The organism is Loktanella sp. S4079, assembly GCF_000967725.1.
Taxonomy (GTDB): Bacteria; Pseudomonadota; Alphaproteobacteria; order Rhodobacterales; family Rhodobacteraceae; genus Yoonia.
In genome coordinates this window covers 1077863-1192677 of record NZ_JXYE01000002.1, presented here as the reverse complement: position 1 = coordinate 1192677, position 114815 = coordinate 1077863, and the positions used below count along the sequence as shown (strand labels likewise).

The window sequence follows — 114815 nt, the reverse complement described above, 5'->3', positions numbered from 1 at the left end:
CCGATTCGAAGGTGAACCCGGTGAGCAGTGGACCATGTTCTTTCGGGATCCATCTGGAAACCCTATTGAAGTCAAAGGGTTTGCTGATTTTTCCGGGATGTTCGAAAAATAGGTCGTGCGGAACCTAACGCATCCAGAATCCGGCTGATTTGATTTTGTTGCGCAGCGATTTTTCGTAGCGCGGCAGATCGTTTTGATCAAAGAGCGCACGCACCTTTTGGCCACGCCCTTGGAAAATCATGCGTTTAAACGGGTTATATTGTTTAAGTATTTTCTTCACCTTGTTCGGTGCGGCGATCTGTTCAAGTGCGGCGATATTACGGTCGCTTTCACGCGCGTAAAACAACGGGAGCACACGGTAGTGGCAAGAGACATCGCCGTCTAACCCGCTTAGCTCTGGTGCGGGGCGCCCGCCGCCAAATGAATGAATAACGAGCGGAAGCACGATTTGGTCGAGCCAAGGATCAAGCGGTTGGATCACCAATTCTGGCGGAGGGTTATCGCGGACAGAGACTGCAAACTCTGTAAATCTTTTGCCGAACGCGACAGGGTCCGCGCCATAAAACCAACCTGCGTTGAAATAGAGGTAACGTTCCCAATATTCGTCCGGCTGAGATAGATCGAGGCTGCTGTCAAAGTCGAGGTCAAAGCGATCGTAGAGTGATTTCCAGATGGCCGTATATCCGGGCCAGTATAACTCTTCGACGGGCCATGTTCCTTCGCGCTGCATCGAGGCAGCGGGGCGATCAAAGTTGAAGGGGACAGAGCCGATATCGCCTGTGATGATCGTATCCGTATCAAAAAACACAAAGGGTTCACCCTCTGGCATCGCGATAAGCGCCTCAATCTTATTGCCATAAGGGTAGGAGCTGCCGAAATGCTCGGACTGAAATGGCCTGATCTCGGCGCCCATGCTGATAAGGGCGTCTTTGATATCTCCCGGCATGCGCGGATCGTTGTCCCACCGCGGGCCGGGCTGTGGCTCTGCGACGATTAGCTTGCCGGTGAAATCTGGTGCTGAATGACGCAATGATGCGGCAAAGAGAATAGCTTCGTAGGCAAGCCTGCCAGACTGTCCGATGATCACGATGTTAAACTGTGTCGTCGTTGAGTTCGAAGAAGTCATCGGTGATCCGTTCGCGGTCTTGATCTTGCTAAGGTCCTATACTGACCACAGGCTTACACGCAACTCTGCTTTGATGCTGATTTACTAATGATTGATGGGGTGGGTTGGTAATCAACCTAAATGTGCATTTCCGATCATTCAAGAATCGCTTCTGAGGGCGGGGTGTGCTATTGTTTCGATATTGCGAAATGTAAGAATATTATGCTGCAAGTGCGAAGGTCATACTTTCCGCGCATAAAAATCTGAAAATTGCGGTATTCGCGTGTGTTTCGTATATCAACTTGTTCAAAACGTATAGGATATGAACAGTTTCATCCGTCAGTCTTGTAGAACGCGTTGCCAAAAGCAACATGACGACTTTTTGGGAGGAAAATATGAAATCTCTTCGTAATACTGCGCTGGGGCTGACCCTGGGCGTAGCCGGTGCCTCTGTGGCTGTTGCCGGTGAATTGACAATCGCGACCGTAAACAACGGTCACATGATTGAAATGCAAAAGCTGACACCAGCATTTGAAGCTGCAAACCCTGACATCACCGTAAACTGGGTCACACTGGACGAAGGCACACTGCGTAGCCGCGTCACAACTGACATCACCACCAAAGGTGGCCAGTTCGATATCATGACAATCGGCATGTACGAAGCTCCGATCTGGGGCGAGCGTGGCTGGTTGGAAGCGCTGGAGTTCTCTGACGCCTATGAGGTTGACGATCTGCTGCCAGCAATGCGCAACGGTCTGAGCCATGACGGCACGCTCTACGCTGCTCCGTTCTACGGCGAATCTTCGATGATCATGTATCGCAAGGACCTGCTGGACGCAGCTGGCATGGAAATGCCTGACAACCCAAGCTGGGGTCATATCCAAGACGCTGCTGCGGCAATGACCGACAAGGACAATGGCGTTTACGGCATCTGTCTGCGCGGCAAGCCAGGCTGGGGCGACAACATGGCGTTCCTGTCCACAATGGTTAACTCTTTCGGTGGTCAGTGGTTCAACGAAGATTGGACACCTGCACTGGATAGCCCAGCATGGAACCACGCTGTAAACTTCTATGTTGACCTGCTCAACAACTACGGCCCTCCAGGTTCTTCTGGTAACTCGTTCAACGAAATCCTTGCTCTGATCAACGAAGGCAAGTGTGGCATGTGGATCGACGCAACGATCGCTGCGTCCTTCGTATCCAACCCTGAGCAGTCTCAGGTTGCGGACGTGATCGCATTTGCTCAGGCTCCACAGGCTGTGACAACACGCGGTGCGAACTGGTTGTGGGCATGGGCTCTGGCAATCCCAGCAGGTACAAACCAAGCTGAAGACGCGCAGAAGTTCATCGAATGGGCGACATCCAAAGAGTACATCGAACTGGTTGCTGAAACCAACGGTTGGGGTGCTGTTCCAACAGGGACACGTCAGTCAACATACGACAACCCGAACTTCACAGATGCGGCTGTCTTTGCCGAAGCTGAGCTGAAAGCGATCCTCTCTGCTGATCCAGAGAACTCTACACAGAACCCATCTCCTTACACTGGCGTTCAATTCGCTGCGATCCCAGAGTTCCAAGCAATTGGTACGGCTGTTGGTCAGCAAATGACTGCTGCGCTGGCTGGCGATGTGTCCGTAGAGGAAGCTCTTGAAGCTGCTCAAGAAGCTGCCGACCGCGAAATGCGTAAGGCTGGCTACTACTAAATTCCTCCCGATTTGGGGCGGCGCCAATTGCCGCCCCAAATTTATTTCGATCAGCAGGAAATCCGGTCATGAACCCCACCCTTGTTAGATGGCTCCAGGCGCCAAGTATCATTGTCCTGTTTCTATGGATGATCGTACCTCTGTCGATGACGATCTACTTCTCGACGATCCGTTACAATCTGCTCTACCCAGAGCGCACAGGCTTTATCGGCCTGCAAAACTATGAATTCTTTTGGACTGACCCATCATTCTTTCCGGCGTTGCTGAATACGCTGGTGCTTGTTGGCTCTGTTTTGGTGATCACTGTGGTCTTGGGGCTCGCGGTCTCGATCCTGATTGATCGCCCATTCCGGGGCAGGGGCATTGTCCGCGTTATGTTGATCTCTCCGTTCTTTATCATGCCGACAGTGTCTGCGTTGATTTGGAAGAACATGTTGATGGATCCAAACAACGGACTGTTCGCATTTTTTGCCAATGTGATTGGTGCAACCCCGATTGAATGGCTGCAAGACATGCCGCTCGCGTCGATCATCATCATGGTCAGCTGGCAGTGGACGCCATTCGCGATCCTGATCTTTATGACGTCGTTGCAATCACAAGACCAAGAACAAAAAGAAGCAGCCACATTGGATGGTGCTGGTTTCTGGTCGCAGTTCCGTCACCTGACCTTGCCGCATCTTGCGCGCCCCATCTCGATTGTGATCTTGATTCAGATGATCTTTCATCTTGCGATCTTTGCCGAGATTTTCGTCACCACTGGTGGTGGACCCGGTGTGCAATCAACGAACTTGACCTACCTGATCTACATTCAATCGCAGCAAGCCTTTGATGTGGGCGTGGCTTCGGCTGGTGGTGTCTTTGCAATTATCCTTGCCAATATTGTTGCGATCTTCCTGATCCGCGCAGTTGGCAAAACGCTGACGGTGTAACCATGACTGATAAACAACGCGAACACCTCAAGAATCGTATTGCAGTTGTGGCTGCATGGATTGTCGCCTGTCTGTTCTTTTTCCCGATCTTCTGGATGGTTTTGACCAGCTTCAAAACCGAAGGGCAGGCGATTGCGATCCCACCGCTGCTGGTCTTTGAGCCTACGCTCGAAAACTACACCGAGATCCAAGAGCGCACGAACTACACCAAATTCGCGATCAACTCGATTGTGACGGCTTTTGGCGGTACGGCGCTGGCACTGTTGATTGCTATTCCTTCGGCCTATGCCATGGCTTTCAACACTGGGCGTTGGACCAAAGATATCCTGATGTGGATGCTGTCGACCAAAATGTTGCCTGCCGTGGGCGTTCTGATGCCAATCTACTTTTTGGCGCAAAAGACGGGTCTGTATGATACCAAAGGTCTGCTGGTTATCATCTATGCCCTGATGAACCTGCCAATCGTGATGTTGATCTTGTTCAACTACTTCCGCGAAATCCCCAAGGAAATCTTGGAAGCATCACGCATGGACGGCACATCGACATATAATGAAATCCGCCAAATCGTCATGCCACTGGCATGGGGCGGGATCGCGTCAACCGCGCTGCTGTCAATCATCCTGTGCTGGAACGAAGCCTTCTGGTCCATCGTTTTGACCACAACGGACGCGAGCACCTTGACCGCATTTGTGGCATCATTCCAAGCACCCGAAGGTCTGTTCTGGGCTAAGGTATCTGCCGTATCGACACTGGCTTGTGCACCAATCGTGGTCTTTGGCTGGCTTGCGCAAAAGCAACTGGTGCAAGGTCTGACATTCGGGGCGGTAAAGTAATGGCCCTGAATGCAGCTCCTGTTGATCTGACTGGCAAGGTTTGCCTCGTGACTGGCGCGAGCGGCGGAATTGGTGCCGCTGCGGTTGCCCACTTCGCGGCCATGGGCGCGACGGTCTATGCGACCGATATTGCCGACAGCTTTGACGGCCCGGCGACGTATCGACAATTCGATTTGTTAAGCGATGCCGGTTTGGCCGAAGCACAAGAATGGATCACCAGCATCGCGCCGGATGTTCTGTTTAATAACGCAGCGATTTTTGACATGGGCGATGTTTTGACCGCCGATCTGGCGCAATACGACCGTCTATTCGGGGTTAACGTGCGTGCGTTCTATGCTGTCATGCAGACCACCGCCAAAGCAATGGTCGCGGCGGGTAAACCCGGATCAATCATCAATCTGTCCAGCCAAGCGGGGCATCGGGGTGAGGCATTGGTCGCGCATTACTGTGCAACCAAAGCCGCCGTGATCAGCTATACGCAATCCGCAGCACTCGCTCTGGCCCCCCATAAGATCCGCGTAAACGCGATTTCGCCAGGGGTCATCGACACGCCGATGTGGAAACATGTCGACAGCCTGTTTGCGAAGTTCGAAGGCAAAGAAATCGGCCAGAAAAAACGCGAAGTCGGCGAGGCCGTGCCTTTGGGTTACATGGGGTCGCCTGATGATGTCGCCCGTGTTGCTGTGTTCCTTGCCTCTGAACAATCGTCCTATCTGACGGCTCAGACCATCGGCGTCGATGGCGGTAATGTGCTGAGGTAGCGCAATGTCGATTATTCAGCCTGAACTGGAAGTCCTTGAAAGCAGCCCCGATAGCCTTCGCTATCTAGAGCACGGCTGGCCCGATCCATTGTGTCGTTGGCATTCGCACAAAGAATGCGAGCTGCACCTGATCGTGGCCACCAATGGGCGCAGCTATGTCGGTGACTACATCGGTGATTTTGCGCCCGGTGATCTGTTTTTGATTGGGCCGCATTTGCCGCACAACTGGATCACGGACGAGGTTTGGACAGAACCTGTCGCGCAGCGGGATATGGTCATTCAGTTCGATCACGAAAAGATCGAAGGCTTGGTCAAACACTTCCCCGAGTTCGAGCCATCGCAAAACCTGATCAAGCGTTCACAATGCGGGATTAAGTTTAACGGCTACCCTATGGAAGACGCCAAAGCGCGCCTTGCGTCATTGCGTGACGGGACGGGACCACACCGGGTGCTGGAGTTTTTTGAGTTCCTGACTGTGCTGGCCGAACATCCAGACACAGAAACCATGTCGATCCAAAAGATTGATCACGCAAAGCGCAGCAAGCAACAGATTAAAATCTGCGATGTCGTCGATCATATCGTTCAGAACTTTGCGGATGAGATTTCGGTCGAAAGCGCGGCGAAAATGGCCGGCATGACCGAAGCCACATTCCGCCGAAATTTCCAGGCAACGACCGGGCACCGCTTTGTTGAATTCGTCAACGGCGTGCGCATCGGTCAGGCCTGCGGGATGCTTTACGCCACCGACGAACAAGTCGCAGCAATTTGCTATCAGGTCGGGTTTCAGAACCTGGCAAATTTCAACCGACACTTCTTGAAAATGAAGGGCATGACACCGTCTGCCTATCGGGACAAAGCCCGAAAAGATTTGATCCCTACAAAGGAAACTGCGTGATGAATCAATCCGCTAACGCCACCATCTATGAAACGACCTATGATCGCGCTGATTGCGCGGTGGGTGTTGTTCATCTGGGATTTGGTGCGTTTCACCGGGCCCATCAGGCCCAATACATTGACGACTATATGCAAAAGTCGGGTGATCTGGCGTGGGGGATTGCCGCTGTCAATTTGCGCGCGCCCGAAGCAGATGTTTTTGCTCAATGCACTGATTGGGAAAACGGCTATTTGCTGAAATCCACCACACCTGATGGTGAAGTGTCTTTGCGGCGTGTACGGAGCCATGTTGCCTTTTCTGATTGGTCCAAAGATGTCGATGCGGCAGAGGACCTGCTGGCGCAAGCTAGCGTCCATATGGTGACGATCACAGTGACTGAAAGCGGCTATTACACGGACCCCAAAGGTGCGCTTGATGCCAACGACCCAACAATTGCTGCCGAAGTGGCAGGCGGGGCACCCACAACTGTTTATGCCTATCTGCAAAACGCGCTAAAGCGGCGGATGGACGCGGGTGGTGCGCCAATTACCGTATGCTGCTGCGATAACATTCGTCAAAATGGCAAGATGCTAAAGGCGAATTTTGCGGCCTATCTTACGCTGACGCGGCAAGATGCACTGGCGCAATGGGTTGCGGAAAACGTGACTTTTCCCTGTTCCATGGTGGACCGGATCACCCCGCGTTCGACCGCAGCGCTGTCAGCCGAATTGTCAGAGCAAACTGGCGAAACGGTAAATCAGCCGATTGCGGCAGAAGCCTTTGTGCAGTGGGTATTGCAGAATAATTTTGCTGGGCCAATGCCTGCGCTGGATCAGGTTGATGTGACCGTTACGGACAACGTGGACCCCTATGAGGAAACGAAAATTCGGGTTCTCAATGGTGGGCATACCTGCTTGACCTATCTGGGTGCGCTGCATGGTATCGAAACCTTTGATGCGGCGATGCGCGTTCCAGAGCTTTTTGACCACTTCTGGAACTATGAAACCCAAGAAGTGCTGCCCGCGCTGACCATTGAATTGCCTTTCTCGAAAGAGGCTTATCTTGATGACATCGCTGCGCGCTTTAAGAACGAAGCCATCGCCGATACGGTTGCCCGGATTTGCGCTGATGGTGTCGCGAAATTCCCGATCTTTATCCGACCAACGCTTGAGGGATGCCTCAAGCAAGGTGTGATGCCGCATCACGGCATTCGGAGCATCGCGAGCTGGTACGTATTTGCGCAGCATGTTGCCGCCGGGCGTATCCCGTTTGACTATCTTGAACCAAGCTGGGAGGGCCTGAAGGCAATGCTTGGTACGGATGAATTTGTAACTTCACAGCAGCTTTGGGGTGATCTGCCCACCGCCTATCCTGCATTCGCCGACACATTGCGTGCGGCCATCAAAGACATGGAGCAATCATGGCCAGTTTGACAATCCGCGACGTTCGCAAATCTTATGGTTCTGTGCAGGTGATGCATGGAATTGACCTTGATATCGAAGACGGTGAATTCGTTGTATTTGTTGGGCCATCGGGCTGCGGTAAGTCGACGCTGCTGCGCATGATCGCAGGTCTCGAAGAGATTACGAGCGGTACAGTCGCAATTGACGATGAGGTCGTCAATGAAACAGCCCCGTCCAAGCGTGGCGTTGCGATGGTGTTTCAGACTTACGCGCTTTATCCACATATGTCGGTCTACAAAAACATGGCGTTTGGTCTGAAACAGATCAAAACTCCAGAAGATGAGATCGACCGCCGCGTTAAGGCGGCTGCCGAAGTCCTACAGATCAACGACTATTTGGATCGTAGCCCACGGAACCTGTCGGGTGGACAGCGCCAACGTGTTGCCATTGGCCGCGCCATTGTTCGTGACCCCAAGGTTTTCTTGTTTGATGAGCCCTTGTCGAACCTTGACGCTGCGTTGCGTGTACAAACACGGTTCGAGATTTCGAAACTGCATGAACGGCTTGGTTCGACGATGATCTATGTGACACACGATCAGGTCGAGGCGATGACCCTTGCCGATAAGATCGTTGTGTTGCGTGATGGTCGCGTAGAGCAGGTTGGTTCCCCGACCCAGCTATATGATCACCCTGATAATATGTTTGTGGCGCAGTTTATCGGCAGCCCCAAGATGAACTTCTTTGCGTCTCAAGACATTAGTGCAGGCTCTGAGGTGTCGGTGAGCAACGGTCAGGTGTTGGGTATTCGCCCAGAGCATTTGATTGCTGTTCCAGAGCAAGACAGCTGGTTGAGCGGGAGCGTCGATCTGGTGGAGAACCTAGGTGAATATATCCTGGTGCACCTGACCACGGATCATGGCACTGGCTTTGTCGCTAAAATGGATCGTGCAGAAATCAAGAATGGCACACGGTTGTCATTCAAGGCCGATACGAAAATGACCCATCGATTTGATGAAGCCTCTGGTGCGCGGGTCTAATGCTTCCCAAGTGACTGATGGCCCGGCCAATTGGCTGGGTCATTTGCTATGGTGACAGGGGAGGTGGATTAAAATCCACCCTACGCAGACACCAGATATTCTTCAAAACAACGTTTTAGGGCGACATCAAGGTCGTTCATATCGACCGGCAACCCCAGATCAACAAGGCTGGTCACACCGTGATCCGTGATCCCGCAGGGGACGATACCGGCGAAATGAGTCAGGTCTGGCTCTACGTTGATTGAGATACCGTGGAAAGACACCCATTTGCGTAACCGAATGCCGATGGCGGCGATCTTGTCTTCGGCGACGCTTCCGTCGATTTGCTGTGGCTTTTCGGGGCGCTGCACCCAAACGCCGACACGTCCGTCACGGATTTCGCCTTTGACATTGAAGGTCTCAAGCGTGGCAATCACCCAGTTCTCTAGATCCTTCACGAATTGGCGCACGTCCCGACCACGCTTTGCGACATCAAGCATCACATAGACAACTCGCTGCCCAGGACCATGATAGGTGTATTCACCGCCGCGTCTTGCCTCAAAAACCGGGAAACGATTGGGGTCAATCAGGTCTTTGGATTTAGCGGAAGTTCCGGCGGTATAGAGTGGCGGGTGCTCGAGCAACCAAACGCATTCTGTGGCCTCGCCGCGGGCGATGGCATCGACCCGCTGTTCCATAAAGGTGAGCGCGTCTTGATATGCGACGAACCCGTCCGAAGTAATCCATTCCACCATTGGTCATGCTCTCCTGTACTGCGAGATATGGCTCTGCGACCGCAAAAAGTCACCCCCAGTTTCGATTGCGGGTAAAACAATGCGTTTTGCCTCTTGGCAAGGGGGCATCGCTCGACTAGAAGCGCGGCAGCTAATGACTTGCGGTCGTGGCGGAATTGGTAGACGCGCAGCGTTGAGGTCGCTGTGAGGTAACACTCGTGGGGGTTCGAGTCCCCCCGACCGCACCATTCATTCCCTTCTAGATTTGTCCAGAGGTCCCGTGCATGCGGTTCGCGGAAACTTAAGCAATATGCTTTGGTTCTGTCTGTTTCATCCCGGCCTTTGTAAATGACCTTCGAAACCAAAGCGACCCGCTGGTTTGGATCGTGGCTGATCCGGATTGCGTGGTTGAGGCGCGAGCGCCTAAGTTCGCCTAGACGTTCATCAGGCAGATAAATACGCTACTTGTTCGGGGGTGCTACACCTAAATAGTTGAACACTCGTATACATGGAAGGTTCGTTTCCAAATTGGGTGAAGGTCTAGCCGTTGCTCTTGCGTCCAATGTGCCTGTCGGGGCAATGTCTGCGCAAATATGCAGTGAGGCAAAGATGATTCCAGTTCAGGGCTATGTTGGTCAAACCGTTGCGGTCTTGGGTCTTGGCCGTTCGGGGCGTGCGACCGCTGCGGCATTGGTTGCAGGTGGCGCTGAAGTGGTAGTTTGGGACGACAGCGTTCCCGCGCGCGAGGCAGCAGCTGAGGCTGGCCTTACTGTTCTAGATTTGACGAAAAACGGCGCGTTTGATGGCATCGTTAAGTTGATCGTCAGCCCCGGCATCCCGCATCTGTATCCGCAGCCCAATGCTGTGATTGCCACTGCATGGGATGCTGCTGTTCCGGTAGATAACGATATTGGGCTGTTTTTCCAATCGTTTGCCACATCGGATTGGGGGAACTTTGACGTATCTCCACGCGTCGTTGCTGTGACTGGGTCGAACGGAAAGTCCACGACGTCGGCGCTTATTCATCATATCTTGATTGAAAACGGCCGGCCTGCGCAATTGGCGGGGAATATCGGTCGCGGCGTTCTTGATATCGAACCGGCGCATGACGGAGAGGTCGTCGTGCTGGAGCTTTCGTCCTATCAAACCGATCTAGCGCGGTCGTTGACGCCCGATATTGCAGTTTTGACGAACTTGTCGCCCGATCATTTGGATCGTCACGCGGGGCTGGGTGGATATTTTGCGGCCAAGCGTCGTTTGTTTGCCGAAGGTGGGCCGGATCGGGCGATCATTGGCGTCGATGAGGTCGAGGGCCGCTATCTTGCCAATCAATTGATTGAAGGGGCAGGGGATGATCGCGTCATCCAGATTTCATCCGGGCGCAAGCTGACGGATGGATGGGCCGTTTCGGCGCGCAAAGGATTCCTGTCTGAAATGCGCAAGGGGCGGCAGGTTGCCTCTATTGATCTGCGTAATGTGCCGGGACTACCCGGTGCGCATAACCACCAAAACGCCTGCGCCGCCTATGCGGTTTGCCGTAGTCTAGGGCTTGGCCCGAAGGGGATCGAGGCCGCGATGCACAGCTATCCGGGACTGCCGCATCGGTCGCAATTGGTCGCCGAACATAACGGCGTGCGCTATGTGAACGACAGCAAGGCGACCAACGTTGATAGCGCTGCTAAGGCATTGCAAGCATTTACAAAGATCCGCTGGATCTGCGGCGGGCTACAAAAAGAAGGCGGTTTGGACGCGCTGCTGCCGCAGCTTGGCAACGTCGCCAAAGCCTATGTGATCGGTCGTGAAGCCGAGGAGTTCGCGCGTCAACTAAGCGGAGCAGAGGCCGAAGTGTCTGGCACCATGGCGGCCGCTGTATCCAGTGCCGCTGCTGACGCACAGCCGGGGGATGTCGTGCTGCTCGCGCCTGCGGCGGCGTCGTTTGATCAATACGACAGCTTTGAGAAACGGGGAGAGGATTTTATCGCCTGCGTGCAAGACTCGACATCCTAAGGTTCACCTAAAACATGCCATCCCGCAAAGTACAGTGGTGTTGCATAGCGTGTGTGGCTCTCGGGTCGGCCATTTGGTCGGTTCGTCGCGGGGTTCATGATGCGTGCGATTGTACGATGATTGGCTTTCGTTGTCATACAGTTGCAGAGCTAGACTTGGTCGAATTTCTGGTGCCCCATGCCCAGAAAATTCTGTTCGGCCAACGCAGTAAATAATTCATCTGAAATGAAGCGCCCGATCGTGTATTTATCGTGCCACGCATGGCAGCTGCCTATTTTTTGTGTGGAAAATACCATTTTGTCATTGCCATCGTAGCTTGGCATGTAGTGTTCATCGTCACCGACAGGCGGAATACAGGCATCCTTCGCCAACGTATTAAGGCGATTGCAAATGTAGAGAAAATATCGCTTTGCGATCACTTTGCCCCCCCTGCTCTATGTCAACAGGAAGAAATTGATGCACATCTGGTTCGAAACGTTCTACGATTTGTTTGAACGTCTCTGTGACAAGTAAGCCCTTGCCCCATGCCTCAAACACCTCATAAAATGGAAACTCTTCATTACCTTTGCGTCGCAAGCGCGTAGGCATATGCGTCGTGTCGATAGGCCGGCCGCTCCACCCCATGCCAAAACTAACACCCCATCGGCCATCTTGGCTTGGGTCGATCAATTCGACTTTATCAAAGTCACCATCAACTGGAATAAGCACCTCGGTCAGGATGCCAGCCAGTTTAGGATCAGGCGCACCTCCAGAAATATGATATACCATTTCTAAACTCCGTCTTCTTTTTCTAGACCTATTTATTCATTCGTGGTTGCCTTGATCGCTTGCCCCGCTGCCCAGCCAGATGACCATGCCCATTGGAAGTTGTATCCGCCTAGCCAGCCTGTGACGTCGACAGCTTCGCCGATGAAATAGAGACCGCGGACGGATCTTGCGCCCATTGTTTTTGACGACAATGCGTCTGTGTCGACCCCGCCGAGTGTGACTTCAGCTGTGCGGTAGCCTTCGGTGCCTGAGGGCTTCAGATGCCATTGTGAAAGCTGGTCTGTAATTTCGCTGAGCCGCGTGTCGCTCTGATCGGCGATGTTGCCAGAGAGCAGAAGATCGTCGGCGAGGAATTCAACCAAACGGCCGGGAATATGCTGAGACATGACCGTTGTTAGCGCCTTTTTACCTTGGGTTTTACGCGCTGATTTCAGTAATTCCAGCAGGTCAGATTTTGGATCCAGATTTACGGTTATTTCGTTGCCTTCATTCCAATAAGAGGACGCCTGCAAGACAGCCGGGCCGGAAAGTCCGCGATGGGTAAAGAGGATCGCTTCGTCAAAGCTCGTGTCATTTGCGCTGACACGAGCGGGCAGGGCGACCCCGGCGAGCGGTTTGAAGCGATCTTCGCCAAAGGTGAAGGGTACGAGACCGGGACGTGTTTCAATTATGGGCAGGTCAAACTGTTCGGCGATTTGATAGGCAAGACCGGTCGCGCCCATTTTGGGAATGGATTTGCCGCCCGATGCCACGACAAGATTTGTCGCGATGACTTCGGTCAGGCGCCCGTCACGCGAGAGTTCCGTGCGAAAGTTTGTGCCGTCATGACGGATATTGCTGATCGTGGTGTGTAGCCAGAGCTTGGCGCCGGCTTTGTCCATTTCGGCGCGTAGCATGGCGACGATATCCTTAGCTGTGTCATCGCAGAACAGTTGACCAAGCGTCTTTTCATGCCATGCGATCCGATACTGATCGACCAGCGCGATAAAATCCCACTGCGTATACCGTTTGAGCGCGGATTTGCAGAAGTGTTTGTTTTGGCTAATAAAGTTGGCCGGACTGGCATGCAAATTCGTAAAGTTGCAGCGGCCGCCGCCGGAAATGCGGATTTTCTCGCCGGGGGCTTTGGCGTGATCCACGACAAGCGTATCTGGCCCAGCGTGAGCCGCGCACATCATGCCAGCCGCGCCAGCGCCAATTATCAGAGTATTTACCTTCATTCTGGTGATGTGCCGTGGAACGCGCCGTCATGCAAGCGCGATCAAATTTTGCAAAATTTGATCTCAGTCACGCCGTCTAAATCAGCGCGACAATTTTCTATAGAATCAGTCACAAATGCTAGCTATGCTGCCCTTAGACCCGGCAAACGGGCAGTTGAGGCAGTAAGGTGGTAATCCATGACGGAAATGGTCTATGGGGCGGTCCCGGTGCGATCTGGCGATCCCGTTCTTCCAAGGTGGTGGCGAACAATCGACAAATGGACATTGTCCAGCATCCTGATTTTGTTCGGGGTGGGGCTGTTGTTGGGGCTTGCCTCTTCGCCGCCCTTGGCTGCGAAGAACGGACTTGATCCATTTCACTATGTGACGCGGCAGGCGATTTTTGGCGGCATGGCGATGATTGTCATGTTTACTGTGTCGATGATGTCTCCGACACTCGTGCGACGGTTGGCCGTGATTGGTTTTGTCGGCGCCTTTGCTGCGCTGGTGATGCTACCTGTGTTGGGGACCGACTTTGGCAAGGGGGCGACCCGCTGGTACTCGCTGGGCTTTGCGTCAGTACAGCCTTCGGAGTTTCTTAAGCCCGGGTTTATTGTGATGGCCGCGTGGATGTTGTCGGCGTCGCAGCAGTTGGGCGGCCCACCCGGAAAAGCATATTCCTTTGTCATGACAGTTGTGATCGTTTTGATCCTGGCCATGCAGCCTGACTTTGGGCAGGCTTGCTTGATCCTGTTTTCATGGGGCGTGATGTATTTCGTCGCAGGCGCGCCGATGTTGCTCTTGTTGGTGTTAGCTGGGCTCGTCGTTTTGGGGGGAACGGTTGCGTACAACAGTTCTGAACATTTTGCCCGCCGGATTGACGGGTTTTTGTCGCCTGATTTGGACCCAACAACACAGTTGGGATACGCGACTAACGCAATCCGCGAGGGCGGTTTTTTCGGTGTGGGTGTCGGTGAAGGGCAGGTAAAATGGTCTTTGCCAGATGCGCACACTGATTTCATCATTGCGGTCGCTGCCGAGGAATATGGGCTGATCTGTGTCCTGGTGATTATTGCGCTTTATAGTTTAATCGTAGTGCGTTCATTGCTACGCCTGATGAAAGAGCGCGATCCCTTTATTCGGCTTGCGGGGACCGGGTTGGCTTGTGTTTTTGGTGTGCAGGCGATGATCAATATGGGGGTTGCTGTGCGGTTGTTGCCAGCGAAGGGGATGACCTTGCCATTTGTTTCTTACGGCGGATCGTCGCTTATTGCGGGGGGCATTACCGTGGGAATGTTGCTTGCATTTACGCGTTCGCGCCCACAAGGAAAGATGGAAGATATTTTGCGACGTAGGGCCAATCGATGACCGCACCTCTTTTGATTATTGCCGCGGGTGGAACCGGGGGGCACATGTTCCCCGCGCAGGCCTTGGCCGAAGCGATGCTGGCAAAAGGGTGGCGTGTGCGCCTTTCGACGGATGCGCGTGGTGCCCGTTATACGTCGGGCTTTCCAGAGGACGTGGAAATTAGCGTTGTGGGTAGTGCGACGTTTGCGCGTGGCGGCATTTTGCAGAAACTTGCCGTGCCGTTTCGGATTTTGGGCGGCATCGCTGCGGCAAAGTGGAAGATGCTGTTTGACCGTCCTGCTGTAGTTGTTGGATTTGGTGGATACCCGGCCATTCCTGCTATGGCGGCGGCGTGGGCGCTGCGGGTTCCGCGTATGATCCACGAGCAAAACGGCGTCTTGGGGCGGGTGAACCAGCTCTTTGCAAAACGCGTGAACAAGGTCGCCTGCGGAACATGGCCAACGGCCCTGCCCAATGGGGTTGAGGGCGTGCATACAGGAAACCCCGTGCGTTCTGCCGTGTTGGATCGTGCTGGTGCGCCGTATATCGCGCCGGGTGATTATCCGATGTCTGTTGTTGTGCTGGGCGGAAGCCAAGGTGCGCGGATCATGTCAGACATTGCGCCACCTGCAATCGCCGCCTTGCCAGAGCATATTCGCCGCAACGTACGTGTGAGCCATCAGGCCCGCGATGAAGACTTGGAGCGGGTGACAAACTATTACGAAGCAGAGATGATCACCGCAGAGGTGCAAACGTTCTTTGCGGATGTGCCTGATCGCATGGCCGAAGCACAGTTGGTGATTTCGCGCTCTGGTGCTTCGACAGTCGCCGACGTGAGCATCATTGGCCGCCCTGCGATCTGGGTGCCCTTGGCCAGTGCGATCCGCGATGAGCAAACAGCAAATGCGCGGCAATTGGTCGAAACCGGTGCCGCAGTCATGATGACCGAAGCCGAATTCGAAGTGGCTCCGCTGACTGCGATGTTGGAAAAGCTGCTCTCGGACGAAGCGGGCATGATGAAAATGTCCCAGGCTGCCGTCGAATGCAGTGTCCCAGACGCAACCGAGCGGCTGGTCCAGCTTGTTGAAGAATTGGCCGAACCGGCCGAAAAATAACGGAAAGATTGCGATGAACGCTGCAGCGACAAAATTGCCGATGGATGTCGGGCCAATCCACTTTGTTGGGATTGGTGGCATTGGGATGTCTGGCATCGCCGAGGTTTTGATAAACCATGGCTATACGGTGCAAGGGTCTGATCTCAAAAGTTCTAAGATCACGGACCGTTTGACGACACTTGGGGCAACGGTTTTCGAAGGGCAGCGCGCAGAGAACCTAGAAGGTGCCGAGGTCATCGTGATCTCCTCTGCTATTAAGCCGGGTAACCCCGAACTTGACGCCGCGCGTGCCAAGGGGCTGCCTGTGGTGCGCCGTGCCGAAATGCTGGCCGAACTGATGCGCCTGAAGTCCAATATCGCCGTGGCTGGGACACACGGTAAAACGACTACTACCACTATGGTTGCTGCCCTTCTTGATGAAGGCGGCATCGATCCGACAGTGATCAACGGTGGTATCATCCATGCCTATGGTTCGAACGCGCGCATGGGGCAGGGGGAATGGATGGTGGTCGAAGCCGACGAAAGCGACGGCACATTCAACCGTTTGCCCGCGACTATTGCGATTGTAACGAACATCGACCCGGAACACATGGAGCACTGGGGCACCGAAGAGGCGCTGCACAAGGGCTTCTATGATTTTGTGTCGAATATCCCGTTCTACGGACTGGCGGTATGCTGTACCGATGACCCCGACGTTCAGGCGCTCGTTGGGAAAATCACGGATCGCCGTGTGACGACCTTTGGCTTTAACGCCCAAGCGGACGTGCGTGCGATCAATCTGCGCTATGAGGCGGGGACCGCCCATTTTGACGTGTCGCTTCAGGACGAAGGCACATTGATCGAAGGGTGTGAACTGCCCATGCCGGGCGACCACAACGTTTCCAATGCACTGTCGGCCGTCGCTGTGGCGCGGCATCTTGGGATGAAACGTGATGAGATTCGCGCGGCGCTCAAGGGGTTTAAGGGCGTTAATCGCCGCTTTACCAAAGTTGGCGAAGTCAACGGCGTTACGATTATTGATGACTACGGCCATCACCCTGTCGAAATTGCTGCGGTGCTCAAGGCCGCTTGTCAGGCAACCACTGGGCGGGTGATCGCGGTGCATCAGCCGCATCGTTATAGTCGCCTATCGCATCACTTTGACGATTTCTGCGCATGTTTCAATGACGCTGATGTGGTTGGTATCTCTGATATTTTCGCTGCTGGCGAAGATCCGATCCCCGGTGCCGGGCGTGACGATTTGGTTGCAGGTCTGGTCCGTCACGGCCACCGTCACGCGCGTAGTGTCGAGTCCGAGGATGATCTAGAGCGTCTCGTCCGCGAGCAGGCCAAGCCTGGCGATATGGTGGTTTGTCTCGGGGCGGGGACAATTAGCACATGGGCCAACCGCCTGCCTGATCGGCTGTCGAAATAATGGCCCTAATCTGCGTAGGATTGTGGTGGGTCATGGCGATTGTGATGCGCCTGCTTCCGACGACAGATAACCATTGGACACGCGCATACATCCTGATCGCATTGGGTATCCCATTGGTGATTTGGGTGTGGATCGCGTTTAACCCATTGGTTGCGTTTTTTGTTTTCCTGTCCGGCTGCTCGGTGGTGCGGTGGCCGATCTACTATTTCTATTTGTGGCTTCGTCGTCGGGGTAGTTGATAAGGTTACCTCTTGACGGTGAACGTCGTTCATGTAGCTTTAATTGAACATCGTTCAAATACTTGAGGTCGTTATGTATAACGGAATCTATTTTCTCCTGATCGTTCCAGCGCTTCTATTTCTCGTTGGGTTTGTTCTGGGTTACAAATTCATGAAGGGGCGGCTGATCGTGCCATTTACCGTTTTGGCGCTGATTTGGTTGGGCTTTACACTCGCGGTAATTTTTGGAATTCAGCAATCCGTCGTCGCGGGCAGTCTTGGACTTGGGCTCTGTTTGTATGGCATTAATGCGCCAAGCGGCATCGGCTTGCTGATTGGCGGAAGCGTAGGATGGTTCAAGCGTGAGCAAAAAGATTCAAGATAAACTCCCCCAGGTGCGCGGCACGCTGACATTTGATCGATCACTGGCCGAGCGTACATGGCTCCGCGTTGGCGGCCCGGCGGACGTACTGTTCCAGCCCGCCGATCTTGATGATTTACAGCAATTCCTCGCTGGGCTGCCACACGATATCCCTGTGTTTACAATGGGGGTGGGTAGCAACCTGATCGTGCGTGATGGCGGTATTCGGGGCGTCGTCATTCGGCTTGGGCGCGGGTTCAATTCCATTGATCCCGAAGGCGAGACTGTCGTCGCGGGGGCTGCGGCGTTAGATGCGCATGTCGCGCGCAAGGCCGCACAGGTCGGGCGGGATCTGACGTTTTTACGCACGATCCCGGGTACGATTGGTGGGGCAATTCGGATGAATGCAGGTTGCTACGGATCCTACGTGGCTGATGTGCTGAAATCCGCTAAGGTTGTTTTGCGTGACGGATCGCTTGTGACGCTCTGTGCTGATGATCTGCAATTTGCCTATCGTAGCGCGACCCTGCCCGAGGGCGCTATCATTGTGTCTGCGGAATTTTCGGCACCTTCTGGTGATCCGGCTACCCTTGAGCAACGCATGGCTGACCAATTGGCAAAGCGCGATGAAACCCAACCGACAAAGGACCGAACTGCGGGATCGACATTTCGCAACCCGGCTGGATTTTCATCGACCGGACGCGAAGACGATGTTCATGATCTAAAGGCATGGAAGGTCATCGATAACGCCGGAATGCGTGGCGCGACGCGCGGCGGCGCTGTGATGAATGAGAAACACTCGAACTTTTTAACAAATGCGGGTGGGGCGACTGCCGCTGATCTCGAAGATTTGGGCGAAGAGGTGCGGAAAAAGGTTTACGATTCGCAAGCGATTACGCTAGAGTGGGAAATTATGCGGGTCGGTACACGCAGGGGTGACGCCAGCAGTAATTGAATGGCCGAAAAACGGCTGGATCCACAATGGATCACATAAATGACGGATCGCAAAAGATCCGCAAAAGAGGCGAGTGGGTATGTCGAGCAGGGCAAACCCCAAAGTTGCGAGAGTAACGGATCGGCTGATTGCATCTCGGGCAGGTGCGACGTCGTTCGGAGTCGATTCTGATGCAGCTTTGCGGGGCAAAACATGTGAAGTAATCGTGACCGATCTAGGTCAGTCATTGGCATCAACCTCTGCATCGTCGGGGGTTTGGGTGCTGGAGGCGAGCGGATGCGAAGTTTGATCCGTCGTCCAGCCGCGGCTGTTCCACATGATCCGGCGCCGTCGCGATTGGGCTATCGGTATCAGCGATTGCTTTTGACGCCCGGCTTTCGGGCAACCATGCGGATTGGCGTGCCAATCCTTTTGATTGCTTCGATTGCGGGATCACATTTTTCACAACCAGAAAATCGCGCTGCGTTGATGGCGCAGATCGAAAGCACCAAGCAGCGTTTCCAGCAGCGTCCACAGTTCATGGTTAAGGCAATGACCATCACTGGCGCGGATCAGGAAACCATGACACGGGTGATCGATCTGCTTCCCAAAGAATACCCTGTGTCGTCTTTTGATCTGGATCTCGAAGAAACGCGCCGCACCATTGAGGCATTGGACCCCGTTCAATCTGCCAGCGTGCGCGTTGGTGCTGCCGGGACGCTTGAAGTGCGGTTGACACCGCGTGTGCCTGCCGCGCTTTGGCGTGATGGGGCGGATCTGCGGTTGATCGACGGCGGCGGTATTGTTTCGGGCACTGTGACGTCACGGTCTGATCGGTTGGATTTGCCACTGATCGCGGGAGATGGCGCAGAACAGCATATTGCTGAGGCGCTTGCGCTATATGCCGGGGCAGGGCCCTTGCAGGAACGTGTTCGCGGGTTGGTCCGTATGGGCGAACGGCGCTGGGATATTGTGCTGGATCGTGATCAGCGGATCATGCTGCCCGCAACGGGGGCCGTCGCTGCGCTTGATCGGGTGATCGCATTGAATGACGCGCAAGACATGCTCGAGAGAGATGTCGTTGTGGTGGATATGCGCAACGCGCAGCGCCCAACTCTGCGTATGAACGAAGAGGCCGTGGCCGCATTGCGCCGGGTCAACGAAAATATAACCACCAATGGGGCAGGCAACTAATGGGCGACGTATACGATAATCAGCGCGCGATGCGTCAAATGCGCAAAGCGGCAATGCAGCGCGGCGTGGTGGCAATTTTGGATGTGGGCACATCAAAAATTGCCTGCCTTGTGTTGCGCTTTGATGGCCCGGAACAGTTCAAAAGCGTCGATGGTGTTGGTTCAATGGCGGGCCAATCGCAATTTCGCGTGATTGGTGCTGCGACAACGCGGTCACGCGGTGTGCGCTTTGGCGAAATCGAAGCCATGCAAGAAACTGAACGTGCTATTCGGACTGTCGTACAGGCAGCGCAGAAAATGGCCAAAGTACGTGTTGATCACGTGATCGCATCACTTTCGGGTGGTCGGCCTCGGTCATATGGGTTGGACGGTGCTCTTGATGTGTCTGGGGGCATGGTCACAGAGCAAGACATCAGCCAAGTCATGGCGAATTGCGATGTGCCTGACTACGGTAGTGATCGCGAGGTTCTGCATGCGCAGCCAGTGAACTTTGCGCTGGATCATCGGTCGGGGCTTGCTGATCCGCGTGGCCAGATTGGTAACCGTCTGACGACTGATATGCACATGTTGACCGTGGATTCGGTTGCGCTCCAAAATCTGTTCTACTGTATCAAACGCTGTGATCTTGAGCTCGCCGGTTTGGCGTCCTCGGCTTATGTATCTGGCATGTCGTCTTTGGTTGAGGACGAGCAAGAATTGGGCGCGGCCTGTATTGATCTTGGTGGCGGGTCTACGGGCATTTCGGTCTTTATGAAAAAGCACATGATCTATGCGGATTCCGTGCGCATGGGCGGCGATCATGTGACCTCTGATATTTCGATGGGCCTGCAGATCCCTGCGGCGACGGCCGAACGGATCAAGACCTTTTATGGTGGTGTCGTCGCAACCGGTATGGACGATCGCGAGATGATCGAAACGGGCGGCGAGACAGGCGATTGGGAACATGACCGTCGCACCGTGAGCCGTGCCGAGTTAATCGGAATTATGCGTCCACGTGTTGAGGAAATTCTCGAAGAGGTCCGCGCACGGCTTGACGCCGCCGGATTTGAGCATCTGCCCAGCCAGCAAATCGTGCTGACCGGTGGTGGTAGCCAAATACCGGGGCTTGATGGCCTCGCAAGCAAGATTTTGGGCCAGCAGGTCCGGCTCGGTCGTCCGTTGCGTGTGCAGGGTCTGCCGCAGGCCGCGATTGGCCCGGCGTTCTCGAGCGCGGTTGGTCTGTCGCTTTTTGCGGCGAACCCGCAGGACGAGTGGTGGGATTTTGAGATTCCAGCCGATCGTTACCCTGCCAGATCGCTGAAACGTGCTGTAAAATGGTTCAAAGACAACTGGTAATGCGCAACATTTTGCCGACAAGCCGAAATCAAGCGGGGATCGAATAAAATTTGTCCAGATTTGGTGGCTATTTTGTGTTTTTCCCGTGACCTTTCGGCATCACCCAGTTAAGATGGTCCTAATAATCAGTCAAAAGCCCGGTGGGACGGGTTCATAAAAACAGGCGGATCGAGTTATGACATTGAATCTCTCCCTTCCGGGGCATGAAGAACTGAAACCACGTATCACAGTATTTGGTGTGGGTGGTGCAGGTGGTAACGCCGTAAACAACATGATCGAAAAGGCGCTTGAGGGCGTTGAATTCGTCGTTGCCAACACAGATGCGCAGGCGCTTCAGCAGTCGCGCTCTGAGCAAAAAATTCAAATGGGCCTTAAGGTTACCGAAGGTCTGGGCGCTGGCGCGCGCGCAACCGTTGGTGCCGCAGCTGCCGAAGAAAGCATCGAACAAATCGTTGATCACCTAGCTGGGGCACATATGTGCTTTATCACTGCCGGTATGGGCGGTGGGACCGGTACAGGTGCTGCGCCAATTATCGCCCAAGCTGCGCGTGAATTGGGTGTTCTGACCGTTGGTGTCGTGACTAAGCCGTTCCAATTCGAAGGCGGCAAGCGGATGAAGCAAGCGGATGCAGGCATTGAGGCGCTGCAAAAGGTTGTTGATACGCTGATCATCATTCCGAACCAAAACCTGTTCCGCCTTGCGAATGAAAACACCACATTCACCGAAGCCTTTGCTTTGGCGGATGATGTTTTGTACCAAGGTGTCAAAGGCGTCACCGACCTGATGGTCCGTCCGGGCCTGATCAACCTCGACTTTGCTGACGTGCGTGCCGTGATGGACGAAATGGGCAAAGCGATGATGGGTACAGGCGAGGCCGAGGGCGAAAGCCGCGCGATCCAAGCCGCTGAAAAAGCTATTGCGAACCCGCTGCTGGATGAAATCAGCCTAGAAGGTGCGCGTGGCGTTCTGATCAACATCACTGGTTCGCATGACCTGACACTGTTTGAACTGGACGAAGCGGCAAACAAAATCCGCGAGAAAGTCGACCCAGAAGCAAACATCATTGTTGGTTCGACTCTCGACACTAGCATGGAAGGCAAAATGCGCGTTTCTGTTGTGGCGACAGGTATTGACGCAACTGTCAGCAATGCCGACACACCTTTGCCACGTCGTTCTATGGCTGCACCTTTGGCTCAATCTGTCTCTGCTGAGACATCAGCGCCCGTTGCAGAAACTCCAGCACCAGCGCCTGCGCCAGCACCAGTTGCTGTAGAAGCGCCCGTGCAAGAAGAGCGCACATTGTTCCAAGACCTTGAGATGCCTGCAGCGCCAGCGCCGCAGCCGCAAGTGGTTGAGCAAGCGGTCGCTCCGCAGCCCGCACCCCAGCAGCCAACTGTCGATGATCTGCCGCCACCAGCTTATACGCCACGTCCAGAGCCAACGCTGACCGAGGCTGACAGCTTTGTAGCGCCACGCGCTCCCGGCACCCCATCACCAGAGGCACTGGCACGTTTGCAGGCCGCTGTGAATCGCACTCCAAAGCAAGCTGATCAGCAGCCACAACAGGCCGCAGCACCTGCGATGGACGAGGCCGAAAAGCCCCGGTTTGGGATCAATTCTTTGATCAACCGCATGACTGGTGCACAGGCCGAAGCCGCAGCCCAACAGCCTGCGCGCGCGCAGCCTCAGGTCACACCGCTGCACCAAGAAGCTGATCCAAACGAAGACCACGAGCGCATCGAAATTCCTGCGTTCCTGCGTCGCCAGGCGAATTAATGCTGTAACATTCCTTGTCTGACGCAAGGTTTGGATTGATCAAAGGGCCGCAATTCGCGGCCCTTTTTCTTTTGAAATGAATGGTTTGTCGGCTGTGTCCCATTCTGGCCATAAATTTGCCCCTGCATGTTTCAACCCGTTGTAAAGAGTGAGTTGAGCCAAGCGCCGCGGCAATCTATCCCTAACGTTAACGTAAGAATAATTAGGTGCGCACATCGTGCAAACGACACTGAAAACCAAAGTTTCATTTGATGGTACAGGGCTCCACACGGGACGTCCGGTTTCAGTTGTATTGAATCCAGCTTCGGCCAATAGCGGGATTGTGTTTCGCCGCGTGGATTTGTCGGGACAGCCACAGTTGATTGCGCGCTGGGATCGCGTTGTTGTTTCTCCGCTTAATACACGTTTGACCAATGACGCAGGTGTCATTGTCTCAACCATCGAACACCTTATGGCGGCGCTCGCTGGATGCGGCGTACACAATGCGCTTATTGATATTGATGGGCCTGAGGTTCCAATTCTTGATGGGTCGGCGGCCAGTTTCGTGCGCGGAATTGTGGACACTGGCCTGACCCAACTGACAGCGCCCTTGCGGGCGATTGAAATTCTCAAAGAGGTTTCAGTCGAGGAAGGGGACGCTTTTGCGCAGCTTTCGCCATCGACATCTTTGCAAATCGACTTTGCTATTGATTTTGCCGATGGCGCGATTGGCAAACAGCACAAGACGCTGAACATGGCGAATGGCACATTTGTGCGTGAACTATGCGATAGCCGGACCTTCTGTCGCTCGGCTGATGTCGACGCGATGCGTGCGCAGGGGCTTGCTCTTGGCGGGACCATGGAAAACGCAGTCGTAGTTGATGGCGATCTGGTGCTTACTCCAGGCGGTCTGCGCCATTCGGACGAGGCGGTGCGCCATAAGATGTTGGACGCATTGGGTGATCTCTACACTGCTGGCGCCCCGATCCTTGGGCGTTACACAGGGGTGCGGGCCGGGCATGCCATGACCAACCGCCTGTTGCGCGCGCTGTTCTCAGACGCTTCGTCTTGGCGTTACGTCAATTGTGACGCGAAGATCGCGGCGCGGCTACCCGGTGTAGGTGTCAGTCACGCTGATTTACACGCAGTTGCATAGCGCATCACCGAACAGTTGATCACAGCGTGTTCAAAAGGCATTTTGCCCCTCATTTTTCTATGTTAGACCTATGGACAATAAGAGACGCGCGGTACAAGCGCGTATTCAGTATGAGGTCGCAGTAATGTCTGCCATGTTGGAAAATCTTCGCCGTCGCGTTACGGTCTCTGGCGCTGCCCTTTCTTTGCTGTTGCTGGGCGCATGTGGCGGTGAACGGATTGGGCAGCCATTGGATGCAATGACGGCCGAGGAAATCTATCAGCGCGGCGAACGCCAAATCAATGAAGGTAACCCCGACGATGCGGCGTATACGTTTGGCGAGATTGAGCGGCTCTATCCCTATTCAGAATTTGCCCAACGCGCACTGATTATGCAGGCGTATGCCTATCACCGTGATGGGGATTACGAAAATAGCCGCGCCTCGGCGCAGCGTTTCTTGGATTTCTATCCAGCCGAGCAGGACGCGCCATATGCCGCCTATTTGCTGGCACTGTCATACTACGATCAGATCGACGAAGTGGGCCGTGATCAGGGGCTGACCTTTCAGGCGCTGCAGGCCCTGCGTGCTGTGATCGAACGCTACCCAGATAGCGAATATGCGCGAAGCGCTATTCTAAAGTTTGATCTTGCCTTTGATCATCTTGCTGCCAAGGAAATGGAAGTTGGGCGCTATTATCTCAAGCGTGGTCACTACGCTGCTGCGGCGAACCGGTTCCGCACCGTTGTAGAGGATTTCCAGACGACAATTCACACGCCCGAGGCATTGCACCGTTTGGTGGAGTGTTATCTGTCGCTCGGTTTGGTTGCCGAAGCGCAAAGCGCTGGGGCGATTTTGGGTCACAACTATCGTGCGACCGAGTGGTATGAAACCAGCTATGCACAGCTAACCGGGCAGGGGCTATCTGCTGAGGTATCCGGTGATAACTGGCTGGCGTCGATTTACAGACAGGTGCTGCGCGGTGAATGGCTCTAGGATAACGCAGGCGCGGGTGCTCTAATGTTACGCGGTCTTGATATCCGGGATATGCTGATCATCGACCGGCTCGAGCTTGCGTTTCAGCCGGGATTGAATGTTCTCACGGGTGAAACTGGCGCGGGCAAGTCGATCTTGCTCGATTCCCTAGGTTTTGTCTTGGGCTGGCGTGGCCGGGCTGAACTGGTCCGCCAAGGTGCTGATCAGGGCGAAGTGACCGCATGGTTTGATCTGCCTAATGGCCATCCGGCAAGCGCTGTCTTGGAAGAGGCGGGTATCACTGCCGAAGATGAACTCATTCTGCGCCGCGTGAATACGCGGGATGGTCGTAAAACGGCATGGGTGAATGATCGACGCGTCAGCGGCGAGGTGCTGCGCAAGGTTTCTGAGACTCTTGTCGAATTGCACGGCCAGCATGATGATCGTGGGCTTCTCAATCCGCGCGGGCATCGTCAGATGCTGGATACATACGCTGGTCTAGATGCAGATATCGCTAAAGCGCGCGAGGCATGGCGTCAGCTCTCAGCGGCCCAAAAGGCCCTAGACGACGCAGAAGCACGGATTGCAGAGGCGCAAGCCGAGGAAGAATATCTACGTCACGCGGTTGGTGAACTCGACGCGCTGTCCCCCGAAGCGGGAGAGGAGGCCAAGCTAGATACACAACGCCGCCTCATGCAGGCCGCAGAGAAGATCCGAACCGATATTAGCCGCGCCGCCGAGGCCCTGGGCCTCAATGGCGCTGAAGGTTTGGTGAGCGACGCATCCCGATGGCTCGTGGGGGTTGCTGACAAGGCCGAAGGTCAACTGGATGAGCCGTTGGGCGCGATCGAACAGGTGATGATCAATCTGGACGAAGCACAAAGTGGCATCGCCAACTGCCTCGATTCGCTATCGTTCAATACCGCTGAACTGGAAGAGGTAGAGGAACGCCTGTTTGCTATTCGCGGCCTCGCCCGTAAGCACGGTGTTCTCGCTGATGAACTAAGTCAATTTGCCGACGGATTGCGGGCGCGGTTGTCTGTCTTGGATGACGGGGCGCGTGACCTTCAAACACTCAGGGGTAATTTGCAAACAGCCCAAGCTATCTATGATGCGGCGGCGGAACAGCTTACTGCAAAGCGGACAAAGGCTGCCACGGCACTGGATGCTGCGATGAGCGCTGAACTCGCGCCGCTCAAAATGGAGCGCGCGGTGTTCGCAACCCAAGTGAGCCCTTGCGAGCCTGGCCCAGATGGCGCAGATGCGGTTGCCTTTACTGTTGCGACTAACCCCGGCGCACCCGCCGGCCCGCTAAATAAAATCGCCTCAGGTGGTGAACTTAGCCGCTTTTTGCTCGCGTTGAAGGTATGCCTCACCCAGTCCGATGCCGGGTTAACGATGATCTTTGATGAGATCGACCGTGGGGTAGGGGGCGCGACTGCTGATGCAGTAGGGCGCCGCTTGGCAGAACTGGCAGATGGAGGTCAGGTGCTTGTCGTGACACATTCACCGCAGGTTGCTGCACTTGGCGGGTATCACTGGCGTGTCGAAAAACGTCAGAGCGCGGATGAAACGCTGTCCACCGTTGTTCCGCTAGATCACGCGGCGCGCGTTGATGAGATTGCACGAATGATTTCTGGTGATCGGGTTACTGATGCGGCACGTGCCGCAGCGCTGTCGCTAATTTCGAGTGATCCAAAAACAAATTAAGGGCGGAGAGCACCGCCGCAGCGCGACAACACGTACACCCCACCCTTAGAAACTTGGTTACCCGACCCACTCTTAACGCGCATATCACAGCCACTCACCTCCGTGACACGCCTTTGTAATTTGTCCTGAGAAAGGTTCGCAAACGATCCTTTCTGTAACGAGGGAAGACGTTGCGCAACGCTCTGTCGGTCCCTGACACTCATTACTACGCGAGGCCAAATACCCCATAACTTGTGTCTAACAGAGTGCGAAGTTGGACTTCAACCTGTCCCAAAGTATGTCATAGCTTATGACCTAATGGCTGTATGCGTAAATGTGCAATTATGAGGAGAACGGCACAAAACGCCTGATAAATAAGCTATCTTCCAGCGTTTGGGCGTTTCATCACGGTTTTATCACTATTTAGTTACAAACATTGAGAATATTCAATTTAGGAGGACGTTCGCAATCTGCGATTGTTAGTGAATGTGATTCACATTGCAACTATGAGATGTTATGCGTTTGGGTTGTGTATTTTGCATAGCCATTATTGAATTTTCACAACGTTGCGTAATATTGCTCATATTTCCGTGAAGAAGGCGTGATTTGCGAACTATTCCATATGCGATAGCGCATGGCTGGGGGCTCAACCCCTACGAATCGTTCCCCTAGGTCAGCTTTGCCACAGTTACGGATCTTCGCAGACAAAGCAGTTGGACGGGCTTCTGCGATGTCATAAACCGAACCTAACGATGATTGCTTTACGGGTGCACCGACACGCCAAAGTCGGAAGTTTAGGTAGGAAGAGCCAGCAGCATGGGCGAGCCAATTAAATCTTTGCTGCGACAAGGGGTCAACGACGCGCGTACCGCTTGTTATGACGCAGCGCGCGTGGTCAAGACGCGCGGTCCAACGCAAATACAATTTTGGTTCATCGCGCTGGCAATTGGGATCGCGGCTGGGTTTGCGGCGCTACTGTTTCGCCTTGGGATCGAGCATCTGCAATCGACCCTATATGGCACCGACGATATTACCCGATTGCATAGCTTTATCGCGGGGCTGGCGTGGTATCAGATCATCTTTATCCCCGTCATTGGTGGGCTTGTGGTCGGGATTATTTTAGACCGCTTTACCGATGATGGGCGCGTCCGTTCGGTCGCTGATGTGATCGAGGGTGCCGCCCTCGCCGAGGGGCGGGTCGAGGTCAGACGCGGCTTGGCATCTGCGGTCGCATCGTTGCTGACGCTTTCATCGGGTGGATCAACAGGACGCGAAGGGCCAGTCGTGCACCTCGCAGCAGTCCTGTCGACGATTGTTTGTCGTTGGCTCAATGCAAACGGGATTACCGGCCGTGATCTATTGGGGTGCGCTGTTGCGGCCGCTGTCTCGGCCAGCTTTAATGCGCCCATCGCTGGTGCGCTGTTTGCACTCGAGGTTGTGTTACGCCATTTTGCTGTCCACGCCTTTGCGCCGATTGTGATCGCATCGGTCGCAGGAACCGTGATTAACCGCCTTGCGTTTGGGGATGTCACCGAATTTGTTCTGCCGGTGCAAAACGCCCTCGCGTTCTACGTCGAGCTGCCAGCATTCTTGATCCTTGGATTGGTGTGCGGCCTCGTGGCCGTCATCTTGATGAAGGCCATCTTTTGGGCAGATGATTTCGGTTCCTACGTTCAACGTGAAACGGGCTTGCCCCGGTTCTTACGGCCCGCCATCGCTGGGGCATTGCTCGGGATTATCGCGATTTGGTGGCCGCATATTATTGGCGTTGGGTATGAAACGACATCTGCTGCACTACAGGGCGATCTATTGCTGCGCGAGGCGATCACGTTTGGCGTGCTCAAGGTCGTGGCAGTCGCAATCACGATGGGGGGGCGCATGGGCGGCGGCGTGTTCTCACCCTCGTTAATGGTCGGCGCGCTGACTGGACTGGCATTTGGTGCTATCGCGACAGCGATTTTTCCGACGGTTTCGGGCGAGGGGACACTCTATGCGCTGGCAGGAATGGGGGCCGTCTCGGCGGCTGTACTGGGTGCACCAATCTCGACCACCTTAATCGTGTTTGAACTGACAGGTGACTGGCAGACAGGCCTTGCGGTGATGGTTGCTGTATCGCTCTCGACCGCCTTGGCGTCGCGTCTGGTGGACCGGTCGTTCTTTTTGACGCAATTGGAGCGCCGCAATGTCCATCTTGCTGCAGGTCCGCAGGCTTACCTGCTGGCGACATTCAAGGTCTCAAGCGTTATGCGCCCGGCAGACACCCCACGTGCCGCGCCAGAAGATGGTTGCTGGGATTTGATCCGCGAAGGGGTCTATATCGATGGGAATGCGACCCTAGAACAAGCGATGCCAATGTTTGAAAAGGCGGGCTATGGTTATATTCCAGTGGTCACTTTGGGGGGCGAAGACACCCCGCCAGAACTGTGGGGTGCGCTTTTTCAGGTCGATGCGCTCAAGGCGATGAACCGGGCGCTGTCAGAAACAGCGGCTGAAGAACACTCTTAAACCTGCTCAACAGCGACTTTGTTGCTGTAGAACGCCAGATAACCTTTGATCTCAGCAACATCGGCTTTGGGCGTTTCATACGACCAAACGGCATCCGCAATTGGGCCGCTTTTGGCAACGATTGAGAAATAGCTGGCCTCGCCTTTGTACGGGCAGGATGATGTGGTTTGTGACGGCTCAAGAAACGCCATTGCAACGTCGCCGCGTGGGAAATAGATCACTGGCGGATAGTCACCTTCGATCAATTCGAGCGCGTTTTGGCTTTCGCCAAGAACAGCGCCACCAGCACGTACAACCCAAGTTCCAGTTGCCGGACGAATTTGAATGTGATCAGCCATGGGCGAATTCCTTTGTTAAACGGCCGCAACCAAAGTTACCGCCGTAGCGTGTTATGGGCGCAGTATGACAGTTTCGTGTCAAAGCGGTGCGCAGGCCTGTGTCAGCCAAGCGCGGGTCGCGTCATCTAGACGCGGCGCAAGAAGTGCGACTGTATCCGCATGATAGCGATCAATCCAGTCCCGTTCTTCGGTTGAGAGCATCCCGATTTCAATTAGACGCCGATCTAACGGTACAAAAGTCAGCGTGTCAAATGCCAACATGTCGCGGTCATCCGCGCCCGCAATTGCTGGGGCCTCAATGACCGTGATCAGGTTTTCAATCCGAATGCCGAATACGCCCTCGCGGTAATAGCCTGGCTCGTTCGACAGTATCATCCCCGGCTCTAGCGATATGTCCGACCTGCGCGACAGGCTTTGCGGGCCTTCGTGGACGCTGAGGTAGCTGCCAACGCCGTGACCAGTGCCATGATCGTAATCTTGGCCGGCCATCCACAGGGGGGCACGTGCAAGCGCATCAAGGTGCTGACCGCTCAGGCCGCGAGGAAAACGGATCCGACTAATCGCGACCATGCCCTGCAGCACGCGCGTAAAGCAGGCGCGTTGGGTTGGCGTTGGCTCTCCGACGACGACGGTCCGGGTGATATCTGTGGTGCCATCCTGATATTGGCCGCCGCTATCAACAAGCAACAATTCATCTCGCGCGACAGGGCGATTGGTGTTTTCATTGACCCGGTAGTGCACAATTGCGCCATGTGGCCCGGCACCGCAGATCGTTTCAAAGCTAATGTCGCGAAGTGCGTTGGTTTCGATCCGAAAAGCCTCGAGCTTTTTGACGACATCAATTTCAGTCAAATTGCCCTGCGGAGCGGTTTCATCGAGCCAGTGCAAAAATCTGACCATGGCGACACCATCGCGCAAATGGGCCTCTTTCGCGCCGTCGATTTCGACCTGGTTCTTGATCGCCTTGGGCAAAAGGCAGGGATCAGCGCAATGCTGCGGTGTGATTTCGGATTCTAACAATGCATCCGCAACAACCTGCGGGCAGGATGTTTCATCAATTTGAACAGTGCTGTTATGTTGTGACAGGTGTTTCAAAAAATCCGCAACATCATGGGTCGTGATTTCGTCCCCGAGGTGCTCTGAGACTTGGGTAAGCTTTGCTCTCTCTGCATAGAGCTTAACCTGGCCGCTTGCATGAAGAATAGCAAAGCATTGCGGAACAGGGTTTCGTTCAATGTCGGTCCCACGAATATTCAACAACCAAGCGATGCTGTCTGGTAGGGTTATGACTGCGGCGTCTGCTTTGAGTGTTTTTGCAATGCGCGCCCGTTTCTCGGCGTGTGTTTCGCCAGCGTAGGCGATTGGCTGTACGGTGAATGGTGCTGCGGGGGGCGCGGGCTGGTCATGCCAAATGGCGTCCACCAGATTATCCGTTGGCTGGAGCGTATAGTCTTTGAGCTTTTTCTTAAGTGTGGCGATTTCGCGGACAGTGTGCAGCCAAGGATCATAAGCGACCGTTGACCCCACCGCGAGATGTTCCAAGAGCCAATCAGCGAGCTGTGTCTCGGGCCAATGAACGGGCGTAAACACATCAGCGACTTCCGAGCGTACCTGAACACGGTAGCGTCCGTCGATGAATACGCCAGCGATCTGTGGTAGCACGGCGCAAAAACCTGCAGATCCGGAAAACCCGGTAAGCCATGACAGTCGCGCGTCGCGCGGTGCAACATATTCACCCTGATGAGCGTCAGCGCGTGGCACAAGAAACGCATCAACCGAATCGCTTTGCATTTCCTTACGCAATGCCGCCAAACGGGGTGGGCCCTGCTCGGGATTGCTTTGCGCTGCAAAAGACTGAAACATGCGATGCCGTCCTATTCAAAAATTCGAGAGTCGCGGGGCAGCGAACAAATTTAGCTAAATTTGTTCTCGCTTAGCCCGCCTTGCGCATACCCATCACCCGTGCGCGCTTGCGCGGGTCCGTATCAAACAGGCTTGCGAGTTGTTCGGTCATTGCGCCGGCCAATTGTTCGACGTCGGTAATGGTGACGGCCCGTTCGTAATAGCGGGTCACATCGTGTCCGATTCCAATCGCGACGAGTTCAACGGCTTTGCGTTTCTCGACCATTGCGATGACGTCACGCAGGTGTTTCTCGAGGTAGTTCGCAGGGTTCACCGAGAGCGTGGAATCATCAACTGGCGCCCCATCCGAAATCACCATGAGAACTTTGCGCTGTTCCGGGCGGTTCACCGTCCGCCGATGCGCCCATTCCAGCGCCTCGCCGTCAATGTTTTCCTTGAGCAAGCCTTCTTTCATCATCAGACCAAGATTGGGTCGGGTCCGGCGCCATGGCGCATCTGCGGCCTTGTAAATGATGTGCCTGAGATCGTTTAGGCGGCCCGGTTTGGCAGTGCGTCCTTCGCCCAACCATTTCTCGCGCGATTGGCCGCCTTTCCACGCTTTGGTGGTGAAACCTAGAATTTCGACCTTAACGTCACACCGTTCTAGCGTGCGCGCCATGACATCCGCGCAGATTGCGGCGATTGAAATTGGACGGCCGCGCATTGACCCGGAGTTATCAAGCAAGAGTGTGACAACCGTATCGCGGAATTCGGTATCTTTTTCGACCTTGAACGATAGCGGGGTCGTGGGCGAAGCGACGATCCGGGCAAGGCGGCCCGCGTCAAGAATGCCTTCTTCGCGATCAAATTCCCACGAACGGTTTTGCTGGGCCTGCAGACGGCGCTGTAGTTTGTTGGCAAGGCGGCTTACCGCGCCCTTCAGCGGCTCAAGCTGCTGATCCAAATAGGCGCGTAGCCGTTCAAGTTCAGCAGGTTCAGCGAGATCTTCTGCACCGATTTCTTCATCAAATTCAGTGGTAAAGACGCTGTAATCCGGATCTGCATCCGAAATGGGCTGCGGCTCTGGCTGGTCAAGCGGGGCTTCACCTTCGGGCATTTCGGCCTCTTCGCCCATTTCTTGGTCAGCTTGTTCATCCATGCTGACCTGAGCTTGACTGGCGTCTTGTTGTTCTTCTTGCGATTGTTCGGGGGCGGCGTCGGCCTCTTGGCCGTCGTCGTCATCGTCGCCGGTGCTGTCGGGTTCTTGCTGATCGTCTTCGCCAGCGTCTTCGGCCTGTTCTTCTTGTTCTTCGTCGATGCTGTCCGGGTCGTCGCCGAGCTGATCGCCATAACCCAAATCGCTAATCATTTGCCGTGCAAGTTTCGCAAATGCCTGTTGATCATTCAGCGCGTCTTGTAATGTCTCAAGCGTACCGTCGCAGTGATCTTCTATAAAGCCGCGCCATAGCTCCATGACGTTCGCTGCGGATCTGGGCAAATCACGCCCGGTCGCCAGATGGCGCACAAGATACCCGGCAGCAACAGAAAGCGGTGCATCAGCGGCTTGGGTGATTTGATCATACCCGCGGCGCATCGCTTCGTTTTCAATTTTGGATTCGATATTTCCCGCAGTCCCCGGCATGTGCTGGGCACCAACCGCTTCGATTCGCGCGGTTTCCATGGCTTCGTAAAGATCACGGGCCATTTGCCCTTGGGGCATGTAGCGCGCTGCGACTTTGGGGTCATGGAATTTGTGCCGCAGCGCAAATGCATCTGCGGTACCACGGGCCAAGAGAACCTCGTCTCTGGTCATCCTGCGCGTCACTTGGGGGAGACGAATGCTATCCGTCGTTTGTCCTGCCGGATCAACCGAATAGCTGACCGACAATTCGGGATCGTCGGCCATAACCTTTGTCGCCTCAGCGAGCGCTTTTTTAAACGGATCGGCGGGGTTGTCGTTTGGTTTCGTCATCGGTTGCGTCCTTTGTTGCTAAGCAAACTAGAACCCGATGCGCGCAATGACCAGAGGGCAGGGCGCGGAAAACTGGGTGTTTATTCTTCTGCGTGAGGGTCCTCAAATGTAATCATGCCTTCTGGCGCGATATCAAAGATGTCTTCAATCATTTGGTGCATTGTGTCCAAGTTTGACGCGCCGCGTATCGAGTTGCCGTCCTGATCAACAAAAGCAAGGCGGGGGCGGTAGGTATTACCTCCGATTTCAATGGCGCCTTCGTCAAAGAAATAAGCAAGCTCGGTCACGATGCTTTCGACATTCGCCTTGGCGACATCTTCGTTCATACTTTCGGTAAACAAAGGAAGCAGCGCATGCGCGACGAGCGAAGTTGCAGCTTCGACCAGGTTTTCGTGACTGACGACATATCCCTCTGGCAGCTCGGTGCCGATTTTCATTTTCATTGTGGGCTCCTACTAAATAACTTTGCTTGATATTGCGTTAAAAACGGACGGGAATATGACAAACTAGAGGCGATTGCTGTACAGCTTATGGTTTAACTAAGCAGCATGGCAGTGCATTCTTGGGTTAGTCGCGCGGCTTGCAGGCGTGCCCATTGGGCGTCGGCCACGTCATCGTTAAAAACGGCACGTGTCAGCAGGGCAGAGTGGGCCTGCTTGGAAGCAATGCGAATTTGAAAAATCTCGCGCCCCTGCTCAGGGAGCATGATTGCTTCGATGAACCTAACAACATCGTTACGTTGTTGCATGGTTTCTTCAGATTGGGTGCCGTCGAACATCCATTGAAACTCCATCATCGCTGAAAGTCGCCCTGCGCAGGTCGCAAAGAAGTTTAACTGTTCATTTGCGGTCTGCGCACTTGTCCCTGTCGCAGCCAGTTGAAGCGCGATAACGGCGGAGATGATATGGGATTTCATGGTGCTCATGCGCAGAGCGTAGTGAATTCAGCGCCACCGTATAAGAAGTCTAAAGGTAGATCGCAGGTCGCAGACGACTGCGCGCATACCCGATTGTATATGTAGCATATACAAAAGAAAAAGGACGGCGTGTTGCCGTCCTTGCGTTTGAGATGATCGATACTTTAGCCGAGGCTGAGGCTCGCTGCGCTTTCAGGCAGTTCTTCGTCAAAGCAGCGTTGATAAAACTCGGCGACTGTTTGGCGCTCCAGCTCATCACATTTGTTGAGGAAAGACAGGCGGAAAGCATAGCCGACATCTTGGAAAATACGCGTGTTTTCGGCCCAGGCCAGAACAGTCCGTGGCGACATTACGGTCGATAGGTCACCGTTCATGAATGCGGTCCGTGTGAGGTCTGCGACGGTCACCATCTGATTGATCGTTTTGCGCCCTTTTTCGGTGTTGAAATGGGGCGATTTTGCCAAGACAATAGCAGCTTCGGCGTCATGCGACAGGTAGTTCAGTGTCGCAACGAGGGACCAACGGTCCATTTGCGCTTGGTTGATTTGCTGGGTGCCGTGATACAGGCCCGTGGTGTCGCCCAAGCCGACCGTGTTTGCAGTGGCAAACAGGCGGAAGTTCTTGTTCGGAGTAATGATTTCGTTTTGATCCATCAGCGTCAGCTTACCATCGGCCTCTAGCACGCGCTGGATCACAAACATCACATCCGCGCGCCCTGCGTCATATTCATCAAATACGATTGCAACGGGATTGCGCAGTGCCCACGGCAGAATGCCTTCGTGGAATTCTGTCACTTGGACGCCGTCGCGCAGCTTGATCGCGTCTTTCCCGATCAGGTCAATCCGCGAGATATGGCTATCAAGGTTCACACGGACGCAGGGCCAGTTGAGCCGTGATGCGACCTGTTCAATGTGCGAAGATTTCCCGGTTCCGTGGTAACCTTGGATCATGACGCGGCGGTTATACCCAAAACCGGCCAGAATCGCCAAAGTCGTATCTGGGTCAAACTTGTAGGTGCTGTCGATTTCAGGGACGCGATCCGTGCGCTCTGCAAACCCCTTGATCTTCATGTCGCTGTCGATCCCAAAGACCTCGCGGACCGAAATTTCTTCGGTTGGTTTTGCGTTCATATCAAGGGTGCGGTCAGCCATTTGCGTGCCTTTGCATTAGTCGTCATGTGTTGTGTTTCGGGATGCAGCATATCTTGTGAATTGGCAAGCACCAGAGGGTAGGCGCAAGTTTTGTGACTTCCTTGGCTGGCGCGGGATCACACGAAGGTGCATCGCATGAAATATGCATTTCGCGTAGCCTAGCCGCAGTTTTTGCGGAAAGGGTTATCATGCATCGTCGTCAGTTTATCACCGCTACGGCTGTCTCGATCATCGCGGGGCGCAGTTTGAACGCACAAAGCTCGTTTGAGGTAACCCGCACCGAAGCAGAATGGCGGGCGATGTTGACCGATCTCGAATATCGGGTGATGCGCCAAGAGGCGACCGAAAGGGCGGGGTCCTCGCCGCTTGATAAAAATTACGCTGACGGTCTGTATCACTGTCGCGGTTGTGACCTAGCGCTGTACGAGTCAGCGACTAAGTATGATAGCGGTACAGGCTGGCCGAGCTTTTATCAGAGTTTGCCCAATGCCATCGGCACCAAAGAGGATCGACGGTTATTGCGGGTGCGCACCGAATGTCATTGCCGTCGCTGTGGTTCACATTTGGGGCATATCTTTAATGACGGTCCGCCACCGACGGGTAAACGCCATTGTTTGAATGGCGTTAGCCTAATTTTTCGCGCTGTCTAGGAAATGTGGCGGAACGGACGAATTTAATAGGCTGTCCGCAATCATTGGGTGTTTTTGGGTTTAATATAAGCAATCTTAGCTTGCTTAGCGTGCGATCATAATTGCCGCTAATTTCGCTAACCCTTTAAAAATTAACAATTATATAACGAATGCGCGTATGGGCGGTAATTCGCCGATTTTTCTTGTTCGACTCGGCTGAATGTGGCACAAAAAAGGCGTAAGGCGGGTGTTTCATGTGTCGTGGGGCACAGATTGAAAACAATTAGCTCGCTATGTTGCTATTATTGATGCGAGTGTGGGGGTAGTAAATTGTCGAAGCGCATTACGAATATTTTTCACGTGTCGCCGGCGAACAAAGCATTGGCGATGGGGTACGCAGCTGTCAGCGCGACGTCATCGGGTATCGCAATGTTTATCATGTCGGGCGTACATGGGGGCCAATTCCAATCTGTATATCCTGCGGGATATGAAATCTGGGTTGCTCTCGCTGGTGCGATAAGCGGGGCGCTGGCGCTCTATCTGACGCGCGGCTGGCTTGGCCTGTTTGGCAAGATTGGGCTTGCGCGCGCCGTGTTCGGTGCATGTGCGATGGCGCTGATCGCGGCCTTGATTGCAGGTACATTGATCATGCCGGTCTATGGTACGTTCTTTGCGCCAATCTTAGTGGTTGCCGCGGTTGGGTTGAAACCTTGGCTTGGGGTCGCCTGGATGGCGGTTGTTCTGATGGCACATGCGATGTTCGTACGTCGCGCAACAGAACTTAGGATAGAGGCGCTGACCGCCGATGATTCTGCGGTCGGGCAGCTTAGCCCTCTGTCGCAAGCGAACCTTTACCGCCGTCGGTCTCATATGCACTAAGGTGTGTTGAAAGATCACCAAATGAGAAGGGGCCTTGCGGCCCCTTTTTGCTGTCAGTCTTTGTCGCGGAAATGTTTGCTGACCTTGATCTGATCCCAAGCCCAGACAACTTCGGAGAGTTGCTCTTCTTGGCTCCGGTCACCGCCGTTCATATCGGGGTGTAGTACCTTGATCAGCGCCTTATAGGCCTTGCGGATCTGCGGTTTGGACCAGTTGTCATTGGCATCCAAAATCTCGATGGCGCGGCGCTCTGTGGCTGGCAGACGTCGTCCTTTGGTGGCACCTTTGCCTGGGTTGCGCGTGGCATTCGCGCCCAAGACCTGATGCGGGTCCTCGATCCCCAGACGCGCCCATGCACGTTCCTCAACGCTACGCTTCATCGGTTTGGTTGGACGTTCCCAAACGCGGTCTTTGGTCATCTGCGCGGCAAGTTCGGCCTCTGTTGTGGTCTCAAAGAAGTTCCACTTGAGGTTATATTCGCGCACGTGCTGCTGACAGAACCACAGATAGTCATCCAGAATATCGGGTGACTTCGGCGCGCGGAACTTGGCTGGTTCTTCGCAGCCTTCATGTTCGCAAACGCGTTGCGAAGTTTCTGAGGCGCCTGACAACCCCCGACGTCCGCGCGGGTTCTTTTTCTTGGCGCTCGACACTGACATGTCAAAACCAAAGGGATCTTCTTTTTTCATGGTGCGTCTCGCCTTTCCGACTCGGACAACAGAGTTTAAACCTCACAGCGTGAGATTGAAGAGGGTAGAAGGAAAAATAATGGCCCTAGAAGCAGAAATTCGCACAGCACTGTCTGCGCTTTCACCGACTTCGCTCGAAGTGATTAATGAAAGTGCGATGCACAGCGGTCATGCGGGCGACGATGGATCAGGCGAAAGCCATTGGCGCATTGTGATTAAGGCACCAGAGCTGGATGGTATGACCCGGATCGCACGTCATCGAGCTATTCATAGTGCCTTGGGTAAAGATATCATCGGGCGCATTCATGCGCTTGCGATTGATATCCAATGATTATTCGGCTGCGACCTCTGACGAAGGTTTTTCAGGTGGGGTGACCTTTTTGGGTTCAACCACCGCAGGCTTTTCGACCTTTTCTGGTGCGGGGGCAGGGGGTTTTACCGCAACTGTTGGCGGTGCGACTTGCGCCTCAACCGCCTGTTTTTCACGACGAAAGACAAGCATGTTGCGGTAAACCGTTGTTTTGCCCATCAGCCCTTCGCGCTGTTCAGCAGGCAGTGTATCAGTGCGCAGGTATTCCCAGCGATCTGCGGCCAGATCGTTCATCATCGTCTCTAGTGCGACAGCAAAGCGACCTTCGGCAGATTTTGCGCCTTTGGCTTTTACACCGCGCGTAGGTGCCGGCACGACCTTGTATTCGTATGACATTCCGTCACCCCTTTTTTCCACCAAAGGTACATAGCAATAACGGCGCGCGATTCCAAGCGCACGCCGTTACCCGTAAGTTGATTATAGGCCTAGTTTCGCTGAAACGAGCTGGTTCACAACGGCTGGGTTTGCCTTGCCACCTGTTGCTTTCATGACCTGTCCCACAAACCAACCAGCGAGTTTCGGGTTGGCCTTTGCCTTTTCGACTTGGGCCGGGTTTGCCGCAATGATTTCGTCAACAGCCGCTTCGATCGCGCCCGTATCGGTAACCTGCTTCATGCCTTCGGTTTCGACGATTTCAGCCGGGTTACGCCCAGAAGTAAAGCAAATCTCAAAGACTTCTTTGGCGATCTTACCAGAGATGTCACCGGATTTGATCAGACCAATCAATTCGCCCAATTGCTCTGCGGATACCGGGCTTTGCTCGATGGTGTGGTCTTCTTTCTTAAGGCGACCAAACAGTTCGTTGATGACCCAATTCGCGGCCAATTTACCATCGCGACCTTCGGCTACTTTCTCAAAATACTGGGCGTTTGCGACCTCAGCAGTCAGAACAGATGCGTCATAGTCGGACAGGCCAAAATCACTGATAAAGCGTGCTTTCTTGGCGTCGGGTAGTTCGGGCAAAGAAGCGGCGATATCGTCAACCCATGCCTGCTCGATTTCCAACGGCAGCAGATCAGGATCCGGGAAATAGCGATAGTCATGCGCTTCTTCTTTGGAGCGCATCGAACGTGTTTCGTTTTTGTCCGGATCGTAGAGGCGGGTTTCTTGTACGACCTCTCTGCCGTCTTCGATCAGCGCGATTTGGCGGCGTGCTTCGACGTCGATTGCGGCTTGGATAAACCGCATTGAGTTCATGTTCTTGATTTCGCAACGTGTGCCGAGGTGGCTGAAATCCTGGGTTTCTTGATACTTTTCATAGTCACCCGGACGACAAACAGAAACGTTAACGTCTGCACGCAGGTTTCCGTTTTGCATGTTGCCGTCACATGTCCCCAAATAGCGCAGGATTTGGCGCAGTTTACCAACATAGGCTGCGGCCTCTTCGGGGCCACGGATATCGGGGCGGCTGACGATTTCCATCAGCGCAACGCCGGTCCGGTTCAAATCCACGAACGACATGTGCGGGTCCATGTCGTGGATCGACTTGCCTGCGTCTTGTTCGAGGTGGATACGTTCGATCCGAACCTTACGCGCCGTGCCGTCGCCCATTTCAACCAGCACTTCGCCTTCGCCCACAATCGGGTGATACAATTGCGAGATTTGATAGCCCTGCGGCAAATCCGGGTAGAAATAGTTTTTGCGGTCAAACGCAGAGGTCAGATTGATTTCCGCCTTTAGGCCCAGCCCAGTGCGAACAGCCTGTTCTACGCAACCTTCGTTGATAACGGGCAGCATGCCGGGCATGCCTGCATCAACAAAGGCAACGTTGCTGTTGGGTTCCGCGCCGAATTGGGTCGAAGCACCCGAAAAGAGTTTTGCCTTTGTGGCGACCTGTGCGTGGACCTCTAGGCCGATCACCAGTTCCCAGTCGTGCTTTGCACCGGCAATGACTTTTGGGGCCGGTACATCATAAGTCAGGTCGAGCATCTGCGCATCCTTTGATCAAGTTTGATTGGTGTCTAAAAGAAGCGGCAGGCAGCTTCAAGACAACAAGCAGCGCGATCAGTCGGCGAGGGGCCACTTTAGCCAGCGGCGCGAATGGGTGACCATATTTACAGCAGGCGCATCTTTGTCGCCCAGCGATAGGGTCGCGCGACGCAGCATTTCGATCCCATCGTCGGCATTGCGGCTGATGGCGCTTGGCGAAATCGGCTCTCCAACCGTGATGGTGAATGGTTGGCGCGACTTGTTCAGGGTTTCATGAAACAATGTAATGTCGCGCAATGTCGGGTGCAGCGCGTCAAACGCATAGAAAAGTGCCGAGTTGCGGGCCTGAATGTTCACCGGAATGACTGGCAGCGCAAACCGCCGGGCGAGCATCGCTGCCGAAGCCATCCAGGGCCGTTCATACAGACGTAATCCGCGCCGTTTTGCCAGCCGGCCAGAGGGAAATATAACCCCAAGCCGCCCCTGCGCCGTCGCGTGTTTTACATAGGCCATCGTTTCGCGGGTCTTGGCGTGGCACCTTTTTTCGAGACGCCACTCGACTGGGGCAATCATCTGCGAGAGTTGCGGCAAGACTCGTAAAATATCGCTATTCGCAAAGAAATAGCTGTCGCTACGGCGTTGCTGGATCAGGTGTTGCAGGATGATCCCATCTGCGATCCCGGTGGGATGGTTTGCCACGATCAGCGCGGGACCATGCGTCGGGATATGATGCAACCCTGTTGCGGTGACATTCTGGGCGAGCATCGCGCCCATTGTTTGCATGATCTCGGGGGTAGAGGCGTGTTCGCAACGCCGCGCAATAGCGATGGTTTTCTGATACCCGAGCACGCGATAGAGCGCCTTTCGGATCGTCGGAATGCCGGTCCGTTCGCCATAGAGCCATGGCGCGCGTTCTGCGATCAATGGTTCAATTCGATGTTCCATAGTGAAACGCTACAAAAATCGCGTAACGGTTCCACGACAGATTTTGGGGCGCGGCAGGTTTCCGCCGCGCCGCAATCGGTAAGCCGCCTATCCCAAAATGCGGGTCACCATTTCGGTGGTGTCGCGTGACAGGTCGGCTGTCTTTGCAATGCGATTTAGTGCTGCCTGCATTTTTTCCTGACGTCCGCTGTCATAGCGTTTCCACGTTGAAAACGCCGTTGTCATCCGCGCTGTCGTTTGCGGGTTTAATGCGTCTAGTTTGATCAACCAATCCGCCATCAACGCATAGGCCGCGCCAGAGGTATCGTGGAAACCTGCGGTGTTACCCGCCAAGCTGCCAAAGACGGATCTGAACCGATTTGGGTTGGTCATCGTAAAGTCGGGGTGCGCGGTGAGACTTTGTGCGACCTGTGTTGCGTCTTCAGGTGTGGCGCACGCCACCTGCAATGAGAACCATTTATCCATCACCAGACGGTCATGTTTCCACTGCTGTTCAAACGCGTCGATCTCTGTGTCGCCTTTGCCAATCTTAAGCAGGGCAGCGAGGGCGGCGATCTGCTGGGTCATGTTATTGGCCGTTGCAAATTGCTGTGTAGCTTGCTTGCCGCCATCCAGCTTCGACATCAAAGACAAGACCCGGTTCCCGAGTGCCCGTTTTCCCGCAGAGACGGCATCGGGCGTGTAATCCCCAGTTACGGTCATTTCAGCATAGATGCGTGGCATTGTATCCTGCAAATGCTGGGCGATCTGCAAAGTTAGCGTTTCGTGGGCGCGGTAGATTGCGGTCGGATCAGGTGTTTGGCCTGCATCGACCAATGCCTGTGCTGTGTCGTCTTGGCTCGGCAATGATAGCACGAGCGCACGGAATGCAGGATCAAGGCCATCATTGCGTAGCACGGCCAATAGCCCGTCAAGATATGCCGCATCCGGCGACGCACCGTTTTGAACCATCTGCAGCAAAACATCCTGCGCAAGGCTACGGCCAGCGTCCCAGCGGTTAAACTGATCGGTATCATGCGCGAGCAAGAAGGCACGCTCTGCGTTAGATCGGTCGTGTTCAAGGATCACAGGCGCAGAGAAGTCCCGCAGGATGGAAGGCACGGGCTTGCCGGCAAGGCCTTCAAAGGTAAAGCTTTGCTCTGCTTGGGTGAGTTCAAGCACACGGGTCGGCACGACCTCATCTCCATTATCGTTGAGCAAACCAACAGCGACAGGGATGACCATTGGGTCTTTGTGGTCCTGGCCCGGTGTCGCAGGAGTATCTTGGCGCAGTGTGAGCGTATAGGTGCCATCCGCATAGCTATCGCTCACTGAAACGCGCGGTGTACCCGCTTGCGAATACCACTTTGCAAATTGGCTCAGGTCACGGCCTGTGGCGTCCTCAAAGACTTGCAACCAATCTTCGATGGTTGCGGCGTCGCCGTCATGCCGTTCAAAGTACAAATCCAGTGCTTTTTTGTAATCTGCATCGCCCACCAACCGTTTGAGCATACCGATAATCTCGGCGCCTTTTTCATAGACGGTGACCGTGTAAAAGTTGTTGATCTCGACAAAGCTTTCTGGCCGCACGGGGTGTGCAAGCGGGCCGTTATCTTCGCGGAATTGATGCGCACGAAGGACGACCGCATCGTCGATACGTTTCACAGCATGGCTGCGCATATCGCCGGTAAATTGCTGATCGCGGAAAACGGTTAGTCCTTCTTTGAGGCAAAGCTGGAACCAATCGCGGCAGGTAATCCGGTTGCCTGTCCAGTTGTGGAAATACTCGTGCGCGATGATCGCTTCGATCCGTTCAAAGTTCGCATCGGTTGATGTTTCCGGGCTGGCCAGCACGGCTGAAGAGTTGAAAATATTCAAACCCTTGTTTTCCATCGCCCCCATGTTGAAGTCATCGACAGCCACGATGTTGAAGATGTCCAAGTCATACTCGCGCCCGTAGACGTCCTCGTCCCATTTCATCGACTTCTTTAGCGCTTCCATACCAAAAGCGCATTTTTGTTCATCGCCACCGGGGCGGACCCAAATGTTTAGCTCAACATCTTTGCCGGACATAGTTGTGAATCGGTCGGGGTGGTTCACCAGTTCGCCACCGACAAGCGCAAATAGATATGCAGGTTTGGGCCACGGATCATGCCATTCTGCCCAGCCATCGCCTTTGCCAGTTGGGTTGCCGTTTGAGAGCAGCACAGGCAGGTCGCTTTCGATACGAACGGTAAAGATCGACATCACATCGGGACGGTCCGGGTAATAGGTAATTTTGCGGAACCCTTCGGCCTCGCATTGGGTGCAGTACATGCCGTTCGACATATACAGCCCTTCGAGTGCGGTGTTCGTTTCGGGGCTGATTTCGACCTCGGCCTCAAAGACAAATGGGGCGTCCGGCACATCGCAGTACAAACCTGTTTCCGTGACTTCAGGCGCAATAGGCGATTGATCAATCGAAGCCGAGATCAGCTTGAGCTTTTCACCGTGCAAAAAGAACTCTTTGCTTGTGGCCGCGGGGTTTGGGCGGAACGCGATTTTTGAACGCACGCGCGTGGACGTCGGAGCCAGTTGAAATGTCAGATGGACCGAATCCACCAAATATGCAGGCGGTTGGTAATCTTTCAGGAAAATTGTTTGCGGGGCGGGGGATTGCATACGCATGTGCCTTTCAGGCTGAATTCATCTTTCGTCAAAAGTTATGCCTCTGGGGGCATGCTCGCAACCACCGCTTTGGCCGAATATGCATTTAACGCAAACGCAAATAGGTGTTTTGCCAATTTGGGTCTTGTTGCCGATAGGAAACTTCTGTTCTAACTCTGGCCAAAGCGGGATCGCATCGATCGCGCCGCAAGACCGAGGGGGAAGAAATGACAGACCGCGTGGACAAGCAGGGGCTTCAGGTCGCTACGGTATTGGCCGATTTTATCGAAACACAGGCGCTACCGGGCACAGGCGTTGATGCCGATCAATTTTGGGCTGGATTTTCTGGGCTGGTCGATAAGATGGCCGCGCGCAATCGCGCACTATTGGCAAAGCGTGAAGACATCCAAGGTCAAATTGACGACTGGCATGTGGCTAATCGTGGCAAGGCGCATGATGCCCAAGCCTACGAAGCCTTTCTGAAAGATATCGGCTATCTGGTTCCCGAGGGTCCAGATTTTAGCATTGATACGGGCAATACGGATCCGGAAATCGCGCATGTGCCGGGGCCGCAATTGGTTGTGCCGATCATGAATGCGCGCTTTGCACTAAACGCGGCGAACGCGCGATGGGGCAGCCTTTATGATGCGCTTTATGGCACTGATGCGCTGGGCGATCTGCCCAAAGGCAAAGGCTATGACGCAGAACGCGGCGCACGCGTTATTGCGTGGGGGCGTGCGCATCTGGATAAGGTCGCGCCGCTTGCCAGCGGGTCTTGGGCCGATATTGTCGAAATTCGCGTGGAAGACGGCGTTTTGCTGCCCGCACTGAAAGATGCAGAGCAGTTTGTCGGTGCTAACGGGCAGGACGCATTTTTCCTGAAAGTTAACGGGCTGCTGATCCAGATTGTAGTTGATCGTGACAGCACAATTGGCAGCGCAGATCAGGCCGGTATCTCGGACATCATTCTTGAATCGGCTCTATCGACCATCATGGATTGCGAAGATTCCGTTGCCGCCGTTGATGCCGAAGACAAAGTACTGGCTTACGGGAATTGGCTCGGCCTGATGAAGGGCGACTTGACCGAAGATGTCACCAAAGGCGGCAAGACCTTTACCCGCAAGCTCAATTCAGACGTCACTTACACCGATACTGCCGGGAAGTCCGTTGTTCACAAGGGGCGGTCGCTGATGCTGGTCCGCAACGTGGGCCATCTGATGACCAACCCTGCGATCTTGGATGCCGAAGGGCAGGAGATCGGCGAAGGCTTGATGGATGCAATGTGCACCACATTAATTGCGATGCATGACCTGCAACGTGAGGGTGGCAATTCCCTTTATGGTTCGGTCTATGTGGTAAAACCCAAGATGCATGGCCCCGAAGAGGTCAGCTTTGCCTGTGAAATTTTTGATCACGTCGAAGCCGCGCTGGGCCTGCCTGCAAATACCGTAAAGCTGGGCATTATGGACGAGGAACGCCGGACTTCGGTGAACCTCAAGGAATGTATCCGCGCGGCAAAATCACGGGTTGCCTTTATCAATACTGGGTTCCTTGATCGGACTGGTGACGAGATTCACACCAGCATGGAAGCTGGTCCAATGATCCCCAAAGGGGACATGAAAGACAGTGCGTGGATTAAGTCCTATGAGGACCGCAATGTCGATATTGGTCTTGCCTGCGGGTTGCAGGGTAAGGCACAGATCGGCAAGGGCATGTGGGCCATGCCAGATTTGATGTCTGCGATGTTGGAGGCCAAGGTGGGGCATCCTTTGTCTGGGGCAAACTGCGCTTGGGTGCCGTCGCCAACCGCCGCGACATTGCATGCGACCCATTATCATCAGATTGATGTGATCGCGCGCCAAGACGAAATTAAAGCAGGTGGGGCACGCGGAACGCTGGCTGATTTGCTGGATATCCCTGCTGCCGCCAATGCTGATTGGTCAGATGAGGTGCTTTCACGCGAGATCGAAAATAACGCGCAGGGGATCTTGGGTTATGTCGTGCGCTGGGTCGATCAAGGTGTTGGCTGTTCAAAGGTTCCTGACATCAACAACGTGGGACTGATGGAAGACCGCGCAACCTGTCGCATCTCGAGCCAAGCGCTTGCTAACTGGCTTCATCACGACGTCGTTAGCCAGTCGCAAGTCATGGATGCCATGCGCAAAATGGCTGTGGTCGTGGATGAGCAGAATGCAGGTGATCCGGCCTATCGCCCGATGGCGCCGGATTTTGATGGCATCGCCTTTCAGGCTGCCTGCGATCTGGTATTCAAGGGACGGATTCAGCCCTCGGGCTACACAGAGCCCGTCTTGCATCAGCGCCGTCAGGAGCTCAAGGCGCAGCGGAATCACTAACACGGGTGGATTAAAATCCACCCTACGAGGAGAAAACTATGGCTGAAATTTCAGCAAGCAAAGCACGTACAATTATTCGCAAGGCCTTGGCCAAGGGCGACGAGATGGGTTTAAAGCCACTTTCCGTTGTTGTTTTGGATGCGGGCGGTCATGTGAAGGCCTTTGAACGTGCCGACGGCGCAGCACCTGGGCGTTTTGGTATCGCACACGGCAAGGCCTATGGTGCGATCATGCTGGGCATGGCGGGAACCGCGCAAATGGCTCGTGCAGAACAGCAGGCCTATTTCATGGCTGCCGTAAACGGCGTCTACGGAGGGCAGGTAGTTCCTGTGCCCGGCGGCGTCTTGGTGCACGACAAAAAAGGTGCTGTGATCGGCGCAGTTGGCGTGACAGGTGATACGTCTGACAATGATGTTGTCGCTGCGATGGCAGGTCTTGAGGCCGCTGGTCTATCTGGCGAAGCGTAAGTTAGCACTATCGCTATGCATTAGGCCGTGCCTTTTAATTAAGGCGCGGCTTTGATCTTTTTGGCCTTGATCTGCCGCGTCGGTGTGCTGTGCATTTCAGCCAAGGGGATTGTGCGGAGCGGTTATCTTTTGTTCATGTCTGAAAGCCGATAAAATTGGTGCATAGAACAAGGATAAATAACATGAAGCCAGTTATCGGTATTATTGGTAACAGTCATCTTATTAACGACGAATATCCGGCCTTTGCAGCCGGAGAAATGAATGTTCGGGCCATTGCCGAGGTGTCAGACGGCTTGCCGCTGATCGTGCCCACTGGTGTTGGTACAGTGTGCATAAATTCCCTCATGGAACGCTGTGACGGTTTTTTGTTCACGGGGGGGCGCCCCAACGTACACCCAGAAGAATACGGAGAGACGGCGACTGAGGCTCATGGTGCCTTTGATCGTGAGCGCGATGGGATTGCACTGCCTTTGATCCGCGCATGTGTATCACGCGGTCAGCCGATCTTTGGGATTTGTCGCGGGTTCCAAGAGGTTAACGTCGCTATGGGCGGTACGCTTTATCCTGAAATCCGTGATCTGCCGGGGCGCGATAACCATCGCATGCCGCCAGATGGCACCTTGGAAGAGAAATTCGCCTTGCGCCACGCGGTGACATTTCGCGAACAAGGCGTTTTCCATAAACTGATGGGTGCCCAGAAGGTCATGACCAATACATTGCATGGTCAGGGCATCAAAGAAGCGGGACCGCGTATCGTTGTGGACGGTCATGCGCCAGATGGCACCCCCGAGGCAATTTATGTGCAGGATGCGCCAGGTTTTACACTGTCGGTCCAGTGGCACCCGGAATGGAATGCAGACGCTGATCCGGTTTCACGCCCATTGTTCGAAGCTTTCGGCGCTGCCTGCCGTGATTGGGCCGCGGGCGGAATTCGCAAATCAGCCTAAGCTGCGCTTGCGTCTGTCTGACAAATTCGGCATCACCATTTCGTAAACGTTTTAGGAGGTGGCAATGAAACGGTCCCGGATTAACGCAATTATGGCCGAGGCGGATGACATGATCCGTTCTTACGGATTTACCTTGCCGCCTTGGGCCTATTGGTCCCCCGAAGAATTCAAATCCCGCGCTTTAGAGGCACAGGGTGTGATTTCCGCACGCAACGGCTGGGATATCACCGATTACGGTGCTGGTCGTTACGACGAGATGGGGCTTTTCTTGTTCACCCTTCGCAACGGGCGTTTGGCCGACCTGCAACGGGGCGGGGGGATGTGCTATGCGGAAAAGCTGTTGATTTCGAAGCAAGATCAACTGTCGCCTATGCATACCCATGTGATCAAAGCCGAAGATATCATTAATCGCGGCGGCGCGACCCTTGTGATCGAGCTCTACGGTTCGGACGATAAGGGCCAATTTGACGAAACCAAGGGCGGCACGGTCTATTGCGATGGGCTGCGTCGCGATTTTGAGGCAGGCGAAAAACTGCGCCTTGCGCCGGGCGAGAGCGTGACCTTGATGCCCGGTGATTGGCATGCCTTTTGGGGCGAGGGGGGCGATGTCTTGATTGGTGAAGTTTCCACCGTGAACGACGACGAAACGGACAATATTTTCCGTGAACCCATCGGCCGTTTTGCTCAGATTGAAGAAGACGTACCACCGACCCATCTGCTTGTGAGCGATTACAAAACTTGGCTCGCTTAAATGGCCGCCCATTCTTGACACTGCCGCGCCGTCGGTTCAACGCTGCGACATGCTTGACTTACGCCCTGTTGGATATGTTGTAGGACTGCTTGTTGCCGCGCTTGGGGCGACAATGCTTGTGTCCTTGTTCGCCGATGTGCTTGCGCAAAATGGGCATTGGCCCGTGTTTTTCGAAAGCGCAGTGATTACGATTCTGACCGGTGGTCTGACTGCGATTGCTTGCTCGAACGGCGTCGGACATGGTTTGAACCTGCGCCAGACCTTTTTGCTGACGTCCTTGGTTTGGCTGACCTTGCCGGTCTTTGGTGCGCTGCCTTTGATGTTGGGCGCTCCCAATGCCAGCTTTACCAATGCGTTTTTTGAGGCAATGTCGGGCCTCACCACCACGGGGTCGACGACCTTTGAGGGGCTTGAGGCCCTGCCAGAGGGCATCAAACTGTGGCGCGCGACTCTGCAGTGGCTGGGCGGTGTCGGGATCATTGTGGTTGCGATGGTATTCTTGCCAGAACTACGCGTCGGTGGGATGCAGATCTTCCGCTCAGAAGCATTTGATACGATGGGGAAAATCCTGCCCCGCGCGGGTGAGATCGCAAGCAGTATCTCTGTCATCTATATTTGGCTGACTGTGGCCTGCGCCCTGGCCTATGGGGCGTCGGGAATGGGGCCGTTTGATGCGTTGGTTCACGCGATGACAACGGTTTCGACAGGGGGCATGGCCAATTACGATAGTTCATTCGGCGAATTTGGTGCTGTCGCACACTATGTCGGTACAGTGTTCATGATCCTTGCTGCACTGCCGTTCGTGCGCTTTGTGCAGCTTATGGCGGGTACGGCAAAGCCTCTCATCCATGATACGCAAATTCATGTGTTTTTGTCCGTCATCACGATTTGTGTACTGCTGATCACCGCGTGGGTTTGGGGGCGCGAGGGCGAATTTACAGAGCTCGCGTTCCGCGAAGCACTGTTTAACGTGGTCTCTGTCATGTCAGGCACTGGCTATTCCAGCGCCGACTACATGACCTGGGGCACGTTTCCGGTCGTGATCTTTTTCTTTGTCGGTCTGGTTGGTGGTTGTGCGGGGTCAACGGCCTGCTCGGTCAAGATTTTCCGCTATCAGATCCTTTTCGCCTCGATCAAAGCGCAAGTCCGCCAAATCCACTCGCCACATGGAATCTTTACCCCGCGCTTTGAAGGGCGCGCGATTAGCGAAGATGTCATGAACTCTGTCATGGCGTTCTTTGTGGCGTTTATCTTGTTGCTGGGTGTGACCGCAGTTCTTTTGGGAATGACCGGTTTGGATTTCATCACCTCGGTCTCGGGGGCGGCGACGGCGATTGCCAATATCGGTCCCGGACTAGGGCCAGAGATTGGCCCCGCCGGTAATTTTGCACATATCAATGATACTGCAAAGTGGATCTTGTCCATCGCCATGTTTATTGGCCGACTTGAGATCATGGTCGTGCTGACCATCCTCAGCGTCAAGTTTTGGCGGACCTGATTACCAGCAGCTCACCAATACCGTGACGTCGGCTGCGTGACGGGTCATGGCAACGGGGGAAATCTCTTGCGCGGCTTCGCTGGTCGTTGCGGCAATTCCATTGGAGTTTAGCATCGCAACGATCTGGTCCGCGTCCACGGCAAAGTTTACCTCGGGGGGGAGAACCTGCGATGATCCTTCGATCCGTGGCTGAAGCATACCGATCACGGCACCGTATTTGTCGAATACCGGACCACCTGCGTCACTGGGTTGGGGCAGAATGGACAGACGTGCCAAACGGTCGTCGCCATTTAGGCTGCGCAGATCAATAAGCTGCCCAAAGGTCAGGGTAGGGGCGCTAAGCACGCCGTTGTACGGATATCCACCGACAACGATCTGGTCCTGCAAAATAGGTGTGCGTGTACCAAATTCGGCAACGTCCAACGGCGCGATTTGATCGACTGGCTTGAGCAAGGTCACCCCAAGGTCGGTATCGGTTGCGATGACCTCTGCCTCGTATTCGCGGTCCAAGGTGATCCGGTCGCACTGCGCGACGGCCTCTGGGGTGGTGACAACGATCCCAGCGTCATCAACATAAAAACCAGAGCGTGACAGTTGCGGCTGTCGTACGGCAAGGCCTGCGACCATGTCGATGGCTTGTTCTTCACCGGGGGGCGCAATGCTGGGGTCCAGCGTTCCGTCGAGCCGGGTAAAGCTCGCCTTCATAATATCAAGAACGCGTTCACGGCGGTCATCGTCATTTGCTGGCCAAACCAATGTGAAACCTTTGATGTCCGTACCTTCACGAGTGACAGACGTGTAAGAATGAATGTCTGACCCAATGCCCTCGATTTCAAATCCGGTATCCGTTAAGCGACGCGCGCCCTCGGTCGGGACAATGCTGAGGATTTGCATGATCTCATAAAGACCCTGCAAACGGCCAGCGTCACCTTCTTGGCTGATGAACAGAACCTGCACCTCTGGGATGCCCGCGCTTGCGTCAAAGCGAACGAAAGGTGGTTTGTATTCGCTAAACGCAACGACGCCCGTCGGGATCTGCATTTGAATGCCAGAAGCATCGTCACGCACCAAACGCATGTTCGTGCCTTCGAGAACGCTGTTATATTGTTCAAACAGCAGCGCCCGCTGGCGTGTCGTCAGCACCCCTGTCGCTTCGCGATTATTGGCGACCTGCCACGCTTGCATTGCGTTTCGGGTGCCGCGGCCAAAGGCGCCATCAATTGCCGCGCTATAAAAGCCTGCCCATTGCAGGGCCTTTTGCAATTCTTCGCGCTCTTCGCGATTGAGTTCGGCCTCTGACGCGCGGGCCTCAGCAACTGTTTCGTTGCTCGGCGTCACAGGGGTGTCTTCGACGCTTGAAGCCAATGCGGCGGTGTCGTCGCTTGGCAGCGTTGCACGCGTATTTTGCTGGCCGCCAATGGGCCAGAACTGTTGTTTAAAGCGGCTGCCGTCTTTGACGAAACTATCCGAGGGGATAGCCCCCATGCTTAGCAGCGTCCCCAGCGCGGTTTGCGCGTTTGTTTCGGTATAGGGCCCGATGAAAATGCCGTAAAATCCGTCGCCCAAGTAATATCCGTGGACCGAGTCGATGGTGCCTGCATATTCGCGTGCGCGATCCTGTGCGCCGGTTAGGGTTCGTCTTGCTTCGATTTGAACCCAGTAATTGTCTTGTGCTGTCGCCGAAAATGTCGAAGCGCCCAATACGCAGAGCGCCGCAAGTAGTCTAATCATTTCTACCCCAAAGATATTCTTTGCATCGTTCCCAACATGACTGGCCCCCTGATGCCCAAGACGCAAGAGTTTCGGGGACAATTCGCGGTAATTTAGAACATTATATCGCGACCCGTTGCCCAATTGACCCTTTGGGCGCAGCAGCCTATTGAACCCTTAATCGTAGACGAGGGTCATCATGGCAGACAAACCACGCAGTTTTCAGGAAATCATCCTGCGGCTTCAGAACTATTGGGCCAGCAAGGGCTGTGCTATTTTGCAACCCTACGACATGGAGGTCGGTGCAGGTACGTTCCACCCCGCAACGACATTGCGTGCGCTGGGGTCCAAAGCATGGGCTGCGGCCTATGTGCAACCATCACGTCGCCCAACCGATGGTCGCTATGGTGAAAACCCAAACCGTCTACAGCACTATTATCAATATCAGGTTTTGATCAAACCAAGCCCACCGGATTTGCAGGAGTTGTACCTTGGGTCGCTTGCTGCCATCGGGATTGATGCGTCATTGCATGATATCCGCTTTGTCGAAGACGACTGGGAAAGTCCAACACTGGGAGCTTGGGGCCTTGGTTGGGAAGTCTGGTGCGACGGGATGGAAGTATCCCAATTCACCTACTTCCAGCAGGTTGGCGGCCACGACTGTAAACCTGTCTCGGGCGAATTGACATACGGCCTTGAACGTCTTGCGATGTACGTCTTGGGTGTAGATCACGTGATGGACATGCCGTTTAACGACCCGCAGTCACCCAGCCCTCTGTTGTACCGTGACGTATTCAAGCAAACCGAAGAAGAATACGCGCGCTGGAACTTTGACGTGGCAGATACGGAAATCCTACTGCAACATTTCAAAGACGCCGAGGCCGAATGCCAACGCATTCTGGAGCAGCCCGCAGAGGACCCAAAAACCGGCAAGCGGATCATCATGGCGCACCCAGCCTATGACCAATGTATCAAGGCATCGCACCTGTTTAACTTGCTCGACGCGCGCGGCGTGATTTCAGTCACTGAACGCCAAGCCTATATCGGCCGTGTTCGTGCACTTGCAAAGCTATGCGCAGACGCGTTTGTCCAAACCGAAGCAGGCGGGGCAGCGGCATAATGCCTTGGAACCGTATCGCAATTGTGGGGATCGCCGTGTCAGCTTTGGTCGCAGGTGTTGCACTATACTACCTTCAAATCTACGCCTACTACGAAGAAGTCGGCGCCGAAGATGCGCAGGTCGAACTCACCTCAGTCGTCACTGGCGAGGCAGAGCCGATCATCTATGACAGCTTTGAAGCGATTGATTCCAACAGCAGCCCGATCCGCTATCGCGCGTGTTTCACGACCCAGTTGAGCCAAGCAATGCTGACCGAAACCTATATCATCAAGGATGATGCAGAGCCTCTGGTCGCGCCCGGTTGGTTTGATTGCTTTGACGCCAGCCAAATCGGTGCCGATCTGGAAAATGGCACCGCGATTGCATTCCTTGGCACTGAAAACATCCACTATGGGATCGACCGTATTGTTGCTGTTTATCCCGATGGTCGCGCCTACGCGTGGCATGAAATTAACGCCTGTGGCGAGGTCGTCTTTGATGGTGACCCTGCACCCGAAGGCTGCCCACCTGTACCCGAAAGCCAGAACTGATGCCTGATCTTCTGATTGAACTCTTTTCCGAAGAAATCCCTGCGCGCATGCAAAAACGCGCTGCCGATGATCTGAAAAAACTGGTCACGGACGGTCTGGTCGAGGCGGGCCTGACCTATGCGGGGGCTGCCGCATTTTCCACGCCGCGTCGTCTGACCCTCTCGCTTGACGGTCTTAGCGCCGAAAGCAAAGCAACCCGCGAAGAGCGTAAAGGCCCCAAAGTTGGTGCGCCTGATAAAGCAGTTGAGGGGTTCTTGCGTGGGGCAGGGGTCGCACGCGAAGACCTCGAGGTGCGTGACGACAAAAAGGGCCAAGTCTATTTCGCCATAATCGAAAAGCCGGGCCGCATGGCTGCGGATATCATTGCCGAGGTACTGGAAAACGCGATCCGCAATTTCCCATGGCCCAAATCTATGCGCTGGGGTGCCGGCGCGTTGAAATGGGTGCGCCCGCTGCATTCGATCATCTGCATTCTGTCGGACGAGGGCGGCGCGCAGGTCGTACCGATGGATATCGATGGCATCACATCTGGCGATATCACGCGCGGCCACCGTTTCCTTGCGCCTGATTCATTCAACGTCACCGGGTTCGACGATTACGAGGCCAAGCTGAAGCGCGCCAATGTGATCTTGCGCGCCGATGAACGCGCCGAAACCATCTGGCACGAAGCCACCAATCAGGCCTTTGCATTGGGCCTTGAGGTGGTCGAAGATCGTGGCCTGCTAGCAGAGGTTGCCGGGCTGGTTGAATGGCCCGTGGTGTTGCTGGGCAAGATCGACGATGATTTTCTCGGTCTGCCGCCAGAGGTGCTGCAAACATCCATGAAAGAACACCAAAAGTTCTTTTCCGTCCGTAACCCCAAATCCAACCGGATTGAGCGTTTCGTAACCGTCGCCAATATGGAAACCGCCGACAACGGCGCGACCATTCTGGCAGGTAACCAAAAGGTGCTATCGGCGCGTCTGGCCGATGCGAAATTCTTTTGGGAAAATGATTTGCGCGTGGCAAAGGCTGGGATGGAACCGTGGCTGGACAGCCTGTCAAACGTGACCTTCCACAACAAACTCGGCAGCCAGAAAGAGCGGATCGAACGGATCGCTGCACTCGCCCGTGAAATCGCGCCAAGCGTCGGGGCGGACCCTGATCTGGCCGAGCAAGCCGCGCGCGTGGCCAAGGCTGATCTGTCATCAGAGATGGTTTTTGAATTCCCAGAATTGCAGGGCCTGATGGGCCGCTACTATGCGACCGAGGCTGGGCTGGACGCATCCGTCGCCGCCGCCTGCCAAGAACACTACTCCCCACTTGGCCCGTCAGACGATGTGCCAACTGCGCCGGTGTCTGTCGCCGTAGCGCTGGCCGATAAGATCGACACGCTGACCGGGTTCTGGGCGATTGATGAGAAGCCTACCGGATCGAAAGACCCCTTTGCGCTGCGTCGTGCAGCGTTGGGTGTTATTCGACTAATTTGGCAAAATGAACTATCTATTGAGCTGTTAACGCTGTTCACCCATAAAATATCTCTCGACGACATATCGCGTTCCGCGTCTGAGGCTTTGAGCAACGCTTTGGAGCTGAGCGACTTCTTGAAGAACAAGGGGTTTGACGCCGACAGCGACAATATTGTTGCAAAACACTTCAAGGACTGGATTTTATTGAGCGGTGAAGAGGCTAGCGAGTCGGCGTGGGAAAATGTCGCGACTTCTGTCGACCTCCTCTCATTCTTCCACGACCGCTTGAAAGTCTTCCTCAAAGACAAAGGTATCCGTCACGACATCATCGACGCTTGCATTGCGATGCCGGGGAATGATGATCTGACGCTTCTGGTTAAGCGGGCCGAGGCTTTGGCTACGACATTGGCGACGGATGACGGTGAAAACCTGATTCAGGGGTTCAAACGTGCCAACAACATCCTGACCCAAGCCGAAGAAAAAGATGGCGTTGAATATTCATATGGTGCGGACATTAAATTTGCCGAAGATGACGCTGAAAAGGCGCTGTTTTCTGCCCTTGATGCTGCAGATGCAAAGATCGCGCCAGCGATGAAAAACGAAGATTTCAGCACCGCGATGACTGCTATGGCGGCACTTCGTGGGCCGATTGATGCATTTTTCACCGATGTGCAAGTTAACGCCGATAGCGAGATTTTGCGCCGCAATCGGCTTAACCTATTGTCACGCATTCGAAATATCTGTCTGACTGTTGCAGATCTGAATAAAATCGAAGGCTAGTTACAAAAGCTTTAAGTTTTCTTTGCTAAGTAGGGGGGGAACCCCCTATGCTGCACTCACAGAATAAGGTGACGCCGCAGTGCAGCATATGATGAACATACAGCCTTTGACGCTGATCACACCGACCGCCGCAATGTCGGCGGATGTGCATGGTGGGCGAGCCAAATGTTTGCAGCGACTGATCCGTCTGGACATGCCGGTTCCGGTCACTGTGGCCCTGTCATTTGATGCGGTGCGTGGCATCGCGCAGGGCCAAATGCCTGATATGACGGCGTTACTTGCCCCGTTTGATGATCAGCCACTTTTGTCGGTGCGCCCGTCCAGTCTTGACCCTGATTGGGGGGGGCCAAGCGCGGTGTTGAACGTCGGCATGAACGATGCCCGCCACGCAATGCTGAGCGAGACCATCGGGGCAGAGGCCGCAACGGCGATCTACCTGCGATTCGTTCAATCCTATGCGATTCACGTTGCTCGGCTTGATCCTGATGAGTTCTTTTTGCCTGACGTTGCCGATGCCGACGGCCTGAGGGCGATGTTGGACACTTACGAGGCAGAAACCGACGCGCCATTCCCCCAAGATGCGGGTGTTCAACTGGCCGAAGTTTTGCGTTCGATGGCGCGGGCATGGGATGGAACGACAGCGCGCCTATTACGGCAAGCCAAAGGTGCCCCCGTTGATGCAGGCTTGGGCCTTGTGGTGCAGGCGATGGCGCTGGGGGTTGGACATGGCGAATGCGGATCAGGTGTGATCGAATTTGTTGATGCGAATTCTGGTCTGCCCAAGATTGTCGGTCGCTATCTCGCGCAGAGCCAAGGCGGCGAGAGCATGCGTGACACCGAGGGCGCGCTGTATCTGACGCGTGACGAACGGGGGGCTTCGCTCGAGGAACGCTGTCCAGAGGTGTTCGCACAACTTCTGAAATTTGGCGATTTGGCCCGACTGAAGCTGCGAGAAGAGATGCAGATCAAGTTCACCATTGAACATGGTGTCCTGCATATTTTGGATGCTGTGCGCGTACAGCGGTCGTCACGCGCGACGGTCCGTATTGCCGTGGCGTTGGCGAATGACGGGATCATCCCCAAAGAAGAGGCCGTGATGCGGGTCGAGCCAGCCGCTCTCTCTGAATTGCTACACCGTCAAGTCGATCCACGCGCAAAGCGGGATTTGATTGTGCGTGGCATTGCCGCCAGCCCCGGTGCGGCCTCGGGGCGAATCGTGCTTACCGCGGCCGAGGCACAAGCAAGCGCTGCGCGTGGCGAGGCTTGTGTTCTTGTCCGCAGAGAGACAACACCCGAAGATATTCGCGGCATGCATGCCGCCCAAGCTGTGCTGACAATGCGCGGTGGTGTAACCAGTCACGCTGCGGTTATCGGGCGGGGCCTTGGGTTGCCCTGCGTCGTTGGTGCGTCGGATATGTCGATTGACCGCAAGCGCGGCGTGATCCGTGGGATCGGCGGACGCAAATTCGCGGCAGGTGATGTGATTACTGTCGACGGCACGACGGGGCAGATATTGGCGGGTGAACCGCCAATGCTTGAGGCCGCGCTTGATGGTGCTTTTCAGACGTTGCTGGAATGGGCGGATGATTACCGCGACATTGGCGTGCGTGCGAATGCTGACACCCCCGCTGACGCCCAAGCTGCGCGCAATTTTGCGGCTGAGGGGATCGGCCTTTGCCGCACGGAACATATGTTCTTTGAAGGCGACCGTCTGGGCGTGATGCGCGAAATGATTTTTGCCGAAGGGTCAGATGACCGGCGTGCAGTTCTTGATCGTTTGCTGCCGATGCAGCGTGACGATTTTAAGGCGCTGTTCACGATCATGGAGGGCAAAACCGTTTGTGTTCGCCTGTTTGATCCGCCGCTGCACGAATTTTTGCCGTCGGATAAGGCCGGGCTGCGCGATCTTGCCGAGCAACTGGCCTTGCCCGTCCCCGAGGTGACCGAGCGTGTCAACGCGCTGACCGAATATAACCCGATGCTTGGGATGCGTGGCGTTCGTCTAGGGATCGCCATCCCAGAAATTTACGACATGCAAGCGCGTGCGATTTTCGATGCAATGGTCGAGGTCGGCCAAGCCGGGGTCGATATTTCGGTCGAAATTATGATCCCTCTTGTTAGCGCAATGCGCGAGGTTGAACTGGTTAAAACGCGCGTAGACGGTGTTGCGAATGCAGTGCGTGCCCAGAGCAAAGCTGCGCTGAACTATCGATTGGGTGTTATGGTGGAAACACCACGTGCGGCTTTGCGGGCACAAGATATCGCGGGCCATGCCGAGTTTTTATCCTTTGGTACAAACGACATGACCCAGATGACCTATGGATTGTCGCGCGATGACGCGGGGCGGTTTATGTCGGCCTATGTTCAACAGGGTGTATACGCCGAAGACCCGTTTCACACCCTTGATATCGAAGGTGTCGGAGAGCTGGTCGCGCTTGGCGCGGAACGCGGACGTCTAGGGCGCAAAGATGTGATTCTCTCGATTTGTGGGGAGCACGCCGGAAGCCGCTCTGCCATTGCATTTTGTCGGCAGCATCAATTCGACTACGTTTCGTGTTCGCCGTTTAGGGTGCCGGTTGCGCGGCTTACAGCTGCGCAGCTTGCGATTGCAAATCGCGTTAAATTCCGCTCAAACGCATAATATTGTTGCATTCTTACGGGGAATGTTCTGATATCGGTAACAGATGAGCAGACTACCGCTGTGCCGTGGCGTCTTTTTGACGCTTGCTGCCGTAGGGGTAGACTGATGCTGTCGTTTCCCCTAAAGACACCCTCGCCTGCGTGGGGCTGTGCCACGTAGTTTCCTGGGTGGGAAGTATGACGTTTTTTAAATCAGTTGCAGCCGCAGTTATCGCGGCATCGGTTTCGTTTGGCGCATCGCCAGCTGTGGCAGACGAATTGATGGCAAGTCGCCTTGGTGCGATTCTTGGACAAGAGCGCGAGGCGCTGGCCGTTGTGCCAGATAGCCGCGTAAGTGCTTTAACCAGTTTGCCTCCAGCTGATGAGCGTGGGGTCGCCACGCAAACCGGTCTTATCTATGATCGTGAATATCTTGCTGCCCAGCCCACCGCCGATGGCGGCCCGCAGTGGGAATGCCTCGCAGAGGCGCTCTACTTTGAGGCGCGCGGCGAAAGCGTCGAAGGCATGTTTGCCGTTGGCGAAGTGATCTTGAATCGCGTTGATAGTGGCTCTTATCCGAACACATTGTGCAGCGTGATCAATCAGGGGACGGGGCGTCGCTTTGCTTGCCAGTTTACCTATACATGTGATGGCCGCGCTGAGATTATTTCTGAGCCGCGAGCATGGGCGCGTGTGGGTAAAGTGGCACGTATTTTGATCGATGGCGCACCACGTGTACTGACAGGCGGTGCTACGCATTACCACACAAAGGCAGTGAACCCATCTTGGGCACAACGCTTTCCACGGACTGCGTCGATCGGGTCGCATTACTTTTATCGTCAGCCGGTCCGTACCGCGTCTAAGTAGAGTCGCGCTTATACCAATGACGGTCGCTGCGGGTGCTTGTCCGAACCGTTCTGGCCCTGTATTCGGGCCGGAATTGACCAAGACCAAACGGACAGCCCATGACCGAAGATATTCGCCTCGCCTTTGCACATCCGAGTGAACGGGCTGAAGCCAGCGCGCAAACGCCTTGTGACCGCATTTCTCTGCGAGATTACACCGTCGAGGTCGAAATTGGCGCGTTTCAGCAAGAGCGCGGCCACCTACAGCGCGTGCGTTTTAATGTTGTGGTTGAGGTGTCGCCGCTTGGTGTGATCGACGACGACGTTGACCGTATTCTGTCATACGACAAGGTGACAGAAGCCATTGGCATAGAGCTTGAAGCAGAACGCATTAACTTGCTGGAAACTTTGGCCGCCCGCGTGGCTGAACGGATATTGTTAGAGCCGCAAGCCGAACGTGTGTTCGTACGCATCGAAAAGCTGGATCGTGGACCCTTCGCGCTTGGTGTTGAAATTGTGCGTGCCAAGGACGGCGAAACCAGTGGCGAGCAAACACATATCGAAGCACCACACCCGCGTATTTTGTATCTATCGAACGCCGCGATCCAATCGGAGCATTTGACAACTTGGATTGATCAGATGGCCAATCGTGATGCTCCTTTGATTATCTGCGTTGGTGCGCCGGATGCACAGGCGCCGCAATCTCCGAACGCTTTGGCGCAGCGGCGGATTGATCTATTGGCGATTGAACAGAATGCTTGGATCCTTGCGAGCGCGGATCGCCGGTGCATGGTTGTTGGCACACGAACGGAACTGGATTGGGCGATGAAGAACGACCAAATCTGTGTCTGGGCACCTTCCAAGATTGTCTTGGACGCAGTTGACGGTCCATCGGCGGCTTCGCGGGATGCAGTTGCGCTGGTAGCATGGTTTGCACAGGAAATGTCTGCCAAGGAGCTATTGGTCATCGGTGTGCCCGCACCTGAAACATCCGTGCCCAGCCGGTCGGTCGAAGTGAACCAAAAGGTTCTGCCATGACGCAATACTATCAGCCGATTGTACGTGTCGGTGTTGATCGGCCAAAGGATGCTTTGCCCATCGCAGGCGGTTGGTGCTGGTTTAACGAGGTCATGGTCAGGGCACGTGGTCACGCCCCAATTATCACCACGCTGGACGCGGTTCCGCCTGAGGTAATTGATCGTATCACCGCTGCCAGGCCGGATATATCTGGCATGGCGATGGGCACGCCTAAGGTTATGGGCATTTTGAATGTGACCCCAGATAGCTTTTCAGATGGCGGGCGGTTTTTTGATTCTGCGCGTGCCGTTGAACATGCAATATCTATGCAGGCCGATGGCGCCGCGATCCTAGATATTGGTGGTGAAAGCACGCGGCCCGGCGCTGAAACGGTAGATGTCGCTGAAGAAATCGCGCGCACTGCACCTGTTATCGCGGCCATCCGCAACGGCAGCGATGTCCCAATCTCCATTGATACCCGCAAGGCTGCCGTTGCGCAGGCCGCCATTGATGCGGGGGCCACGTTGATCAACGATGTTGCGGCCTTTGGCTATGATCCAGACCTTGCGCAGGTCACAGCGCAATCAGGATTGCCTGTGTGTTTGATGCACGCGCAAGGGACACCAGATGTGATGCAAGACGACCCGAGGTATGATGATGTCGTCTTGGACGTTTATGATTACCTTGCTGAACGGATCGCATTCGCTGTCGCGGCGGGGATCGCGCGGGATCAGATCGTGATTGATCCGGGTATTGGTTTTGGCAAGACGCTATCGCATAACCTGTCATTACTGCGGGGGCTGTCATTGTTTCACGCCTTGGGGTGTCCAATTTTGTTGGGCGCATCACGCAAGAAATTTATCGGCACGTTAGGTGGTGGTACTGACGCGACTGATCGTGTGGCCGGTTCGGTTTCCGTAGCGTTGCACGGGGCGCGACAGGGGGTGCAACTTTTGCGGGTTCACGATACATTCGCCACAAAGCAGGCGCTCGACCTGGAACTGGCAATAAATAAGGCAGACGAATAATGGCACGTAAATTCTTTGGCACGGACGGTGTGCGCGGCAAGGCGAATACCTATCCGATGACGGCGGATATGGCGCTCAAGATTGGTGCGGCGGCGGGGCGGTATTTCCGCAATGATGGCTCGAACGGGCACCGGGTCGTGATTGGCAAAGATACGCGTCTGTCAGGCTATATGTTCGAAAATGCGTTAACAGCAGGTTTGACCAGCACGGGTATGAATGTCTTGTTGCTGGGTCCTGTGCCGACACCTGCAGTTGGTCTGCTGACAACCTCGATGCGGGCTGATGTTGGGATCATGATTTCCGCCAGCCATAATCCACACCATGACAATGGGATCAAATTCTTTGGCCCCGATGGGTTTAAGCTATCGGATGAGGCCGAGACCGAAATTGAAGCCTTGATCGAAGGCACAATTGAACCAGCGCAGGCGCAAAACATTGGGCGGGCGAAACGCGTTGATGATGGGCGTTTTCGCTATGCTGAACGGGTAAAATCGACATTTCCAGCCGGGATGCGTTTGGACGGCCTGAAGGTCGTGATCGATTGCGCGAATGGTGCCGCGCATCGCGTTGCACCAGAGGTTCTGTGGGAATTGGGTGCAGAGGTCATTCCGGTCGGCGTGAGCCCAAATGGTCTGAACATCAACGAAAATTGTGGATCTACCCATACTGCGACAGCCGCAGCCAAGATTTTGGAAACCGGTGCTGACGTGGGCATTTGTCTTGATGGCGATGCCGATCGCGTGATGATCATTGATGAGAAAGGTCAAGTTGCCGATGGTGATCAGCTTATGGCGCTCATGGCTGGTCGTTGGGCTGATCAGGGGCGGCTGAATGGCGGGACCTTGGTTGCGACGGTGATGTCGAACCTTGGCTTAGAACGCTATCTTGATGGGCGTAGCTTGCGCCTTGAGCGCACATCTGTTGGTGACCGTTACGTGGTCGAGGCGATGCGGGCAAATGGCTGGAACTTGGGCGGTGAGCAGTCAGGTCATATCGTCATGACTGATTTTGCGACGACCGGTGATGGTCTGTTGGCTGGGCTGCAATTCCTCGCTGCCATGATCGAAACAGGACAAAAGGCGAGCGCGCTTACCACCTCGTTTGAAACCGTGCCACAATTGCTCAAGAACGTGCGCTATGCTGCAGGGCAGACCCCACTTGAGGCTGATACGGTGAAGGCCGCCATTGCCGATGCCGAGGCGCGATTGGTCGGCAAGGGGCGTCTGTTGATCCGCAAGTCCGGGACCGAGCCATTGATCCGGGTGATGGCCGAATGCGAAGATGACGCATTGTTGAATACAGTCGTTGATCAGATCGTAGACGAAGTAAGCCGCGCCAGCCAGTAACACTCAAAACGCCGCCATGACGCGGCGTTTTGCTTGAATGGGGCGTCCCAATCATGAGGCTAGGTCTATGACTGAATCCAAAACTGATATTCCCGCGTTATTCGCGGCACAAGCCGCGCTCGTCCCTCAAAGGCGCACTTCCTTTGATCTGGCCGCACGCCGCGATGCGCTGCAGCGCTTGAAGTCCGCAATCCAAAGTCACGAAGACGAAATTGTGACCGCATTGTTCGAGGATTTCGGTAAGCACCCGGTCGAGGTGCGCCTGACCGAGATTTTGCCTGTCTATCAGGAAATCGGCGATGCGATCCGTAATCTGCGCCGTTGGATGCGGGTACGCAGGGTGCCTTCGGGGGCGACGATGATTGGGGCTTCTGCTTCTATTCGGCCGACGCCCAAGGGGACTGCGCTGATCATAGCGCCGTGGAACTTTCCTTTCATGCTTGCCATTGGGCCGTTGGTTTCCGCACTTGCGGCAGGCTGTTCGGCGATCATTAAACCATCGGAAATGACGCCGGCGACCTCTGCGCTCATTGCCACCATCGTTTCAGATGCGTTTGATCCCGATCTTGTCACTGTTGTTCAAGGCGGGCCAGATGTCGCGAATGCGCTGTTGGCCGAGCCTTTTGATCATATCTTTTTCACGGGCAGTCCCGAGGTCGGCAAGATCGTGATGGCCGCGGCTGCCAAGACACTGGCGAGCGTGACGCTCGAATTGGGGGGGAAGTCACCTGTCGTCATTGGACCTGATGCCGATATCGCCAAGACAGCGAAGTGGATCGCATGGGGGCGGTTTATCAATGCTGGGCAGACTTGCGTGGCACCCGATCACGTCTTTGTCCACGAAAGCCAACATGATGCGCTTGTTGCTGCGCTTAGGGCGCGAATTGCAAAAATGTATGGGGATGATCCTGCGCAGTCGTCAGCATTGGCGCGGGTGATCAATGGGCGTCACCATGATCGGATTACTGCGCTGATCACTGATGCGCAGCAAAAGGGCGCGCAGCTTGCGACGGACGGCATGGGACATGCTGGAAAAATCGCCCCGACGATCCTGTTGAACACGGATTTGACGATGGATATCTCTCATCAAGAGATTTTCGGTCCGGTCTTGCCCATCATCAAATATAGCGATCTGGGGGAGGTCATCGCGCGGATCAATGGCGCACCGCATCCGCTCGCGCTTTATGCCTTTGGCGGCGCAGAGACATCAGAACGCGTGATCAATGAAACCACTTCTGGCAGTGTTGGCGTCAACGTCACGATCCTGACTGTCACTCATCCGCATCTTCCGTTTGGTGGGGTTGGCAACTCTGGGGTGGGGGCAGGACATGGGCATGCCGGGTTCAAAGCGTTTAGCCATATGCGGCCGATCTTGCGTAACCGTTTTCTGGCGCTGCCATTGTTATTCCCGCCCTACACTAAGCGGGTTGAAAAGCTGACGTCATTTTTGACGGGCTTTGTACGTCGCTAACGCAAAAGGGGCAGTGCCATGCACCGCCCCTGAGTAATCCGATCCAAAGATCCGATTAGTTCTTAGATTTGTCGACCATTTTGCCTTCAGAGATCCAAGGCATCATCGCGCGCAGCTTTTCACCGACCTGTTCGATCTGGTGCTCGTCGTTTGCGCGACGTGCTGCTTTGATAGTTGGCTGACCAACAGCGTTTTCCAGCATGAAGTCACGAACGAATTTGCCGGATTGAATGTCAGCAAGCGCTTCTTTCATCGCTTTCTTTGTCTGCTCGTAAGGCAGGATGCGTGGGCCAGTGACATATTGACCGTACTCAGCAGTGTTCGAGATGGAGTAATCCATGTTCGCGATACCGCCTTCGTAGATCAGGTCAACGATCAGCTTGGTTTCGTGCAGACACTCAAAGTAAGCCATTTCAGGCTCGTAGCCAGCTTCGACGAGTGTTTCAAAACCACAGCGGATCAGTTCAACGATACCGCCACACAGAACGGCTTGCTCACCAAACAGGTCAGTTTCGCATTCCTGACGGAAGTTCGTTTCGATGATGCCGGAACGACCGCCACCGATCGCAGAACAGTAGGACAGGCCGATTTCTTGGGCTTTGCCAGACGCGTCAGTGTCGACAGCGATCAGGCAAGGCACACCGCCGCCTTTGGTGTATTCGCCACGTACAGTGTGGCCTGGGCCTTTTGGCGCCATCATGATCACGTCAACGCCTTCTTTTGGTTCGATCAGACCAAAGTGCACGTTCAGGCCGTGTGCGAATGCAATTGCTGAACCCGGCTTGATGTTGTCGTGTACGTATTTCTTGTATGTCTCTGCCTGCAGCTCATCGGGCATTGTGAACATGATCAGATCACACCAAGCCGCAGCTTCGGCGATGCCCATGACTTTCAGGCCTTCTGCTTCTGCTTTGGCTGCAGATGGGGAACCGTCACGCAGAGCAACAACAAGGTTCTTTGCGCCAGAGTCACGCAGGTTCAGCGCATGCGCGTGACCTTGCGAGCCATAGCCAAGAATAGCAACTTTTTTGTCTTTGATCAGGTTAACATCGCAATCGCGATCGTAATAAACGCGCATATCTACTTTCCTTTGTCAGGTTGGTTCTGCAAGGGGTTATAAACCCAATTCTCGCGATCTGTGAGTGTAGATCTGATGGTATTTTGCCTTCAGATGTTATTTGTTATTCGTCATTACTTCAATTATAGACCATTTCTATGCTAGATGATGTTGATCGCAGAATTTTACGCCTGTTGCAGTCTGACCCAACGCAGACCGCGCCAGAACTGGCCGAGGCCGCAGGCATGACCACCGCACGTGTGAACCGACGGCTGGACAGGTTACGCGCAGATGGCGTGTTAAAAGCGACCCAAGCCATCATTGATTGGCGTGCACTTGGCTATGCTGTCGAGGTGAGCTTGCGTCTTACCTTGGATAAAACGGTGCCGAGGGCCTTTGATGAATTCCTCGCTGCAGCGCGCAAGGTGCGTGCGGTGATCGAAATCCAGACTTTTCTCGGACGGGTCGATGTGCGACTGTCATTGATTGCGCGTGATCTACCGGACTACCAGCACATTTACCGCCAAGAGATTCTGACGCTGCCGCATATCGCCGATATTGAGGCGCTCATGACTGTCGGGCGCGTGAAATATGACGAAAGCCTCCCGCTATGACATTGGACGAGATCGACCGCGCGCTCTTGTTGGCTGTTTCACAGAATGCGGATCAGTCGACAACACAGCTTGGTCAAAAGTTGGGGCTAAGCCAGCCAGCGACATGGCGGCGGTTACGTCGTCTTCAAGAAAGCGGTGCGATCGCGGGCCGGCGGCTGGTCCTTGACGCGGAAAAGGTCGGCTTTGGCGTGACCGTGTTTTTGGGGGTGAAGCTGGCGACCAAAGGACGGATCAGTCTCGAAGATTTCGAACGAGCTGTATCTGCAATTCCAGAGGTACAGTCGGTGGAACATGTGCTTGGGCTATACGACTACCGGCTGCGGGTGGTGGCACGGGATCTGGCAGACTTTGAACGCGTGTTGCGGCGACGTGTGATGACCTTGCCGGGTGTCGGTAATGTCGAAGCCAATGTGCTCTTGTCCGAAGAGCGTCGCCAAGGTCCGCTTTAGCGACCAGCGCCCAGACCCAATTGCATGAGCTTGCGTCGTACAGGTTTGAGACCAAACAAAAGCTGAATTCCCTTGGCGCGCAAATCTTGCGCAACTGCACCGCCTGAAATTGAGGCCCGGTTTAATGCATCAATCCCTGCGATGCGCAGCTTGATATCTGGATGACGCGCACGCGCGTAAGCATTCAGCATTTCGCGGTCGCCAAGCTGATCAGGATTTGCAACGGCAAGGTCGCGCAGCGTTGCGAGATCGCGCAAAGACATATTGAGCCCCTGTGCACCGATTGGTGGCATGACATGCGCGGCCTCTGCCACCAGCGCGACACGTGGTCCAGAAATTTCTGACGCAACCTGGCTAATGATGGGCCAGACGCTGCGCCGCGACGCAAGTTTTAGCGGCCCGTAAACATTGCCCGAGCGATCATTGGCCGCATTTTCAAAATCCGCCACGCTCAGGTTTGATAGTTTCTGTGCCTCGGGGCCGTGGTCCATCCAAACAACTGCCGAGCAGGGTTTGCCATCATGATCGGGTAGGGGGACCAAGGTAAAGGGCCCACCCGAACGGTGCACTTCGGTTGATACGTTGTCATGCGGCGAATCATGGGTAACGGCAAAGGTCACAGCCTTTTGTCCGTAGCGTTTTGTTTTGGCACTGATACCAGCCGCTTGGCGTACCGCCGAATTGCGCCCATCTGCTCCGATTACCAGTCGCGCGCTTCGCTGTGAACGATCAGATAGGGTGACGATGCTGCTATCGTTTCGCGCCAGCATGGTTTTGAAACCGATACCGGGGCGAAAATCGACATTCGGCAATGTCTTGAGGTGGGCGACCATCTCGCGCCGCAAGAGCCAGTTCGGCAGGTTCCATCCAAATGGGGCGTCTGAAATATCCGCAGCATTAAAATCGCGGACCACATGAGGCGTGGCCGCTGCATCAACGATCCGCATAACCTGTAGCGGTGCAGCATAAGGGGCCAGCCGCGACCAAAGACCAGCGCTATGCAGAAATTGTTGGGCAGGTTGCAAAAATGCCGTGGTGCGTAAATCCGCGCCCGGTGCCTCGCTTTGGGTGACGGGTGGGGTCGGATCGACCAAAGTCACGTGAAAACCGGCGGTGCCAAAGGCCGCAGCCGCGCTAAGCCCAGCGACGCCGCCGCCTGCGATCAGGATGTCTGTCGATTTACGTTCCATGGCAAACACATAGGGCGTCACATCTGTGTCGGAAAGGGTTAGCGTACGACCTGCGACAAGAATTCCGTCAGGGCAGTGGTGCCGTGGTGAATATGTGGCGCATCAAGTGGAGTGTCATGCACATGCACTGTCCGCATGCCAAGGTCGTGGGGAACCTTGAGGTTGCGTTCTTCATCCTCAAACATTGCGCCCGTGCTGGGCGTGACATTTGCACGGGCAAAAACGGTCGCAAAGCCCTGGGCATGGGGTTTGGGCGTGAGCTCGGCGTCTTCGATGGCGAAGACCGCGTCGAATGAATGCGCAAGGCCGCGCGCGGCCAGAACGCGTTTTGCATGAAACTGCGACCCATTAGTATAGACGATTTTACGCCCAGGAAGTCGCCCAATGGCCTCTGCGAGGTCTGGATCGGGTGTCAGGTGGTCAATGTTGATGTCGTGCACCTCGGCGAGGAAATGATGCGGATCGACATTATGTTCGATCATCAATCCAGCCAGTGTCGATCCGTGGGTTTCCCAGTAGGTGATTGCACGCTCGGCCGCGCGTTCAGCGTCCAATCCGGTGACACGCATCACATATGCGGAAAATTTGGGGTCCATCAATCCGAAAAGATCTGCGGACGGGTGGTATAATGTGTTGTCGAGATCAAAGACCCAAGTGTCCACATGTTCGAAATGTTCTGCAACCATAGTCAAATCCTAAGCGCCTGATCGCGCCTATGCAATTGGTTTGGCTTGATTGCAAGGGGCAGGCGGGGGTAGGGTCTGCGAATTACGAAAGGCCAGTTGCAATGCATGATCCGCGCGGAACCCAAAAAGACGCATATACGATGATCCTCGAGGCGATCGACGGGCATACCTATAAGCCGGGTGACCGCCTCGTTGAAAGCGAATTGGCCGAGCGATTTGGCGTGTCGCGCACCCCTATTCGTGAGGCATTACAACGGCTTGAGACGCAATCGTTGCTCACGCGTGATGGTCGGTCACTGATCGTTGCATCGCTTGATCATACGCAATTGTCCGAACTTTATGTCGTGCGTGGAGAGTTGGAAGGGTTGGCTGCCCGGCTCGCTGCGCGTCACGCAGCACCAGAGGAAATCAAGGTTTTGCGCGATATGCTAGAGGATGATCGCAAGCTGGTCGGTGATCCGATGGCGCTTAGCCGTGCAAACCGCAGGTTCCACAAACAAATCCACCTTGCTTCGCATAACCGCTTTTTGGTGCAACAACTGGATCTCGTGCATCGGTCGATGGCTTTGCTGGCGACAACCTCGCTGGCTGCTGAGGGACGCGGTGCCGAAACTTTGGATGAACACACCGTTATCGTCGAAGCGATTGAAGCAGGTGATGGAGACGCTGCCTATCGTGCGCTGCGCGATCACATTTCAGAGGCCTATGTCACCCGGTTGAAGTTGGATGCGCAGGCGGTTGAGGCTGCTGAATAGCGCTTTCCCGCCAACTTTGGGGAAGCAAGACACCGTGGGCCGTTTTATCCCAGTAGAACGGTTTCACGATTAATTCGTAGATGCCTTTATATGCGGCCATCGCACCCAGTGGGAAATAGCAGGTCAGCGTAAAGGCCCATTTGAATAGCCAAGACTTGCGCGCTTTGCGCAGCGCGACAAAGGCGGTCAACCAGCCAACGATTTCGGAAGTGACGAATAGGATGGCCAGCCCCCAAAATGCCCAATTCGGCAAGACAGATTCGAGCGGGTGCGCGATGCCCAATAGCGGCAACCAGAATGTCCACAGCAACGGTGCGAGCACAAATTGTGAAAGCGTGCCTAAGAACAGCAGTTGCACCCCAAAGAAGCCCCAAGCCCCAAGGTCGCGCCAGAGTTTCAGCGGGTCGCGCATATGCACACAATAGGTGATCGCGTACCCCTTGAGCCAACGTGACCGCTGTTTCACCCAAGGCCACGAGCGGCCATTCGCCTCTTCTTCGGTGACCGTATCAATAAGAGCGGTGCGATATCCATGGCGGGCCAGCCGGATTCCAAGATCCGCATCTTCGGTGACGTTATGTGCGTCCCATCCGCCTAAACGGTCCAAGGCATCGCGTTTAAAGAACAGCGTGGTCCCGCCCAGCGGAACGGCCAACCCCAACCGTTCAAGTCCTGGCAAGATGACACGGAACCAACTGGCGTATTCGATGGTAAAGCAACGTGTTAACCAGTTCGCACTCGCATTGTAATAATCCAGTTTACCTTGCAGGCAGACGACATCCTGCGGGCAATTTGCAAAAGCTTGCGCAACGCTGTGCAGTTGATCAGGTGCTGGAGCATCCTCTGCATCCCAAACGCCGATTATGCTGCCTCTTGCAAAATCAAGCGCATAGTTCAAAGCGCGCGGTTTTGTTTTAACGCCACCCTTGGGGACAATCACCGGGCGCACCCCGTGAGGGAGCGTCGTCCGCCCAAGCGTTTCACGTGTGGTTTCGTCATCGGCCTCGAGAACGAGGCAAACATCTAGTAATTCACGCGGATAGCGCAATGCGCTGAGCCGCGCGAGCAAGTGCTCTGCGATGGCTTTTTCGTTATAGAGCGGCACGAGCATGGTGATTACTGGCAGTCTTGCCGGGCTCACTTGCGCGTGTTTCTGGTCTTTTGTCCGCATGCCAAGGAACGCTGCCGTCGCCTTGAGGCCGGTGGTTAAGATCAATGTAATCACGGCCCAACCCATCAGGATTGTAAGCGCGGCGAGGGGCGCAAACCAACTCGTCATTATGACCGCAACAATCAGCGCAGTGCCCGTCCAAAACGCGCGAACGGGATTCCAATTGCGGCAGCTTTCATCCAAGGGCGTCTTTGTCTCGGCATCGGTGACGAGTTCAGCGGTAAAGAGGCGGGCGATGGCACGGTTTAACTGATCCTGCGTCGTGAGAGCCATGCGAACAGGCCCGAAGAGATCACGCAGCATGGGGGCGTGCCGACCAAATTCGTCAGGGCGCGCCGAGAGAATGATAGTCTCACCGCCCATTTTACGCCAAGGCATCAGCCCGAACCGGATGCATTTTCGAGCGTTTAGTCTTTCTATCAATGACTTATCAGGAGCCTCGCTAACCGGATCAATAAGGCGCGTGCGGTAAGTGGCTGCCAGTGCAGTCGCAACGGAATATTGTGATACGCCAAACCGATAGGTCATCACATCCGCAAGCCGTAGCGCGCGGGCATTTGCGACATCTTCAGCAGCTTGAGCATTTTGCGCAGTAATCGCGCCCATCAGCACCAATTCTTGCGCTAAAACCGAAGAAAGGGCGCCCGCATGCGATGGGGCGCCCTGTTTGTGAATGTCGATTTGCAAAACGGCCATGATTAATCCAACGAATAACTCATCGGACGATGCGTCCGTGATAGTTAATGTTGGGTTAATGCGCGGCCGGTAATTTACCCTGCCATGGCCGCGGCGAAACGTTCAAACAGGTAGTAGCTATCCTGTGGACCGGGGCTTGCCTCTGGGTGGTATTGAACGCTGAAGACCGGGCGGTTTGCGACCTTGATTCCACAGTTGCTGCCGTCAAAGAGCGACACATGTGTTTCGACGACACCTTCGGGCAAGGTTTGCGCATCCACGGTGAACCCGTGGTTCATCGAGGTGATTTCGACCTTGCCAGTTTCCTTATCCTTGACCGGGTGGTTCGCACCGTGGTGCCCGTGGTTCATTTTGATCGTTTTTGCACCCAAGGCGAGGGCAAGCATCTGATGCCCAAGGCAAATCCCAAAGACGGGAATATCTGCGTCGAGCACGCTCTTGATCATTCGAACGGCATATTCGCCAGTCGCTGCCGGGTCGCCGGGGCCATTTGACAAGAATACGCCATCGGGGTTCAGCGCCAGCACGTCTTCGGCGGTGGCGGATGCAGGTAGAACGGTGACGTCACAGCCTGCACTCGCGAGGCAACGCAGAATGTTGCGCTTTGCACCGAAATCAATGGCGACAACCTTGTGCCGTGGTTCTGTTTGCTTGCCAAAGCCATCTGGCCATGCCCAACGCGTTTCGTCCCAAGTGTAAGACTGCGCACAGGTAACTTCTTTTGCGAGGTCTAGCCCTTCAAGTCCGGCAAAATCGCGGGCCTTTTGAACCAGAGCAGCAATGTCAAAGTTGCCTTCGGGGTCATGGGCCAGCGCAACATGCGGCGCGCCTTGCTGACGGATCGCGCGGGTCAGGCGGCGGGTATCGATACCACCGACGCCGATGCGGTTCCGGCTGGATAGCCATGATGTCAAATCTTGCGTTGTACGCCAGTTCGATGGTTCGGTCGGATCCCATTTGACCACCATGCCTTCGGCGACTGGATCGGCGGTTTCATCATCCTCTGGGTTAACGCCAGTATTCCCGATGTGCGGGAAGGTGAATGTCACAACTTGTCCCGCATAAGAAGGGTCTGTCATGATTTCCTGATAGCCGGTCATTGCTGTGTTAAAGCAAAGCTCTGCGACGGTTGAACCGGTGGCCCCGAATCCCACGCCGTAAAAGATCGTGCCATCCGCAAGTGCCAAGCAGGCTGTTGGTTTCTGCGTCATCCCATGTCTCCGATCAGTCAAATTGAGCAGGGTTTACGAGGGCAAGCAAGCCGGGTCAAGGCCGTATATTTGCCTTTGAAACAAGGGGTGACGCTACGGCGCTTTGTCTTGTCATGCCGATAACGTCGCAGTAAGGTGGCCTTTCGTTTGAAGCTTCGTGATCGGGAAAACTCATGAACATGCGCGAACGGGTCAATCAGGCCCTAAAGGAAGCAATGAAGTCGAAAGAAGCAGACCGCCTTTCGACATTGCGGCTGATTAATGCAGCCATCAAAGATAAAGATATTGCCCAACGCGGGACGGGCGATGATGACAGTGGCGTCACAGATGCCGATGTACTGGCCATCTTGGGACGGATGGTCAAACAACGTCAGGAGAGCGCGCGTGCCTATGAAGAAGGCGGTCGTCTTGAGCTTGCCGAAAAGGAGCTTTCTGAGATCAAAGTCATCGAAGATTTCCTGCCGCGCCAATTAACGGACGAGGAAGCCGAATCTGCCATTGACGCAGCGATTTCCGAAGCGGGCGCTCAGAGCATTCGCGACATGGGCAAGGTGATGGCGGTGCTTAAGGGGAAGTTCACTGGACAAATGGACTTTGCCAAAGCGGGCCCATTGGTGAAATCGCGCCTCGGTTAACTGAACGCGCGCTTCAGATCATCATAAAGCGCGGCGCGTTCAGTGACATCCAAGAACGCGCCGATCTCTACCTCGCGGTCGCCGCCACGTAGGGTAATATAATTTTCGACAGGTCCGTCGGTGGGGTGCAAGTGAACGGTCACCCAATACCGATTTGCGCGCCAGGTTTGTGTGCGCCCGTTTGGGTTATGCCGCACGAGTGCGGCATTCGTCTCGTCAAAGGTCAATTCCTCAAGCACTTCACCGCGCCGATAGCTTAGGCTGATTGCCCACCATAGCCCCGAAAACATCAGTGTGAAAAACGGCAACACGTACCACATTGCCCCGGTGCCCAAGACAGCCAATAGCGGAATCAAAATGAGCGTTGCAGTCGCCGTCATGAAAACAACGAAATCCCTGCGCAACAATGATCGATAAGGCCAGAGGGTCAGTCTCTGGCCAGCGCCTTTGGGTGTTGGATTGGACCATTCATAGGGCATTTCGTACCGTCGTTTTGTTTGCACAATAGTCGTTGGGCACTAATTCTGCACGCGGACCAAAAGTCGCAAGACGATAATTGCTACTCTTTGAAGGGTACGGTTTCGCACACGGTACGATACACGGTTCGGTTCACAAACTGATTGAACCTGATCTTTGCATGTCGGTAGGGGCGGTAGATTTCACGCAGAATCTTTTGCCAACCAAATGGCATTTTAGGCCTATGATATCGATTATGCTCCCGTGACTCTTGCATGCTGGAAAGTTCAGCAGTCGCCGGTAGGAATGGGTTCTCTTGATCGAACAATTCCTGATAGCAAATCGCGGGATAGAGTTGCCAAACTTTGGTTCCTCGAAAGACGCCATATTCAGGGTCAAAGACTTGATCGTCGATTGGTGCACGCATAATTTTGGTGCGTTCTAGCAGCGTGGCCGCAAATTTCTTCGAGACGATATAACCCGCCAATCCGTGAAGAAGTGAATGCATTCTGCGTAGCCGACGTGAAGTTGATTCTAGATCGCGGAATGCGCCTTGTTCGACTTCAATGATACAGGAATCTAGTTTGATGAAAGCGACATCGTCTGGAATCCAAGAGGTGTCTGACAGTAAACCCACCGCTTCGGGTAGCAGTTTGATGTCATCTTCGAACACCGCCCCGAATGCTGCGTCACCTTCTGCAATCTTCTTCCAGATCGCGCGATGACTCAGATAACAGCCCACTTCTTGAGCCGATCGTCTGCTTGTGTTGTATTGAATCGGGTTGTAGTGACGGCACTCTTCTTCGCTTAGCGCGCTGCCTTTGATTGCAGAAAGTCGGGTCGCACGTAGCCCTAAACCGTCGAACATGTTTTCCATGTAATCCCGGCGCCCAGTTGAATGATCTAGATTGATATAATGAATTGAAATATGCATTTAGCTCGAACTCGATTGCTTAATTTTTCTCATGCAGCGTCGTGTTTACGAGTTCAACCTGTAATCGGTACGCGGAAATTTTTTGGTGTTTCCTTGCCGAACATTGACTGATCTAGCTTCCTACCTATTTGGCAACGACCAACCAAAAAAGGCCCCGCAAAATGCGAGGCCTTTCTTTGTATTCAACCCGATTTAGTGAGCGGGTTGTTTGTCCCAGTCTTCCTGCTTTGGGAGTGTCTCGAATGTGTGCTCTGGAGGAGGGCAGGGCAGTGTCCATTCGAGTGTATCTGCATACTCGTTCCAAGGGTTGTTCTCTTCAACTTTTTTGCCTTTCAGCAGGGTGTAAGCAATCACACCCAAGAAGAAGACGAAGGAAGCGAAGGATAGGAACGCACCCCAGCTGGAAACCAAGTTCCAAGTTGCGAAAGCATCAGGGTAGTCGATGTACCGACGTGGCATGCCCTGACGCCCCAAGAAGTGCTGTGGGAAGAAGGTCATGTTTGCACCGATGAACATCATCCAGAAATGCACCTTACCAGCCCATTCAGGTGCCATGCGGCCCGAGAACTTTGGCAGGTAGAAGTAGATACCTGCAAAGATCGAAAAGACTGCACCCAGCGACATAACGTAGTGGAAGTGAGCCACAACGTAGTAAGTGTCGTGATAAACGCGGTCGACGCCAGCTTGTGACAGAACGATCCCGGTTACCCCACCAACGGTGAAGAGGAACAAGAAGCCGAACGCCCAGACCATAGGTGTGCGGAACTCAACTGAACCGCCCCACATTGTCGCAATCCAAGAGAAGATCTTAACCCCAGTTGGAACCGCGATCACCATGGTTGCCAGCATAAAGTAAGACTGCTGTGTCAGAGACATACCAACGGTGTACATGTGGTGCGCCCAAACAACGAAGCCCAGAACACCAATTGCGACCATCGCGTAAACCATCGGCAGGTAACCAAAGATCGGCTTGCGCGAGAAGGTTGCGATGATGTGGCTCACGATACCAAAGCCGGGGATGATGATGATGTATACTTCTGGGTGTCCAAAGAACCACAGAATGTGCTGATACAAGATCGGGTCACCGCCGCCTTCAGGTTGGAAGAACGTGGTGTCAAAGTTGCGGTCTGTCAGCAGCATTGTGATCGCGCCAGCCAGAACAGGCAGGGCAAGAAGGATCAACCAAGATGTCACAAAAATCGACCAAGCGAACAGTGGCACTTTGTGAAGTGTCATGCCAGGCGCACGCATATTCAGGAATGTAGTGATCATGTTGATCGCACCCAAGATCGAGGACGCACCAGAAAGGTGAACCGCAAAGATCGCGAGATCCATCGACATGCCTGCCTCAGAGGTTGAGAGCGGCGGATACAAAACCCAGCCAACACCGGAACCCAATTGGCCGTTGCCACCGGGTGTCAGCATCGACGCAACGCCGAGTGACGCACCAGAGACGAACATCCAGTAAGACAGGTTGTTCAGACGTGGGAACGCCATATCGGGCGCACCGATCTGAAGTGGCATCAGGTAGTTACCAAAGCCACCAAAGAGCGCAGGAATGACAACAAAGAACATCATCAGAACGCCGTGATAGGTGATCATCACGTTCCAAAGGTGTCCGTTGGGCGTACATGTTGCGGCACTATCGGCGATAAAGCGTGCGCCTTCAGTACACATGTACTGCACGCCAGGGTGCATCAGCTCCAGGCGCATGTAGACGGTGAACAACACCGAAACGAAACCTAACGCACCGGCGGTGAATAGGTACAGAATCCCGATATCTTTGTGGTTTGTCGACATAAACCACCGGGTAAAGAACCCCCGGTCGTCGTGATGTTCGTCGCCGTGGATGGCTGCATCTGCCATTTTGGCTCTCCTCGTGTTGGCTACTCTGCGACGGCGCCGATTCCGGAGAAAGGCGCGCGTTTGAGGTGGTTCTAGTGTGTTGGGCCTGCCGGGGCAATAATGTAAGCACGAAATGATATGGGATATATTGGCGCAGCTAAGGAGTGTTGTTCGGCTTGCCGACGTGTTTCGTTGAACAGCTGCCCGAAATTTTACCGCCCTCTCGCGTGAAAGTTGAGTTAAGTATTTTCATAAACTACGCCGGGGTGAAAATTAACTATTTTTTCGTTAGAAGTCTTATTTTGTTGACTATTTGCTCTGGATTTCGCGCGCCGTGGTTGTTACGCGCGAGGGACCACCCGGGACGACAATACAAATTTTGGACGAGTGAATGGCTACTGTTTTTGAAGCTACCGCAGTTGCGCGGTTTGATGATTTGTCAGGCGGACGAAGCTGGCAGCGTATTTTTGATTTCAGTACTGGTCCGGGGCCCTCCAACGACGCAATCGTCTTTGGCCAGTTGGGCAACACCAACGATGTGTTCTTTGAGGTTTACGATAATAGCACGGGGGGGAACGACAACGGGACCCGCTACCGGATCGTTGTTGAGGACGCTCTGATCCAAGGCGAGACCGCCGAGTGGAATGTCACGATCGACGACACTGGGCAGTTTACCATCATTAAAAATGGGACCGTGATTGGTACCCAGAACCTCGGTACGGATGCGGTGCCTGATGATGTTGAACGGGATTCAAACCTGATCGGCAAATCCAACTGGTTCTACGATGACGACCTCGTGGGTGAGGTATCCTATCTTGAGGTCTCGACGACCTTTGAGAACGGTATTGATATTGTCGATACTGAATCGTTGGAAATGGTCGATGATCTGACACTGACCAACGCGGACGAGGTTATTGATGCCTCAGGGACGAACTCAAATTTAGTTGCCGACGGTGGTGGTGGTGCGGATACCATTTCAGGTGGTTCTGGAAATGATACGCTGACCGGCGGGGACGGGAACGACACGATTTATGGTGGCGGTGGCGATGACACGCTCATCGGTGATGGGTTGTTTCAAAGTGAAACTGTAGTTCTTGATTACTCTTCTATTCCCGACCCTAGCGGGGATGGAACTGCGATTGATAACTTAGATGATGTTTCTAGCGGCTTTACCTTGAACGCTGGAAATGTTGGTGTGAACTTTACGTTCACAGACGACACCCCTGATAATAGCTCAGCTTTCGTATACTACACGGGTGAAACTCAAAATACGAACGGTCTTGACCCGGATGTGTCCAACAACGCGGCCATTGTCATCCAAAGCGGGACGGCGTCGGCTGGAGTTACGGCATCTTCGACGACGACAATTTCGTTTTCTCCTGAAAACCCTGATTTACCTGATGAAGTTGAAAACGTTACGTTTCGGCTCAATGATATCGATGACAGTAATTGGCGTGACATCGTTACGATTACGGCGATTGATGCAGATGGTAATGCGGTAACTGTCAATCTGACGGGCGGGTCAAATATGACCCTTTCAGATACAGATGGGGTGGCAGGCAATGATACCGCGATTGCGAATGATGGTAGTGGCGGTACTAATTCAGCGAACTCTAACGGATCACTATTGGTCGAGATTCCCGGTCCCGTATCGGAAATCACGATCGTATATAGCAACGCCGAAACCGGCGGTCAGCGGATCGACCTGACGGAAATGAGTTTCGATTCCGTATCGAGTGGTTCGAATGATACGCTTGATGGCGGTGCAGGTAACGATACGCTGATCGGTGGTGTTGGTGATGACATCTTGCTGGGTGGGTCGGGCAACGACACATTGGATGGCGGTGCTGACGATGATACGCTCGACGGCGGTACGGGTGACGATACGCTTACTGGTGGGGCTGGTACAACAACTGCGACCGGTGGTGGCGGAAACGATACCTTTGTCTATACCCTTGGCGAAGACCTGCAGATTACCGACTTTGGAACGGGTGCGACAAATGCCGACGACGGCGATAACACCAATAACGATTATATCGACCTGTCGCCGTTCTATACCAATCAAAAGGAATTCGAGGCTGATCTTGCCGATGATGGCATCCTAAACCAAAGCGCGACTGGCCCTGACGTCGATTTCAGCGACAACACTGCAATAGACGGAACAATTACGGGTCTTTCGGGACTTAATGGCATCACCGCCTCTGAATTGCTCGAGCAAACAGGGGTTGCTTGCTTTGCGGCGGAAACGTTGATCGAAACCGGGCATGGCGCGCGCATGATTGCAGAGCTTGCGGTTGGCGATGAGGTTCTGAACACTGGCGGCCAACTGCTTGATATTAAATGGATCGGCGGTCGCAAGGTTTCAGCCGCTGAAATGGCAGAGAACCCTAAATTGCGCCCCATTCGGATCACCAAAGGTGCGCTGGGTAATGGCTTGCCGACGCAGGACTTGCTGGTGTCCCGTCAACATCGCATGCAGGTCTCTTCTAAAATTACTGAGCGAATGTTTGGTGCAAAGGACGTATTGGTCGCGGCTATCAAGCTGACCGAAATTCCCGGTATCTACATCGATGAAACTGTCCAAGAAGTCACCTACTACCATATGCTGTTTGATCAGCACGAGGTGGTCTTGGCGAATGGCGCCCCGTCCGAGAGCCTATTTACAGGCCCCGAGGCGTTGCGCTCTGTTTCTGCAGGGGCTCGTGAAGAGATTCTTGTGCTGTTCCCAGAGCTTGCCGAGCGTGACTATGAAACGGCCCCAGCATTGCCGTTGATTGAGGGCCCGGCGCGGCGCAATCTGATTGCGCGTCACGTGAAGAACGGCAAACCACTTCTCGAAAACTGGGGCTAATTCGCGATCAGCCGGGTCTCGTTTGTCTCTAGGAAGAGGAGGGCGAGGCGGGTCCAATCGGGTGGTGACGCAATTGAAACACTGCGCCTCGCAAAGAAGTGGTCATGTCGCTGAAACGGAGGCGGCCGTTTCGAGTGATACCCAGTTTTAGCAGCTAGCAAATCGGCCAAGGACCAAATGTCGGGACAAGGTCGCTTCCGTGAGTGGTGGATGCCTTTGACACTAACTACTATCCTTCTTCGTAGTTAACTTATCAGGTGCCTCTACCGAGTGCGCGGGTGCAATGGTGCAAATTTGTGGCGCAAATGCGGCGACCCCCTATCCGAAGGGATAGGATCAGAAGAGCCCCGCTTCGCGGGCAATCATTGCGGCCTGTGTCCGGTTCGTCGCATCGAGTTTGCGAAACAGCGTTTTCATGTGCAGCTTTACCGTCGGCTCTGAGATATCAAAATCACGCGCAATCTGTTTGTTCGACTTGCCCTCGGTCAATCCCTTTAGCACGTCGCGTTCGCGCGGAGTGAGCTTCGCAGCCAGTGCGTTTTTTGGGGTGTCTTCTTCTTCGGTCATGAATTTCAATGGCGCGTATTGTTCACCCATTGCCATAAACCGAATGGCGTTAATCATTGATTTTGCTGGTAAAGTCTTGGGGACAAACCCTGCGGCACCCGCCTCAAGCGCTTGCTCTGCGATCTCTTTGGACGCCTCTCCTGAGATCAGGGCGACGCGCTGACCATCGCCGAGTTCAAGCGTCGATGTCAGCCCCTCAAGCCCGTTCATTCCGGGCATATTGTAGTCAAGAATGACAAGGTCAAAGGCCGGGTCGTTTTGAATATGGCGGTGTGCATCGGCAAGCGTACCGGTCGCGGTGACGTTGATACCGTTTCCATTCTCTAAAAACAGCACCAGCGTATCGCGCAGGAGGTCATGATCATCGGCAATCAGTACTCTCAAAAGATATCCTTTCGGCGTCTTGCTCAACTAAAGCAAATAGGACGAATTGGGGGCGCAAGCAAAATTGCTAAACTGCCGTAGCGTCAAGGGGTTGACTAAACTGTGCCGGCCCGATGGGCAATAAGGTAGGGTCATATTTTTCGTTAACGCTCCTCTAACTACGCTACCCGAAAGGGTAGGTCGCTATCCCGATGCTTCAATGAAATTTTGCGGATATTATGCCATAAAAAAGTCCATAAAAGTCATCTGGAGCATTTTCATGCGCGATCTTCTGCGTGCCATCGTTCACGCCTGTGTCATTTCACTTCTGATTCCGCTTTACGCGGCTGCAGAGGAGTTCGGCTTACCTGAGGGTGAGGTCGTGCTGACCGTCTCTGGTGAGATTGAAAAGACGAACGTTGATGACACGGCACAGTTCGACATGGATATGTTGATGGCGCTTGAGAGCGAGATCATCGAGACTTCAACAATTTGGACTGAGGGCGTTCTGACCTTTGAAGGGGTGCCGTTGCACGTCTTGATTGACCACCTAGGGGTGAGTGAAGGTGTCTTGCGGGCATCGGCGATCAACGATTACACGATCGAAATTCCAGTCGAGGATGCGGTTATTGGTGGTCCGATGGTTGCCTATAAGCTGAATGATGCGCTAATGTCGGTGCGAGACAAAGGACCTTTGTGGATTGTCTACCCTTACGATGATAGCGACGACTACCGAAGCGAAGTGATCTACTCACGTAGTATTTGGCAGCTCGACCGTATCGAATTTGTTCGTTAGGCTGGGGTCCTTATTGCTAGGACCAAGCGTTGGCGACATTTGTGAGCGACCCACGATTAATTAGTCAAAAGTATTTCCTGATCGCGGGATGTGCAATTCTGGGGGCTATCCTCTTTTTGACCGCGACAGTGGTTCGTGATTTGCGCGAATTGAACTCTGCCAGTTCAGACAACGTTCAGTGGACGATCTCCCAGACCGAAGTTGAATTTCTAGAGTTTTCAAAACAATTGAACCTTGTCGCGGCGAACCCAGAATTGGGGCTAACGCAGATGCGGCGTAGGTTTGACGTGTTTTACAGTCGTGTTGAAACTCTGCATGCTGCGTCGATTTATATTGCACTGGGGCAAAGCCCTACCTACGCAGAAGCATTGGCGAATGTCCGCGCTTTTTTGGACGAGTCCGTTCCGCTGATCGATAGTGATGACGCGGTTTTGCACGCGGGGCTTCGTGAGTTGGCCACGCGCGCAGCAGAGACCCGTCCAGAGGTGCGCAAAATTGCCAATGCAGCTCTCGATTATTTTGCGATCGACGCGGACGAGCGGAGGGCGGTTTTCACCAATTCGCTGTTGCAATTGGCCTTTCTTGTGCTGGTTTTGATCTTTGGGCTAGCGGTCGCCATCTATTATTTGAACCGTCTGAACCTTCAAAACAGCAAGCGCCAGCAAGAGATCGAGCAAAGCGCAGAGCGGATGAATACCGTGATCGAGACCTCGCTTGATGGGGTAATCGTTGGGGATCGGGATGGCAATATATTGGCGTTCAACGCAGCTGCCGAAGGCATCTTTGGTTATCGCTCTGAAAATGTCTTGGGCGAGCCTCTCGCACCACTGATCCTACCCGATATTGACGGAGACGCTTCTGAAGCGCTGAGCCAGCATGTCGATATCGAATTACTCTTGTCGGAACATGGCCGCGTGCAGATGGACGCGAAACGCGCAAACGGAGAGATATTCCCGATTGAGCTATCGATGCAGTCGGCAAAAACGGATGCCGGCCCAATTTTTATTGCGTTCTTGCGTGATATCTCTGCCAGTGTTCGGGCGGAAAAAGAATTGATCGCAGCCCGCGATCAGGCACTTGCAGCGGATCGCCTCAAGACGGACTTCCTTGCGACGATGAGCCACGAAATTCGCACGCCGTTGAACGGTTTGCTTGGGAATCTCTCACTTATTCAGGATACCAAGTTAAACCACCAACAGGTGCGCTACATTCGCAACATGGAGACCTCGGGGCGTTTGCTGCTGGGGCATGTCACGGATGTCTTGGACATCTCTCGCTATGACGTTGGTCAGCTCGAGCTGCGTGAAGTGCCAGTCAATATTGATGCACTGCTTCAAACGATTATCGATAGCCAAAGCGGTACTGCGACGTCTCATGGCACGCAACTGGGGTGGCGTTGGATTGGTGGTGCGCAAAACTGGGTCATTTCTGACCCTGATCGGTTGCAGCATATCTTGATGAACTTGGTGGGTAACGCGGTGAAATTCACCGAAGGTGGGCGTGTTGACGTCAGCGCAGAGGTTGTGGCGCGTCACGATCATGTTGTCGATATTGCCTTTTGCGTGCGCGATACGGGGCGGGGTATCGCTGATGATCTCAAGGATCGCATTTTTGAAGATTTTGTTACCGGCAGTACAGCATATGATCGCAACGTCGGCGGAACGGGCCTCGGGCTCAGCATCGCGCGTCGCTTTGCGTTGGCGATGGGGGGCGATATCAGCGTCGAGAGCACCCTGGGGGAAGGGAGCACATTTCGTGTACTCTTGCCGTTTAGCCCAACAGTTGCACCGAACCTTCCAAAGCCCCAAGAGGCGACGCGCAAGGCGCCCGCAATCGGCCTGCGCATTCTAATCGTTGAAGATAACGAAATTAACCGGGCAGTCGTGCGAGGGATGTTGCATGCCGATGGTCACACCACAACCGAGGTCCACGATGGCGCTGCGGCCGTCGAGATTACGAATGACAATCACTTTGATTTGATCCTCATGGACATCAGTATGCCAATTATGGATGGCCGTGCAGCGACACGCGCGATCCGTAGTGGTGACGGGCGATGTGCTAAGACCCCAATTGTCGCCCTCACGGCTAACGTGATGGCAGCCGAGCAAGAGGCGTTTTTGCAAGACGGGATGAATGACATTCTGATCAAGCCGCTCTCGCGAGATGCACTTGCAGATGTGTTGCACCGCTTTGCGCCGGACGGGCAATCGGCCCAAGATACAGATATTGCCCAATCTAATCAGTCAGATATGCGCGATATCCTCGGGGATGAGGAATATCAGGGGCTGCGTACACAATTCGTACACGAGGCCGAAGCCTTGCACGATTGGTTAGGTGACACCGATGATCATCACTTTGGCGAGATCGCGTCGCGCTGTCATAAAGTCGCCGGAAGCGCTGCAGTCTTTGGCGCGACGGCCTATCGGGCAGCGCTCATCGAGATTGAACATGCCGCCAAAGGTGAAGTGCGTGATGCCATAGCCGTAGGGCAGCGCAAGCTTGCCCCGATTTGGGGTAGCACCAAAGATCGAATCTAGCGCCTTGGATATCAGGTAACCAATTAAAAACGCTGTTAAAGCGGGCATAATCACCGCAAAGTGCAGATCCCGCAGCTTAATGCGAATTCTTACCAATTGAGTGTGGTGGCGGAGGCTCAGGGATTCGAACCCTGGGAGGACTTTCACCCTCGTCGGTTTTCAAGACCGGTGCATTCGACCACTCTGCCAAGCCTCCGTGCGGGGGTCTCTAACGGGTCTTAAATGATTCGAAAAGCATCTTTCTGCATTGGGGAATTCCGCCGACAATTTTTTCAAGACTCTTCCATAACGCACGGGGGGGCGTTATCGTCCGAACAAGCAGGCGCTGCGCTAGGGGTGGGTTGTGTTCTTTGGCCAAGTATTGCAAGGCGCGGGCAGCAATAATAGCAGTTGGTAAACAGCTGACATCCCGGTTTTCGGGGCGCAACATTTGGGGGCGAAGTTTGATGGGCAGAAAAAAATTTATTCACAGGACAAGACCATTCATTTTGGCGGTAACCGCAAGCGTAGGTTTGGCCGCTTGCGATGAGAACGGCGAATTCGCCTTTCCCTCTGCAGAGAGCGCCCCAGAAGAAGAAAGCGGGGCGGCGCGTATTTCGCAGTTGGTTCAAACTGAGACCGACGTAGAACGGCCCGATATCTTTGAGGTTACGGATCGCGGTTTATGGGATGGGCGCCCTTCTTTGGGCGGTGTCTGGGTTGCACACCCCGACGCTGTTGATCCAGAGCGTGTGATTATCCGTAATCCAGCGAATGGTCAGTCGATTGTGGGGGCGTTATTCCGCCGCGAGCGTGAAAACCCTGGGCCGCTGTTGCAGGTCTCATCTGATGCTGCCGAGGCACTCGGGCTTTTGGCCGGCGCGCCGACAGAGCTGAACGTGGTTGTTCTACGACGTGAAGAAATCGAAGTACCGGTTGAGCCGGAAGAAACAGTCGAAGAAAACCCCGTCGTCGCGAGCCTTGCCGCTCCTGTCAACGTCTCTGAAACCGTGCTTGATGATGCGCCTGTAGCGGCTGAAGCATCTGTTGCGGTTGATCTACCCGACGCACCGGTTGATCCAATCGCTGGTGCAGCCGCAGCCATTGCAGCAGCAGAAGCCGGGCAGGCGGTGCTACCCGATGCAACTGTTCCTACTGTTGTCGCTGCCAGCGGAGACCCGTCTGCGCCTCTGGCACAAATTGGCGTATTCAGCGTGCAGCGCAACGCAAATCAAGCAGCGGAAACTATCCGCATTGCGGGGATCAAATCTGCTGTCGAAGAAATGGACGCAGCGGGTCGCACAGTCTGGCGTGTTATCGCAGGGCCGATTGCAGATGATGCAGCGCTTGAGCAGTTGAAATCGCTTGGGTATGTGGACGCCTTTGTCGTTCCCGACGAATAACCAAATCGGAGCATTGGTCATATGATCTATTCCAAACTACGCTACGCCGTTATTGCGCTTTGCATTGGTGCCACAGGAAGCTTTGCGCAAACTTTTGATACTGCGGCGCGCGCGGCCTATGTCTACGACCAGACGACGGGTACCGTTCTTTTGGCCAAGGACGAAGAGGTACCGTTGCCGCCTGCTTCGATGTCGAAATTGATGACGGTCTACATGGCCTTCGAAGCCATTGCCGACGGTCGCCTGACCATTGACGAAGAACTACCCGTTTCATCGCATGCGGCTGCCTATACGGGGTCGTCGATGTTTTTGGACACCACGGACCGGGTGAGCGTCGAAGACCTGTTGCGTGGTGTGATCATTCTATCGGGCAATGACGCGAGCGCAGTTCTGGCCGAGGCATTATCACCCGATGGATCAGAGGCCGGATTCGCCCGGATGATGACACAACGCGCGCAGCAAATGGGTATGCATAATTCGACCTTTGCGAACTCAAATGGTTGGCCCGCTGCTGGGCACCGCATGTCTGTCGAAGACTTGGCAATCCTTGCAGATCATTTGATCAGCGACTTTCCAACTTACTATCCGTTGTTTGCAGAACGTGAATTTGCCTTTGATGGCCGTGTTCCATCAAATTCGCGCAATCGCAATCCGATCTTGTCGTTGGGCATCGGTGCGGATGGCCTCAAGACCGGGCACACCAGCGAGGCAGGTTACGGTTTGGTTGGTTCGGCCAAGCAAGGTGATCGTCGCATCATATTTGTCCTGACCGGCCTGCCGACCGAACAATCCCGCGCAGAAGAGGCAGAACGTCTTGTGAATTGGGCCTATCGTCAATTTGCACAAAAAGACGTGGTTGACGCCGGTCATCGGATTGCCTCGGCCGAGGTATGGCGCGGCGATGCCCCGACCGTTGGGCTAACCGTGGCAGAGGATTTGTCGCTGCTTGTGCCTGTCCTCAATCAGGGCGCAGTCGACGCAGAGGTCGTTTATAACGGTCCAATCGCTGCACCAATTTCCGCAGGCGAAGAATTGGCCGAATTGGTGATCAGCCTTGATGGCTTGCCTGAGAAACGCGTTCCCCTGATCGCTGAAACCGATGTTGCCGAAGGTGGATTTGGCACGCGCCTACGCACTGCGGCAATCGTTTTGTGGAATAAATTTGGCCCGCAATCGTCTGAGGAACCCGAAGAGGCATGAGTACGCCCAAGTTCATTACGTTTGAAGGTATCGACGGTTCAGGAAAATCTACACAGTCACGCATGTTCGCCGAATTCGCGCGGAACCAAGGCCGTGATGTTATTCTAACACGTGAACCCGGCGGTAGCCCCGGCGCCGAGGAAATCAGGCAGCTTGTTCTGACCGGGGACCCAGATCGTTGGTCCGCCGAAACCGAAATCTTGCTGTTTACCGCAGCCCGCCGCGATCATTTGGAAAAGACGATTGAACCCGCACTGCGTGAAGGCAAAACTGTCATTTGTGACCGCTTTGCCGATAGTACGCGGGTCTATCAGGGGGCGACACGCGGCGATCTGCGCGCAATGGTTGATAGCTTGCACAGCCTGATGATCAGTCGCGAACCTGATTTAACATTCATCATCGATATGGATCCTGCAGTCGCGCTGGAACGCGGATTGGCGCGCAACTCTGGCGAGGATCGGTTCGAGGATTTCGGCTTGGGTTTCCAAGAAACACTGCGGCACGGTTTTCTTGCGCTTGCGCATGATCATCCCGAGCGATGCGTTTTGATTGATGGCAACCGGACAGCTGATCAAATCGCCAGCGAAATTGCAGCGCACCTATGACTGATGATCTTCTTCCTGAACCTGACCGGATCGAAGGGGCACCGCATCCCCGTGAGACGAAGGTTCTATATGGGCAGTCCAAAGCCGAGGCGGATTTTCTTGAGGCGTTCCAATCAGGGCGTATGCACTCTGGTTGGTTGATCACCGGGCCGCGCGGAGTGGGCAAAGCCACGCTCGCATGGAAAATTGCGACTTTCCTTTTGGCGGATCAAGGCAGCGGTCTATTTGGTGATCCAAGCCTGCAAGTCGACCCAGAGCATCCGGATGCAAGGCTTATCCAATCAGGTGCGCATCCGCGTCTGTCGGTTATCCGGCGACCATGGGACGACAAAACCAAAAAGCTGCGCGCCGAAATCACGGTAGATGCCGTGCGCACGCTCAAGACGTTTTTCCAAATGTCCTCGGCTGACGGGGGCCGGCGCGTTGTGATTGTCGATGCGGCTGACGAGCTGAACCGCAACGCGGCAAATGCGATACTGAAAGAACTCGAAGAACCGCCCGCAAATACGGTGATTATGCTGATCGCGCATCAGCCCTCGCGCCTGTTGCCGACTATTCGGTCCCGTTGCCGCGAATTGCGGTGTAGCGCATTGTCGCCGTCGGATTTGCAGCTTGCGCTGGAGCAATCGGGGCATACGGCAGACAGCGTCGAGAGTTTAGCTGCGCTGGCGGCTGGCTCTGCTGGGGATGCGATCCGATTGCTGAGTCATGACGGATTGGCGCTTTATGCTGAATTGGTCAGATTACTTGATGGCATGCCACGCATAGATCGGCCCGCGGCGCTCAAGCTTGCGGATAGCTGTACAGGGCGCGCGGCAGACGTGCGCTTTGGGATGTGTTTGGACCTGATTGATCTATTCCTATCGCGTGCCGCACGGGCAGGGCTGATGGGACCACCCACCACCCAAGGTGCGCCCGGCGAAAGCAGACTGCTCGGGCGCATTGCACCCGATGACCGCATGGCGCGTAAGTGGGCGCAGCTACAGCAAGATTTATCGAATAGATCGCGGCATGGGCGGGCGGTGAACCTTGACCCTGCTGCTTTGATCCTTGATATCATTTTCAAGATAGAAGAGACGGCGCTTGGCGTCGCTGCAGCCTGAAAGCCGCACCATGACCCAACCGACAATCGTTGACAGCCACTGTCACCTTGATTTCCCAGACTTTGACAGTGAACGCCCCGAGGTTATCCAGCGTGCGTTGGATGCAGGTGTGGAACGTATGGTGACGATTTGCACACGCCTGCGTCTCGAACCGCAAGTGCGCGCTATCGCAGAGGAATATGATCCCGTCTTTTATGCTGCGGGCACTCACCCGATGAGCGCCGCAGAAGAGCCGCTTGCCACGGTTGATGAACTAATCAAGCTAGCCGCGCATCCAAAGTTCGTCGGGATCGGTGAGACCGGGCTTGATTATCACTACACTGCGGATAGCAAAGAAATCCAACAGCAAAGCTTGCGTGTACATATCGCGGCGGCCCGCGAAACAAAGCTGCCTTTGATTATCCATGCGCGTGCCGCTGACGATGATATGGCGCGGATCCTATCCGAGGAATATGCGAATGGCGCGTATACCTGCGTGATGCATTGCTTTTCGAGCTCTGCTGAATTGGGTAAGGCTGCGCTTGATCTTGGGTTTTATCTATCGATGTCTGGTATTGCAGCATTCCCCAAGAGCCAGGAACTACGCGATATTTTCGCGACCGCGCCGCTCGACCGTATTTTGGTGGAAACAGACAGCCCCTATCTCGCGCCTCCGCCATATCGCGGCAAACGGAATGAACCCGCATATTCGGCGCATACAGCCCGTGTCGGTGCAGAAGTCTTTGGTGTTGACTACGCAGAGTTCGCCCTGCGGACGACAGAAAACTTTGATCGGTTATTCTGGAAAGCGGCACAATGACGGATCAGCTCATGGTCACGATTTTAGGTTGCGGTTCCTCTGGTGGGGTTCCGCGCCTTGGTGGCCTGTGGGGGGATTGTGATCCCAGCAACCCCAAAAATCGGCGGCGTCGCTGTTCGATCTTGCTGACACGTAAGGGTGCGCAGGGCACAACGCGTGTCTTGATCGACAGTTCACCTGACTTGCGGGATCAACTGCTGGACGCACAGGTCGGCGCGCTGGATGCAGTTGTCTACACCCATGCGCATGCGGATCACGTCCACGGAATTGATGATCTGCGGATGATCGTTTTCAACACCCGTAAGAAGCTCCCGATTTGGGCTGATAAGGAAACCTCTGCCGCGCTCGTCGCGAGGTTTGGATATATCTTTGAGACACCCGAAGGGTCTTCCTATCCGCCGATTTGCGAGCTGAACACGATTGACGGCCCTCTCACCATTTCAGGCGCGGGCGGAGAGATCAGTCTTACGCCGTTTAAGGTGCATCATGGTGATATTGATGCGCTTGGCTTTCGGTTCAATGATATTGCCTACATCCCGGATGTGTCAGCGATACCAGATAGCTCCTGGTCCTATCTCGCCGGATTGAACTATTGGATTATCGACGCCCTACGTCGTGCGCCGCATCCGTCCCATTCGCACCTTGAACAAACGCTGAATTGGATTGCAAAGGCGCAACCCAAACACGCAGTTCTAACCAATATGCATAATGATCTGGATTACGCGACCGTGGCGGATGAAACGCCGGGCCATGTTGTGCCAGCTTATGATGGTCTGACGTTGACGTTTGACCTTCGCTAATCTGTCGCGCTGACAGGAAAACACCGCGGCTCTGCCGCACCCAAAGGAACAGCTACCAATGACCGCGTTAATTGACGTCATTCTCCCCGTGTTTTTTGTAATCGGTTTTGGGTACCTCGCGGTGTGGAAAAGGTACTTTAGCGATAGCGGCGTTGATGGGTTGATGAAGTTCACCCAAGGGTTCGCCATTCCCTGTCTGTTGTTTCGTGCGATTTCGACTTTGGATTTGCAGCAGAACTTTGATGTCGGACTGCTGCTGTCCTTTTACACGGGGGCGCTTATTGGGTTTGCCGCAGGTTTCATCGGCGCCCGCGTTCTATTCGGGCGCGATTGGGAAGACTGCGTTGCCTTTGGATTTTGCGGGTTGTTTTCAAATTCGCTGCTGCTGGGCCTTCCGATTACGGAGCGTGCCTACGGCAGCGATGCCTTGCAGGCCAACTACGCAATTATCGCGATCCATTCGCCGTTTTGCTATGGGGTCGGGATCACCGCGATGGAAATCGTTCGCAACTGGGGTGGTAGTGTCGCCGCGCTACCACGCAAAGTGCTGAAGGCGATGTTTAGCAATGCGCTGATCATCGGGATTAGCCTTGGCTTTGTTGTGAACTTGGGTGGTTTACCCGTGCCCACCGTCTTCACTGATGCCTTAGATCTGGTTGCGCGTGCGGCTTTGCCAGCGGCTCTCTTTGGGTTGGGCGGGGTGCTCTATCGTTATCGCCCCGAGGGTGACATGCGCGCGATCTTGTTTGTCGTTGCGATTTCATTGGTGCTTCATCCGGCCATTGTTTGGGTACTGGGGGGAATTAATGAACTCAGCGATGAGGCGATGCGCTCTGCGATCCTGACCAGCGCAATGGCACCGGGTGTAAACGCCTATGTCTTTGCAAACATGTATGGTCGGGCGCGTCGGGTTGCGGCCTCTGCGGTGTTGATGGGGACGGGGTTGTCGATCATCACCGTGTGGGGCTGGCTACACGTGCTTCCCTAACAAAAAAGGCGGGCACTGATGGCCCGCCTTTCGAGATGAGATTTCGGTGTCTTAGCTAGGCGACATGCCCCGTAACCGTTCAGATCGGCGGCGGAGCAGTTCGACTGTCGTGAGTAGCAAAATCGAGATACCGACCAGAACCGTCGCAACCGCCAAGATGGTCGGGCTGATCTGTTCGCGTAGGCCCGTGAACATTTGCCATGGCAGCGTCTTTTGCGCAGCGGCACCGACAAAAAGAACCACAACCACCTCATCAAACGAGGTAATAAAGGCAAACAATCCGCCCGAGATCACACCGGGTAGGATCAGCGGCATCTGCACCCGAAAGAAGGTGACGGTCGGGGTGGCGCCCATATTCGCAGCGGCCCGTGTCAGTGATTGGTCAAAGCCCACCAGCGTTGCTGTCACGGTGATGATCACAAAGGGAATACCGAGCGCGGCGTGGGCCAAGATGACCTTGATATAGCCTGACAGGGATTTGGAGATGCCAAAGGTTTCTTCCATCCACAGGCCCATTTGGCTGTAGAAAAAGAACATCCCAGTTGCCGAAATGATCAATGGAACGATCATCGGTGAAATCAGGATCGCCATAATCCCGCGGCGGAATGGCACATGCGATTGTGACAGACCAATTGCGGCCAAGGTCCCTAGCGAAACCGATAGGATCGTCGCGAAGGGCGCGATGATCAAAGAGTTCTTCAAAGGTCTGATCCAGTCAGGGTTGGTAAAGAAGTCCCGGTAGTGTTTCAGCGAATAGCCCTCTGGGTCCAACGCGAGCATCTTTGGCGTGAAGGTAAAGAAGTTCTCGGCGTTAAACGACAGTGGGATAATGATGATGATCGGTGCGATCAAAAAGAACAGGATCAATCCAACGATGACGCGGAAGGTGTAGTACCAGATCTTTTGACCCGTGGTTGCATAGATTGGCAAGCTCATCAGATCAGCCCCCTAGTTTCACGTTGTCGATGCCGACGATCCGGTCGTATGCCCAATAGAGCGCGAGAACGATCGCCAGAAGGATTGCGCCCAGTGCCGCAGCTAAGCCCCAGTTCAGTGAGCTAGAGATGTGGTAGGCAATCCGGTTCGAGATAAAGACACCTTTGGTCCCGCCCACGATTTCTGGTGTGATGTAGTAACCAATGGCCAGAATGAACACGAGGATCGAACCCGCGCCAATCCCCGGTACAGATTGCGGAAAGTACACCCGCCAAAAGGCCGTCCAATTGGTTGCACCCAGCGATTTTGCGGCGCGCAGATAGCTTGGTGGGATGGTTTGCATCACAGAGTAAAGCGGCAAGATCATGAATGGCAGCAGGATATGCGTCATGGCGATAATCGTACCTGTTGCGTTGTTGATCAGCGCAAGCCGATTGTCATCCGCGACAAAGCCGAACCAAACCAGAAGGTCGTTGATGACCCCTTGGTTTTGCAGCAGAACTTTCCATGCGGATGTCCGCACCAGCAGCGATGTCCAGAATGGTAGCAGAACAAGGATCATGAGCAGGTTGGCTTTGCGCGAGGGCAGGTTCGCCAACATCCACGCGACGGGATAGCCAAGCAAAATGCAGCTAAAGGTGATTGTCAGCGACATCAGCATCGTGCGCCAGAACAGGGTCAGGTAGATCTGTTCGTTCTCGGGCTGCCATTCGATCCCGTCAGGGGTTTTTTGTAGGTCAATCGCGTTGAGGAAATAGCCGTTGGTGTAAGCTGGGCTATAGGTATAGATCGTTTCCCAAACATCTGCGCTAATCCAATCGTCGTCGATATCTTCAAAGCTTGCTTTGACGTCTTCGACCTCAAAACCGGGCAGGGCGCTGCGCGTCGTATCAATCAGGCCCGCCAATTCTGCAGGCGCAGTTGCGCCCGGATTAGCCATCAGATCGTTGTAAAGCGCAAGATAGACCACGTTCCAGGGTTCTTCCTCGGTGGGGCTATCGTTGTCTTCAGTTTGAATGACACGGGCGAAATCAGCGTAGATATCTGCGGTTTCTGGAAATTGGGTCGTGGCATCGTTTGAAATTTCGAATGCAGGTTCCGCACCGCTGCCATCCCAAGCGTCGCCCGCTGCGATCCAGCTTGGGGCCGCCAAAAGCTGAACCCATGTCGCAGGGTCCTCCCAGGCTGGGTCCAGATCGGTGAATTGGTCAGTGTAGACCTCACCAATGTCATCGACACGACGGCCTGATTTGCGGAACAGTGAGGAAATCCCCGACATTTCATAGTTCAACCGGCTGCCAAGACGCGTGTGCTCTTTCAGCTCGGCTGCGATCATCATGTCCTTGGCAAGTGCCTCGAACACGGGGGCAGGGGGCACCTCATCGGCGTCGTGATCCCAGCTATCAAGTGCCGCAACAGTGCGCGGAATTGTATCGCTTACGATCTGGTTCTCAATCGACCGAAAGAGCATTTGCCCAATCGGGATAATGAACGTCAGCATAATAAACAAAAGGAGGGGCGCGATTAACAACAGCGCGCGCATCTTTTGGCGGCGTAAGGCACGTTTTAGGCTGGCCTTGAGAGGTGTGCCATCGGCGGCAAGGACTGGCTCTGCCATTTTTTAGACCCCTTCGACCAAGACGATCATGCTCTGCGCTGTTTCGCGGCGGATGCGAGCGACCTCTTGGTATTCTTTGGAATGGTATAGCGCTTTGGCGCTTTCAAAGTCTGGAAACTCGAAAATCACATGGCGTTCAAAGGCGGCCCCTTCGGGCGTTTCGGCCTGCCCGCCACGGGCGATTGGTTTGCCTCCGTAGGCTGCGATCATGGGCGTGTCTTTGGTGATGTATTCCTGATAGGCGTCAGGATCGTTCACGGTGATATGGCCGATGATATAGCCTTTTGGCATCTCGAGTTCCCGTAGGTGAAGATGCGCAAGGCAGGTCACCCCACCTTGCGCAGTCGCTATGGCTTATTGTGCGAGCCAGCTCTGGAATTTTGCGTCCAGATCGTCGCGGTAATCAGCCCACCATTCGTAGTTGTACAGGAAGGTGTTTGTCGCGTTCGCTGGGTCTGTTGGCATGTGTGGTGCCATGTCGATACCCAGTGTTGCGTGTTGACCAACCAGCGGAGCAGAAGATGCACGTGCTGGACCGTAAGAGATGTATTTCGCTTGGTCAGCGAGGCGCTGTGTATCTGTCGCAAACCGGACATAGTCCAATGCGCGTGCTTCGCGCTCTGGGCTTAGGCCCGCAGGGATGATCCAACCATCAAGGTCAAACACTTGCGCGTCCCACAGCATTTCAACGGGCTGCTCTTGCTCAACGATCAGGCTGAACAGACGGCCGTTGTATGTTGTGCCCATGACGACTTCGCCGTCGGCCAGCAATTGTGGCGTGTCAGCACCAGCAGACCACCAGACAACGCTGTCTTTGATGGTATCAAGCTTTGCGAAGGCTTGCGCTTGGCCTTCTTCGGTTTCCAGAACGTCATAGACGTCTTCTTTTGCAACGCCGTCACACAGCAGTGCCCATTCCATGTTGTTGATTGGACGCTTTTCAAGCGAACGCATGCCTGGGTACGCTTCGAGATCGAAGAACGCGCAGATTGATGTTGGAGGTGTGTCACCAACTAGGTCTGTACGGTAGCCAGCAGTTGTCGAGTAAACGATCTGTGGGATGAAGCAATCAGATACGATCAGATCGCCGAAATCGTCAGAAGCAGATGAGCCGTCATCGCCGGGTGCCAGCTGTTCGTCCGCGTCGATTTCCAGCGCAAGACCTTCGTCGCACAGGCGGATCGCGTCAGATGCAACAACGTCAACAACGTCCCATGTGATGTTGCCCGCTTCGTTCATGGCGCGCAGTTTTGCGACCGCTTCGTTCGAGCTTTCATCGTTGACGATGGTGACGCCTGTCATTTCCATGTAGGGGTCGTGATAGGCTGCTTGTTGCGAGGCAGAATATGCACCGCCCCAGCTGACGATCGTCATTTCGTCGGCCATGTGGCTTTCCGCAAAGGCAGTTGAACCCGCCAGCGTCAGAGCCGAAGTGGCCATGAGTGCTTTGGTCAAAGTCATTGTAGTCTCCCGTTATGTTACCCGGTTTAGTTCGTTCGAGCCGACCCTCCGGGTGAAGGTCAGCCCTGTCTCAGCCATTACGCGTCTAGCGCACGGCAATCTCGTGCCAACCAGCCAATTTCGATCTGACTGCCTGGGGTCAAACGCACTTGATCAGGCGCGTTTCGTGTTTTGATGATAAAGTTGTCGTTGCCTGCCACCCGCAGTCGTGTCCGGAAAATGTCACCCATATAGATGAATTCCAGCACCTCGGCCTTGAGCGTATGCGCATCGGGGCTGAGGCGGGTTTTATCGAATTCGACGCGTTCGGGGCGGATCGACACTTTGGTGCGTTCACCGACTTGGCTGACGTTCACAGGTTGCGCGTCGATGATGTCACCATTGTCCAGCTTAACGATGCAGCTATCGCCGCGGATTTCTTGAACGACACCTTCCAACGTGTTGTTTTCGCCAATAAACTGCGCAACAAAGCTGTTTTGTGGCGCCTCATAGAGTTCATCTGGCGGGGCAAGTTGTTGAATGCGGCCATCGTCAAAGACAGCGACGCGATCTGACATTGTCAGGGCTTCGGTCTGATCGTGGGTCACGTATACAACTGTAATACCCAGTTCGTGCGCAAGGTTTGTGATTTCAAACTGCAGCGTTTCGCGGAGCTGTTTATCAAGCGCGCCAAGCGGTTCATCCATCAAAACCAGTTCCGGTTCAAAGACCAAAGCGCGGGCAAGCGCGATACGCTGCTGCTGACCACCCGAAAGCTGGGCAGGGCGACGACCAGCGAAATCTTGCATTTGCACCATTCCCAGCGCACGCATGACTTTCTCGTCGCGCTCAGATTTGCCAATCTTGCGAACTTCCAAAGGGAACGAGAGGTTCTCGGCCACGGTCATATGCGGGAAAAGCGCATAGTTTTGGAAAACCATGCCAATGCCGCGTTTATGTGGTGGGATGTTATTGATCGAAACGCCATCAAGCCGGATTTCCCCGTGCGTGGCTGTTTCGAAACCAGCAAGCATCATCAGGCAGGTGGTTTTTCCGGACCCTGATGGCCCGAGCATTGTTAGGAATTCGCCCTTGGGCATTGATAGGTTCAGGTCTTTGACGACCAGATTCTCACCATCGTAACTTTTCTGTACGCGTTCAAATTCGACGAACGCATTGTCGCTCTTGGTTGCTGACAAACCATTTCCCCCGAGGATTGGCATTTTCGCCTGTAACTAAATCCGTCCTTAGTTTGATTTGCAACTTGAAAGGCGGAGTTTTTTCTTTTCAGGCTATTTGGGTCTCTAAGTGGCTTATATTTAGGGAATTTTTGTATCGTATTCTCGTTTTTCGGGCGTTTCGTCCTTTGCGTCTGGGGCGGTTTCGTGTCGCAGTGACGGTGTTTGACTGTATCGTGCGGCGAAAATTCTGCTTTCACATTGTTCGTTTGCGGCAATTTTCAGCGCTGTTGCGTCATGTGGTGGGAAATGTGGGATTTACAGTTGCGAATAATTCTCATATGCATTTGCATGTTGTTACATTAACGGAGCATTCTTATGCGTCAGCTGATTAAACGCACAGTTATTGGGCTATCTGCGGTTTTTGTCGCTAGCGGTGCCTTGGCCGACGATAACAAGTTCAAAGCGGTAACGACATTTACCGTGATCGCTGACATGGCACGCAATGTTGCGGGTGATGTTGCAATTGTCGAAAGCATTACAAAGCCGGGGGCGGAAATTCACGGGTACCAGCCAACTCCGCGCGATATCATTCGTGCACATGACGCTGATCTGATCTTGTGGAATGGTCTGAACCTCGAGCTGTGGTTCGAACAATTCCTTACCAACCTTGGCGATGTGCCTAGCGTGACACTGACTGATGGTATTGCGCCGATCAGCATTACCTCGGGTGAATACGAAGGAAAGCCAAACCCGCACGCATGGATGAGCCTGCAAAGTGCTCTTGTCTACGTTGATAACATCCGCGACGGCTTTGTCGCGCATGACCCAGAGAACGCGGATATCTACATGGCCAATGCAGAAACCTACAAGGCACAGATCACCGAGGCGATTGCGCCGTTACGCGATGAAATCATTGCGATCCCAACAGATAAACGCTGGCTGGTAAGCTGTGAGGGCGCCTTTAGCTATTTGGCGCGCGACTTTGAAATGCAAGAGCTCTACCTCTGGCCCATCAACGCCGACAGCCAAGGGACCCCGCAACAGGTGCGCCGTGTCATTGATGCAGTTCGCGAAAATGAAATCCCTGCGGTGTTCTGCGAAAGCACGGTATCACAATCGCCCGCACAGCAAGTTGCCCGTGAAACCGGGGCAGCCTACGGTGGGGTTCTCTATGTTGATAGTCTGACCGAGGCTGATGGCCCGGTGCCGTCCTATCTCGAACTTCTGCGCGTCACTTCGCAGACCATTGCCGAAGGATTAACCCAGTGACACCACGCTCAGGCATTGTCGCCGATGATGTGACCGTAACCTATCGTAATGGTCATACGGCATTGCGGCACGCCAGTTTTGATATCCCCGTTGGTACGATTACCGCACTTGTCGGGGTGAACGGGGCGGGGAAATCCACGCTCTTCAAGGCGATCATGGGGTTTGTCCCAGCCGCAGGCGGGCGCATTTCCGTCATGGGAAAACCCGTGAAAGAGGCCCTGCGCCAAAACATTGTCGCCTATGTCCCACAGTCCGAAGAAGTCGATTGGTCGTTTCCCGTACTCGTGGAAGATGTCGTTATGATGGGGCGATACGGGCATATGGGATTTTTCCGAAATCCCAAACCCGCCGACCACGATGCTGTGACAGCCGCTCTTGCGCGGGTGGGGATGGAGGCATTTCGCAAACGCCAAATTGGCGAGCTCTCAGGCGGACAGCGCAAGCGCGTGTTTCTCGCGCGGGCATTGGCGCAGGACGGCAAGGTTATTTTGTTGGACGAACCTTTTACCGGGGTTGATGTCCAAACCGAAGAAGCCATCATCAAGCTGTTACGTGAAATGCGGGACGAGGGGCGTGTGATGCTGGTGTCTACGCATAATCTGGGTTCGGTCCCAGAGTTCTGCGATCGCACCGTTCTGGTCAAGGAAACGGTCCTGGCCTTTGGTCCGACGGAAACAACATTTACCCGTGAAAATCTTGAACATGCTTTTGGCGGTGTGCTGCGCCATTTTGTGATCGGTGGATCTGATCTGCATGACGATGATGATGCACGTAAAATCCGGGTCATCACCGATGATGAACGCCCTTTTGTGGTCTATGGGCATGATGACGAAGGCGACAGCGCATGATTGAAACGCTGCTCCAGCCGTTTGGCTATAGCTATATGTTCAACGCCATGTGGGTTAGCGCGCTTGTCGGTGGGGTATGTGCATTTTTATCTGCTTATCTCATGCTCAAGGGCTGGTCATTGATCGGCGACGCGCTGTCGCATTCCATCGTGCCGGGCGTTGCAGGGGCCTATATGCTGGGATTGCCATTTGCGCTTGGCGCATTTGCTGCTGGGGGCCTTGCTGCTGGTGCTATGCTGTTTTTGAACCAACGGTCTGGCCTCAAAGAAGACACGGTGATCGGGATCATTTTCACGTCCTTCTTTGGGTTGGGATTGTTCATGGTCTCTCTGTCGCCGACCTCGGTCAGCGTGCAGACGATCACAATGGGGAATATCCTAGCCATTACGCCGTCTGACACGGTGCAATTGGCGATCATCGGCTTTGTGACGCTCGCGATTCTTTTGGCGAAATGGAAAGACCTGATGGTCACGTTCTTTGATGAAACCCATGCGCGATCTATCGGGCTGCGCGTAGATGCGTTGCGGATCATTTTCTTTACACTGCTGTCGGCTTCTTGCGTGGCTGCGCTGCAGACCGTTGGGGCGTTCTTGGTTATCGCAATGGTGGTGACGCCGGGTGCGACGGCGTATTTACTAACGGATCGGTTTCCGCGGCTCTTGGCGCTGAGCGTGGCGATTGGGTCAGGGACCAGTTTTGTCGGTGCATACCTAAGCTATTTCCTAGATGGCGCGACAGGCGGGCTGATTGTGACGCTGCAAACGTTGATCTTTATCGTGGTCTTTATCTTTGCGCCCAAGCACGGCTACCTCGCTGCACGTCGCCGCGCAGCCCAAGCGCTAAGGACATCATAATGGACTATCTCTTGATGCCATTCCAGTTCGCCTTCATGAACAAAGCATTCCTGATGATGGCGATCATTGCTGTCCCGACAAGTCTTTTGTCGTGCTACCTTGTGCTCAAGGGCTGGTCGTTGATGGGTGACGCGATCAGCCATGCGGTTTTGCCGGGCGTTGTGCTGGCGTATCTGCTGAATATTCCGTTGATTATCGGTGCTTTTGTGGCGGGTATGGTATGTGCAATTGGAACCGGCTTTTTGTCTGAAAACAGTCGGGTCAAACAAGACACGGTGATGGGGATCGTGTTTTCCGGCATGTTCGGTTTTGGCATCGTTCTCTATACGAAAATCTCAAGCGATGTGCATTTGGACCATATTCTTTTTGGGAATATGTTGGGGGTGGGCGCGGCCGATCTGTGGACTGCGGGAACCATTGCGGTCATCGTTGGCGGGCTGATCGTGGCGAAACGGCGCGATTTCCTGCTGCATGCCTTTGATCCAGTTCAGGCACAGGCGGTTGGCTTGCGTACCGGTTGGTTGCACTACGGGTTGCTTGCGCTGATTTCGCTGACCATTGTTGCGACGCTTTCGGCGGTGGGTATCATCTTGGCGATTGGGCTATTGATCGCCCCGGGCGCCATTGCATTTCTGCTGACAAAACGATTTGAGTTTATGCTGCCGATTGCTGTGGCAATCACACTTTTCTCTGGTTTGTCAGGTGTTTACATTAGTTTCTTTATCGATAGTGCGCCGGCCCCAACCGTAATTCTCGTGCTAACGGTACTCTTTATTGCTGCCTTCATCAGGGCTGCGCGTAAAAATCGCCAAGCCTCTGCTGTTGTTTGATTATTCTTGATCGGATCGCCATCACGTGAAAGCCTAGCCAAACCGACGCAAGGATAGGCAAACGGATGGGCGAAATTTGGGAGGGACTGGTCGCTGGCTTTTGGCTGGTCGTGACGCTTGATTCTGATTTGGTGGAAATCACGTTGCGGTCGCTGCAAGTGACTGTTTCGGCGACTGTGATCGCCTCTGTAATTGCCCTGCCATTCGGTGCATGGCTTGCCATCCGACGATTCCGACATCGCAGAGCGACCATTGCGGTACTAAATGCACTGATGGGGTTGCCGCCTGTTGTTGTTGGGCTGGTGGTATATCTATTGTTGTCGCGGGCGGGGCCGTTTGGGGTGTTGGGATTGCTGTTTACGCCCACGGCGATGATCATCGCGCAGGTCATCATCATTACGCCATTAATTGCCTCAATCGCGCATCAGTCGATACGCGATATCTGGGCCGAGTATCATGATCTGCTCATTTCCTTTTCAACCACGCGCAAGCAACGCATCGCTACGCTTTTGTGGGATGGGCGGCGCGCGCTACTGACGGCGGCGCTTGCGGGTTTTGGGCGTGCCATCGGAGAGGTTGGCGCGATCATGATCGTGGGCGGAAATATTGACCATGCGACACGCGTGCTGACCACGGCGATTGCGCTTGAAACAGGCAAGGGGGATTTTGCGCTGGCTCTCGGATTAGGGTTTGTTTTAATCGGCTTGTCTGTCGCTGTGAACATGATCATTCACGCCGTGAGCCGCACAGAAAGTGAGGGCAAATGGTAAATACCATCCTGCCTTTGGAGGTTACGAACGCTTCGGTCAAACGGCGTGGCAAGACGCTGCTTGGACCGATTGATATGAATTTTTCGCAAACAGGTTGCACCATCGTACTTGGCCCAAATGGGGCGGGCAAAACCACCTTGCTGCGCGCGCTTCATGGGCTTGAAAGGCTCGCTAAGGGGCAGGCAAGCTGGCAAGTACCTCTCAAAGAGGCGCATTTACGGCAGGCCTTTGTGTTTCAGACGCCAATTATGCTGCGTCGTTCCGTCCGCGATAACCTGCTCTATCCGCTGTGTTTGCGCGGTATGTCACGCCAAGATGCGATGAAAAAGGCAGAGCAATGGTCCGCGCGTGTCGGACTTGATTACGCGCTGGATCAGGCTGCACCCCGTCTTTCGGGCGGGGAAAAACAAAAACTGGCCCTCGCACGCGCATTGATAACAGAGCCAGAGATCGTGTTTCTGGATGAACCCTGTGCCAGTCTTGATGGTCGCGCAACCCGTGAAATCGAGGCGATCTTGCAGGCAGCACGAGAGGAAGGGACACGCCTTGTCATGGCGACCCATGACATTGGGCAGGCGCGGCGGCTCGCGACAGATGTTGTGTTCTTGATGCATGGGCGTATCATCGAAAGCGGTCCTGCTGACGCATTCTTTGCAGGGCCAAAGACGCCGCAAGCGGCGGCGCTACTTCAGGGAGATATTGTCGAATGATCCGTGCATTGATTGTATGTATATTTACTGTTTGGGGCGGAATAGCCTCTGCCGAGCAGCTAAAGCTGGCTGTGACCACGTCGTTTCATAATTCGGGACTGTCTGATGTCCTGTTGCCCGCAATCCAAGAGGACACGGGGATTGAAGTGCAGCTCTTGGTCGTGGGGACCGGCCAAGCGATCCGCCTCGGCGAAGCCGGGGACGTCGATGCGATTTTGGTGCATTCACGCCCGGCAGAGGATGCCTTTGTCGCGGGGGGCTATGGTACTCATCGCCGCGAAATCATGTATAATGACTTTGTGATTGTTGGTCCGCAGGGTGACCCTGCTCTGGTAGCGGATGCAGCGACTGCGGCAGATGCCTTACGCTTGATTGCTGATGTGTCCGCGCCATTTGTCAGCCGTGGCGACGATAGCGGGACCCACAAAAAAGAGCTCGCACTTTGGGACGCGGCTGAGGTCTCTCGCGGGGGCGATTGGTATCGTCCTGTTGGGGCTGGAATGGGGGCTGCGCTGAATACGGCGTCAGGGATGAATGCCTATATCCTTTCAGACCGCGCGAGTTGGTTGAGTTTTGGCAACCAGGGCGCGTTGGCGTTGCTATTTTCTGGGGATCCGGTGCTCTTTAACCAGTACGCCTATATTCCGGTAAATGTTGACAGGCATCCGCATGTCAAAAGCGCCCTTGCATCGGACCTTGAAGACTGGCTCACATCGCCTCGGGCGGCGCGCCTGATCAATGACTATAGCATCAACGGTGAAGCCTTATTTACGTTTAATGCCGATCAGGGGAGCTAGCAGCGATCAAATTTAGCTAAATTTGATCTGTTTCGTCCGGCACGCTGTGCACCGCAAGTTGATCTAGCCCTGCTGATTGCGGCGGGGTGACACGGTATTGTTCCAGCACGCCCGTTTCGTTCAGTGTCCTGCTGACCATCAAAAGCGTGTTTTGCTCTTGTCCGGCACATAGATCGGCCATCTGTATAAGTTGTTCACGGGCGACAGGGGTAGCTGCCTCGACGCTTGGTGCACCATAATGGCTAACGAAATGTGCGGCGAGCGCATGTTCTAGGACGGCTAATTCGTGTTGCTCAATGACGCTGACGGCGACCACTGTTACCCGTCCAAATGTCTCAAGACCAAGCCAGCCATTGCTAAATGCTTGCTTTGCTTTTCCCGTCAGGTCTGCCTCTGTCCAGTTCGAAAATTCAAATCCGCCTGATACACACCATTCGCCTGTCCGGGCAGGCGTGTGAAAAATCATCTGATCGCTTTCGTCAAAATGAATCGCGCGTGCAAGGAGGAGGTTATTCATTTGGGTTCCAACAGGCTGGTAAGTGGCTTGAGCACCATCATGTCATTGACTTTAAATATTAATCCAAGTTTGGGGTCGAGCCCGACGTGTTGTTCATCCTTATGCCAAAGCGCCGAGAATTCTGCATGAATTGGTTTGTTGCCATCATCCGCCCACCGGTTAATCCAAACAAGGGTATGTTTGATCCAGCTTTCCAGTAACGCCGCTGGATGAATGTCACCTGCGCCTTCGGCGGCCAGCGAAGTGGAGCCGGGCAAGTATCCAGGCTCGGTGGAATCGTCAGACAGTGTTAAGCAGAGGTTGACAGTTAGCCATTTGGGTGAGTGTTTAATAAGCACGATGTCAGTATAGACGCTGAGGCGCCCACAAGCTGCCCCGTTGATGAGTATCGTTCCATCCCATTTGAGCTGTACTGCGGTCTCGGGCGGGGTGAGCGCGCCGAGCGCGTTTTGCAGACCAATCCCGCAAATCGGCAACATTATCATGGCCTCGGCAAGCGGAACCTCTGGGGCGAAAACAACGCTTGCGCGGAGTTCATTGCTGGACAGATTGTAGACCACCAATCCTGCGTCACAGCCATTTTGTGCACAGGCAATTGCGACATCATTGGGGGCTTTGTCCGTTACCATACCCTGAAAGAGAGGAGGGAAGTTTGGAGTCATCAAGCATGCCCGCCCTGAACGAGAGCACGTGCAACAGTATGAAATGCCTGTGCCTGTGGCCCATCTGGGTTTGACACGACAACTGGTGCGCCACTGTCGGCAGCGAGCCGGATTTGCAAATCCAGTGGCAGTTCAGCCAATAGCGGAACTCCAAGTTTCTCGGCCTCTGCCTTGACACCGCCGTGTCCAAAAGTGTGTTCCTCGTGGCCGCAGTTCGAACAGATATGTGTGCTCATGTTTTCAATCATGCCCACAATTGGGGTTTTCAATTGTTGAAACATGTCTATCCCCTTGCGAGCGTCGAGCAGTGCAACATCCTGCGGCGTCGACACAACAATCGCCCCTGTGAGTGCGAATTTCTGCGCGAGCGTCATTTGCACATCTCCAGTGCCTGGCGGAAGGTCAACGATCAGAACATCCAACGCGCCCCATTGCACTTGGGTCATCATTTGCTGAAGCGCACCCATCAGCATGGGGCCGCGCCAGACCACAGCCTGATCGTCGTTTTGCATCAACCCAATCGACATCATAGTTACGCCGTGGTTACGCATTGGCAGAATGGTTTTCCCATCTGGGGATGCCGGCCGCCCTGACACGCCAAGCATCCTTGGCTGCGACGGCCCATAGACGTCGGCATCAAGCAATCCCACACGCCGTCCTTGCGCGGCAAGCGCGCAGGCGAGGTTGGCTGAAACGGTGGATTTCCCAACGCCCCCTTTGCCAGAGGCGACGGCCAGAATGCGATCGATGCCCGGAACCGGCTGTGGCCCCTTTGGTTCGGCCCTTTGTTGCGGTTTTAGGTTGGGTGGCTGACTGGAGTGGGCCGTCATAACTATGGATACGTTTTCAACCCCTGCAATGGAACGTAGTGTCGTTTCTGCCTGTTGCCGAACGGGTTCCAATTGCTGGGTTAATGAGGGGGCAACCTCAAACACAAACCGCACGTTACCGTCTTCGACAGCGAGGGCGCGGACATATCCAGCTGAAACAATGTCATCGCCAGTGATGGGGTCCAAGATAGACTTTAGGGCGGTGACGACCGCATCTCTTGAGACCGCCACTAGCGCGACCTACCCATTCGAATGGTCAATGGTTTCAGGGAGTTCAAAGTTTGTATGTTCATTATTGGTCTATTTCACATTGGTTACTGTGGCCCGATTTGGCCAAATCGCATTGCCCTAGTTATCGCGCCGTTTGGACAGGTAATCATCGGTCGTTCTGACTGCGGGGCGCGGTGCGCCAGCGAACGGGCTATCGGTCGCGTGATACTGTGCTTGAACGCGACAATTGTCGCACATCTGGATCATCTTGGCGGCGTCTGGATTGCCGAACATTGCGTGTTTCCCCGCGAGCTTTTCCGTAATCATTTCGATTGTAGACTTAACCCCAAATAGGCTTCCACAGGTGATACAGGCAAAAGGTTCCTCTTCGTTTAACACGGTTTGATCTAATGCGGCGTCTGTCAGGTTCATTTGCGGAAGTAGCGATATCGCGTTTTCTGGGCAGACCGTGGTACAAAGATTGCATTGTAGGCAAGCTGCCTCTTGGAAGCGAAGTTGCGGTTTGTCAGGATTGTCCGCCAGTGCGCCCGAAGGGCAAAGTGATGCGCAAGATAGGCACAAGGTGCAGCTATCGGTATCGACCGTGACACTGCCGTAAGGGGCGCCTTCAGCGAGCGGGATAATTGACCCGGTGTTGAGCGCCTTAGCTGCGGTGCGCGCTACTTGGCGACGGGTACCAATGGGTAAAATAGGGTCTGCGAGTGACTGTGTCCGTGGGGCGGTAAACAGCGTGTCGGACATCTGATCGGGATCGCTCGTATCCAGCAGAGTAATGGCGCGCGATGAAAGCGCCTCGGCCAAAGCTTGTTCGCGCGTGATTGTGTCACGGTCAGCTTTCGGGGAAAGCAGAATTTGAACACCGGCAAATCCAGCGCCAAGCGCGGCCAGCATTTCGGCATGCCCAAAGGCGGCAAGCGCATCTACTGCGAACGGAATGACATCGGCAGGTAACCCACGGCCATCGCGGGCGGCAAGCTGGATCATCTCGGTTCCATGATCGCTGTCGTGGACCAGCAGCAATGGATTGCTGCCCCCAGCACTTCGAAATGCCCGAGAGAGCGTTTCAAGCCGACGGAAAACATCATCCACAGGTGGCGCGTCATATGTCATGGCACCGGATGGACATAGGGCTGAACATGCACCGCAGCCAGCGCAGATCAAGGGATCGACTTCAACGTGATCTCCTGCTGGGGTGATCGCGCCTGTGGGGCAGACGTCTAAACAATTCGTGCAGGCGGTTTGCTGTGCACGTGAATGTGCACATAGATTTGGGTCCAGCTTTACATAGAGGGGTTTTTCAAAAGTTCCGACGCATTGTGCTGCGTCGAATACTGCGCTCGCGACAGACGGCGCGTGTTTCGGGTCAGCGCGAAAATAGCCGTCGCGCTTTTCATGTGCCGAAAACAGCGGTGTGCCGCCAGTTAAATCCAGCAGGATGTCGCATGTAGAGGTTGCCCCATCTTGTGGCGGCAGAAAAAGGTTAGCCCCACGACCGCTCGGATCAGCCTGTTGCAGCGCATCAAAGCTAAGATTGAACTGGCCAAGCGATCCAGTCGCAACGCGTAGTTTCCCACGTATGACGTTGTATTTGCGACTGATTGGCGGATCTGCATCATCCGATAATAGTGTCACGCTGAGTGTTTCGCAGAGTTGTTCGGCGGCGTTGGTGGCGGTTTCACCACTGCCGATAATCAGGCAGGTTCCCTCGGATACGATATCGCGGAGCTTGGGGTGCGTGCGTGGCAACAGGGCTTCTGCGACAAGCGCGGCCATTTTGGGCGAGGTTGAATTTTGGTCTGTGGTCCAGCCCGCTCGATCACGCAGATCGACACCCTCATGCGCAGGCACACCAACATCATGCGCAATTTCTGCAAAGAGATCATGTTCCTGCGCACATCCAAACACAGTGTTTCCATCGGCGATATGGCCTTCGGCGTCAGCTATTTGATGCGTGCACAGCCCGCTATAAACAGTCGAACAGGTTACGCCAGTCGCGGCAGAGATCGCATCTGGGTTGATCTCTTGTGTTCCAGAACAATCGCATAAAATCAATCGCTTGCCTGTATTGGGCTGGCTATTCATGTGTAATCTCTCCCGGTTCTGCGTCGCCGCAGTCACCGAAGCTTAACCATTGCAAGTTGTGCAATCAAACCCCAATTGCGAACAAATTCATGCTGCGCTGCGGCGTAACCTGTTGATAATAATGCTTTGTTTGAGGTGCGTTTTGGTGCAGCATGAAAATAGATTCTGAAAGAGGCAGCCTTGATACGCAACCCAGATCAGTATCAGACAATGCCGATGGGTGTTGTCATTCGCCGCGCACCGGGGGTGACGCGCTGGGCAAAATTTGCTTGGCGTGTTGTTGATGTGATCCCGGGTGCAGGACCTGCTGACTGGCGGGTTTTGCGTGAAGAGGATGGAGTTACCGAATACCACGCCCAAACCGTCGCACTCGAACTACATGGCGCAGAGAGCGAGGCATATCTGACCGCGATTTCAGACCGTGATCCTGCGCTATATGTCGTGATGCGTCACCGTTCTGATCCGGAACACCCCTTTGATATCAAACTGGTAACCGCGTCCCCCTATGAGGGTCAGGATTACGCCGATAACGGGGATGATGTCGTCGAAAAGGTTCGGATGCCAGAGGGCGTCGTTGCCTGGGTGCGTGATTTTGCGCAGGCGTTTTATCAAGAAGAAGTCTTTGTCAAACGTCGCCGCGACAAAAAGCATGTTGATGGCGCAGAAGATGGCATAGGTGATGCGCGGATCATGCAAATGACTGATGTTTATCGTGCCCCGACCCGGAAGGGGGCAGGGGTATGAAGCAAGATTTCTGGTCACGTCGCAAGGCGCAAGTCGCGGCCGAAGCTGCCCAAGAGCCGGTGCAAGACGCGCCAGAAATGACGGATGCTGAGGTTCTGGAAACCTTGAACCTTCCGGACCCTGACACGATCAAGTCGGGCGACGATGTCAAAGGCTTCATGGCCAAAGCTGTCCCTGATCACTTGCGACGCAAAGCGCTGCGACAGTTATGGAAGACGAACCCGGTTTTGGCGAATCTTGACGGTTTGGTCGATTACGGTGAGGATTTCACGGACAGCACACGCGTCGTGGAACATATTCAGACCGCCTATCAGGTGGGCAAGGGAATGATGGCGCATCTGGAGCGTCTGGCGCAGGTGGATCAGCCCGAACAGACCGAGCCTGAAATCGAACACGCGCCAGAAATTGCGGCGTTACAGGTGACTGCGCCACCTGAACCGATTGAAATCGAGGCGGATCGAACGCCAGAACCGCGACGCCATATGCGTTTCTCATTTCCGCAGGAGAGTGTCACATGACAAATGCAGCCGCGATACCTGCCGAAGATCAGATGCGTGCCGACCTCTACAACTACATGGGGCTATTACTTTCGGGCGCGCCCGATCAGATGCTATTGACGCAAACAGCGTCACTTGCAGGTGATGGAACCACGCTTGGCCGGGCGATCACGCAATTGGCGCAGGTCGCTGCTGTGTCGAAGCCCAAAACCATTGCGCGCGAATTTAATGCCCTTTTCATCGGGCTTGGGCGCGGGGAACTGCTGCCTTTTGCTAGCTACTATTTGACAGGTTTTCTGCATGAAAAGCCGCTGGCCGTGTTGCGTAACGATATGGCCGCGCACGGGATTGCGCGGGCGGCAAATGTTTATGAACCCGAAGACAACATTGCTTCACTTATGGAAATGATGGCGGGTCTTATCGCTGGGCGCTTTGGCGCAGGTGCTGCCGATCTTGATCAGCAAAAGATGTTTTTCAATAGGCATATCGGACCTTGGGCCGCGCATTTCTTTGATGATCTTCAAGGGGCTAAGAATTCTGTTTTTTATGCGTCCGTTGGCGCCGTTGGGCGTGCGTTCATGGACATCGAAAGCGAAGCATTTCGCATGGTTGCAGCCTAGTCTGCACAGCGGGCGGTTTTTCCGCCCAACAAATAGGGAGGTGCCAAATGGCAAAGATCAAAGATGATGGCAGTAGCCGTCGCGATTTTTTGAAACTGGGTGTGGCTGCTCCGGCAGCAGCAGCAGTTGCTGCCGCAGGTGGAGAAGCAGCAGCGCAGCCAGTCGATCCGCAATCCAACAAAATTCAGGATACCGCACACACACGTGCCTATTTCGAAAGCGCCCGCTTTTAGAAATAGGACATCTTACTAACCCAGCAAGCACTTATTGACGGTGCCAGCAAGGGAGGAAAACATGCTAAGGAAGAAGACCACAGGCGCCCCACGTCGGGCGGGATTTCAGACCAAGAACGCTGGCCAAGGCGTTGATCGACGGACATTTCTACGCGGTTCCGGGTTAACCATCGGCGGTCTGACAGCGATTGCAGCGACAGGTGGGACCGTGACCGCTGCCAACGCCCAAGATACAATGGCCGGTGCGATCGAGACGATCAAATCTGTTTGCACGCATTGCTCTGTCGGGTGCACCGTCGTTGCAGAGGTCGATAACGGCGTCTGGGTTGGTCAAGAACCTGCATGGGATAGTCCTTTCAATTTGGGCGCACATTGCGCCAAAGGGGCCGCTGTTCGGGAACACGCCCATGGTGAACGTCGCCTGCGCTATCCAATGAAACGTGAAAACGGTGAGTGGGTCCGGATTAGCTGGGATCAGGCCATTGATGAAATTGGCGATGGCATGATGAACATCCGCCAAGAAAGCGGCCCGGACAGCGTTTATTGGCTGGGGTCAGCCAAGCACAACAACGAACAAGCCTATCTGTTCCGTAAATTTGCGGCCTATTGGGGCACCAATAACGTGGACCATCAGGCGCGTATTTGTCACTCGACCACTGTTGCTGGTGTGGCGAACACATGGGGCTATGGCGCCATGACCAACAGCTACAACGACATGCATCAGTCCAAGGCGATCTTTATCATCGGGGGTAACCCGGCCGAGGCGCACCCCGTTTCACTGCAGCATATTTTGAAAGCAAAGGAACAAAACAACGCACCTTTGATCGTATGTGATCCGCGCTTTACCCGGACGGCGGCGCATGCCGATGAATACGTCCGGTTCCGTCCGGGATCGGATGTTCCGCTTGTTTGGGGTATTCTGTGGCACATATTCGAGAATAGCTGGGAAGATGCCGAATTCATCCGCACCCGCGTTTGGGGGATGGATCAAATCCGCGAAGAAGTCGCGCGTTGGACACCAGACGAAGTAGAACGTGTCACTGGCGTTCCGGGTGAACAACTGCGTCGGGTGGCGTTTACGCTCGCCAATAACCGTCCCGGTACGGTCGTCTGGTGTATGGGTGGTACGCAGCACACCACTGGCAATAATAACACGCGCGCCTATTGTGTGCTTCAACTTGCCCTTGGGAACATGGGGACCGCCGGTGGCGGGACAAACATTTTCCGTGGACATGACAACGTGCAGGGCGCGACCGACCTCGGGGTGCTGTCGCACACATTGCCCGGTTACTATGGCCTAGCCGAAGGATCATGGAAACATTGGTCGCGGGTCTGGAACGAAGACTATGACTGGCTTCAGGCGCAGTTTGAATCCAAGGACATGATGGAATCCACCGGTATTCCTGTTTCGCGCTGGATTGATGGCGTCTTGGAGGACCCTGAAAACATGGATCAGCCGAACAAAGTACGGGCCATGGTTCTGTGGGGGCATGCGCCCAACTCACAGACTCGGATGAAGGAAATGAAGACCGCGATGGAGCAGTTGGATATGCTTGTCGTCGTGGACCCATATCCGACCGTTTCCGCCGTTCTGCACGACCGCACAGACGGGGTTTACTTGCTTCCGGCATGTACACAGTTTGAAACACGCGGGTCGGTGACCGCATCGAACCGGTCCTTGCAATGGCGCGACAAAGTTGTCGAACCCCTGTTCGAAAGCCTGCCAGATCATGTGATCATGGCGAAGTTTGCCAATAAATTTGGTTGGTCTGATCGGCTATTCCGCAATATCGAAATGGAAGATGCCGAAACACCCAATATCGAAAGCATCACGCGCGAGTTTAACCGCGGAATGTGGACGGTGGGCTATACAGGCCAAAGCCCGGAACGCATTAAGTTGCACATGGCAAACCAGCACACGTTCGACAAAACGACGTTGCAAGCCATCGGCGGCCCCGCTGACGGGGATTACTACGGTATGCCTTGGCCATGTTGGGGCACCCCTGAGATGAACCACCCCGGTACGCCGAACCTATATGACATGAGCAAACCTGTCTCCAAAGGTGGTCTGACTTTCCGTGCCCGTTTTGGTGTGGAGCGTGACGGCGACAACCTCTTGGCCGAAGGCGTCTATTCTGCTGGGTCTGAGATCACCGATGGTTATCCTGAATTCACCATGCAGATGCTGATGGATCTTGGGTGGGATGGTGATTTGACTGCGCAAGAGCGCGAAGCGATTGACGCTGTCGCTGGTCCCGGAACCAATTGGAAGACTGACCTTTCTGGCGGCATCCAGCGCGTCGCGATCAAACATGAATGCGCGCCCTTTGGGAACGCCAAGGCGCGCGCTGTGGTCTGGACATTCCCGGACCCTGTACCGATCCACCGCGAACCCCTTTATTCGAACCGTCGGGATTTGGTGGCGGACTATCCGACCTACGAGGACCGGAAATTCTATCGCCTACCAACGCTTTATGCTTCGATCCAAAAGAATGATTTCTCGCAAGAGTATCCGATCATTCTGACATCAGGCCGATTGGTTGAATATGAAGGTGGCGGGGATGAAACCCGATCAAACCCTTGGTTGGCCGAACTTCAGCAAGACATGTTCGTCGAGATAAACCCACGTGACGCCAATAACCTAGGCGTTCGCGATGGCGCACAGGTCTGGGTCGAGGGACCAGAAGGCGGTAAAGTCAAAGTAATGGCAATGGTCACCGAACGGGTCGGCGAAGGCGTTGCCTTTATGCCGTTCCACTTTGGGGGCCATTTTGAGGGCGAAGACCTGCGGGGCAAATATCCCGACGGTGCCGACCCTTACGTTTTGGGCGAAAGCACAAACACCGCGCAGACCTATGGCTATGATTCAGTGACCCAGATGCAAGAAACAAAGTCGACACTTTGTAAAATCTGGACAGCGTAAGGAGAAGTAAGATGGCAAGAGCAAAGTTCCTCTGCGACGCCGAACGCTGCATTGAATGCAACGCCTGCGTCACCGCATGTAAAAACGAACACGAAGTCCCTTGGGGCATCAATCGCCGCAAGGTGGTCACGATCAACGACGGCAAACCGGGTGAAAGATCAATCTCGGTTGCCTGCATGCATTGTTCAGACGCGCCATGTATGGCGGTCTGCCCTGTTGATTGCTTTTATCAAAGCGAAGACGGGATCGTGCTGCATTCCAAAGACCTGTGCATCGGCTGTGGCTATTGCTTCTATGCTTGCCCATTTGGGGCACCTCAGTATCCGCAGGCTGGGAATTTTGGTTCTCGCGGTAAAATGGACAAGTGTACCTTCTGTGCTGGCGGTCCCGAGGAAAACCATAGCACGGCTGAATTCGCGAAATATGGGCGTAACCGGATTGCCGAAGGTAAGCTGCCGATCTGTGCAGAGATGTGTTCGACCAAAGCGCTACTGGCGGGTGACGGCGACACCGTTTCCAGCATCTATCGCGAGCGTGTCGTTGCACGTGGCTTTGGGTCGGGTGCTTGGGGGTGGGGCACCGCATATGAACAAAAGGGTGGCTAACGCAAACGCCGCGTCAAAGGGGGCAAGGTGATGATCCGTACAGTCTTGGCGGTCACGTTCTTATGGCTGACGACATTGGGGGCTTGGGCGCAAGATAATCCGACCCCTGACCGTAGTGCCACGGGTGGCGCGCAAACGCTGGCCGATATCATGGCGCGTCAGGACGCGATGAAGCTGGATGATCGCTTTCGTAGCGAGAACCTTGGTGATCCCGAATCCGCTGCCGATATCACCCAGCAGCTCGGTACTTTGGGCGGGCAATCAGACCCGGACTTGTGGCGTGCCTTGCGCTATGACGCGGCAGATGTAACGACCCAATCGCGTGGACCTGCAGCAACAACGCTGATCCAAGACGGGGGCATGCAATGGCTCGCCTTTCGCGAAGGGCGTTTGCTGCGCTGGGGTGGGTATCTCTTGTTGGGGACGCTCGCTTTGCTAGGGGTGTTCTATCTGATCCGTGGTCGGATACGGATCGACGGCGAAAAAACCGGACGCACCATCACAAGGTTCAAGGCGATTGAGCGATTTGGACATTGGCTGATGGCGGGGTCATTCGTTGTTTTGGCGCTGACCGGGTTGATCTCATTGTTTGGCCGAAAGTTCGTGATCCCGCTGCTCGGCCACGAGAGTTTTGCGGTGATCGCGCTGGGCGCGAAATGGGTCCACAACAACATATCTTGGGCCTTTATGATCGGGCTGGTCATGGTGTTCTTTATGTGGGTTCTGGAAAACATCCCGAACCGACATGATCTGAAATGGGTCGCCGTCGGCGGGGGCCTGATGAAAAAAGGTGTTCATCCGCCCGCCAAAAAGTTTAACGCGGGTCAAAAAGTGGTGTTTTGGTCAGTCATCTTGCTTGGTGGGTCGATCTCGATTTCGGGGTTGTCGCTTCTGTTTCCGTTTGAATTGCCCATGTTTGCCAAGACGTTTAGCCACCTCAACGACCTAGGAATTACTGGTTTGATTGGGATGGATCCGCTGCCCGCGCAACTCACACCTCAAGAGGAAATGCAGTTCGCGCAGGCGTGGCACGCGATTGTCGGGTTTGTCCTGATGGCGATCATTATCGCCCACATCTACATTGGCTCTGTCGGCATGGAGGGGGCCTTTGATGCCATGGGCAGTGGCGAAGTCGAAGAACAATGGGCGCGCGAACACCACAGCCTGTGGGTGGACGAGGTGAAGGCCAAGAATGCCAATCAATCAGCGACGCCAGCAGAATAGGTGATTTTATGAGAACAATGCTTTTGGCGTTTGCTTGTGCCAGCTTGATCGCTGTGATTGCCTATTTTGGCCTAAATGCTGCGGGCTTTGATGCGGCGAGCAGCACTGCAGGCCCATCGGTGCGACTTTCTGAATAAACGGTATTGGTGACTTCAGTCTCACGAAATTGGGGGCTGGTGCCGTATTTCTAAATCGTTATAGTTTCCCTGAATCAAGGGAGGCTATCAATGAAAACCATCAAAGGACCGGGCCTGTTTTTGGCGCAATTCGCGGGGGACGAAGCGCCCTTTGACACATGGGACGGGATCACAAAATGGGCCGCAGATTGTGGCTATAAGGGCGTGCAAGTGCCTAGTTGGGATGCGCGATTTATTGACCTGGCCAAGGCCGCCGAGTCCAAGGACTATTGTGACGAATTCAAGGGCCAAGCGGCCGCCAATGGTGTCGTGGTCACAGAGCTGTCGACCCATTTGCAGGGTCAACTTGTCGCGGTGAACCCTGCTTATGATACGGCCTTTGACGGGTTTGCAGCGCCATCTGTCCAAGGGGATCCTCAAGCCCGACAAGCTTGGGCCGTTGATCAGGTGAAAATGGCGCTCAGCGCGTCCAAACACCTTGGCCTGACAGAAATGGCGACTTTCTCTGGGGCGCTTGCGTGGCCCTATGTCTATCCATGGCCGCAACGCCCCGCCGGATTAGTTGAGGCCGCCTTTGATGAACTGGCGAAACGTTGGCGCCCAATTCTGGATCACGCCGATGAGTGTGGCGTTGATGTTTGTTATGAAATCCACCCCGGCGAAGACCTGCACGATGGTGTCACGTTTGAGATGTTCCTTGAGCGGCTCAACGGGCATTCGCGTTGCAATATGCTCTATGATCCTTCGCATTATGTGCTGCAGTGTTTGGATTATCTCGACAATATCGACATCTACAAAGACCGGATCAAAATGTTCCACGTCAAAGATGCAGAGTTCAACCCGACAGGCCGCCAAGGTGTTTACGGTGGCTATCAATCCTGGGTCGATCGGGCCGGGCGGTTCCGTAGTCTGGGCGACGGTCAGGTGGATTTTGCTGCGATCTTTTCGAAAATGGCCGCCAATGATTTCGATGGTTGGGCCGTTGTCGAATGGGAATGTTGTCTGAAGCATCCCGAAGATGGCGCACGCGAGGGCGCGCAGTTTGTCAAAGATCACATCATACGCGTGACCGAGCGGGCATTCGATGATTTTGCGGGGGGTGATGTGGATGATGCCACAAACCGTCGTATGCTTGGCATCTGATGGCCGCTCCGCGGGGAGTATTTTGAACAAAGCGAGGGAGGAGTGGTCATGCGACCCATAAAACTTGGTATGGTTGGTGGCGGTAATGACGCTTTTATTGGCGGGGTGCACCGTATTGCCGCCCGGATAGATGGCCGGTTTGAACTGGTTGCTGGGGCACTATCGTCAACGCCCGAGAAAGCACGTGCCTCTGGTGCGGCTTTGGGATTGGCAGCGGATCGCACCTATGATGATTTCAAAGCGATGGCGATCCGTGAGGCTCGCCTGAAAGATGGGATCGAGGCTGTCGCAATCGTGACCCCAAACCATGTGCATTACGCCGCAGCGCGCGAGTTTCTCAAGCGTGGTATTCATGTGATTTGCGATAAGCCACTGACAGCAACCATGGCTGAGGCCAAAAAGCTGGCAAAGGCGGCAAACGAAAGTGATGCGCTATTCGTTTTAACCCATAATTACACGGGCTATCCGATGATCCGCCAAGCGCGCGAGATGATCGCGAATGGTGATCTCGGCGAAATTCGATTGGTGCAAGTTGAATATGTTCAGGATTGGTTGACCCAGCAAGACGACAGCAAGCAAGCGGCGTGGCGGACGGATCCGGCCCGTTCGGGGTTGGGTGGGTCAACAGGCGATATTGGCACCCACGCGTTTAACCTCGCCAGCTTTGTCAGCGGGTTAACCCTAGAGAGTTTGAGCGCTGATCTACAATCCTTTGTCCCTGGGCGCGCATTGGATGACAATGCCCATGTAATGATGCGTTTCGCAGGTGGCGCGCGCGGTATGTTGTGGTGTTCACAAGTGGCACCGGGCAATGAAAACGGGCTGCGACTGCGTATCTTTGGTGACAAGGGGGGGATTGAATGGGAACAAGAGAACCCGACAAACCTGTGGTTCACGCCATTTGGTGAACCAAAGCGATTGCTGACGCGTGGTGGGGCGGGAACTGGTGGTCCGGCCGCGCGCGTGACGCGGATTCCGGCAGGTCACCCAGAGGGATATTTGGAAGGTTTCGCCACGATTTATAACGAAGCTGCAAAGGCGATCGAGGCCCACCGTGAAGGAAGGCCCGTCAGTGCGGATGTGCTTTACCCAACTATCGATGATGGGATGCTGGGCATGCAATTCGTTGACGCCTGTGTGCGTTCATCCAAGCGCGATGCGGCGTGGGTCAAACTAGCGGGCTAGCCTGCGCGCAATATCTTCGGAAAGTGTAAGCAGCGCTGCCGCCTGAGCGTTGGCGATGCTTGATAGCTCTTGGTCAGCCATTGGCTGGCTGATGGCAAAGCGGTTGGCACTATTGGGGAAATCGATGCCTTCGCCGCCAACGAAATATTGGCCAGAGAGCCGGAATATTCCATCGGAGCCAGCCAACATTTGTGTCACCCGAACGTCGACAGCCACATCAGGTAGGCCAATAAAAGGCCAAGGATCTGGACCAACGTCGGTGTTCAAAATATCACCCAATGTGTCGGCAATGGCGAGGGTGATTGCCCGCTGGGGATCATCGGCCCAGAGCACGTTTTGATTGCTGCTGATCAGCCCACTGGGTGACTGCACGGCCAGCTCTTCTGCCGCGGCGTATGTGGGCAGTGACACAGTGCGCACCATGGCGCTACGGACAAGTGGTTGCAATTCCAGCGTCGATGGCGCGGCGGTTAGCGCAAGCCGGTCTGCCGGTGCGCTGCATGCGGTCATAGCGGCAAAAGCCAGTAAGGTCAGCGGTCGTAGCATGTTTAACGTCCTGTCAGCAGTGAACTCGGGTTGCGTTGAATAGTGCGGGCCAATGCGGTCAGAGAATCCGCCGCACTTTGGATGTCGCGCAAAGTGGCCATTGTTTCTGCGCTAAAGCGTGAGCGTTCCCCATAGCTGGCGATGACTGCCTGCATCTCAGCGACAAGTCG

The 114815-nt window shown here is 54.5% G+C and carries 107 protein-coding genes, 2 tRNA genes and 2 pseudogenes (2 of these 111 running past the window's edge); 72 read left to right on the top strand and 39 right to left on the bottom strand.

Annotated elements, in window-relative coordinates; all coding sequences use genetic code 11:
- Nucleotides 1-112, top strand: the 3' end of a protein-coding gene (locus TW80_RS07060; protein ID WP_045996548.1) for a VOC family protein. 302 nt of this gene lie to the left of the window's left edge; only the last 112 of its 414 coding nucleotides appear in the window; its start codon lies beyond the left edge, outside the window; its stop codon occupies nucleotides 110-112.
- Nucleotides 113-124: 12 nt separating this feature from the next.
- Here the strand turns inward: TW80_RS07060 and TW80_RS07055 are convergent, their stop codons facing one another.
- Entirely contained in the window at nucleotides 125-1126 is a 1002-nt protein-coding gene (locus TW80_RS07055) for a hypothetical protein (protein WP_045996547.1), read from the bottom strand.
- 374 nt (nucleotides 1127-1500) lie between these two features.
- Here TW80_RS07055 and TW80_RS07050 point away from each other — a divergent pair, with 374 nt between their 5' ends.
- The 7 genes from TW80_RS07050 to TW80_RS07020 all read left to right on the top strand — a co-directional run bounded on the left by TW80_RS07050 (nucleotide 1501) and on the right by TW80_RS07020 (nucleotide 8645).
- The gene (locus tag TW80_RS07050) at nucleotides 1501-2808 is read left to right on the top strand and encodes an ABC transporter substrate-binding protein (protein WP_045997083.1); all 1308 of its coding nucleotides are present in this window, start codon (nucleotides 1501-1503) and stop codon (nucleotides 2806-2808) included.
- Nucleotides 2809-2876: 68 nt separating this feature from the next.
- Entirely contained in the window at nucleotides 2877-3737 is an 861-nt protein-coding gene (locus tag TW80_RS07045; protein ID WP_045996546.1) for a carbohydrate ABC transporter permease, read from the top strand.
- 2 nt (nucleotides 3738-3739) lie between these two features.
- Nucleotides 3740-4570 (top strand): carbohydrate ABC transporter permease, encoded by an 831-nt coding sequence (locus tag TW80_RS07040; RefSeq protein WP_045996545.1) that lies wholly within the window; start codon nucleotides 3740-3742, stop codon nucleotides 4568-4570.
- A complete protein-coding gene (locus TW80_RS07035) occupies nucleotides 4570-5331 on the top strand; it encodes an SDR family oxidoreductase (RefSeq protein WP_045996544.1) in 762 nt (253 codons plus the stop codon). The genes TW80_RS07040 and TW80_RS07035 overlap by 1 nt, the downstream gene beginning before the upstream one ends.
- A gap of 4 nt (nucleotides 5332-5335) precedes the next feature.
- Complete coding sequence (locus TW80_RS07030; protein ID WP_045996543.1) at nucleotides 5336-6226, top strand: helix-turn-helix domain-containing protein; 891 nt, start codon at nucleotides 5336-5338, stop codon at nucleotides 6224-6226.
- Nucleotides 6226-7638, top strand: a complete 1413-nt coding sequence (locus TW80_RS07025) for a mannitol dehydrogenase family protein (protein WP_045996542.1) — start codon at nucleotides 6226-6228, stop codon at nucleotides 7636-7638. The genes TW80_RS07030 and TW80_RS07025 overlap by 1 nt, the downstream gene beginning before the upstream one ends.
- Nucleotides 7626-8645, top strand: a complete 1020-nt coding sequence (locus TW80_RS07020) for an ABC transporter ATP-binding protein (RefSeq protein ID WP_045996541.1) — start codon at nucleotides 7626-7628, stop codon at nucleotides 8643-8645. The genes TW80_RS07025 and TW80_RS07020 overlap by 13 nt, the downstream gene beginning before the upstream one ends.
- Nucleotides 8646-8725: 80 nt before the next feature.
- Here TW80_RS07020 and lipB read toward each other — a convergent pair whose 3' ends face one another.
- Nucleotides 8726-9379, bottom strand: coding sequence for a lipoyl(octanoyl) transferase LipB (gene lipB / locus TW80_RS07015; protein ID WP_045996540.1), 654 nt, complete (start codon nucleotides 9377-9379; stop codon nucleotides 8726-8728).
- Between the two features lie 140 nt (nucleotides 9380-9519).
- On the opposite strand from lipB, the gene TW80_RS07010 reads away from it, so the two are divergent.
- Nucleotides 9520-9606: transfer RNA gene (locus TW80_RS07010), tRNA-Leu, on the top strand.
- A 361-nt stretch (nucleotides 9607-9967) separates the two neighbouring features.
- Entirely contained in the window at nucleotides 9968-11365 is a 1398-nt protein-coding gene (murD, locus tag TW80_RS07005) for a UDP-N-acetylmuramoyl-L-alanine--D-glutamate ligase (protein WP_045996539.1), read from the top strand.
- A gap of 149 nt (nucleotides 11366-11514) precedes the next feature.
- On the opposite strand, the gene TW80_RS18515 is transcribed toward murD, so the two are convergent.
- Genes TW80_RS18515 through TW80_RS06990 form a run of 3 tightly spaced genes read right to left on the bottom strand, consistent with a single transcriptional unit; the run spans nucleotide 11515 to nucleotide 13353 of the window.
- The gene (locus tag TW80_RS18515; RefSeq protein ID WP_342585893.1) at nucleotides 11515-11784 is read right to left on the bottom strand and encodes an imm11 family protein; all 270 of its coding nucleotides are present in this window, start codon (nucleotides 11782-11784) and stop codon (nucleotides 11515-11517) included.
- Nucleotides 11741-12133, bottom strand: a complete 393-nt coding sequence (locus TW80_RS06995) for an imm11 family protein (RefSeq protein ID WP_045996537.1) — start codon at nucleotides 12131-12133, stop codon at nucleotides 11741-11743. The genes TW80_RS18515 and TW80_RS06995 overlap by 44 nt, the downstream gene beginning before the upstream one ends.
- Nucleotides 12134-12165: 32 nt before the next feature.
- Nucleotides 12166-13353: an NAD(P)/FAD-dependent oxidoreductase gene (locus TW80_RS06990; RefSeq protein ID WP_045996536.1), complete on the bottom strand. Its 1188-nt coding sequence runs from the start codon at nucleotides 13351-13353 to the stop codon at nucleotides 12166-12168.
- A gap of 177 nt (nucleotides 13354-13530) precedes the next feature.
- On the opposite strand from TW80_RS06990, the gene ftsW reads away from it, so the two are divergent.
- The 9 genes from ftsW to ftsA all read left to right on the top strand — a co-directional run bounded on the left by ftsW (nucleotide 13531) and on the right by ftsA (nucleotide 21249).
- On the top strand, nucleotides 13531-14700 hold the full coding sequence (gene ftsW, locus TW80_RS06985) for a putative lipid II flippase FtsW (RefSeq protein WP_045996535.1): 1170 nt from the start codon (nucleotides 13531-13533) through the stop codon (nucleotides 14698-14700).
- Nucleotides 14697-15794 carry a UDP-N-acetylglucosamine--N-acetylmuramyl-(pentapeptide) pyrophosphoryl-undecaprenol N-acetylglucosamine transferase gene (locus TW80_RS06980; protein ID WP_045996534.1) on the top strand — a complete coding sequence of 366 codons (1098 nt, stop codon included), beginning with the start codon at nucleotides 14697-14699 and terminating at the stop codon, nucleotides 15792-15794. The genes ftsW and TW80_RS06980 overlap by 4 nt, the downstream gene beginning before the upstream one ends.
- Before the next feature lie 13 nt (nucleotides 15795-15807).
- Entirely contained in the window at nucleotides 15808-17208 is a 1401-nt protein-coding gene (murC, locus tag TW80_RS06975; protein WP_045996533.1) for a UDP-N-acetylmuramate--L-alanine ligase, read from the top strand.
- Nucleotides 17208-17447, top strand: a complete 240-nt coding sequence (locus TW80_RS06970; protein ID WP_045996532.1) for a DUF2484 family protein — start codon at nucleotides 17208-17210, stop codon at nucleotides 17445-17447. Before murC ends, TW80_RS06970 begins: the two co-directional genes overlap by 1 nt.
- 73 nt (nucleotides 17448-17520) lie before the next feature.
- Entirely contained in the window at nucleotides 17521-17811 is a 291-nt protein-coding gene (locus TW80_RS06965; RefSeq protein ID WP_045996531.1) for a hypothetical protein, read from the top strand.
- Nucleotides 17789-18742 (top strand): UDP-N-acetylmuramate dehydrogenase, encoded by a 954-nt coding sequence (gene murB / locus TW80_RS06960; RefSeq protein WP_239450498.1) that lies wholly within the window; start codon nucleotides 17789-17791, stop codon nucleotides 18740-18742. Before TW80_RS06965 ends, murB begins: the two co-directional genes overlap by 23 nt.
- Before the next feature lie 79 nt (nucleotides 18743-18821).
- Complete coding sequence (locus TW80_RS18040; RefSeq protein WP_157033220.1) at nucleotides 18822-19031, top strand: hypothetical protein; 210 nt, start codon at nucleotides 18822-18824, stop codon at nucleotides 19029-19031.
- Nucleotides 19019-19915, top strand: a complete 897-nt coding sequence (locus TW80_RS06955) for a cell division protein FtsQ/DivIB (protein ID WP_045996530.1) — start codon at nucleotides 19019-19021, stop codon at nucleotides 19913-19915. The genes TW80_RS18040 and TW80_RS06955 overlap by 13 nt, the downstream gene beginning before the upstream one ends.
- Nucleotides 19915-21249 carry a cell division protein FtsA gene (gene ftsA / locus TW80_RS06950; protein WP_045996529.1) on the top strand — a complete coding sequence of 445 codons (1335 nt, stop codon included), beginning with the start codon at nucleotides 19915-19917 and terminating at the stop codon, nucleotides 21247-21249. Before TW80_RS06955 ends, ftsA begins: the two co-directional genes overlap by 1 nt.
- A gap of 151 nt (nucleotides 21250-21400) precedes the next feature.
- Here the strand turns inward: ftsA and TW80_RS18535 are convergent.
- Nucleotides 21401-21466 (bottom strand): annotated as a pseudogene (locus TW80_RS18535) (hypothetical protein); the annotation flags it as partial.
- A 21-nt stretch (nucleotides 21467-21487) separates the two neighbouring features.
- Here TW80_RS18535 and ftsZ point away from each other — a divergent pair.
- The 5 genes from ftsZ (at nucleotide 21488) to TW80_RS06925 (ending at nucleotide 29307) form a co-directional block, all read left to right on the top strand.
- On the top strand, nucleotides 21488-23026 hold the full coding sequence (gene ftsZ / locus TW80_RS06945; RefSeq protein WP_446720131.1) for a cell division protein FtsZ: 1539 nt from the start codon (nucleotides 21488-21490) through the stop codon (nucleotides 23024-23026).
- A 217-nt stretch (nucleotides 23027-23243) separates the two neighbouring features.
- Nucleotides 23244-24161, top strand: a complete 918-nt coding sequence (lpxC, locus tag TW80_RS06940; protein WP_045996527.1) for a UDP-3-O-acyl-N-acetylglucosamine deacetylase — start codon at nucleotides 23244-23246, stop codon at nucleotides 24159-24161.
- 133 nt (nucleotides 24162-24294) lie between these two features.
- Complete coding sequence (locus TW80_RS06935) at nucleotides 24295-25134, top strand: outer membrane protein assembly factor BamD (protein WP_045997081.1); 840 nt, start codon at nucleotides 24295-24297, stop codon at nucleotides 25132-25134.
- A 24-nt stretch (nucleotides 25135-25158) separates the two neighbouring features.
- The gene (gene recN / locus TW80_RS06930; protein ID WP_045996526.1) at nucleotides 25159-26823 is read left to right on the top strand and encodes a DNA repair protein RecN; all 1665 of its coding nucleotides are present in this window, start codon (nucleotides 25159-25161) and stop codon (nucleotides 26821-26823) included.
- A gap of 795 nt (nucleotides 26824-27618) precedes the next feature.
- Nucleotides 27619-29307, top strand: a complete 1689-nt coding sequence (locus TW80_RS06925) for a chloride channel protein (RefSeq protein ID WP_084625725.1) — start codon at nucleotides 27619-27621, stop codon at nucleotides 29305-29307.
- Here the strand turns inward: TW80_RS06925 and TW80_RS06920 are convergent.
- From TW80_RS06920 to cobS, 6 genes are all read right to left on the bottom strand, one after another.
- Nucleotides 29304-29645 (bottom strand): DUF427 domain-containing protein, encoded by a 342-nt coding sequence (locus TW80_RS06920; protein WP_045996525.1) that lies wholly within the window; start codon nucleotides 29643-29645, stop codon nucleotides 29304-29306. The genes TW80_RS06925 and TW80_RS06920 overlap by 4 nt on opposite strands.
- A gap of 78 nt (nucleotides 29646-29723) precedes the next feature.
- Nucleotides 29724-31508 carry an aminopeptidase P family protein gene (locus TW80_RS06915; protein ID WP_045996524.1) on the bottom strand — a complete coding sequence of 595 codons (1785 nt, stop codon included), beginning with the start codon at nucleotides 31506-31508 and terminating at the stop codon, nucleotides 29724-29726.
- A 70-nt stretch (nucleotides 31509-31578) separates the two neighbouring features.
- Complete coding sequence (gene cobT / locus TW80_RS06910; protein ID WP_045996523.1) at nucleotides 31579-33459, bottom strand: cobaltochelatase subunit CobT; 1881 nt, start codon at nucleotides 33457-33459, stop codon at nucleotides 31579-31581.
- Nucleotides 33460-33539: 80 nt separating this feature from the next.
- A complete protein-coding gene (locus TW80_RS06905) occupies nucleotides 33540-33902 on the bottom strand; it encodes a hypothetical protein (protein WP_045996522.1) in 363 nt (120 codons plus the stop codon).
- A 92-nt stretch (nucleotides 33903-33994) separates the two neighbouring features.
- Complete coding sequence (locus TW80_RS06900; protein WP_045996521.1) at nucleotides 33995-34384, bottom strand: hypothetical protein; 390 nt, start codon at nucleotides 34382-34384, stop codon at nucleotides 33995-33997.
- A 155-nt stretch (nucleotides 34385-34539) separates the two neighbouring features.
- Nucleotides 34540-35526: a cobaltochelatase subunit CobS gene (gene cobS / locus TW80_RS06895; protein ID WP_045996520.1), complete on the bottom strand. Its 987-nt coding sequence runs from the start codon at nucleotides 35524-35526 to the stop codon at nucleotides 34540-34542.
- 188 nt (nucleotides 35527-35714) lie between these two features.
- On the opposite strand from cobS, the gene msrB reads away from it, so the two are divergent.
- Both msrB and TW80_RS06885 read left to right on the top strand, forming a co-directional pair.
- On the top strand, nucleotides 35715-36176 hold the full coding sequence (msrB, locus tag TW80_RS06890) for a peptide-methionine (R)-S-oxide reductase MsrB (protein ID WP_045997079.1): 462 nt from the start codon (nucleotides 35715-35717) through the stop codon (nucleotides 36174-36176).
- Between the two features lie 309 nt (nucleotides 36177-36485).
- Nucleotides 36486-37034 (top strand): hypothetical protein, encoded by a 549-nt coding sequence (locus tag TW80_RS06885; RefSeq protein ID WP_162197156.1) that lies wholly within the window; start codon nucleotides 36486-36488, stop codon nucleotides 37032-37034.
- Between the two features lie 53 nt (nucleotides 37035-37087).
- Here the strand turns inward: TW80_RS06885 and TW80_RS06880 are convergent, their stop codons facing one another.
- Nucleotides 37088-37723 carry a J domain-containing protein gene (locus tag TW80_RS06880; RefSeq protein WP_045996518.1) on the bottom strand — a complete coding sequence of 212 codons (636 nt, stop codon included), beginning with the start codon at nucleotides 37721-37723 and terminating at the stop codon, nucleotides 37088-37090.
- Nucleotides 37724-37802: 79 nt separating this feature from the next.
- Here TW80_RS06880 and TW80_RS06875 point away from each other — a divergent pair, with 79 nt between their 5' ends.
- Nucleotides 37803-38054 carry a BolA family protein gene (locus TW80_RS06875; RefSeq protein ID WP_045996517.1) on the top strand — a complete coding sequence of 84 codons (252 nt, stop codon included), beginning with the start codon at nucleotides 37803-37805 and terminating at the stop codon, nucleotides 38052-38054.
- Here TW80_RS06875 and TW80_RS18275 read toward each other — a convergent pair whose 3' ends face one another.
- The 4 genes from TW80_RS18275 to pepN all read right to left on the bottom strand — a co-directional run bounded on the left by TW80_RS18275 (nucleotide 38055) and on the right by pepN (nucleotide 43607).
- Nucleotides 38055-38429: a DUF4177 domain-containing protein gene (locus TW80_RS18275; RefSeq protein WP_045996516.1), complete on the bottom strand. Its 375-nt coding sequence runs from the start codon at nucleotides 38427-38429 to the stop codon at nucleotides 38055-38057.
- An 81-nt stretch (nucleotides 38430-38510) separates the two neighbouring features.
- Complete coding sequence (gene gatB, locus TW80_RS06865) at nucleotides 38511-40022, bottom strand: Asp-tRNA(Asn)/Glu-tRNA(Gln) amidotransferase subunit GatB (RefSeq protein ID WP_045996515.1); 1512 nt, start codon at nucleotides 40020-40022, stop codon at nucleotides 38511-38513.
- A 75-nt stretch (nucleotides 40023-40097) separates the two neighbouring features.
- Nucleotides 40098-40967: a 1-acyl-sn-glycerol-3-phosphate acyltransferase gene (locus TW80_RS06860; protein ID WP_045996514.1), complete on the bottom strand. Its 870-nt coding sequence runs from the start codon at nucleotides 40965-40967 to the stop codon at nucleotides 40098-40100.
- Nucleotides 40968-41054: 87 nt separating this feature from the next.
- Entirely contained in the window at nucleotides 41055-43607 is a 2553-nt protein-coding gene (gene pepN, locus TW80_RS06855; RefSeq protein ID WP_045997078.1) for an aminopeptidase N, read from the bottom strand.
- A gap of 212 nt (nucleotides 43608-43819) precedes the next feature.
- On the opposite strand from pepN, the gene TW80_RS06850 reads away from it, so the two are divergent.
- The 5 genes from TW80_RS06850 to TW80_RS06830 all read left to right on the top strand — a co-directional run bounded on the left by TW80_RS06850 (nucleotide 43820) and on the right by TW80_RS06830 (nucleotide 49609).
- A complete protein-coding gene (locus TW80_RS06850) occupies nucleotides 43820-45946 on the top strand; it encodes a malate synthase G (protein WP_045996513.1) in 2127 nt (708 codons plus the stop codon).
- A 38-nt stretch (nucleotides 45947-45984) separates the two neighbouring features.
- On the top strand, nucleotides 45985-46413 hold the full coding sequence (locus tag TW80_RS06845; protein ID WP_045996512.1) for a GlcG/HbpS family heme-binding protein: 429 nt from the start codon (nucleotides 45985-45987) through the stop codon (nucleotides 46411-46413).
- Between the two features lie 182 nt (nucleotides 46414-46595).
- The gene (locus TW80_RS06840) at nucleotides 46596-47360 is read left to right on the top strand and encodes a gamma-glutamyl-gamma-aminobutyrate hydrolase family protein (RefSeq protein ID WP_045996511.1); all 765 of its coding nucleotides are present in this window, start codon (nucleotides 46596-46598) and stop codon (nucleotides 47358-47360) included.
- Nucleotides 47361-47424: 64 nt separating this feature from the next.
- Nucleotides 47425-48111: a D-lyxose/D-mannose family sugar isomerase gene (locus tag TW80_RS06835; RefSeq protein ID WP_045997077.1), complete on the top strand. Its 687-nt coding sequence runs from the start codon at nucleotides 47425-47427 to the stop codon at nucleotides 48109-48111.
- Nucleotides 48112-48160: 49 nt separating this feature from the next.
- The gene (locus TW80_RS06830) at nucleotides 48161-49609 is read left to right on the top strand and encodes a TrkH family potassium uptake protein (protein ID WP_045996510.1); all 1449 of its coding nucleotides are present in this window, start codon (nucleotides 48161-48163) and stop codon (nucleotides 49607-49609) included.
- Here TW80_RS06830 and TW80_RS06825 read toward each other — a convergent pair whose 3' ends face one another.
- The gene (locus TW80_RS06825) at nucleotides 49610-51340 is read right to left on the bottom strand and encodes a serine protease (protein ID WP_045997076.1); all 1731 of its coding nucleotides are present in this window, start codon (nucleotides 51338-51340) and stop codon (nucleotides 49610-49612) included.
- 178 nt (nucleotides 51341-51518) lie between these two features.
- Between TW80_RS06825 and TW80_RS06820 the strand changes: the two genes are divergently transcribed.
- From TW80_RS06820 to TW80_RS06780, 9 genes are all read left to right on the top strand, one after another.
- Nucleotides 51519-52439 carry a glycine--tRNA ligase subunit alpha gene (locus TW80_RS06820; protein WP_045996509.1) on the top strand — a complete coding sequence of 307 codons (921 nt, stop codon included), beginning with the start codon at nucleotides 51519-51521 and terminating at the stop codon, nucleotides 52437-52439.
- Nucleotides 52439-52969, top strand: coding sequence for a DUF6446 family protein (locus tag TW80_RS06815; RefSeq protein ID WP_045996508.1), 531 nt, complete (start codon nucleotides 52439-52441; stop codon nucleotides 52967-52969). Before TW80_RS06820 ends, TW80_RS06815 begins: the two co-directional genes overlap by 1 nt.
- Nucleotides 52969-55197 carry a glycine--tRNA ligase subunit beta gene (gene glyS, locus TW80_RS06810; RefSeq protein WP_045996507.1) on the top strand — a complete coding sequence of 743 codons (2229 nt, stop codon included), beginning with the start codon at nucleotides 52969-52971 and terminating at the stop codon, nucleotides 55195-55197. The genes TW80_RS06815 and glyS overlap by 1 nt, the downstream gene beginning before the upstream one ends.
- Nucleotides 55198-55285: 88 nt before the next feature.
- A complete protein-coding gene (locus TW80_RS06805) occupies nucleotides 55286-57838 on the top strand; it encodes a putative PEP-binding protein (RefSeq protein WP_045996506.1) in 2553 nt (850 codons plus the stop codon).
- Nucleotides 57839-58014: 176 nt separating this feature from the next.
- Entirely contained in the window at nucleotides 58015-58683 is a 669-nt protein-coding gene (locus TW80_RS06800) for a cell wall hydrolase (protein ID WP_045996505.1), read from the top strand.
- A gap of 98 nt (nucleotides 58684-58781) precedes the next feature.
- Nucleotides 58782-59699 carry a dihydroneopterin aldolase gene (locus TW80_RS06795; protein ID WP_045996504.1) on the top strand — a complete coding sequence of 306 codons (918 nt, stop codon included), beginning with the start codon at nucleotides 58782-58784 and terminating at the stop codon, nucleotides 59697-59699.
- Complete coding sequence (gene folP, locus TW80_RS06790; RefSeq protein WP_045996503.1) at nucleotides 59696-60706, top strand: dihydropteroate synthase; 1011 nt, start codon at nucleotides 59696-59698, stop codon at nucleotides 60704-60706. Before TW80_RS06795 ends, folP begins: the two co-directional genes overlap by 4 nt.
- On the top strand, nucleotides 60706-62052 hold the full coding sequence (gene glmM / locus TW80_RS06785) for a phosphoglucosamine mutase (protein WP_045996502.1): 1347 nt from the start codon (nucleotides 60706-60708) through the stop codon (nucleotides 62050-62052). The genes folP and glmM overlap by 1 nt, the downstream gene beginning before the upstream one ends.
- A gap of 67 nt (nucleotides 62053-62119) precedes the next feature.
- Complete coding sequence (locus TW80_RS06780) at nucleotides 62120-63523, top strand: aldehyde dehydrogenase family protein (RefSeq protein WP_045996501.1); 1404 nt, start codon at nucleotides 62120-62122, stop codon at nucleotides 63521-63523.
- A gap of 55 nt (nucleotides 63524-63578) precedes the next feature.
- Here TW80_RS06780 and ilvC read toward each other — a convergent pair whose 3' ends face one another.
- Nucleotides 63579-64601 carry a ketol-acid reductoisomerase gene (ilvC, locus tag TW80_RS06775; protein WP_045996500.1) on the bottom strand — a complete coding sequence of 341 codons (1023 nt, stop codon included), beginning with the start codon at nucleotides 64599-64601 and terminating at the stop codon, nucleotides 63579-63581.
- A gap of 137 nt (nucleotides 64602-64738) precedes the next feature.
- Here ilvC and TW80_RS06770 point away from each other — a divergent pair, with 137 nt between their 5' ends.
- Together TW80_RS06770 and TW80_RS06765 are read left to right on the top strand one after the other, a co-directional pair.
- Entirely contained in the window at nucleotides 64739-65194 is a 456-nt protein-coding gene (locus tag TW80_RS06770; protein WP_045996499.1) for an Lrp/AsnC family transcriptional regulator, read from the top strand.
- Complete coding sequence (locus TW80_RS06765) at nucleotides 65191-65643, top strand: Lrp/AsnC family transcriptional regulator (protein WP_045996498.1); 453 nt, start codon at nucleotides 65191-65193, stop codon at nucleotides 65641-65643. Before TW80_RS06770 ends, TW80_RS06765 begins: the two co-directional genes overlap by 4 nt.
- Here TW80_RS06765 and TW80_RS06760 read toward each other — a convergent pair.
- Complete coding sequence (locus TW80_RS06760) at nucleotides 65640-66833, bottom strand: UbiH/UbiF family hydroxylase (RefSeq protein WP_045996497.1); 1194 nt, start codon at nucleotides 66831-66833, stop codon at nucleotides 65640-65642. The two genes, TW80_RS06765 and TW80_RS06760, sit on opposite strands and share 4 nt — an antisense overlap.
- Before the next feature lie 38 nt (nucleotides 66834-66871).
- On the bottom strand, nucleotides 66872-67519 hold the full coding sequence (locus TW80_RS06755; protein WP_045996496.1) for a pyrimidine 5'-nucleotidase: 648 nt from the start codon (nucleotides 67517-67519) through the stop codon (nucleotides 66872-66874).
- 101 nt (nucleotides 67520-67620) lie between these two features.
- On the opposite strand from TW80_RS06755, the gene TW80_RS06750 reads away from it, so the two are divergent.
- Nucleotides 67621-68274, top strand: coding sequence for a GntR family transcriptional regulator (locus TW80_RS06750; RefSeq protein WP_045997075.1), 654 nt, complete (start codon nucleotides 67621-67623; stop codon nucleotides 68272-68274).
- On the opposite strand, the gene TW80_RS06745 is transcribed toward TW80_RS06750, so the two are convergent.
- Both TW80_RS06745 and carA read right to left on the bottom strand, forming a co-directional pair.
- Nucleotides 68228-70141, bottom strand: coding sequence for a glycosyltransferase family 2 protein (locus TW80_RS06745; protein WP_052700906.1), 1914 nt, complete (start codon nucleotides 70139-70141; stop codon nucleotides 68228-68230). The two genes, TW80_RS06750 and TW80_RS06745, sit on opposite strands and share 47 nt — an antisense overlap.
- Before the next feature lie 74 nt (nucleotides 70142-70215).
- Complete coding sequence (carA, locus tag TW80_RS06740; RefSeq protein ID WP_045996495.1) at nucleotides 70216-71352, bottom strand: glutamine-hydrolyzing carbamoyl-phosphate synthase small subunit; 1137 nt, start codon at nucleotides 71350-71352, stop codon at nucleotides 70216-70218.
- A 173-nt stretch (nucleotides 71353-71525) separates the two neighbouring features.
- Here carA and TW80_RS06735 point away from each other — a divergent pair, with 173 nt between their 5' ends.
- A complete protein-coding gene (locus TW80_RS06735) occupies nucleotides 71526-71987 on the top strand; it encodes a GatB/YqeY domain-containing protein (RefSeq protein WP_045996494.1) in 462 nt (153 codons plus the stop codon).
- Here TW80_RS06735 and TW80_RS06730 read toward each other — a convergent pair.
- From TW80_RS06730 to ctaD, 3 genes are all read right to left on the bottom strand, one after another.
- The gene (locus TW80_RS06730; protein ID WP_045996493.1) at nucleotides 71984-72466 is read right to left on the bottom strand and encodes a DUF2244 domain-containing protein; all 483 of its coding nucleotides are present in this window, start codon (nucleotides 72464-72466) and stop codon (nucleotides 71984-71986) included. The genes TW80_RS06735 and TW80_RS06730 overlap by 4 nt on opposite strands.
- A gap of 80 nt (nucleotides 72467-72546) precedes the next feature.
- A complete protein-coding gene (locus TW80_RS17610) occupies nucleotides 72547-73377 on the bottom strand; it encodes a glycosyltransferase family 25 protein (protein WP_052700905.1) in 831 nt (276 codons plus the stop codon).
- A gap of 192 nt (nucleotides 73378-73569) precedes the next feature.
- The gene (ctaD, locus tag TW80_RS06720; protein WP_045996492.1) at nucleotides 73570-75243 is read right to left on the bottom strand and encodes a cytochrome c oxidase subunit I; all 1674 of its coding nucleotides are present in this window, start codon (nucleotides 75241-75243) and stop codon (nucleotides 73570-73572) included.
- A gap of 370 nt (nucleotides 75244-75613) precedes the next feature.
- Between ctaD and TW80_RS18470 the strand changes: the two genes are divergently transcribed.
- Complete coding sequence (locus TW80_RS18470) at nucleotides 75614-78073, top strand: Hint domain-containing protein (protein ID WP_052700904.1); 2460 nt, start codon at nucleotides 75614-75616, stop codon at nucleotides 78071-78073.
- Between the two features lie 336 nt (nucleotides 78074-78409).
- Here TW80_RS18470 and TW80_RS06710 read toward each other — a convergent pair whose 3' ends face one another.
- A complete protein-coding gene (locus tag TW80_RS06710; protein ID WP_045996491.1) occupies nucleotides 78410-79024 on the bottom strand; it encodes a LuxR C-terminal-related transcriptional regulator in 615 nt (204 codons plus the stop codon).
- Nucleotides 79025-79283: 259 nt separating this feature from the next.
- On the opposite strand from TW80_RS06710, the gene TW80_RS06705 reads away from it, so the two are divergent.
- Both TW80_RS06705 and TW80_RS06700 read left to right on the top strand, forming a co-directional pair.
- A complete protein-coding gene (locus TW80_RS06705) occupies nucleotides 79284-79799 on the top strand; it encodes an oxidoreductase (RefSeq protein WP_045997071.1) in 516 nt (171 codons plus the stop codon).
- Between the two features lie 29 nt (nucleotides 79800-79828).
- Entirely contained in the window at nucleotides 79829-82336 is a 2508-nt protein-coding gene (locus TW80_RS06700; protein WP_162197155.1) for a hybrid sensor histidine kinase/response regulator, read from the top strand.
- 106 nt (nucleotides 82337-82442) lie between these two features.
- On the opposite strand, the gene TW80_RS06695 is transcribed toward TW80_RS06700, so the two are convergent.
- Nucleotides 82443-82532 (bottom strand) — tRNA-Ser (locus TW80_RS06695).
- A 292-nt stretch (nucleotides 82533-82824) separates the two neighbouring features.
- Here TW80_RS06695 and TW80_RS06690 point away from each other — a divergent pair.
- The 7 genes from TW80_RS06690 to TW80_RS06660 are packed head-to-tail and all read left to right on the top strand — an operon-like array spanning nucleotide 82825 to nucleotide 89213.
- Nucleotides 82825-83718 (top strand): SPOR domain-containing protein, encoded by an 894-nt coding sequence (locus TW80_RS06690; protein ID WP_239450496.1) that lies wholly within the window; start codon nucleotides 82825-82827, stop codon nucleotides 83716-83718.
- Nucleotides 83719-83739: 21 nt separating this feature from the next.
- Nucleotides 83740-84918: a D-alanyl-D-alanine carboxypeptidase family protein gene (locus TW80_RS06685; protein ID WP_045996489.1), complete on the top strand. Its 1179-nt coding sequence runs from the start codon at nucleotides 83740-83742 to the stop codon at nucleotides 84916-84918.
- A complete protein-coding gene (tmk, locus tag TW80_RS06680) occupies nucleotides 84915-85523 on the top strand; it encodes a dTMP kinase (RefSeq protein ID WP_045996488.1) in 609 nt (202 codons plus the stop codon). The genes TW80_RS06685 and tmk overlap by 4 nt, the downstream gene beginning before the upstream one ends.
- A complete protein-coding gene (locus TW80_RS06675; RefSeq protein ID WP_045996487.1) occupies nucleotides 85520-86626 on the top strand; it encodes a DNA polymerase III subunit delta' in 1107 nt (368 codons plus the stop codon). The genes tmk and TW80_RS06675 overlap by 4 nt, the downstream gene beginning before the upstream one ends.
- A gap of 10 nt (nucleotides 86627-86636) precedes the next feature.
- The gene (locus tag TW80_RS06670) at nucleotides 86637-87425 is read left to right on the top strand and encodes a TatD family hydrolase (protein WP_045996486.1); all 789 of its coding nucleotides are present in this window, start codon (nucleotides 86637-86639) and stop codon (nucleotides 87423-87425) included.
- On the top strand, nucleotides 87422-88225 hold the full coding sequence (locus tag TW80_RS06665; RefSeq protein ID WP_045996485.1) for an MBL fold metallo-hydrolase: 804 nt from the start codon (nucleotides 87422-87424) through the stop codon (nucleotides 88223-88225). Before TW80_RS06670 ends, TW80_RS06665 begins: the two co-directional genes overlap by 4 nt.
- A gap of 58 nt (nucleotides 88226-88283) precedes the next feature.
- Complete coding sequence (locus TW80_RS06660) at nucleotides 88284-89213, top strand: AEC family transporter (protein ID WP_045996484.1); 930 nt, start codon at nucleotides 88284-88286, stop codon at nucleotides 89211-89213.
- 51 nt (nucleotides 89214-89264) lie between these two features.
- Here the strand turns inward: TW80_RS06660 and TW80_RS06655 are convergent.
- The 5 genes and pseudogenes from TW80_RS06655 to TW80_RS06635 form a co-directional block, all read right to left on the bottom strand.
- A pseudogene (locus tag TW80_RS06655) lies at nucleotides 89265-90143 on the bottom strand (ABC transporter permease); the annotation flags it as partial.
- A gap of 10 nt (nucleotides 90144-90153) precedes the next feature.
- Nucleotides 90154-91767 carry an ABC transporter permease gene (locus TW80_RS06650; protein ID WP_045996482.1) on the bottom strand — a complete coding sequence of 538 codons (1614 nt, stop codon included), beginning with the start codon at nucleotides 91765-91767 and terminating at the stop codon, nucleotides 90154-90156.
- Between the two features lie 3 nt (nucleotides 91768-91770).
- A complete protein-coding gene (locus TW80_RS06645; protein WP_045996481.1) occupies nucleotides 91771-92058 on the bottom strand; it encodes a DUF1330 domain-containing protein in 288 nt (95 codons plus the stop codon).
- Nucleotides 92059-92121: 63 nt separating this feature from the next.
- Nucleotides 92122-93228, bottom strand: coding sequence for an extracellular solute-binding protein (locus TW80_RS06640; protein WP_045996480.1), 1107 nt, complete (start codon nucleotides 93226-93228; stop codon nucleotides 92122-92124).
- A gap of 77 nt (nucleotides 93229-93305) precedes the next feature.
- Nucleotides 93306-94430 (bottom strand): ABC transporter ATP-binding protein, encoded by a 1125-nt coding sequence (locus TW80_RS06635; protein ID WP_446720130.1) that lies wholly within the window; start codon nucleotides 94428-94430, stop codon nucleotides 93306-93308.
- Between the two features lie 333 nt (nucleotides 94431-94763).
- Here TW80_RS06635 and TW80_RS06630 point away from each other — a divergent pair, with 333 nt between their 5' ends.
- From TW80_RS06630 to TW80_RS06600, 7 genes are all read left to right on the top strand, one after another.
- On the top strand, nucleotides 94764-95657 hold the full coding sequence (locus TW80_RS06630; RefSeq protein ID WP_045996479.1) for a metal ABC transporter substrate-binding protein: 894 nt from the start codon (nucleotides 94764-94766) through the stop codon (nucleotides 95655-95657).
- Nucleotides 95654-96505, top strand: coding sequence for a manganese/iron ABC transporter ATP-binding protein (locus TW80_RS06625; RefSeq protein WP_045996478.1), 852 nt, complete (start codon nucleotides 95654-95656; stop codon nucleotides 96503-96505). The genes TW80_RS06630 and TW80_RS06625 overlap by 4 nt, the downstream gene beginning before the upstream one ends.
- On the top strand, nucleotides 96502-97359 hold the full coding sequence (locus TW80_RS06620) for a metal ABC transporter permease (protein ID WP_045996477.1): 858 nt from the start codon (nucleotides 96502-96504) through the stop codon (nucleotides 97357-97359). The genes TW80_RS06625 and TW80_RS06620 overlap by 4 nt, the downstream gene beginning before the upstream one ends.
- Entirely contained in the window at nucleotides 97359-98189 is an 831-nt protein-coding gene (locus TW80_RS06615; RefSeq protein WP_045996476.1) for a metal ABC transporter permease, read from the top strand. The genes TW80_RS06620 and TW80_RS06615 overlap by 1 nt, the downstream gene beginning before the upstream one ends.
- 65 nt (nucleotides 98190-98254) lie before the next feature.
- On the top strand, nucleotides 98255-98959 hold the full coding sequence (locus TW80_RS06610; RefSeq protein WP_045996475.1) for an ABC transporter permease: 705 nt from the start codon (nucleotides 98255-98257) through the stop codon (nucleotides 98957-98959).
- Nucleotides 98953-99669, top strand: a complete 717-nt coding sequence (locus TW80_RS06605) for an ATP-binding cassette domain-containing protein (RefSeq protein ID WP_045996474.1) — start codon at nucleotides 98953-98955, stop codon at nucleotides 99667-99669. Before TW80_RS06610 ends, TW80_RS06605 begins: the two co-directional genes overlap by 7 nt.
- Nucleotides 99666-100466, top strand: coding sequence for a substrate-binding domain-containing protein (locus TW80_RS06600; protein ID WP_045996473.1), 801 nt, complete (start codon nucleotides 99666-99668; stop codon nucleotides 100464-100466). The genes TW80_RS06605 and TW80_RS06600 overlap by 4 nt, the downstream gene beginning before the upstream one ends.
- A 16-nt stretch (nucleotides 100467-100482) precedes the next feature.
- On the opposite strand, the gene TW80_RS06595 is transcribed toward TW80_RS06600, so the two are convergent.
- The 4 genes from TW80_RS06595 to TW80_RS06580 all read right to left on the bottom strand — a co-directional run bounded on the left by TW80_RS06595 (nucleotide 100483) and on the right by TW80_RS06580 (nucleotide 104788).
- Complete coding sequence (locus TW80_RS06595) at nucleotides 100483-100983, bottom strand: DUF6505 family protein (RefSeq protein ID WP_045996472.1); 501 nt, start codon at nucleotides 100981-100983, stop codon at nucleotides 100483-100485.
- Nucleotides 100980-101645: a biotin/lipoate--protein ligase family protein gene (locus TW80_RS06590; RefSeq protein ID WP_045996471.1), complete on the bottom strand. Its 666-nt coding sequence runs from the start codon at nucleotides 101643-101645 to the stop codon at nucleotides 100980-100982. The genes TW80_RS06595 and TW80_RS06590 overlap by 4 nt, the downstream gene beginning before the upstream one ends.
- Nucleotides 101645-102706, bottom strand: a complete 1062-nt coding sequence (locus tag TW80_RS06585) for an Mrp/NBP35 family ATP-binding protein (protein ID WP_045996470.1) — start codon at nucleotides 102704-102706, stop codon at nucleotides 101645-101647. Before TW80_RS06585 ends, TW80_RS06590 begins: the two co-directional genes overlap by 1 nt.
- A gap of 117 nt (nucleotides 102707-102823) precedes the next feature.
- Complete coding sequence (locus tag TW80_RS06580) at nucleotides 102824-104788, bottom strand: 4Fe-4S binding protein (protein WP_045996469.1); 1965 nt, start codon at nucleotides 104786-104788, stop codon at nucleotides 102824-102826.
- 180 nt (nucleotides 104789-104968) lie between these two features.
- Between TW80_RS06580 and TW80_RS06575 the strand changes: the two genes are divergently transcribed.
- The 10 genes from TW80_RS06575 (at nucleotide 104969) to TW80_RS06535 (ending at nucleotide 114099) form a co-directional block, all read left to right on the top strand.
- Nucleotides 104969-105532 carry a DUF3305 domain-containing protein gene (locus tag TW80_RS06575; RefSeq protein WP_342585892.1) on the top strand — a complete coding sequence of 188 codons (564 nt, stop codon included), beginning with the start codon at nucleotides 104969-104971 and terminating at the stop codon, nucleotides 105530-105532.
- Nucleotides 105529-106050 (top strand): DUF3306 domain-containing protein, encoded by a 522-nt coding sequence (locus tag TW80_RS06570; RefSeq protein WP_045996467.1) that lies wholly within the window; start codon nucleotides 105529-105531, stop codon nucleotides 106048-106050. The genes TW80_RS06575 and TW80_RS06570 overlap by 4 nt, the downstream gene beginning before the upstream one ends.
- Nucleotides 106047-106649: a TorD/DmsD family molecular chaperone gene (locus TW80_RS06565; RefSeq protein WP_045996466.1), complete on the top strand. Its 603-nt coding sequence runs from the start codon at nucleotides 106047-106049 to the stop codon at nucleotides 106647-106649. Before TW80_RS06570 ends, TW80_RS06565 begins: the two co-directional genes overlap by 4 nt.
- Before the next feature lie 47 nt (nucleotides 106650-106696).
- Nucleotides 106697-106882: a twin-arginine translocation signal domain-containing protein gene (locus TW80_RS06560; RefSeq protein ID WP_045996465.1), complete on the top strand. Its 186-nt coding sequence runs from the start codon at nucleotides 106697-106699 to the stop codon at nucleotides 106880-106882.
- A 61-nt stretch (nucleotides 106883-106943) separates the two neighbouring features.
- Entirely contained in the window at nucleotides 106944-109805 is a 2862-nt protein-coding gene (locus TW80_RS06555; protein WP_045996464.1) for a formate dehydrogenase subunit alpha, read from the top strand.
- Between the two features lie 11 nt (nucleotides 109806-109816).
- Nucleotides 109817-110410 carry a formate dehydrogenase FDH3 subunit beta gene (gene fdh3B, locus TW80_RS06550; protein WP_045996463.1) on the top strand — a complete coding sequence of 198 codons (594 nt, stop codon included), beginning with the start codon at nucleotides 109817-109819 and terminating at the stop codon, nucleotides 110408-110410.
- 30 nt (nucleotides 110411-110440) lie between these two features.
- A complete protein-coding gene (locus TW80_RS06545) occupies nucleotides 110441-111634 on the top strand; it encodes a formate dehydrogenase subunit gamma (protein WP_052700902.1) in 1194 nt (397 codons plus the stop codon).
- A gap of 8 nt (nucleotides 111635-111642) precedes the next feature.
- On the top strand, nucleotides 111643-111771 hold the full coding sequence (locus TW80_RS18465) for a hypothetical protein (protein WP_275041302.1): 129 nt from the start codon (nucleotides 111643-111645) through the stop codon (nucleotides 111769-111771).
- A 90-nt stretch (nucleotides 111772-111861) separates the two neighbouring features.
- A complete protein-coding gene (locus TW80_RS06540) occupies nucleotides 111862-112914 on the top strand; it encodes a sugar phosphate isomerase/epimerase family protein (protein WP_045996462.1) in 1053 nt (350 codons plus the stop codon).
- A 48-nt stretch (nucleotides 112915-112962) separates the two neighbouring features.
- Nucleotides 112963-114099 carry a Gfo/Idh/MocA family protein gene (locus TW80_RS06535; protein WP_045996461.1) on the top strand — a complete coding sequence of 379 codons (1137 nt, stop codon included), beginning with the start codon at nucleotides 112963-112965 and terminating at the stop codon, nucleotides 114097-114099.
- On the opposite strand, the gene TW80_RS06530 is transcribed toward TW80_RS06535, so the two are convergent.
- Both TW80_RS06530 and TW80_RS06525 read right to left on the bottom strand, forming a co-directional pair.
- On the bottom strand, nucleotides 114088-114645 hold the full coding sequence (locus TW80_RS06530) for a PqiC family protein (protein WP_045996460.1): 558 nt from the start codon (nucleotides 114643-114645) through the stop codon (nucleotides 114088-114090). The two genes, TW80_RS06535 and TW80_RS06530, sit on opposite strands and share 12 nt — an antisense overlap.
- A 2-nt stretch (nucleotides 114646-114647) precedes the next feature.
- A protein-coding gene (locus tag TW80_RS06525) for a PqiB family protein (protein WP_045996459.1) crosses the window boundary here: on the bottom strand, nucleotides 114648-114815 show its final stretch. It continues 1926 nt past the right edge of the window; 168 of the gene's 2094 nt are visible here — the last part of the coding sequence; its start codon lies off the right edge, out of view; its stop codon occupies nucleotides 114648-114650.

What these genes read in the sequence shown, in the direction of transcription:
- TW80_RS06815 (WP_045996508.1), top strand. Translation starts at nt 52,439, where the DNA reads ATGCCTTGGAACCGTATCGCAATTGTGGGGATCGCCGTGTCAGCTTTG.
- TW80_RS06840 (WP_045996511.1), top strand. Translation starts at nt 46,596, where the DNA reads ATGAAGCCAGTTATCGGTATTATTGGTAACAGTCATCTTATTAACGAC.
- cobS (WP_045996520.1), bottom strand. Translation starts at nt 35,526, where the DNA reads ATGGCTGACCGCACCCTTGATATGAACGCAAAACCAACCGAAGAAATT.
- TW80_RS06675 (WP_045996487.1), top strand. Translation starts at nt 85,520, where the DNA reads ATGACTGATGATCTTCTTCCTGAACCTGACCGGATCGAAGGGGCACCG.
- TW80_RS07035 (WP_045996544.1), top strand. Translation starts at nt 4,570, where the DNA reads ATGGCCCTGAATGCAGCTCCTGTTGATCTGACTGGCAAGGTTTGCCTC.
- TW80_RS06995 (WP_045996537.1), bottom strand. Translation starts at nt 12,133, where the DNA reads ATGGTATATCATATTTCTGGAGGTGCGCCTGATCCTAAACTGGCTGGC.
- TW80_RS06920 (WP_045996525.1), bottom strand. Translation starts at nt 29,645, where the DNA reads ATGGCTGATCACATTCAAATTCGTCCGGCAACTGGAACTTGGGTTGTA.
- TW80_RS06595 (WP_045996472.1), bottom strand. Translation starts at nt 100,983, where the DNA reads ATGAATAACCTCCTCCTTGCACGCGCGATTCATTTTGACGAAAGCGAT.
- TW80_RS18470 (WP_052700904.1), top strand. Translation starts at nt 75,614, where the DNA reads ATGGCTACTGTTTTTGAAGCTACCGCAGTTGCGCGGTTTGATGATTTG.
- TW80_RS07050 (WP_045997083.1), top strand. Translation starts at nt 1,501, where the DNA reads ATGAAATCTCTTCGTAATACTGCGCTGGGGCTGACCCTGGGCGTAGCC.
- murD (WP_045996539.1), top strand. Translation starts at nt 9,968, where the DNA reads ATGATTCCAGTTCAGGGCTATGTTGGTCAAACCGTTGCGGTCTTGGGT.
- TW80_RS06905 (WP_045996522.1), bottom strand. Translation starts at nt 33,902, where the DNA reads ATGAAAATGAAAATCGGCACCGAGCTGCCAGAGGGATATGTCGTCAGT.
- TW80_RS06955 (WP_045996530.1), top strand. Translation starts at nt 19,019, where the DNA reads ATGCGAAGTTTGATCCGTCGTCCAGCCGCGGCTGTTCCACATGATCCG.
- cobT (WP_045996523.1), bottom strand. Translation starts at nt 33,459, where the DNA reads ATGACGAAACCAAACGACAACCCCGCCGATCCGTTTAAAAAAGCGCTC.
- TW80_RS06605 (WP_045996474.1), top strand. Translation starts at nt 98,953, where the DNA reads ATGGTAAATACCATCCTGCCTTTGGAGGTTACGAACGCTTCGGTCAAA.
- TW80_RS06685 (WP_045996489.1), top strand. Translation starts at nt 83,740, where the DNA reads ATGATCTATTCCAAACTACGCTACGCCGTTATTGCGCTTTGCATTGGT.
- TW80_RS07040 (WP_045996545.1), top strand. Translation starts at nt 3,740, where the DNA reads ATGACTGATAAACAACGCGAACACCTCAAGAATCGTATTGCAGTTGTG.
- TW80_RS06970 (WP_045996532.1), top strand. Translation starts at nt 17,208, where the DNA reads ATGGCCCTAATCTGCGTAGGATTGTGGTGGGTCATGGCGATTGTGATG.
- TW80_RS06660 (WP_045996484.1), top strand. Translation starts at nt 88,284, where the DNA reads ATGACCGCGTTAATTGACGTCATTCTCCCCGTGTTTTTTGTAATCGGT.
- TW80_RS06600 (WP_045996473.1), top strand. Translation starts at nt 99,666, where the DNA reads ATGATCCGTGCATTGATTGTATGTATATTTACTGTTTGGGGCGGAATA.
- TW80_RS06650 (WP_045996482.1), bottom strand. Translation starts at nt 91,767, where the DNA reads ATGGCAGAGCCAGTCCTTGCCGCCGATGGCACACCTCTCAAGGCCAGC.
- TW80_RS06610 (WP_045996475.1), top strand. Translation starts at nt 98,255, where the DNA reads ATGGGCGAAATTTGGGAGGGACTGGTCGCTGGCTTTTGGCTGGTCGTG.
- TW80_RS06645 (WP_045996481.1), bottom strand. Translation starts at nt 92,058, where the DNA reads ATGCCAAAAGGCTATATCATCGGCCATATCACCGTGAACGATCCTGAC.
- TW80_RS18465 (WP_275041302.1), top strand. Translation starts at nt 111,643, where the DNA reads ATGAGAACAATGCTTTTGGCGTTTGCTTGTGCCAGCTTGATCGCTGTG.
- TW80_RS06590 (WP_045996471.1), bottom strand. Translation starts at nt 101,645, where the DNA reads ATGACTCCAAACTTCCCTCCTCTCTTTCAGGGTATGGTAACGGACAAA.
- TW80_RS06745 (WP_052700906.1), bottom strand. Translation starts at nt 70,141, where the DNA reads ATGGCCGTTTTGCAAATCGACATTCACAAACAGGGCGCCCCATCGCAT.
- TW80_RS07055 (WP_045996547.1), bottom strand. Translation starts at nt 1,126, where the DNA reads ATGACTTCTTCGAACTCAACGACGACACAGTTTAACATCGTGATCATC.
- TW80_RS06705 (WP_045997071.1), top strand. Translation starts at nt 79,284, where the DNA reads ATGCGCGATCTTCTGCGTGCCATCGTTCACGCCTGTGTCATTTCACTT.
- TW80_RS07025 (WP_045996542.1), top strand. Translation starts at nt 6,226, where the DNA reads ATGAATCAATCCGCTAACGCCACCATCTATGAAACGACCTATGATCGC.
- TW80_RS06805 (WP_045996506.1), top strand. Translation starts at nt 55,286, where the DNA reads ATGATGAACATACAGCCTTTGACGCTGATCACACCGACCGCCGCAATG.
- TW80_RS06530 (WP_045996460.1), bottom strand. Translation starts at nt 114,645, where the DNA reads ATGCTACGACCGCTGACCTTACTGGCTTTTGCCGCTATGACCGCATGC.
- lipB (WP_045996540.1), bottom strand. Translation starts at nt 9,379, where the DNA reads ATGGTGGAATGGATTACTTCGGACGGGTTCGTCGCATATCAAGACGCG.
- TW80_RS06770 (WP_045996499.1), top strand. Translation starts at nt 64,739, where the DNA reads ATGCTAGATGATGTTGATCGCAGAATTTTACGCCTGTTGCAGTCTGAC.
- TW80_RS06765 (WP_045996498.1), top strand. Translation starts at nt 65,191, where the DNA reads ATGACATTGGACGAGATCGACCGCGCGCTCTTGTTGGCTGTTTCACAG.
- fdh3B (WP_045996463.1), top strand. Translation starts at nt 109,817, where the DNA reads ATGGCAAGAGCAAAGTTCCTCTGCGACGCCGAACGCTGCATTGAATGC.
- TW80_RS17610 (WP_052700905.1), bottom strand. Translation starts at nt 73,377, where the DNA reads ATGCATATTTCAATTCATTATATCAATCTAGATCATTCAACTGGGCGC.
- TW80_RS18040 (WP_157033220.1), top strand. Translation starts at nt 18,822, where the DNA reads ATGTCGAGCAGGGCAAACCCCAAAGTTGCGAGAGTAACGGATCGGCTG.
- TW80_RS06565 (WP_045996466.1), top strand. Translation starts at nt 106,047, where the DNA reads ATGACAAATGCAGCCGCGATACCTGCCGAAGATCAGATGCGTGCCGAC.
- TW80_RS06780 (WP_045996501.1), top strand. Translation starts at nt 62,120, where the DNA reads ATGACTGAATCCAAAACTGATATTCCCGCGTTATTCGCGGCACAAGCC.
- TW80_RS06555 (WP_045996464.1), top strand. Translation starts at nt 106,944, where the DNA reads ATGCTAAGGAAGAAGACCACAGGCGCCCCACGTCGGGCGGGATTTCAG.
- murC (WP_045996533.1), top strand. Translation starts at nt 15,808, where the DNA reads ATGAACGCTGCAGCGACAAAATTGCCGATGGATGTCGGGCCAATCCAC.
- TW80_RS06750 (WP_045997075.1), top strand. Translation starts at nt 67,621, where the DNA reads ATGCATGATCCGCGCGGAACCCAAAAAGACGCATATACGATGATCCTC.
- glyS (WP_045996507.1), top strand. Translation starts at nt 52,969, where the DNA reads ATGCCTGATCTTCTGATTGAACTCTTTTCCGAAGAAATCCCTGCGCGC.
- carA (WP_045996495.1), bottom strand. Translation starts at nt 71,352, where the DNA reads ATGACGCAGAAACCAACAGCCTGCTTGGCACTTGCGGATGGCACGATC.
- glmM (WP_045996502.1), top strand. Translation starts at nt 60,706, where the DNA reads ATGGCACGTAAATTCTTTGGCACGGACGGTGTGCGCGGCAAGGCGAAT.
- TW80_RS06935 (WP_045997081.1), top strand. Translation starts at nt 24,295, where the DNA reads ATGTTGGAAAATCTTCGCCGTCGCGTTACGGTCTCTGGCGCTGCCCTT.
- TW80_RS06615 (WP_045996476.1), top strand. Translation starts at nt 97,359, where the DNA reads ATGGACTATCTCTTGATGCCATTCCAGTTCGCCTTCATGAACAAAGCA.
- TW80_RS06540 (WP_045996462.1), top strand. Translation starts at nt 111,862, where the DNA reads ATGAAAACCATCAAAGGACCGGGCCTGTTTTTGGCGCAATTCGCGGGG.
- TW80_RS06535 (WP_045996461.1), top strand. Translation starts at nt 112,963, where the DNA reads ATGCGACCCATAAAACTTGGTATGGTTGGTGGCGGTAATGACGCTTTT.
- TW80_RS06545 (WP_052700902.1), top strand. Translation starts at nt 110,441, where the DNA reads ATGATCCGTACAGTCTTGGCGGTCACGTTCTTATGGCTGACGACATTG.
- ftsW (WP_045996535.1), top strand. Translation starts at nt 13,531, where the DNA reads ATGACGGAAATGGTCTATGGGGCGGTCCCGGTGCGATCTGGCGATCCC.
- recN (WP_045996526.1), top strand. Translation starts at nt 25,159, where the DNA reads ATGTTACGCGGTCTTGATATCCGGGATATGCTGATCATCGACCGGCTC.
- TW80_RS06635 (WP_446720130.1), bottom strand. Translation starts at nt 94,430, where the DNA reads ATGCCAATCCTCGGGGGAAATGGTTTGTCAGCAACCAAGAGCGACAAT.
- TW80_RS06835 (WP_045997077.1), top strand. Translation starts at nt 47,425, where the DNA reads ATGAAACGGTCCCGGATTAACGCAATTATGGCCGAGGCGGATGACATG.
- TW80_RS06640 (WP_045996480.1), bottom strand. Translation starts at nt 93,228, where the DNA reads ATGACTTTGACCAAAGCACTCATGGCCACTTCGGCTCTGACGCTGGCG.
- TW80_RS06875 (WP_045996517.1), top strand. Translation starts at nt 37,803, where the DNA reads ATGGCCCTAGAAGCAGAAATTCGCACAGCACTGTCTGCGCTTTCACCG.
- TW80_RS06980 (WP_045996534.1), top strand. Translation starts at nt 14,697, where the DNA reads ATGACCGCACCTCTTTTGATTATTGCCGCGGGTGGAACCGGGGGGCAC.
- TW80_RS06965 (WP_045996531.1), top strand. Translation starts at nt 17,521, where the DNA reads ATGTATAACGGAATCTATTTTCTCCTGATCGTTCCAGCGCTTCTATTT.
- TW80_RS06560 (WP_045996465.1), top strand. Translation starts at nt 106,697, where the DNA reads ATGGCAAAGATCAAAGATGATGGCAGTAGCCGTCGCGATTTTTTGAAA.
- TW80_RS07030 (WP_045996543.1), top strand. Translation starts at nt 5,336, where the DNA reads ATGTCGATTATTCAGCCTGAACTGGAAGTCCTTGAAAGCAGCCCCGAT.
- TW80_RS06900 (WP_045996521.1), bottom strand. Translation starts at nt 34,384, where the DNA reads ATGAGCACCATGAAATCCCATATCATCTCCGCCGTTATCGCGCTTCAA.
- TW80_RS06850 (WP_045996513.1), top strand. Translation starts at nt 43,820, where the DNA reads ATGACAGACCGCGTGGACAAGCAGGGGCTTCAGGTCGCTACGGTATTG.
- TW80_RS06915 (WP_045996524.1), bottom strand. Translation starts at nt 31,508, where the DNA reads ATGTTTCAGTCTTTTGCAGCGCAAAGCAATCCCGAGCAGGGCCCACCC.
- folP (WP_045996503.1), top strand. Translation starts at nt 59,696, where the DNA reads ATGACGCAATACTATCAGCCGATTGTACGTGTCGGTGTTGATCGGCCA.
- TW80_RS18275 (WP_045996516.1), bottom strand. Translation starts at nt 38,429, where the DNA reads ATGTCATACGAATACAAGGTCGTGCCGGCACCTACGCGCGGTGTAAAA.
- gatB (WP_045996515.1), bottom strand. Translation starts at nt 40,022, where the DNA reads ATGCTCGACCTGACTTATGATGTACCGGCCCCAAAAGTCATTGCCGGT.
- TW80_RS06570 (WP_045996467.1), top strand. Translation starts at nt 105,529, where the DNA reads ATGAAGCAAGATTTCTGGTCACGTCGCAAGGCGCAAGTCGCGGCCGAA.
- msrB (WP_045997079.1), top strand. Translation starts at nt 35,715, where the DNA reads ATGCATCGTCGTCAGTTTATCACCGCTACGGCTGTCTCGATCATCGCG.
- TW80_RS06730 (WP_045996493.1), bottom strand. Translation starts at nt 72,466, where the DNA reads ATGCCCTATGAATGGTCCAATCCAACACCCAAAGGCGCTGGCCAGAGA.
- TW80_RS06670 (WP_045996486.1), top strand. Translation starts at nt 86,637, where the DNA reads ATGACCCAACCGACAATCGTTGACAGCCACTGTCACCTTGATTTCCCA.
- TW80_RS06760 (WP_045996497.1), bottom strand. Translation starts at nt 66,833, where the DNA reads ATGGAACGTAAATCGACAGACATCCTGATCGCAGGCGGCGGCGTCGCT.
- TW80_RS06620 (WP_045996477.1), top strand. Translation starts at nt 96,502, where the DNA reads ATGATTGAAACGCTGCTCCAGCCGTTTGGCTATAGCTATATGTTCAAC.
- TW80_RS06630 (WP_045996479.1), top strand. Translation starts at nt 94,764, where the DNA reads ATGCGTCAGCTGATTAAACGCACAGTTATTGGGCTATCTGCGGTTTTT.
- TW80_RS06825 (WP_045997076.1), bottom strand. Translation starts at nt 51,340, where the DNA reads ATGATTAGACTACTTGCGGCGCTCTGCGTATTGGGCGCTTCGACATTT.
- TW80_RS06735 (WP_045996494.1), top strand. Translation starts at nt 71,526, where the DNA reads ATGAACATGCGCGAACGGGTCAATCAGGCCCTAAAGGAAGCAATGAAG.
- pepN (WP_045997078.1), bottom strand. Translation starts at nt 43,607, where the DNA reads ATGCAATCCCCCGCCCCGCAAACAATTTTCCTGAAAGATTACCAACCG.
- TW80_RS06820 (WP_045996509.1), top strand. Translation starts at nt 51,519, where the DNA reads ATGGCAGACAAACCACGCAGTTTTCAGGAAATCATCCTGCGGCTTCAG.
- ftsA (WP_045996529.1), top strand. Translation starts at nt 19,915, where the DNA reads ATGGGCGACGTATACGATAATCAGCGCGCGATGCGTCAAATGCGCAAA.
- TW80_RS06795 (WP_045996504.1), top strand. Translation starts at nt 58,782, where the DNA reads ATGACCGAAGATATTCGCCTCGCCTTTGCACATCCGAGTGAACGGGCT.
- TW80_RS06925 (WP_084625725.1), top strand. Translation starts at nt 27,619, where the DNA reads ATGGGCGAGCCAATTAAATCTTTGCTGCGACAAGGGGTCAACGACGCG.
- TW80_RS06860 (WP_045996514.1), bottom strand. Translation starts at nt 40,967, where the DNA reads ATGGAACATCGAATTGAACCATTGATCGCAGAACGCGCGCCATGGCTC.
- ctaD (WP_045996492.1), bottom strand. Translation starts at nt 75,243, where the DNA reads ATGGCAGATGCAGCCATCCACGGCGACGAACATCACGACGACCGGGGG.
- TW80_RS06830 (WP_045996510.1), top strand. Translation starts at nt 48,161, where the DNA reads ATGCTTGACTTACGCCCTGTTGGATATGTTGTAGGACTGCTTGTTGCC.
- TW80_RS06845 (WP_045996512.1), top strand. Translation starts at nt 45,985, where the DNA reads ATGGCTGAAATTTCAGCAAGCAAAGCACGTACAATTATTCGCAAGGCC.
- TW80_RS06665 (WP_045996485.1), top strand. Translation starts at nt 87,422, where the DNA reads ATGACGGATCAGCTCATGGTCACGATTTTAGGTTGCGGTTCCTCTGGT.
- TW80_RS06800 (WP_045996505.1), top strand. Translation starts at nt 58,015, where the DNA reads ATGACGTTTTTTAAATCAGTTGCAGCCGCAGTTATCGCGGCATCGGTT.
- TW80_RS06990 (WP_045996536.1), bottom strand. Translation starts at nt 13,353, where the DNA reads ATGAAGGTAAATACTCTGATAATTGGCGCTGGCGCGGCTGGCATGATG.
- TW80_RS06880 (WP_045996518.1), bottom strand. Translation starts at nt 37,723, where the DNA reads ATGAAAAAAGAAGATCCCTTTGGTTTTGACATGTCAGTGTCGAGCGCC.
- TW80_RS06580 (WP_045996469.1), bottom strand. Translation starts at nt 104,788, where the DNA reads ATGAATAGCCAGCCCAATACAGGCAAGCGATTGATTTTATGCGATTGT.
- TW80_RS06755 (WP_045996496.1), bottom strand. Translation starts at nt 67,519, where the DNA reads ATGGTTGCAGAACATTTCGAACATGTGGACACTTGGGTCTTTGATCTC.
- TW80_RS07045 (WP_045996546.1), top strand. Translation starts at nt 2,877, where the DNA reads ATGAACCCCACCCTTGTTAGATGGCTCCAGGCGCCAAGTATCATTGTC.
- tmk (WP_045996488.1), top strand. Translation starts at nt 84,915, where the DNA reads ATGAGTACGCCCAAGTTCATTACGTTTGAAGGTATCGACGGTTCAGGA.
- TW80_RS07020 (WP_045996541.1), top strand. Translation starts at nt 7,626, where the DNA reads ATGGCCAGTTTGACAATCCGCGACGTTCGCAAATCTTATGGTTCTGTG.
- ilvC (WP_045996500.1), bottom strand. Translation starts at nt 64,601, where the DNA reads ATGCGCGTTTATTACGATCGCGATTGCGATGTTAACCTGATCAAAGAC.